The organism is Shewanella insulae (assembly GCF_009831655.1).
GTDB classification, from domain to species: Bacteria; Pseudomonadota; Gammaproteobacteria; order Enterobacterales; family Shewanellaceae; genus Shewanella; species Shewanella insulae.
Genome location: NZ_WRPA01000002.1, coordinates 173014 through 288356, shown reverse-complemented (window position 1 = coordinate 288356; position 115343 = coordinate 173014). Strand labels below are relative to the sequence as shown.

General features: G+C 54.8%; 109 protein-coding genes (2 of these 109 only partly in view). 49 read left to right on the top strand and 60 right to left on the bottom strand.

Translation table 11 applies throughout. The annotated features are described in order from the left end of the window. From GNT65_RS04230 to GNT65_RS04220, 3 genes are all read right to left on the bottom strand, one after another. Positions 1-980 carry the 5' portion of a DUF4382 domain-containing protein gene (locus tag GNT65_RS04230; RefSeq protein ID WP_160793858.1) on the bottom strand. 52 nt of this gene lie to the left of the window's left edge, so the window shows 980 of its 1032 coding nt (coding positions 1-980); the start codon lies at positions 978-980; its stop codon lies beyond the left edge, outside the window. 360 nt (positions 981-1340) lie between these two features. Then, positions 1341-2066, bottom strand: coding sequence for a YebC/PmpR family DNA-binding transcriptional regulator (locus tag GNT65_RS04225; protein WP_160793857.1), 726 nt, complete (start codon positions 2064-2066; stop codon positions 1341-1343). 99 nt (positions 2067-2165) lie between these two features. Further along, complete coding sequence (locus GNT65_RS04220) at positions 2166-3110, bottom strand: LysR family transcriptional regulator (protein WP_160793856.1); 945 nt, start codon at positions 3108-3110, stop codon at positions 2166-2168. Positions 3111-3220: 110 nt separating this feature from the next. Between GNT65_RS04220 and GNT65_RS04215 the strand changes: the two genes are divergently transcribed. Together GNT65_RS04215 and GNT65_RS04210 are read left to right on the top strand one after the other, a co-directional pair. Beyond that, positions 3221-4297: an HlyD family secretion protein gene (locus tag GNT65_RS04215; RefSeq protein ID WP_160793855.1), complete on the top strand. Its 1077-nt coding sequence runs from the start codon at positions 3221-3223 to the stop codon at positions 4295-4297. Continuing rightward, complete coding sequence (locus GNT65_RS04210; protein WP_160793854.1) at positions 4294-5922, top strand: DHA2 family efflux MFS transporter permease subunit; 1629 nt, start codon at positions 4294-4296, stop codon at positions 5920-5922. The genes GNT65_RS04215 and GNT65_RS04210 overlap by 4 nt, the downstream gene beginning before the upstream one ends. 18 nt (positions 5923-5940) lie before the next feature. On the opposite strand, the gene GNT65_RS04205 is transcribed toward GNT65_RS04210, so the two are convergent. From GNT65_RS04205 to GNT65_RS04175, 7 genes are all read right to left on the bottom strand, one after another. After that, on the bottom strand, positions 5941-6462 hold the full coding sequence (locus GNT65_RS04205) for a nitrous oxide reductase accessory protein NosL (protein WP_160793853.1): 522 nt from the start codon (positions 6460-6462) through the stop codon (positions 5941-5943). Then, positions 6462-7280, bottom strand: coding sequence for an ABC transporter permease (locus GNT65_RS04200; protein WP_160793852.1), 819 nt, complete (start codon positions 7278-7280; stop codon positions 6462-6464). The genes GNT65_RS04205 and GNT65_RS04200 overlap by 1 nt, the downstream gene beginning before the upstream one ends. Then, on the bottom strand, positions 7277-8230 hold the full coding sequence (locus GNT65_RS04195) for an ABC transporter ATP-binding protein (RefSeq protein WP_160793851.1): 954 nt from the start codon (positions 8228-8230) through the stop codon (positions 7277-7279). Before GNT65_RS04195 ends, GNT65_RS04200 begins: the two co-directional genes overlap by 4 nt. 4 nt (positions 8231-8234) lie before the next feature. After that, positions 8235-9509, bottom strand: coding sequence for a nitrous oxide reductase family maturation protein NosD (locus GNT65_RS04190; protein WP_160793850.1), 1275 nt, complete (start codon positions 9507-9509; stop codon positions 8235-8237). 179 nt (positions 9510-9688) lie between these two features. Continuing rightward, positions 9689-11575 carry a TAT-dependent nitrous-oxide reductase gene (gene nosZ / locus GNT65_RS04185; RefSeq protein WP_160793849.1) on the bottom strand — a complete coding sequence of 629 codons (1887 nt, stop codon included), beginning with the start codon at positions 11573-11575 and terminating at the stop codon, positions 9689-9691. A gap of 64 nt (positions 11576-11639) precedes the next feature. Beyond that, positions 11640-13706 (bottom strand): transcriptional regulator NosR, encoded by a 2067-nt coding sequence (gene nosR, locus GNT65_RS04180; protein WP_420853497.1) that lies wholly within the window; start codon positions 13704-13706, stop codon positions 11640-11642. A gap of 382 nt (positions 13707-14088) precedes the next feature. Continuing rightward, the gene (locus GNT65_RS04175) at positions 14089-14385 is read right to left on the bottom strand and encodes a c-type cytochrome (protein WP_160793848.1); all 297 of its coding nucleotides are present in this window, start codon (positions 14383-14385) and stop codon (positions 14089-14091) included. Between the two features lie 327 nt (positions 14386-14712). On the opposite strand from GNT65_RS04175, the gene GNT65_RS04170 reads away from it, so the two are divergent. Next, positions 14713-15165 (top strand): GNAT family N-acetyltransferase, encoded by a 453-nt coding sequence (locus GNT65_RS04170; RefSeq protein ID WP_160793847.1) that lies wholly within the window; start codon positions 14713-14715, stop codon positions 15163-15165. A 91-nt stretch (positions 15166-15256) separates the two neighbouring features. Here GNT65_RS04170 and GNT65_RS04165 read toward each other — a convergent pair whose 3' ends face one another. Beyond that, positions 15257-15436 (bottom strand): hypothetical protein, encoded by a 180-nt coding sequence (locus GNT65_RS04165; RefSeq protein WP_239868360.1) that lies wholly within the window; start codon positions 15434-15436, stop codon positions 15257-15259. A gap of 294 nt (positions 15437-15730) precedes the next feature. Here GNT65_RS04165 and GNT65_RS04160 point away from each other — a divergent pair, with 294 nt between their 5' ends. Continuing rightward, the gene (locus GNT65_RS04160; protein WP_160793845.1) at positions 15731-16609 is read left to right on the top strand and encodes a radical SAM protein; all 879 of its coding nucleotides are present in this window, start codon (positions 15731-15733) and stop codon (positions 16607-16609) included. Between the two features lie 42 nt (positions 16610-16651). On the opposite strand, the gene GNT65_RS04155 is transcribed toward GNT65_RS04160, so the two are convergent. Continuing rightward, entirely contained in the window at positions 16652-17485 is an 834-nt protein-coding gene (locus GNT65_RS04155; protein ID WP_160793844.1) for a mechanosensitive ion channel family protein, read from the bottom strand. Between the two features lie 233 nt (positions 17486-17718). Between GNT65_RS04155 and GNT65_RS04150 the strand changes: the two genes are divergently transcribed. Both GNT65_RS04150 and GNT65_RS04145 read left to right on the top strand, forming a co-directional pair. Next, complete coding sequence (locus tag GNT65_RS04150; RefSeq protein WP_160793843.1) at positions 17719-18174, top strand: hypothetical protein; 456 nt, start codon at positions 17719-17721, stop codon at positions 18172-18174. A gap of 223 nt (positions 18175-18397) precedes the next feature. Next, positions 18398-19573 carry a type III PLP-dependent enzyme domain-containing protein gene (locus GNT65_RS04145; protein WP_160793906.1) on the top strand — a complete coding sequence of 392 codons (1176 nt, stop codon included), beginning with the start codon at positions 18398-18400 and terminating at the stop codon, positions 19571-19573. Positions 19574-19657: 84 nt separating this feature from the next. Here GNT65_RS04145 and GNT65_RS04140 read toward each other — a convergent pair whose 3' ends face one another. Next, positions 19658-19873 carry an HP1242/YdcH family protein gene (locus GNT65_RS04140; RefSeq protein WP_160793842.1) on the bottom strand — a complete coding sequence of 72 codons (216 nt, stop codon included), beginning with the start codon at positions 19871-19873 and terminating at the stop codon, positions 19658-19660. A gap of 443 nt (positions 19874-20316) precedes the next feature. Between GNT65_RS04140 and udp the strand changes: the two genes are divergently transcribed. Then, positions 20317-21075 (top strand): uridine phosphorylase, encoded by a 759-nt coding sequence (gene udp / locus GNT65_RS04135; protein ID WP_160793841.1) that lies wholly within the window; start codon positions 20317-20319, stop codon positions 21073-21075. A 92-nt stretch (positions 21076-21167) separates the two neighbouring features. Here udp and GNT65_RS04130 read toward each other — a convergent pair whose 3' ends face one another. Beyond that, complete coding sequence (locus GNT65_RS04130) at positions 21168-21920, bottom strand: outer membrane protein OmpK (RefSeq protein ID WP_160793840.1); 753 nt, start codon at positions 21918-21920, stop codon at positions 21168-21170. Between the two features lie 299 nt (positions 21921-22219). Between GNT65_RS04130 and GNT65_RS04125 the strand changes: the two genes are divergently transcribed. The 5 genes from GNT65_RS04125 to ubiA all read left to right on the top strand — a co-directional run bounded on the left by GNT65_RS04125 (position 22220) and on the right by ubiA (position 27866). Then, positions 22220-22681 (top strand): NfeD family protein, encoded by a 462-nt coding sequence (locus tag GNT65_RS04125; protein WP_160793839.1) that lies wholly within the window; start codon positions 22220-22222, stop codon positions 22679-22681. A gap of 29 nt (positions 22682-22710) precedes the next feature. Then, entirely contained in the window at positions 22711-23637 is a 927-nt protein-coding gene (locus GNT65_RS04120) for an SPFH domain-containing protein (protein ID WP_160793838.1), read from the top strand. After that, positions 23634-24569 carry an SPFH domain-containing protein gene (locus GNT65_RS04115; protein WP_160793837.1) on the top strand — a complete coding sequence of 312 codons (936 nt, stop codon included), beginning with the start codon at positions 23634-23636 and terminating at the stop codon, positions 24567-24569. The genes GNT65_RS04120 and GNT65_RS04115 overlap by 4 nt, the downstream gene beginning before the upstream one ends. A 155-nt stretch (positions 24570-24724) precedes the next feature. Then, complete coding sequence (uvrD, locus tag GNT65_RS04110) at positions 24725-26890, top strand: DNA helicase II (RefSeq protein ID WP_160793836.1); 2166 nt, start codon at positions 24725-24727, stop codon at positions 26888-26890. Positions 26891-27005: 115 nt separating this feature from the next. Continuing rightward, the gene (gene ubiA / locus GNT65_RS04105; protein WP_160793835.1) at positions 27006-27866 is read left to right on the top strand and encodes a 4-hydroxybenzoate octaprenyltransferase; all 861 of its coding nucleotides are present in this window, start codon (positions 27006-27008) and stop codon (positions 27864-27866) included. A gap of 163 nt (positions 27867-28029) precedes the next feature. Here ubiA and hemB read toward each other — a convergent pair whose 3' ends face one another. The 11 genes from hemB to GNT65_RS04050 form a co-directional block, all read right to left on the bottom strand. Further along, complete coding sequence (gene hemB, locus GNT65_RS04100) at positions 28030-29046, bottom strand: porphobilinogen synthase (protein WP_160793834.1); 1017 nt, start codon at positions 29044-29046, stop codon at positions 28030-28032. A gap of 90 nt (positions 29047-29136) precedes the next feature. Further along, complete coding sequence (locus GNT65_RS04095; RefSeq protein WP_160793833.1) at positions 29137-31005, bottom strand: sensor domain-containing diguanylate cyclase; 1869 nt, start codon at positions 31003-31005, stop codon at positions 29137-29139. Further along, complete coding sequence (locus tag GNT65_RS04090; RefSeq protein WP_160793832.1) at positions 30992-31801, bottom strand: TatD family hydrolase; 810 nt, start codon at positions 31799-31801, stop codon at positions 30992-30994. The genes GNT65_RS04095 and GNT65_RS04090 overlap by 14 nt, the downstream gene beginning before the upstream one ends. Continuing rightward, on the bottom strand, positions 31801-32340 hold the full coding sequence (locus GNT65_RS04085; protein ID WP_160793831.1) for a hypothetical protein: 540 nt from the start codon (positions 32338-32340) through the stop codon (positions 31801-31803). Before GNT65_RS04085 ends, GNT65_RS04090 begins: the two co-directional genes overlap by 1 nt. A gap of 108 nt (positions 32341-32448) precedes the next feature. Then, positions 32449-33204 (bottom strand): twin-arginine translocase subunit TatC, encoded by a 756-nt coding sequence (gene tatC / locus GNT65_RS04080; protein ID WP_160793830.1) that lies wholly within the window; start codon positions 33202-33204, stop codon positions 32449-32451. A gap of 3 nt (positions 33205-33207) precedes the next feature. Next, a complete protein-coding gene (tatB, locus tag GNT65_RS04075; RefSeq protein ID WP_160793829.1) occupies positions 33208-33606 on the bottom strand; it encodes a Sec-independent protein translocase protein TatB in 399 nt (132 codons plus the stop codon). A gap of 6 nt (positions 33607-33612) precedes the next feature. Next, complete coding sequence (gene tatA / locus GNT65_RS04070) at positions 33613-33843, bottom strand: Sec-independent protein translocase subunit TatA (RefSeq protein WP_160793828.1); 231 nt, start codon at positions 33841-33843, stop codon at positions 33613-33615. A gap of 60 nt (positions 33844-33903) precedes the next feature. Continuing rightward, positions 33904-35553 (bottom strand): ubiquinone biosynthesis regulatory protein kinase UbiB, encoded by a 1650-nt coding sequence (gene ubiB, locus GNT65_RS04065; RefSeq protein ID WP_160793827.1) that lies wholly within the window; start codon positions 35551-35553, stop codon positions 33904-33906. Beyond that, the gene (locus tag GNT65_RS04060; protein ID WP_160793826.1) at positions 35550-36173 is read right to left on the bottom strand and encodes a ubiquinone biosynthesis accessory factor UbiJ; all 624 of its coding nucleotides are present in this window, start codon (positions 36171-36173) and stop codon (positions 35550-35552) included. The genes ubiB and GNT65_RS04060 overlap by 4 nt, the downstream gene beginning before the upstream one ends. Positions 36174-36396: 223 nt before the next feature. Beyond that, entirely contained in the window at positions 36397-37152 is a 756-nt protein-coding gene (gene ubiE / locus GNT65_RS04055) for a bifunctional demethylmenaquinone methyltransferase/2-methoxy-6-polyprenyl-1,4-benzoquinol methylase UbiE (protein ID WP_160793825.1), read from the bottom strand. A gap of 213 nt (positions 37153-37365) precedes the next feature. Then, positions 37366-38409 (bottom strand): formimidoylglutamase, encoded by a 1044-nt coding sequence (locus GNT65_RS04050; RefSeq protein ID WP_160793824.1) that lies wholly within the window; start codon positions 38407-38409, stop codon positions 37366-37368. 799 nt (positions 38410-39208) lie between these two features. Between GNT65_RS04050 and GNT65_RS04045 the strand changes: the two genes are divergently transcribed. Both GNT65_RS04045 and GNT65_RS04040 read left to right on the top strand, forming a co-directional pair. Further along, entirely contained in the window at positions 39209-40309 is a 1101-nt protein-coding gene (locus tag GNT65_RS04045) for a ParA family protein (RefSeq protein WP_160793823.1), read from the top strand. Continuing rightward, entirely contained in the window at positions 40309-40995 is a 687-nt protein-coding gene (locus tag GNT65_RS04040; RefSeq protein ID WP_160793822.1) for a RelA/SpoT domain-containing protein, read from the top strand. The genes GNT65_RS04045 and GNT65_RS04040 overlap by 1 nt, the downstream gene beginning before the upstream one ends. 717 nt (positions 40996-41712) lie before the next feature. Here GNT65_RS04040 and rraA read toward each other — a convergent pair. Next, on the bottom strand, positions 41713-42198 hold the full coding sequence (gene rraA / locus GNT65_RS04035) for a ribonuclease E activity regulator RraA (RefSeq protein WP_160793821.1): 486 nt from the start codon (positions 42196-42198) through the stop codon (positions 41713-41715). Between the two features lie 336 nt (positions 42199-42534). Between rraA and GNT65_RS04030 the strand changes: the two genes are divergently transcribed. The 4 genes from GNT65_RS04030 (at position 42535) to GNT65_RS04015 (ending at position 47780) form a co-directional block, all read left to right on the top strand. Then, a complete protein-coding gene (locus tag GNT65_RS04030) occupies positions 42535-42789 on the top strand; it encodes a YgjV family protein (RefSeq protein WP_011867165.1) in 255 nt (84 codons plus the stop codon). Positions 42790-42892: 103 nt separating this feature from the next. After that, a complete protein-coding gene (locus GNT65_RS04025) occupies positions 42893-43423 on the top strand; it encodes a phosphatase PAP2 family protein (RefSeq protein ID WP_160793820.1) in 531 nt (176 codons plus the stop codon). Between the two features lie 25 nt (positions 43424-43448). Then, positions 43449-44501: an MJ1255/VC2487 family glycosyltransferase gene (locus GNT65_RS04020; RefSeq protein WP_160793819.1), complete on the top strand. Its 1053-nt coding sequence runs from the start codon at positions 43449-43451 to the stop codon at positions 44499-44501. 81 nt (positions 44502-44582) lie between these two features. After that, positions 44583-47780: an HD domain-containing phosphohydrolase gene (locus tag GNT65_RS04015; protein ID WP_160793818.1), complete on the top strand. Its 3198-nt coding sequence runs from the start codon at positions 44583-44585 to the stop codon at positions 47778-47780. Between the two features lie 94 nt (positions 47781-47874). Here GNT65_RS04015 and accC read toward each other — a convergent pair whose 3' ends face one another. The 4 genes from accC to arfB form a co-directional block, all read right to left on the bottom strand. Further along, the gene (accC, locus tag GNT65_RS04010; RefSeq protein ID WP_281213764.1) at positions 47875-49239 is read right to left on the bottom strand and encodes an acetyl-CoA carboxylase biotin carboxylase subunit; all 1365 of its coding nucleotides are present in this window, start codon (positions 49237-49239) and stop codon (positions 47875-47877) included. Positions 49240-49267: 28 nt separating this feature from the next. Then, entirely contained in the window at positions 49268-49699 is a 432-nt protein-coding gene (accB, locus tag GNT65_RS04005) for an acetyl-CoA carboxylase biotin carboxyl carrier protein (RefSeq protein WP_160793817.1), read from the bottom strand. Between the two features lie 7 nt (positions 49700-49706). After that, positions 49707-50159, bottom strand: a complete 453-nt coding sequence (gene aroQ, locus GNT65_RS04000) for a type II 3-dehydroquinate dehydratase (RefSeq protein WP_160793816.1) — start codon at positions 50157-50159, stop codon at positions 49707-49709. Positions 50160-50272: 113 nt separating this feature from the next. Further along, positions 50273-50683: an alternative ribosome rescue aminoacyl-tRNA hydrolase ArfB gene (gene arfB, locus GNT65_RS03995; protein WP_160793815.1), complete on the bottom strand. Its 411-nt coding sequence runs from the start codon at positions 50681-50683 to the stop codon at positions 50273-50275. Between the two features lie 109 nt (positions 50684-50792). Between arfB and GNT65_RS03990 the strand changes: the two genes are divergently transcribed. From GNT65_RS03990 to GNT65_RS03960, 7 genes are all read left to right on the top strand, one after another. Then, positions 50793-51176, top strand: coding sequence for a SpoIIAA family protein (locus tag GNT65_RS03990; RefSeq protein WP_160793814.1), 384 nt, complete (start codon positions 50793-50795; stop codon positions 51174-51176). A gap of 49 nt (positions 51177-51225) precedes the next feature. Beyond that, on the top strand, positions 51226-51408 hold the full coding sequence (locus tag GNT65_RS03985) for a DUF3012 domain-containing protein (RefSeq protein WP_011867156.1): 183 nt from the start codon (positions 51226-51228) through the stop codon (positions 51406-51408). A gap of 141 nt (positions 51409-51549) precedes the next feature. Beyond that, entirely contained in the window at positions 51550-51981 is a 432-nt protein-coding gene (locus GNT65_RS03980; RefSeq protein WP_160793813.1) for a hypothetical protein, read from the top strand. 212 nt (positions 51982-52193) lie between these two features. After that, positions 52194-53474, top strand: a complete 1281-nt coding sequence (locus GNT65_RS03975) for a TolC family protein (RefSeq protein WP_160793812.1) — start codon at positions 52194-52196, stop codon at positions 53472-53474. An 81-nt stretch (positions 53475-53555) separates the two neighbouring features. Continuing rightward, positions 53556-54815 carry an efflux RND transporter periplasmic adaptor subunit gene (locus GNT65_RS03970; RefSeq protein ID WP_160793811.1) on the top strand — a complete coding sequence of 420 codons (1260 nt, stop codon included), beginning with the start codon at positions 53556-53558 and terminating at the stop codon, positions 54813-54815. Between the two features lie 12 nt (positions 54816-54827). Next, positions 54828-58058 (top strand): efflux RND transporter permease subunit, encoded by a 3231-nt coding sequence (locus GNT65_RS03965; RefSeq protein ID WP_160793810.1) that lies wholly within the window; start codon positions 54828-54830, stop codon positions 58056-58058. Between the two features lie 716 nt (positions 58059-58774). Next, positions 58775-59995: a carbohydrate porin gene (locus GNT65_RS03960; protein ID WP_160793904.1), complete on the top strand. Its 1221-nt coding sequence runs from the start codon at positions 58775-58777 to the stop codon at positions 59993-59995. Between the two features lie 81 nt (positions 59996-60076). Here GNT65_RS03960 and GNT65_RS03955 read toward each other — a convergent pair whose 3' ends face one another. From GNT65_RS03955 to GNT65_RS03940, 4 genes are all read right to left on the bottom strand, one after another. Further along, positions 60077-62356 carry an aminotransferase class V-fold PLP-dependent enzyme gene (locus tag GNT65_RS03955; RefSeq protein ID WP_160793809.1) on the bottom strand — a complete coding sequence of 760 codons (2280 nt, stop codon included), beginning with the start codon at positions 62354-62356 and terminating at the stop codon, positions 60077-60079. A 293-nt stretch (positions 62357-62649) separates the two neighbouring features. Continuing rightward, a complete protein-coding gene (locus GNT65_RS03950) occupies positions 62650-63111 on the bottom strand; it encodes a NanQ anomerase/TabA/YiaL family protein (RefSeq protein ID WP_160793903.1) in 462 nt (153 codons plus the stop codon). Positions 63112-63202: 91 nt separating this feature from the next. After that, entirely contained in the window at positions 63203-64237 is a 1035-nt protein-coding gene (locus GNT65_RS03945) for a DUF3080 family protein (RefSeq protein WP_160793808.1), read from the bottom strand. 27 nt (positions 64238-64264) lie between these two features. Next, positions 64265-64714, bottom strand: a complete 450-nt coding sequence (locus GNT65_RS03940; RefSeq protein ID WP_160793807.1) for a hypothetical protein — start codon at positions 64712-64714, stop codon at positions 64265-64267. Positions 64715-64829: 115 nt separating this feature from the next. Between GNT65_RS03940 and GNT65_RS03935 the strand changes: the two genes are divergently transcribed. From GNT65_RS03935 to GNT65_RS03925, 3 genes are all read left to right on the top strand, one after another. Next, the gene (locus GNT65_RS03935; RefSeq protein WP_160793902.1) at positions 64830-65885 is read left to right on the top strand and encodes an alpha/beta hydrolase; all 1056 of its coding nucleotides are present in this window, start codon (positions 64830-64832) and stop codon (positions 65883-65885) included. A gap of 210 nt (positions 65886-66095) precedes the next feature. After that, positions 66096-66674 carry an LON peptidase substrate-binding domain-containing protein gene (locus GNT65_RS03930; RefSeq protein WP_160793806.1) on the top strand — a complete coding sequence of 193 codons (579 nt, stop codon included), beginning with the start codon at positions 66096-66098 and terminating at the stop codon, positions 66672-66674. Between the two features lie 66 nt (positions 66675-66740). Beyond that, a complete protein-coding gene (locus GNT65_RS03925; protein ID WP_244952089.1) occupies positions 66741-67649 on the top strand; it encodes a pseudouridine synthase in 909 nt (302 codons plus the stop codon). Positions 67650-67673: 24 nt separating this feature from the next. Here the strand turns inward: GNT65_RS03925 and GNT65_RS03920 are convergent, their stop codons facing one another. Both GNT65_RS03920 and GNT65_RS03915 read right to left on the bottom strand, forming a co-directional pair. Continuing rightward, positions 67674-69524, bottom strand: a complete 1851-nt coding sequence (locus GNT65_RS03920) for an alkaline phosphatase D family protein (protein ID WP_160793901.1) — start codon at positions 69522-69524, stop codon at positions 67674-67676. 31 nt (positions 69525-69555) lie between these two features. After that, positions 69556-70260, bottom strand: a complete 705-nt coding sequence (locus tag GNT65_RS03915) for an MliC family protein (protein ID WP_160793804.1) — start codon at positions 70258-70260, stop codon at positions 69556-69558. Between the two features lie 203 nt (positions 70261-70463). Between GNT65_RS03915 and yegS the strand changes: the two genes are divergently transcribed. The 5 genes from yegS (at position 70464) to GNT65_RS03890 (ending at position 75278) form a co-directional block, all read left to right on the top strand. Continuing rightward, a complete protein-coding gene (gene yegS, locus GNT65_RS03910; RefSeq protein WP_160793803.1) occupies positions 70464-71375 on the top strand; it encodes a lipid kinase YegS in 912 nt (303 codons plus the stop codon). Positions 71376-71386: 11 nt separating this feature from the next. After that, positions 71387-72310 (top strand): dTDP-4-dehydrorhamnose reductase family protein, encoded by a 924-nt coding sequence (locus GNT65_RS03905; protein ID WP_160793900.1) that lies wholly within the window; start codon positions 71387-71389, stop codon positions 72308-72310. Between the two features lie 69 nt (positions 72311-72379). After that, complete coding sequence (locus GNT65_RS03900; RefSeq protein WP_160793899.1) at positions 72380-73549, top strand: sensor histidine kinase; 1170 nt, start codon at positions 72380-72382, stop codon at positions 73547-73549. Between the two features lie 8 nt (positions 73550-73557). Further along, positions 73558-74094, top strand: a complete 537-nt coding sequence (locus GNT65_RS03895; RefSeq protein WP_160793802.1) for a response regulator transcription factor — start codon at positions 73558-73560, stop codon at positions 74092-74094. Positions 74095-74294: 200 nt separating this feature from the next. Next, positions 74295-75278, top strand: coding sequence for a GGDEF domain-containing protein (locus GNT65_RS03890; RefSeq protein ID WP_160793801.1), 984 nt, complete (start codon positions 74295-74297; stop codon positions 75276-75278). A 70-nt stretch (positions 75279-75348) separates the two neighbouring features. Here the strand turns inward: GNT65_RS03890 and GNT65_RS03885 are convergent, their stop codons facing one another. Further along, positions 75349-77406, bottom strand: a complete 2058-nt coding sequence (locus GNT65_RS03885) for a TonB-dependent receptor (protein WP_160793800.1) — start codon at positions 77404-77406, stop codon at positions 75349-75351. Positions 77407-77919: 513 nt separating this feature from the next. Here GNT65_RS03885 and GNT65_RS03880 point away from each other — a divergent pair. After that, positions 77920-78075, top strand: coding sequence for a hypothetical protein (locus GNT65_RS03880; protein ID WP_160290145.1), 156 nt, complete (start codon positions 77920-77922; stop codon positions 78073-78075). A 166-nt stretch (positions 78076-78241) separates the two neighbouring features. Then, entirely contained in the window at positions 78242-78601 is a 360-nt protein-coding gene (locus GNT65_RS03875; protein WP_160793799.1) for a GFA family protein, read from the top strand. 133 nt (positions 78602-78734) lie between these two features. Here the strand turns inward: GNT65_RS03875 and GNT65_RS03870 are convergent, their stop codons facing one another. Both GNT65_RS03870 and GNT65_RS03865 read right to left on the bottom strand, forming a co-directional pair. Further along, positions 78735-78944: a TOBE domain-containing protein gene (locus GNT65_RS03870; protein WP_144202655.1), complete on the bottom strand. Its 210-nt coding sequence runs from the start codon at positions 78942-78944 to the stop codon at positions 78735-78737. An 88-nt stretch (positions 78945-79032) separates the two neighbouring features. Further along, a complete protein-coding gene (locus GNT65_RS03865) occupies positions 79033-79929 on the bottom strand; it encodes a DMT family transporter (protein ID WP_160793798.1) in 897 nt (298 codons plus the stop codon). 176 nt (positions 79930-80105) lie between these two features. Here GNT65_RS03865 and GNT65_RS03860 point away from each other — a divergent pair, with 176 nt between their 5' ends. From GNT65_RS03860 to GNT65_RS03835, 6 genes are all read left to right on the top strand, one after another. Next, a complete protein-coding gene (locus GNT65_RS03860) occupies positions 80106-80606 on the top strand; it encodes a MarR family winged helix-turn-helix transcriptional regulator (RefSeq protein ID WP_160793797.1) in 501 nt (166 codons plus the stop codon). A gap of 406 nt (positions 80607-81012) precedes the next feature. Continuing rightward, positions 81013-82191: a copper-containing nitrite reductase gene (gene nirK / locus GNT65_RS03855; RefSeq protein ID WP_160793796.1), complete on the top strand. Its 1179-nt coding sequence runs from the start codon at positions 81013-81015 to the stop codon at positions 82189-82191. 64 nt (positions 82192-82255) lie between these two features. Further along, positions 82256-83092 carry a hypothetical protein gene (locus tag GNT65_RS03850; RefSeq protein ID WP_160793795.1) on the top strand — a complete coding sequence of 279 codons (837 nt, stop codon included), beginning with the start codon at positions 82256-82258 and terminating at the stop codon, positions 83090-83092. 17 nt (positions 83093-83109) lie between these two features. Further along, the gene (locus tag GNT65_RS03845) at positions 83110-83748 is read left to right on the top strand and encodes an SCO family protein (protein ID WP_160793794.1); all 639 of its coding nucleotides are present in this window, start codon (positions 83110-83112) and stop codon (positions 83746-83748) included. A gap of 20 nt (positions 83749-83768) precedes the next feature. Next, a complete protein-coding gene (locus tag GNT65_RS03840; RefSeq protein WP_160793793.1) occupies positions 83769-84227 on the top strand; it encodes a copper chaperone PCu(A)C in 459 nt (152 codons plus the stop codon). Positions 84228-84478: 251 nt separating this feature from the next. Beyond that, a complete protein-coding gene (locus GNT65_RS03835; protein ID WP_160793792.1) occupies positions 84479-85255 on the top strand; it encodes a Crp/Fnr family transcriptional regulator in 777 nt (258 codons plus the stop codon). On the opposite strand, the gene GNT65_RS03830 is transcribed toward GNT65_RS03835, so the two are convergent. From GNT65_RS03830 to GNT65_RS03820, 3 genes are all read right to left on the bottom strand, one after another. Then, a complete protein-coding gene (locus tag GNT65_RS03830) occupies positions 85239-86444 on the bottom strand; it encodes a GGDEF domain-containing protein (protein ID WP_160793791.1) in 1206 nt (401 codons plus the stop codon). The two genes, GNT65_RS03835 and GNT65_RS03830, sit on opposite strands and share 17 nt — an antisense overlap. 101 nt (positions 86445-86545) lie before the next feature. Next, a complete protein-coding gene (locus GNT65_RS03825; RefSeq protein WP_160793790.1) occupies positions 86546-88480 on the bottom strand; it encodes a bifunctional diguanylate cyclase/phosphodiesterase in 1935 nt (644 codons plus the stop codon). 308 nt (positions 88481-88788) lie between these two features. Further along, positions 88789-91437, bottom strand: coding sequence for a DUF6242 domain-containing protein (locus tag GNT65_RS03820; protein ID WP_160793789.1), 2649 nt, complete (start codon positions 91435-91437; stop codon positions 88789-88791). A gap of 450 nt (positions 91438-91887) precedes the next feature. Between GNT65_RS03820 and GNT65_RS03815 the strand changes: the two genes are divergently transcribed. Both GNT65_RS03815 and GNT65_RS03810 read left to right on the top strand, forming a co-directional pair. Further along, positions 91888-93333: an MBL fold metallo-hydrolase RNA specificity domain-containing protein gene (locus GNT65_RS03815; protein WP_160793788.1), complete on the top strand. Its 1446-nt coding sequence runs from the start codon at positions 91888-91890 to the stop codon at positions 93331-93333. Positions 93334-93411: 78 nt separating this feature from the next. Continuing rightward, positions 93412-94653, top strand: a complete 1242-nt coding sequence (locus GNT65_RS03810) for a cation:proton antiporter (RefSeq protein ID WP_160793787.1) — start codon at positions 93412-93414, stop codon at positions 94651-94653. On the opposite strand, the gene GNT65_RS03805 is transcribed toward GNT65_RS03810, so the two are convergent. Next, positions 94650-95819: an MFS transporter gene (locus GNT65_RS03805; RefSeq protein ID WP_160793786.1), complete on the bottom strand. Its 1170-nt coding sequence runs from the start codon at positions 95817-95819 to the stop codon at positions 94650-94652. The genes GNT65_RS03810 and GNT65_RS03805 overlap by 4 nt on opposite strands. 442 nt (positions 95820-96261) lie before the next feature. Next, entirely contained in the window at positions 96262-97275 is a 1014-nt protein-coding gene (locus GNT65_RS03800; protein WP_160793785.1) for a class I SAM-dependent rRNA methyltransferase, read from the bottom strand. 104 nt (positions 97276-97379) lie between these two features. Between GNT65_RS03800 and GNT65_RS03795 the strand changes: the two genes are divergently transcribed. After that, a complete protein-coding gene (locus tag GNT65_RS03795) occupies positions 97380-98015 on the top strand; it encodes an alpha/beta fold hydrolase (protein WP_160793784.1) in 636 nt (211 codons plus the stop codon). On the opposite strand, the gene rarD is transcribed toward GNT65_RS03795, so the two are convergent. Beyond that, complete coding sequence (gene rarD, locus GNT65_RS03790; protein WP_160793783.1) at positions 97935-98861, bottom strand: EamA family transporter RarD; 927 nt, start codon at positions 98859-98861, stop codon at positions 97935-97937. The two genes, GNT65_RS03795 and rarD, sit on opposite strands and share 81 nt — an antisense overlap. A gap of 432 nt (positions 98862-99293) precedes the next feature. Between rarD and mnmC2 the strand changes: the two genes are divergently transcribed. From mnmC2 to GNT65_RS03775, 3 genes are all read left to right on the top strand, one after another. Beyond that, complete coding sequence (gene mnmC2, locus GNT65_RS03785) at positions 99294-100004, top strand: tRNA (5-methylaminomethyl-2-thiouridine)(34)-methyltransferase MnmC2 (protein ID WP_160793782.1); 711 nt, start codon at positions 99294-99296, stop codon at positions 100002-100004. Between the two features lie 162 nt (positions 100005-100166). Continuing rightward, the gene (locus GNT65_RS03780) at positions 100167-101759 is read left to right on the top strand and encodes an FG-GAP-like repeat-containing protein (protein WP_160793781.1); all 1593 of its coding nucleotides are present in this window, start codon (positions 100167-100169) and stop codon (positions 101757-101759) included. Positions 101760-101993: 234 nt separating this feature from the next. Next, a complete protein-coding gene (locus tag GNT65_RS03775; RefSeq protein WP_160793780.1) occupies positions 101994-102206 on the top strand; it encodes an intracellular growth attenuator family protein in 213 nt (70 codons plus the stop codon). 55 nt (positions 102207-102261) lie between these two features. Here GNT65_RS03775 and GNT65_RS03770 read toward each other — a convergent pair whose 3' ends face one another. The 15 genes from GNT65_RS03770 to GNT65_RS03700 all read right to left on the bottom strand — a co-directional run bounded on the left by GNT65_RS03770 (position 102262) and on the right by GNT65_RS03700 (position 114003). Continuing rightward, complete coding sequence (locus GNT65_RS03770; protein ID WP_160793779.1) at positions 102262-102507, bottom strand: hypothetical protein; 246 nt, start codon at positions 102505-102507, stop codon at positions 102262-102264. Between the two features lie 120 nt (positions 102508-102627). Further along, positions 102628-103890, bottom strand: a complete 1263-nt coding sequence (locus GNT65_RS03765) for a histidine kinase dimerization/phospho-acceptor domain-containing protein (protein ID WP_160793778.1) — start codon at positions 103888-103890, stop codon at positions 102628-102630. 11 nt (positions 103891-103901) lie between these two features. Beyond that, the gene (locus GNT65_RS03760; RefSeq protein WP_160793777.1) at positions 103902-104585 is read right to left on the bottom strand and encodes a response regulator transcription factor; all 684 of its coding nucleotides are present in this window, start codon (positions 104583-104585) and stop codon (positions 103902-103904) included. A gap of 104 nt (positions 104586-104689) precedes the next feature. After that, a complete protein-coding gene (gene mgtE, locus GNT65_RS03755) occupies positions 104690-106057 on the bottom strand; it encodes a magnesium transporter (RefSeq protein ID WP_160793776.1) in 1368 nt (455 codons plus the stop codon). 100 nt (positions 106058-106157) lie between these two features. Further along, positions 106158-106433 (bottom strand): HPr family phosphocarrier protein, encoded by a 276-nt coding sequence (locus GNT65_RS03750; RefSeq protein ID WP_160793775.1) that lies wholly within the window; start codon positions 106431-106433, stop codon positions 106158-106160. Next, the gene (gene rapZ, locus GNT65_RS03745) at positions 106426-107274 is read right to left on the bottom strand and encodes an RNase adapter RapZ (RefSeq protein ID WP_160793774.1); all 849 of its coding nucleotides are present in this window, start codon (positions 107272-107274) and stop codon (positions 106426-106428) included. Before rapZ ends, GNT65_RS03750 begins: the two co-directional genes overlap by 8 nt. After that, complete coding sequence (gene ptsN, locus GNT65_RS03740) at positions 107271-107714, bottom strand: PTS IIA-like nitrogen regulatory protein PtsN (protein WP_160793773.1); 444 nt, start codon at positions 107712-107714, stop codon at positions 107271-107273. The genes rapZ and ptsN overlap by 4 nt, the downstream gene beginning before the upstream one ends. Before the next feature lie 2 nt (positions 107715-107716). Then, positions 107717-108004 (bottom strand): ribosome hibernation promoting factor, encoded by a 288-nt coding sequence (gene hpf / locus GNT65_RS03735; RefSeq protein WP_011867108.1) that lies wholly within the window; start codon positions 108002-108004, stop codon positions 107717-107719. Between the two features lie 30 nt (positions 108005-108034). Further along, entirely contained in the window at positions 108035-109522 is a 1488-nt protein-coding gene (locus GNT65_RS03730) for an RNA polymerase factor sigma-54 (RefSeq protein ID WP_160793772.1), read from the bottom strand. Positions 109523-109656: 134 nt separating this feature from the next. Then, positions 109657-110388, bottom strand: coding sequence for an LPS export ABC transporter ATP-binding protein (lptB, locus tag GNT65_RS03725; RefSeq protein WP_160793771.1), 732 nt, complete (start codon positions 110386-110388; stop codon positions 109657-109659). After that, a complete protein-coding gene (gene lptA, locus GNT65_RS03720) occupies positions 110385-110939 on the bottom strand; it encodes a lipopolysaccharide transport periplasmic protein LptA (RefSeq protein ID WP_160793770.1) in 555 nt (184 codons plus the stop codon). The genes lptB and lptA overlap by 4 nt, the downstream gene beginning before the upstream one ends. Continuing rightward, a complete protein-coding gene (gene lptC, locus GNT65_RS03715) occupies positions 110926-111483 on the bottom strand; it encodes an LPS export ABC transporter periplasmic protein LptC (RefSeq protein ID WP_160793769.1) in 558 nt (185 codons plus the stop codon). Before lptC ends, lptA begins: the two co-directional genes overlap by 14 nt. Continuing rightward, the gene (gene kdsC, locus GNT65_RS03710) at positions 111480-112031 is read right to left on the bottom strand and encodes a 3-deoxy-manno-octulosonate-8-phosphatase KdsC (RefSeq protein ID WP_160793768.1); all 552 of its coding nucleotides are present in this window, start codon (positions 112029-112031) and stop codon (positions 111480-111482) included. The genes lptC and kdsC overlap by 4 nt, the downstream gene beginning before the upstream one ends. A gap of 1 nt (position 112032) precedes the next feature. Next, positions 112033-113010: a KpsF/GutQ family sugar-phosphate isomerase gene (locus GNT65_RS03705; protein ID WP_160793767.1), complete on the bottom strand. Its 978-nt coding sequence runs from the start codon at positions 113008-113010 to the stop codon at positions 112033-112035. A 33-nt stretch (positions 113011-113043) separates the two neighbouring features. Beyond that, positions 113044-114003 (bottom strand): calcium/sodium antiporter, encoded by a 960-nt coding sequence (locus GNT65_RS03700; RefSeq protein WP_160793766.1) that lies wholly within the window; start codon positions 114001-114003, stop codon positions 113044-113046. Positions 114004-114222: 219 nt separating this feature from the next. Between GNT65_RS03700 and GNT65_RS03695 the strand changes: the two genes are divergently transcribed. Both GNT65_RS03695 and mlaE read left to right on the top strand, forming a co-directional pair. Further along, positions 114223-115032: an ATP-binding cassette domain-containing protein gene (locus GNT65_RS03695; RefSeq protein WP_160793765.1), complete on the top strand. Its 810-nt coding sequence runs from the start codon at positions 114223-114225 to the stop codon at positions 115030-115032. Beyond that, positions 115019-115343, top strand: the 5' end (the start) of a protein-coding gene (gene mlaE, locus GNT65_RS03690) for a lipid asymmetry maintenance ABC transporter permease subunit MlaE (RefSeq protein WP_160793764.1). It continues 461 nt past the right edge of the window; only the first 325 of its 786 coding nucleotides appear in the window; its start codon is at positions 115019-115021; its stop codon lies off the right edge, out of view. Before GNT65_RS03695 ends, mlaE begins: the two co-directional genes overlap by 14 nt.

Sequence of the window (115343 nt, the reverse complement as noted above, 5' to 3'; positions counted from 1 at the left end):
TGAGTGACGGTCACGTCCTGCTCATCCACATGAATGAAGAAAGGCGCATCGACGTCATCTGCGCCGTTAGCCACTTCTGGATCGTCATTCTGTGCCAGACAGGTATAGCCCAGGCTGTAGTTGGCGCCGGCAACGAAGCCAAACTCATACTCGTAACCAATAACGGTTTCTGTCTCGTCGGTGACAGGGTTAACACGTGCAGAGGCGATAGGCGCCATCTGTGGCTCGACAACGTCTGCTTCTGGGCGGAAGTCCAGCATGTTCTCCAGCGCAGTTGCCGTTGGGTACAGGTAGACGGCTGGGCTGAACTCTGAACCACCGGCGGCAGCTTCACAGTCTGCCATCACGCTGGCGTCGACCATACCGTGAATGGCACCCACTTCTGCGTTGTTGACCAGTTGTACCGAGGTAGGCTTAAGGGTCCAGTAGTCCTTGTTGCCGTGGGGAGCCTGTAGGCCTTGAGAGAGGTTAAATTCGGCGACGAAGTTGTTTACGCCCGCCGCGATAGTGAAGGCCTTGTTGAAGAAGAGACGGCCTGTGCCTTCCTCTTCGGCGCCCTCGCCGCCACAGCTGCCGTTGCTGTTGGTGACCAGACCCGCGTCCATGTCATCCATGGTCTTTACGTAAGAGCTGTTGGTGTCGGCCACTTCGCTGTTTTGCATATAGATACACATCTGGTATTCGCCGACAGGAATAGACTGACCGCTTACCAGGGTCTCAACCTCTTGGCCTTGTACCGTCAGTAGGTCGACGTGTTTTAATTCGCCGTCCTCTGAGACGTCGAATGACAGGGAGCCATCGCTGCCTTTCAGTACCACCTGTTTGAAGGCGATGTTCACCACTTTGGCATCGGCAGGGTTATCCGATACTCCCAGGCTGAAGACACCCGTTTGTGGTGTTTCAGACTTGTCGTCGCTGCCACCACAGGCGGCGAGTAGGCTGGTGAGTGCTATGGCGATAATCGATTTTGAATACTTCATAGGTTACCTGTTCATCATGTTGGTTAATCAATGGTGCCAAGCTCGCGATGCCCTAAGGGGAGGCAGCGAGTCTCGGCGTGGTTGATTCTTGCTTTTCTAAGTGCAGCTATAAGAATAGGCCAACGGACGCTCAAGTCCACCTAAATCAGGGCTTCGAGGCGCACTATGAATAAAGTTTAATTGCCAGGGTGGTGAGCACTTACTCTAAACGCCAAGGCCTTGGCGAGAGTCAAAAAACTTACGGGGAAATCACTGTGGAGTTGGCTAAAAAAAGAACGATTCATCAAGGGGTTTGACGAATCGTTCTGGGTGTCTTTCGGCCAGCTTTTCTGGTCGAAGAGGTGCTAACTCAGCTTCGAGTTAATCCTTGATGTCGGCGTTGTGGTAGACGTTTTGTACGTCGTCACAGTCTTCCAGTGCGGCCTGGAATTTTTCGAATTGGGCGATCACTTCTGGGTCGCTAATCTCTGTCATGGTCTGCGGCACGAAGGCGATCTCTTCCACTTCCATTTCTGTTTCGGGGAAGGCCTCGTTTAGGGCGGTCTTCGCCTTGTTGAATTCAGTGTTAGGCGCAAACACGCTAATGATACCGTCTTCTACCTCGATATCGGCCACATCGACGTCGGCCATCATCAGGGCTTCCAGTACGGCTTCTTCATCTTCGCCCTTAAAGGCAAATACCGCTTGATGATCGAACATGTGACCAACAGTGCCAGGGCTACCCAGCTTGGCATCGTTTTTCACAAAGGCCTGACGCACCTCGGTAAAGGTACGCTTACCGTTGTCGGTCAGACAGTCGACGATCACCATGGCGCCACCTGGGCCAAAGCCTTCGTAACGTGCGGTTTCATAGTCTTCACCACCGCCGCCCTTGGCTTTTTCAAGGGCGCGTTCGATGACGTGAGCAGGAACCTGATCTTTCTTAGCCTTGGCGATCATATGGCGTAGTGCCAGGTTGCCGTCAGGATCGAAGCCACCGTTCTTTGCGCAAACATAGAGTTCTTTGCCGTAGCGAGAGTAGAGTCTCGTCTTCTGCCCAGCCGTTTTGGCCATAGATTCTTTGCGGTTCTGGTATGCTCTTCCCATCTTGCGATATCTCTTTAAGCGAAAAAAATTGGCCCAATGTTAGCAGCTTTATCGACGATTTTGCAGACTCTGGAGCTTATTTTGTTAAATCTGTGCTACCTAAACGCCCGAGTCTGGTGGCGGGGTGATGAAATCAGGGATCTCCAGGATCTCCCCTGGCCTGCGGTCAAACAGGGACTGATAGATATACTCGATAAAGGCGCGATACTTGCGCGGCAGATAGGCTCGGCGGGGAAAGCTCAGGGTGATGGCGGTCTGCGCCATGGGAAAGTCAGTCAACAGGGGGATCAGTAGCCCCTCTTCGATGGCAGCCTGTGCCACCAGGGTCGGCACTGTGGCTATTCCCAACCCTTCGATGGCGGCCTCTCGTGCCAGGGTGACATTGTTGACCGTCAGCTGAGCCTCGGGTTCTATGGTGATCCATTGTTTGCCATCGAACAGAGTCCAGCCGCCGTCGATATGGGTCGACTTGAGGCGAATCGCCTTGTGGGAGGTCAGATCCTGTGGCGTAGTCGGTATGCCATAACGTGCCAGGTAAGTGGGGTTGGCTACCAAAGATTTATCTGTGTTGAGCACCCGATAGGATTGCAGGCGGGAGTCGCGCACATCTGACACCTGAAACAGAATGTCTATCCCTTCCTCTATCATGTCGACCTTACGATTGGTCAGCTCGGCGTCCAGGGTCATCTCCGGGTGCGCCTCGAGAAAGCGGGCGAAGATGCGGCCGAAGAACAACTGTCCCAGCTCTATGGGACAGACGATCTTCAGGTTGCCCTTGATGGTCTCCTGGCTGGCGCTGAGCTGGTCTTCGGCGCTCTGCAGGTCCATCAGGATCCGCTGGATCTTGTTGTAATAGATGCTACCCGCCTCGGTGAGCTTGAGGGCGCGGGTGGTGCGATACAGCAGCTGTACCCCGGTATCTGTCTCAAGTTCGGCGATCTTACGGCTCACCGTTGCCTTGGTGAGTCCCATCGCCCTGGCGGCCGCGGTGAAGCTGCCTTTTTCCACCACCTGGGCGAACATCTGAATGCGATTCAAATCCATCTATTGTTACACCTGTGAAACAGTTGGTAATTTTTTAACTATCTAATAAATATTATAAGACAGTAGTAAACTATCAAATCCTAATCAAGGTATTTATCCGTGGGGGTTGGATGTCAAAGCGTCGCATATTTATCGTATTACCGCTGCTCTTGTTAGCCCTGGTGGTTGCCGGCTACTACTGGTGGAGTCAGGTTCGATTTATCGAGTCGACCGACAACGCCTATGTCGAGGCCGATATCTCTAACATCAGCGTCAAGGTGCCGGGTTATGTGGTGACTGCTAAGGTGACAGATAACCAGCATGTGGAGCAGGGGCAGTTGCTGGCCGAGCTGGAGTCGAATCAGTACCGCGCCAAGGTGAGTCAGAGCCAGGCGAGTCTGCAGAGCCGTCAGGCAGAGCTGCAGACCCTGTCGGCCAAGGTGACGCTGCAACAGGCTATTATACGCCAGGCGGCCGCCGGTGTGGCCAGCGCCGAGGCGGAGAAGATCCGCGCCGAGCAGCAGCTTAAACGCACCACCAAATTAAGACACAGAGATTACAGCTCACAGGATGAGGTGGATCAGGCGACTGCCGCCTTCGACTCGGCCGTGGGTCACCTAGACGAGGCCAAGGCGGCCCTGGTGGCTAAACAGGCCGAGCTGGCGGTGCTTAACGCCCAGCTGAATCAGAGTCAGTCCCAGGTGGCCCAGGCCAAGGCGGGCCTGGAGCTGGCCGAGATACAGCTGGCCGATACCCAGATCAGAGCCCCCTTCTCAGGCGTGATCGGCAAGCGCGGCGCCCTGACCGGCCAGTATGTGCAGCCGGGGCAGTCCCTCTACAGTTTGGTGCCGGATGGCGCGGTGTGGATCACCGCCAATTTCAAGGAGACCCAGATCCAGCATATGCAGCCTGGGCAGTTGGTTCAGGTTCATCTCGACGCGTTTCCCGACCAGAGCTTTACTGGTGTGATCGATAGCCTGGCACCCGCCTCTGGCGCCAAATTCAGCCTGTTGCCGGCGGAAAATGCCACCGGCAACTTCACCAAGATAGTACAGCGCATTCCGGTGCGGATCCGTTTGGAACTGGACGACCAGACCAATATCGTCCCCGGCCTCAGTGCCGTGGTGAAGGTGGATACCCGAGGCGCGCCGAAAGATACTGTGATCGCCAGCAATCGTAAGCAGGTTTCGGTTAAGGCCACCCAATGAGCGGCGTGAGTGCCACCCAGGAGAGTCCTGTAGTAACGGGCGAACTAGATAAGCCGCAAGTCGCTAGTCCCAAGACGGCTAGGCCCCAGGGATATGAGCGCGGCAGCTTTCGCTCCTGGGTCGCCGTATTCGCCGGCCTATTTGGCGCCTTCATGGCGATCCTGGATATTCAGATCACCAACGCCTCGATGAAGGAGATCCAGGGCAGCCTGGGGGCGACCCTGGAGGAGGGCTCTTGGATAGCCACCGCCTATCTGGTGGCCGAGATGATCGCCATCCCACTGTCTGGCTGGTTGAGTCAGGGGCTGTCGGTGAGGCGTTATCTGCTGTGGACCACGGCGGCCTTCATCTTAGCCTCTTTCCTCTGTTCGCTATCCTGGAACCTGGAGGCGATGATCGCCTTTCGCGCCCTGCAGGGCTTCTTCGGCGGCGCGCTGATCCCGCTGGCCTTTCGGCTCATTTTGGAGCTGCTGCCCGAGGAGAAGCGCGCCACGGGCATGGCGCTGTTTGGCGTCACCGCCACCTTCGCACCATCTATCGGCCCCACTCTGGGGGGCTGGCTTACCGAGCAGTTTAGCTGGCACTATCTCTTCTATATTAATATTCCGCCCGGGCTGCTGGTGATGGCCATGCTCGCCTATGGTTTAAGGCCTCAGGCTATCGATTGGGACAAGCTGAAGAACGCCGATTATTCAGGCATTGTCACCATGGCGCTGGGTATGGGGTGTCTCGAGGTAGTGCTGGAGGAGGGCAATCGTAAGGATTGGTTTGGCTCAGAGCTGATCCAGAACCTGGCGATCGTCGCGGTCATCAACATCGTCCTGTTTGTCTTTATTCAGCTGCGAAAGTCATCGCCGCTGGTGAACCTCAGGTTGCTGGGGCAGCGTGACTTTGCCCTGTCGACCCTGGCCTATTTTCTGCTGGGGATGGCGCTGTTCTCGGCTATCTATATGATCCCCCTCTATCTGTCGCAGATCCATGACTATAGTCCGCTGGAGATCGGCGAGGTGATCATGTGGATGGGCTTCCCTCAGCTGCTAGTGCTGCCGCTTGTGCCGAGATTGCTGCAAAGGTTCGACGGGCGTTACCTGGCGGCCTTCGGCTTTAGCATGTTTGCCCTGAGTTACTACATGAACAGCCACATGACGCTGGACTTTGCCGGCGAGCAGATGATCCTGGCCCAGGTGGTCAGGGCCCTTGGCCAGCCCTTTATCCTGGTGCCTATCGGCATAATCGCGACCATGCACATCAGCGCCCAGCAGACGCCCTCGGCCTCGACCGTGCTCAATGTGATCCGTAATCTCGGCGGCGCCTTCGGCATTGCCCTGGTGGCCACCCTGATCGACAATCAGTCGCGTACCCATCTGGCAGACATGAAACAGACGGTGACGGCTGTGAGCGGCCAGGCATTTCAATATCTGCAACAGACCACACAGCTGTTTGTGCAGGGGGGCTCGGATCCCGTGACCGCCCAGGCGCAGGCCAAGGCCATGCTGGCCAAGACCATGACCCAGCAGGCCTACATTCAGGCCTATAACGATGTGTTTCTGATCATCTCGGTGCTGCTGATGCTGGCCGTGGTGGCCGTGCTGATGATCCGTAAGCCTAAATCCGACGCTGCCTAATCGTTAGCAATTAGCCAGCTAGAGCATGGAGAGGCTGATCTGCCTGAAGGGGTATACCTGGCCGCCAAACTCGGCGGCAAAGGCCTCGGCATCCTTCTGCTCACCGAAGCTGGCTAGCGTCTTGCCCATGGCGCCGGTCTGGTTCGACCCCACCACGTACCAGGCCTGTCTGGCGTCGATAAAGTGACTGTCCTGCGGTGCCTGCCAGGGGCTCCTGGCCATGTCGTGCACATAGATCTCCTTGACCTGTTTGCGGTACTCGGGATCCAGCAGGAAGCTAAACAGATCCCGGGTGGAGCAGAACTTCTTCACCGTATCTTCGGTCTTGAGATAGAGCTCGCCCTTGGGGCCGGGGAAGTTACCTATCAGCATGCCGCACAGGTGACACTCGTCGCCGTGCTCTATGGCGACCGCCTCTCGGACAGCGTTATTTTCACTCTCTTGCCCGCAGGCACTCAGCCCCAGTAGGAGAAGGCTGACGAGACTCATGAACAGTGGCGAATTGGCAAGCTTGGTTTGGCGCATTCTGGTTTGACGCATTAGAGTGTCTTCCTGTTAAAGATTAAGGCGGCTAAAGAGAGTGGGGCGAATACCCAGGCCAGGAGCAAGGAAAACAGGCCGCCGGCCGACATGCTTCTGTTGATGGCCACCGCCAGCACACCGTTGACATCCTTGGTATCCAGGCTGGCGAGATTCACCAGGCGGAAGAGATCCGCCGGGTTGAGCATCATCAGCTGCACCAGCTGCTGCTGGCTCAGCCCTTCCTCTATACCGACCAACACCGCCAGCAGGGCGAGATCGAACACCAGCACGAAGAAGAACCAGAGCATCAGCGCCAGTCCGGCAGCCTTGGATTTCTCACTCACCGACAGGCTGATCACATAGGCGATGCTGATAAAACAGAGGCCGAGCAGGATCGCGGTGGCGATAAACAGGCCGAAGCTCTGCAGCACCGCGCTTGGGTCGGATTGGCTGGCCAGTAGCACAGCGGCACTGCCGAAGCCCAGGCTGGTGGCCAGTGCCATGATGGCCCCCTGGCCGACAAACTTGCCTAGCAAGAGCTGGGTATGGCTGATGGGGTAGGTGAGCAGCAAGAGCAGGGTGCCGGCCTCTTGTTCGCCGACGAAGCTGTCGTAGGCCAGCAGCAGGGCGATAAGCGGGATCAGAAACACCGCCAGGCTCGACAGGCTGGCGATGGTGGACGACAGCGAGGCGGTGCCTAGCTGCCCAGAGGCGACCGAGCCATAGTAGCTGAGCCCCAGGGAGAGCACGGCGAAGATGAGGGTAATGGAGATCAGCCAGCGATTGCGCAGCCCGTCCTGAAACTCCTTGATGGCGACGGCGAGAATGGCATTCATTGTGTTGGCCCTCCTTGGTGGCTGGCATTCGGGCTGCTTGCGGCGGTACCCTGGCCGAGATAGTGCTGGTAGACACGTTCCAGATCGGCGGGTTCGACGCGAATATCCCCCAGCTGATCCAGCTCGACCAGCTGACGTATGATGGCGAGCTTCTCCTGTTCGGGTACCAGTAGCTGATCCGGGGCGATAAGATAGGGGGTGAAGCGAGCATCCTGTTTCAGGGCGCCGTTGAGCCCCTGGGTCTTGATGGCCACGGGGAGTTTTGCCTGCAGTCTGAGCTCGCTCAGGCTGCCCTTGGCCAGCAGGCGGCCGCCTGAGATGATCAGGGCGCGGTCGATATGCTGCTCGACGCCGGGTAGCACATGGGAGCAGAGTATGATGCTGGCGCCTTCGCTCTTGAGCTTATCGACGCTGGCGTAAAACTCCTGGGTGGCGATGGGATCCAGCCCTACTGTGGGTTCATCAAGCAGCAGCAGCTTAGGGCTGCCGAGGAAGGCCTGGGCCAGGCCAAGACGCTGACGCATCCCCTTGGAGTAGGTCTTTACCTGGCGATCCATGGCGTGGGTCAGGCCCACCTGCTCCAGCAGTTGTTCGATCGCCTGCTTAGGCACAGATTTGAGGCGGGCGAAGTAGCGCAGCACCTCGCGACCTGTGAGCTGATCGTAGAAGCTGACATTCTCCGGCAGATAGCCGACCTGCTTGCGCGCCTCGAAGGCTTGCTTGGAGAGGGGATCCTGGCCAAATACCTTCACCTGGCCGTCTGAGGGGGGGATGATCCCCAGCACTAGCTTCATGATGGTGGTCTTGCCGGCGCCGTTGTGGCCAAACAGCCCCATGACTTCGCCGGGAAAGAGTTCAAAGTCGACCTGCTGGAGCGCCGCGACCTTGCCATAGTGCTTGGCGACGCCGCTCAGGGAGACTATGGGTCTCGAAGGAGAAGATGCTTGCATAGTGTCACTCTGCCTCATTAATAACTGCCTGCCGGGCACCCAGGGAGGGGGCCTGCATGAGTGGAAAACTGTCTTTGACGCCTGCGGGTTTGAGTACGGGAAACTGGGTCTGTATCCAGCGCAGGATAAGCACGGCCGGGCTGTCCAGTAGCATCTTGGCCTCAGGATATTGCCAGATCAGCTTGTCGATGCCGTCGTTGGGCTCGAAGGGTCTGTCGCCATAGCCGTCGTTGTCGAGATCCCAGCCCAGGTAGTTGCTCCAGAAGTTACCGGCGCCGTCCTGGCTCCATTCGGCCTGACGGTTGGCCACATATTTCACCTGCACCGGATTGTTGATAAAGCTGTTGCCAAACACTTTGGTGTGCTCCGAGCCGGCGGTGAGGTGTATGCCGATCTCCGCGGTGTCGATCAGGTTGTGATTGATGCTGTTGTAGGCCGAGTTATAGACAAACAGCCCCTTGCCCTCGCGGCCCAGCACCTTGTTTTCCGGTTTGGTCCAGACCCGGTAGATGCGGTTATGGCTGATCTCTGAGTAGGTGATGAAATTCATCAGGAAACCATAGTCCTGGCTGTCGCGGCTCTCATTGCCGCTGACGGTGAGATGGCGTGAGCTCATCAGGGCATAACCGGCGCGGGTGTCGTAGGCCAGGTTGTCCAGCACGCGATTGCTGTGGGAATACATATAATGAATTCCGTAACGAAGGTTATGCATAGTATTGTTTTTAATGGTGTTATGTTGGCTTGAGATGATGTAGATACCATCGCGGGTCTGGCTGACCTCGTTGTCGCTCACCTCTACATTTTGCACTATGGAGAGCTGGATCCCGTTGCCTCTGTCGGCGGATCTGAGCGCCGGGTTGCCCTGGATGCGGTTGTGGTGAACCTTGATCTCCTTGCCCTTCTGCAGCCAGATACCGAAGCCATCACCCTTTAGCCGATTCTCTCTGATGGTGAGCTGGCTGGCGGTTTGGTCCGAGTAGATGCCGGCGTTCTGTGCGGTGAGATCGTCCCCCCAGTTGACTATCTTGAGTCTCTCTATGGTGACGTTGGAGCTTTGCAGAAGCAGTGCATTGCCCTTGCCCTGGGCGTCTATGATGCTGGTGTAGCCATCGGCGCCAGACAGGGTTATTCCCTTGTTGACGATGAAGTTGCCCAGATAGCGGCCCGGTTGTAGCTGGATGGTATCGCCTGCTTTGGCACTCTCTAGCACCAGTTGGAGATCTTGCTCGGGCGTCACCTGGATTTCGGCCGCCAGAGTCGGCAGGGCCAGACCCAGCATGATGCATAGCAGGCAAAGGCACCTTAAGGGGCTAAGCAGGCCGGATATAGTCTTGGGTGTTTCATGGCTGTGGTTCAAAGCGTATTACACCTCTTGCGCTTATCGCTTTTATTTTTTTACCGGTTTTTACTTATAGAAGGCAAGGGCCTAACGCGGTGCGTCAGGCCCTTGCATCACGCTTAGGCTTCTACCAACATGCGGCCACGCATCTCCATGTGGAGGGCGTGACAGAACCAGTTGCAGTAGTACCACTGCACGCCTGGCTTATCGGCGATGAAGGTAACAGATGCCGTGGCCTGCGGGCCAATCTCCATCTGCACCCCATGGTTGGTCATACAGAAACCGTGGGTCACGTCTTCCACCTGATCCAGGTTGGTGACCACCACGGTAACTTCGTCGCCCAACTTAACCTTAAACTCACTCATGCCGTAGTTTGGCGCGACCGAGGTCATGTAGACGCGAACCTTGTTGCCGTCGCGGATCACCTTGTTGTCCATCATGAGGCGCACGCCATCTTTTTTTGCCATGGCCACTGTGTCGGCAAACAACGGGTCGTCACGAGTCCAGAGCTTCTTCGGCTTGAGCTTGCTGCGGTGCACTATGATGCAGTCATGGGGCTCGGCGAAGGTAGGACCGTCGTGCACCAGCTTCATCTCATCGCCTGAGATATCGATCAGCTGATCGTTCTCTGGGCGTAGCGGACCCACGGGCAGGAATCTGTCCTTGGAGAACTTACATAGAGATACCAACCACTTACCGTCGGCGTCGCGGGTTTCGCCCTGAGAGGTATGGTTATGGCCCGGCTGATAGTGCACGTCCAGCTTCTGGCGTAGGTAATTCACCTTCTTGCCCTGGTAGGCCTGAATGGCTTCCTCTACGTTCCACTTGGCGATCTGGCTATCGAGGAAGAGGGTGGTGTAGGCGTAGCCCTTGTTGTCGAACGCCGTGTGTAGCGGGCCGAGGCCTAGCTCAGGTTCACCGACGATGGCGTCTCTTGGCTTGATCTTGTCCTCGAACAGGTCGTCCAGCTTCTCGATGGAGATGATAGAGACGGTAGGTGACAGCTTACCGTTGGCGACAAAGTATTTACCGCTCGGCGAGGTGTTCAATCCGTGAGGCGACTTAGGCACGGGAATGTAGCGGGTCAGATCTGAGCCCTTACGGCCATCCAGTACAGGTACATTGTTGCCGTTGTAGGTCTTGAACTTACCGGCCTTGACCGCGGCTTCACAGCGGGCCAGGTTGAAGATCACCACATGGTCACGCTCGGCGGTGATCATCTCGCTGAGGTTCATGCCCATCTCCGAGTTGTAACAGGTGGAGGCGAAGTACTTACCGTCGTAGTCGGCGTCAGTGTTGTCCAGGTTACCATCGACCATCACCTGGAAGGCGACCTCCATCTTCTCGGCGTCGATCACGTTGAACAGTGAGCGGTAGGTGCTGACATCTTCCAATGTCTCCTTACCATTGTTGTCCAGTGGGACCTCGAACTCGCCGTTACAGATGACATACTTGGTATAGGGAACCTTCTGTACCCGCAGGCCGTGGATGGCTTGGGCGTTAGGCACAGTGATCATCTTATCTGTCTTCATGACGTCACAGCGGATACGCGCCACGCGTGTGTTGGCCTTATCGTTGATAAACAGATACTTACCATCGTAACGACCGTCTTGCATACTCATGTGAGGATGGTGGGCATCGCCCGCCAGCAGGTGAGCGCTGTCACCCTTGACCGCCTTACTCTCGTTGGTGATGCCCCAGCCGGTGGCGCTGTCGATGTTGAATACCGGGATACGCATCAGCTCGCGCATCGAGGGCAGGCCCATGATACGGACTTCGCCCGAGTGTCCACCGCTCCAGAAACCATAATATTCGTCCAGCTCACCCGGATGCACCACTGGGCTGTTGCCAGCCTCGGCCGCCTGGGCCTTGGCCATCGAGGCGAACATGGCGGCGCTCATGGGCGCGGCGACAGCGCCGGCGCCGAGCAGGGCCGTCTTGCCCATAAACTCGCGTCGTCCGGCGTTCTCCAACTGGTTTGCCGGTTTGTTATTGTTATCTTGCATAGTCCATCTCCATCATAGTTGTATTGACTTTAATTACCTGCACTTAAATGTGTGTTGCTTGGTCCTATACGGCAGTGACCGTTGGGATCTCTTGTTCTTTATATTGCTTGCGCTTGCGAGCCATCTTCTTCAGCGGTGGGCACTTCTCTTCGTTGAAATAGGTCACCTGACAGTCGAGGCAGTAGTGGCACTCGCGCATGTTGATCACCCCGTTGGAATGAATGGCCTGGATCTCGCACTCTTTGGCACAGGTCTTACAAGGCGTGCCGCACTCGGGGCGACGCTTGAGCCAGTCGAACAGACGTACGCTGTTGCTTACCGATAAGGCCGCGCCCAGCGGGCAGAGATAGCGGCAGAAGGTCTTGCGATTAAACAGGCTGGAGAAGATCATCAAGAGCGCCCAGAGAATGAAGGGCCATTCGCGATCGAACTTGAGCAAGAAGGTGGTCTTGAAGGGTTCTATTTCGGCAAACTGCTCGGCCATGGCCAGTGAATCCAGCGACAGGCCAAACAGCGCCAGTAAAATCAGATATTTGATGGCCCAAAGGCGCTCGTGCACGGCGAAGGGTAGCTCTATTTGTGGCAGCTTGAGGTAGCGGCCCATGACATTGACCAACTCCTGCAGGGCGCCGAAGGGACAGAGCCAGCCACAGTAGACGGCGCGTCCCCACAGCAGCATGGTGACCGCGGCGGCGCACCATAGAATGAAGATGATGGGATCGAGCAGGAAGAGATCCCAGGAGAAATCTTTCATCAGGGCGTGCAGGAAGGTGAACACGTTGACCACGGAGAGCTGTCCGCCCCAGCTCCAGCCGATCACCACCACTGTCACCACCAGGAAGCCATGGCGGAGTCGGTGCATGAAGGTAGGGTGTTTGACCAGAATATCCTGGAAGAAGAGGATAAGCAGCAAGACCCCCATGAGGATCAGCAGCAACACGACTTCTACCTGTCTGTCGTGCCAGATCTGCTCCACCATGGTGAGTTCGGGTTCTGGGACTATGGCCGCAGGGGTGTCCACATACTTGTCTAGCGGATCGTATTGGCCTTTAAAGCTGGTGAACAGGCTGTCGATAGGGCCGGTCTGGCGTCTGACCAAGAGCTCGAATTGCCAAGGGGCACCGGGGTCGAACTCGTGATGCTCGGCGATGCGAAATACCGACATCTCTTTGAACTTGGGGGCGCCCTGAATGTATAGGTCGCTGATGCGGTTGTGGTCCAGGTCCCTGAAGGAGATGGCGTTATCTTTCTGATGGACCTGGATGCGATCGAAGATACCGCCGCGCACATAGCCTGAGCCCTTGAACGAGTAGCCATTGCCCATGACGGCCACCAGGTGTTCGCCGGGTTGTAGGTTCTGCATCATCCATTGATAGTCGGCGTCGCCGAAGAGGTTCTTGCCTATGGTGGGAATGTCGGCCAGGGTGTAATAGATCTCGGCAAACATCTCCTGTTTCTCATCCGCACTGGCCTTGTCTACGTCCTCGGCGGCGGTGCCCTCGAAGGCGTCATCTACGGCGCCGCGAGTCAGATTGAGTTTACGGATAGAGCCATCCCCGGTCAGCTCGGTCCAGCTGGCCTGGGTGAAGAGTTCCTGCTTGATGGTGGAGATGGGCTGGATCTGATCGGCCTGCTGCTCAATGATCCCCAGAGCGATGGCGGCCTGGGTGGCGGCCTTGGTGATGGCGACGTTCATCACCATGACGGTCACGGTCGCCCCCGAGAGGCCGTCGATGGCGACTATGCCCTCTTTTGCGTTACCGCCTACCTTGAGCCTGTCTTTGACCGACAGCCCGGTATATTGCTCGGCAAACTTCCATAGCTTACTCTCGGGGATCCCCGCCAATATGATGGGTTCATGGTGCTCCAGCACCTTAGCCCCCAGGTATTTGCCCTCTGGGTCTATGGCCACCAGGATATTAACCGGCTCACCCGAGTAGGCAGGAATGCGGGCGATATCATTGGTCTCGAAGCCATAGCCCAAGATCTGCTGATCTTTGTAGATGGTCCACAGGGCGGGTTCGCCCTGTTTGTCTGAGATGCGGGTGGCATCAGGAAATAGCTCATGCAGAATGGGCTGGGGATCTTTGGGCGGGCTGACGAACAGGGCATAGCTGGGCATGGCTAGCATAAGTGCCAGCATGAGTGCCAACAGGGTCAATAAAATCCATTTCGCTTGCCTCGCATGGTGCATCAAACTTGCCACTCGAACGCTCCTACAGTCAGTCTCAAGGTGTGTCAACCTAGCGTTATTTATAGTGCATCCTAAATGCATCTTTAAGCTCGTGGCGTGATTAAGATCAAATAAATTGCAAATTTGTTAATTTGACAGAGTTTTGGCTGATGCGGCGTGGGGGCTGGGTCACTCTGGCTGGCGGTCAATAAGTGGCATTGAAATTAAATTGGCCGCTTTGTTATCGACTATTTCTTATTAACTAAACGACAGGCCGCGTCGCCAGAGCGATGGGGCGCGACCTGTTGGGAGAGTATAGTTGCTCTCTATGGAACGCGATTTATTTTAGGCTCTCGTAATAAGCCGCCAGGTTGGCGATATCTTCGTCTGTCAGTGGCATGGCCATAGGTGCCATCACTGGGTCTTGTCGGGTACCTTCCTTGAAGGCTTTCAGCTGTTTCTCTATATATTGAGCCTTTTGGCCTTTGAGGTTAGGGTAGATGGGGGCCAGAGAGATACCATCGGCACCGTGGCAGGCGGCGCAGAGCATAGATTTTGCTTTACCTGCTTCGATATCGCCGGCTTGCGCTGCCAGAGAGAATAGGCTTGCTAATGCGATAAGGGCAATCTTTTTCATATGTACTCCGTAAGAATAAGTTCTTAATTATTAAGAACAAATGTTGTCGCAATATCTGATGACAGACGACTTAGGTCATCTAAATGTAGGCGGCGTCAATCCGGTGCTTCCTAGTTTAGAATGGTTAACTTTGGCAAATGAATAATAGGTGTATTTATAATGTATGTATTTGACCGAGGTCAAGTCTGGCCAAAATTTGCGGTGGGCATCACACCTTCTCATGCATCACTGCGAGTGAGCCACTATCTGCTAGCATCTGTTGCTTGATAATGTCGTTAAACTAGGTTCAGCGATTTGGTAAGTTTTTGATAAATTGAGGAGAATGGTGTGCGTTGGGAGAATGTGGCATTTGCCAAGCTGAGTCTGGATCGGCTGTACGAGCTCTTGAAGCTGCGGGTCGATGTGTTTGTGGTTGAACAGGCCTGTGCCTACCCAGAGCTGGACGGCAAAGACAGCCTGCCCGAGACCCGTCATCTGTTAGGCCTGGATGAGCAAGGGCGGATCGCCGCCTATGCCAGAGTCTTGGCCCCCGGGGTGAGTTATCCTCAGGTCAGTATCGGCCGTGTCATCGTCGCGCCTTCTGCCCGTGGAGAAGGTGTCGCCAAGCCATTGATGCAGGAGGCCATTGCTATCGCCAAACAGGCTTGGCCTGAGCAGGGAATACAGATTGGTGCGCAGGAATACCTTAAGGGCTTCTATCAAGGGGTGGGTTTTCGACCCGTGTCTGAGGTCTATCTCGAGGATGGTATCCCCCATCTCGATATGTTGCTAGACGCCTGATTGAGGAGCGCGAGTACAAATAAAGGAGCACAGGGTGTGCTCCTCTATGTTCGGGTAATTGAGCCGCTAGGCTCTTCAGCCACCGAGTCGGTTACTGTTCCCTGAGTTGGATCTTAGGATCATGTTCAACTTCACCATATCTGTCTATGGTCGACAGCCGGTTCTGTTGGGCGATGATCGCCAGTGGACCCGAAGGCAAATGGCGAACAAACAACAGCCGATACCCGTATCGATGCAGGCTATAGAGGGCCATCTTTTGTTCCGCACTCATCGAGCTCCAATGCTCATCATGATGCAGGACGTTCCCTCGCCTGTCTTGCAGTTGCTGTGCTATTTGCATGTTATTATCTACACGTTTGTCGGCCGATGTAGCCAATATATCTTCTGTGCTGACAGCGTCAGACAGTTGTAAAAGATTAATCTTAATTAGATTAACGTCAGTCATTCTACTGACTTTGCTTGAACATAAATTGAACGAGATCAATTTATGGAGCGAGAAGTGGGTCCGAAAGCGAAAAACTATGAAAATGCTCACATCTCGGTAACATTTTGAGACAGGTGTAAAATGATTAATTATATCGAACCGTTATTTCGGCCGCCTTCCGAGTGGAAGTCGCTCATACTTCAGGTCACCAATGGCTGTAGCTGGAATCGCTGCCATTTCTGCGATATGTATAGTGCGCCGCAGAAGCAATTTCGTGCACAAAAAATAGATAAAATCGCAGAAGACATTCAACGGGTTGCCCAGCGAAATCTGCCGATCTCAAGGGTATTTCTAGCAGATGGTGATGCCATGAGCCTGCCCTTCAATCGTCTCGAAGCCATCTGTTTGTTGATCCGTGAGCATCTGCCCCAGGTGACCCGCATCAGCAGTTACTGCCTGCCGCGTAATCTCAACAATAAGACGGATGCACAGCTCGCCCGTCTCAGAGAGTTGGGGCTCAGCCTACTGTACGTGGGCTGCGAGAGCGGCGATGACGAGGTGCTGGCCCGTATCGAGAAAGGCGAGACCTTCGACTCCTCCTTGCTGGCACTTAAGCGCATACGCGCCGCCGGCATGAAGTCTTCAGTGATGATACTCAATGGCCTGGGGGGCGTGGAGTTGTCCAGGCAACATGCGATTAATTCGGCGCGCCTGATGAACCAGGCGCAGTCGGACTATTTGTCGACCCTGGTGGTGACCCTGCCCCTTGGCAAGGCGCGTATGGACGCCGGATTCGACGGCGACTTTAAGCTGCCGGACCAGCATGGCCTGCTGAGCGAGATGCAGCTGCTGCTGGGCGAACTCGAACTGAAGAAGACCATATTTCGCTCGGATCACGCCTCTAACTATTTGGTGCTCAAGGGGATACTGGGCCGCGACAAGCAGAGCCTGCTGGCCCAGGTCGATCAGGCGATTCAGGGGCTGGTACCCCTGCGCCAGGAGTGGCAGCGCGGCCTGTAAGCCGCAGCGCTCATGCTGGTGGAATTAACGCTCGATATGACTTTAGCGTTCGATATGAATTTCGCGCACCGGGCAGGGGATCTCTATGCCGGCCTGGCGTAGCGCGTTGATCAGCTCCAGGTTGACCTGATACTTGTTCTGGTAGTAGCTATTGGTGGGCACCCAGTAACGCAGGCCTATCTCTAAGCCTATGCTGTTGAAGCCGTTTATCCCTATCTGAGGGGCGCGTTCCCGATTTACCTCTTCGTTGGCATCCAGCACCCGCTGGGCGATGGTCAGCACCTGGTTGGCGTCGCTGGCGTAGCTGATGTTGAAGCGAATCTCGACCAGCTTGTCGCTAAAGGAGTTGTGCAGGATCTCACCGACGATATGTTTGTTGGGGATGCTGATCACCTCGCCTTCCTCGTTGGTGAGCAGGGTCAGTCCCAGGTGGATGCTCTTGACCACACCGCTGACCCCCTGGATCTCTATGGTGTTGCCCACCACGAAGGGGCGGGTGACGATTATGGTGACGCCCGCCGCGTAGTTAGAGAGCATCCCCTGTAGCGCCAGGCCTGCGCCTAGGGAGGCCGCACCGATAGCCGCCACCATAGGCGTGATGCTGATCCCCAGTTTGCCCAGGGCGATAACCCCCACCATGATTATGATGAGAATGCGCACCAGATTGGAGACGAAGTTGCTTAGGGTGATGTCTATCTCATGCTTCTCAAACTGGCTAGCCACCAGGTTGGAGATCTTGTTGGCGACCCAGAGTCCCAAGAGGAAGATAAGTAGCGCGCCGACCAGCTGAAAGCTGTATTTCACCAGAAACTCGGTCAACAGGTTGTAGACATTCTGCAGTTGCGCCAGCTCCTGCTCCAGACCATTCTCATTCATAACACTCATCCTAAAATTTACCGGGAACCTAGATCGCCCCGCCTTGGGTCTTAATTTGGGTATGTTACTTAATATTCAATGGCTTGATAACAAATATCTCAAGTTTGCTTCATGGTAAAAATTAGCGTGAAGCGCATCAAGCAATTGTGATTCATTCGAGGGATTGTCGACCAGTATAAGATATAGTCTATTTCACCCCTAAGATAAGCTATCTGTTTAGTGAAAGAGGCATTATGAAAGCGTTAATTTTGGCCGTGGGCGTGCTGTTTTCGGCCGCCAGCCTGGCCAGTAGCCTGACCACAGGCGACCGTATCGAGACGATCACCCTGGCGGATCAACACCAGGCCGTGTGGGAGCTTAGCACCAATACTCAGGTTTTACTCTTTAGCCGTGGCATGAAAGGGGGGGAGATCATCCAGGAGGCGCTAGAGTCTCTGGAGGGGCCTATGCCTAGCAATTGGCGTTATGTGGCCGACATCAGTGGCATGCCCTCCTTGATCGCCAAGTTTGTGGCCATCCCCAAGATGCAAGACCTCGGCTTCACAATAGGCCTGGATCAGGAGGGCGAGGCGACTCACCTGCTGCCCGGTGACAAGGAGACGGCGACGGTGATCACCCTAGATGGGCTCAAGATCCTCAAGGTAGTTCAGGTCGATTCGGCCAAGGCCCTGCTCGAGGTGGTGAAATAAGCCGAAAACCATCATCTGTTGCCGATAAGAATTTTCCTTAATGATTATCGGCTTAGCTTGGTTTTTGCTGCGGGAGAAATTGCGTAGTACCTTTCGGAATAAAAAATTACTTATTAAGCATAAAAATTCGTTGATCTCGGCAGGGAAATAGCGTTTACTTCGCAGCGATTTTTAACGGAATCAGGCTGAACTATTTTTATTCTGCTACGGAGATACTGGCGAGATTAGCCAATTTCAAGCGATTGATGTTAATGAGTATTATGACCAGGCTACCTTTGAGCGTATCAAGGCCTTTGCTCAGGACAAACCGACACCTTTCGTGGTGATTGACACTAAAATCATTGCAAAACAATATGATGATATGGTGCATAATTTCCCTTATGCCAGTATCTATTATGCCGTCAAGGCGAATCCCGCCAAGGAAGTATTGACCCTGCTGCGCGACCGTGGCGCCAACTTCGATATCGCCTCTATCTATGAGCTGGATATGGTAAGCGACATCGGCGTGACGCCAGATAGGGTTAGCTATGGCAATACCATCAAGAAGCGCAAAGATGTGCGCGCCTTCTATGAGCGCGGTGTGCGCATGTATGCCTCCGATTCTGAAGCCGATCTGCGTATGATCGCCGAGGAGGCGCCCGGTTCACGTGTCTATGTGCGCATCCTGACCGAAGGCACCCACACGGCAGATTGGCCCTTGTCGCGTAAGTTCGGCTGCCAGAATGAGATGGCCTTCGAGTTGTTGGTGCTGGCCAAGCAATTGGGGCTCGAGCCCTATGGCATCTCGTTTCATGTGGGCTCACAGCAGCGCGACATAGGCGCCTGGGACTCGGCCATCGCCAAGGTGAAGAGCATCTTCGAGCGTCTGCGTGAAGAGCATGGCATAGAGCTGAAGATGATCAACCTAGGCGGCGGCTTCCCGGCGAACTATCTGGATAAGACCAACGAGCTGGGTACCTATGCCGAGCAGATCACCCACTTTCTTAAGGAAGATTTTGGCGAGCAGCTGCCGCAGATCATCCTGGAGCCGGGTCGCTCGCTGCTATCCAACGCCGGTGTACTGGTGTCTGAGGTGGTGCTGATCAGCAAGAAGTCGCAGACGGCGTTGGAGCGCTGGGTATTTACCGATGTGGGTAAGTTTTCCGGCCTGATTGAGACCATGGATGAGGCGATTAAATTCCCCATCTATACCGAGCGTCAGGGCGAGTTGGATCGCTGCGTGATCGCCGGCCCTACCTGTGACAGCGCCGACATCATGTATGAGCACTACAGCTACGGCCTGCCGCTGGATCTAAGCATAGGCGACCGTATGTACTGGCTGACGGCCGGTGCCTATACCACCACCTATTCGGCGGTCTGCTTCAACGGTTTCCCGCCGTTGAAAGACTACTATCTCTAATAAGGAAGAGCCTCTAAGGTAAAAGGGGATTTTAGAGAGATGAAAAGGGCGCTTAGGCGCCCTTTTTAATGTCTAATGCCCGCGTTATTTGTCGTGGGACTTAAGGATTTGATGCAGCTCCTCTTTGATATGCAGTTTCTGCTGTTTGAGTACCTTGACCTCTGGGGTGAAATCGCTGGCCGCATGTTGCTCTAGCTCTTTAATCTCGTCGTCGAGTTCGTTGTGTTTGTTAAACATCTTGAGAAAATGCGCGTCTTTTGATTTTAGTTCGCTGATCAGGTCTCTGTATTCTGGAAACATATTGGCCGTCCTTCTTGGTCAAAATGGGTGAGAGGTCATAGCAAAAGTGGTTAATTTCCCTTTGCTATGGTTTCAGCCTAGCGCGATCCGTTTGCTGGTTTTGTGATCGACTTCACCGCCTGGGATTTCGATTTGGTGGCTTTACTACAGTGAGTTTAACCTGTTGTCATACAAGCTTATTTTATGAGTCTTATTTGGGTGTAAAACCAATTTTTCGGCGATGGCCTAGGGCGAGTAATAAATTTTGCCGGGTGGCTGGCAGCCTAGGTGGGAGTTGCTATATTTGCAGTGCGGCTAGCGCAAATGCTTTGGTAAATTCATTACAACAAAATATCTAACTACTGGCGGGGAAAGTGTGATCGGGTTAACCTTAATGGCTTTCATACTAGGTTAAAGTCCATTTTATAAGAATTTTATAATCAAAATTGAAAGGGGTTTTCACAATGTCAGATGTATTTCATTTAGGCCTGACGAAAGAGATGCTAGATGGTGCAACACTTGCAATTGTTCCGGGCGATCCGGAGCGCGTGAAGCGTATTGCGGAGTTGATGGACAATCCAACATTCCTGGCCAGTCACCGCGAATATACCAGCTACCTTGCCTATATCGATGGTAAGCCGCTGGTGGTTTGCTCTACCGGTATCGGTGGTCCATCGACCTCTATCGCCGTGGAAGAGCTGGCACAGCTGGGTATCGACACCTTCCTGCGCGTCGGTACCACAGGTGCCATTCAGCCAGAGGTTAACGTGGGTGATGTGATCGTGACTCAGGCGTCAGTGCGTCTAGACGGTGCGAGTCTGCACTTCGCACCTATGGAGTTCCCAGCCGTGGCGAACTTCGAATGTACCACCGCCATGGTAGCAGCGAGCCGCGAAGCTGGCCTAGAGCCACATATCGGTATCACAGCATCGTCAGATACCTTCTACCCAGGTCAGGAGCGCTACGATACGGTGACGGGTCGCGTGACTCGTCGTTTTGCCGGTTCGATGAAAGAGTGGCAGGATATGGGCGTACTCAACTATGAGATGGAGTCATCGACTCTGTTTACCATGTGTGCGACTCAAGGTTGGCGTGCGGCCTGTGTCGCGGGTGTGATCGTGAACCGTACTCAGCAGGAGATCCCTGATGAGGCGACCATGAAGAAGACCGAGACCAGTGCCGTGTCTATCGTGGTTGCGGCGGCGAAGAAGCTGCTGGCTTAAGTATTGCTCCCTAACAAGTTGTTAGATTAAAAAAGGCGCCTGATGGCGCCTTTTTTGTGGGCATGCATAGAAGCACGCTTTGTTCATAAAACTTAGAAGTGATACTTGGCGATCACCGAATAGGTGTTCTGATCTATGCCCTTAACACCGTATTTGTTCTTCCAGTAATCGTATTCGATACCGACAAACAGCTTGTCTTTCTTGTGGGCACCGAAGATGGCCGCGCCCAGATCGTACTTGACCTGAGGGTTGAAGTGGAAGTTCTCTTCATAGCCTGTGTTGTCGGCCGAGAATACCCAGTCGATAAAACCGTCGAGCACTATGTTCGAGTGGCCTACCGGGAAGTCCATACGAAAGACTGGGGTCAACTGCCAGCCGTCGCTCAGGTTACCACTGTTGATGGCATCGCGGCGGTAGGTGTTTAGCTGGAAGTAGCTAAAATAAGGGATCTTGAAGTCCAGACCCACACCGTAGAGGAAGCTCTTCACCGGGCCTTCGCCCTCTTCGTAGGTGAGTGCCAACGACACGTCAGTGATGGCACCGACGCCCACAGGCTTGCCTAAGATCTTGCTGGCGCTGAAGCGGGGTGAGATCTCACCATAGGTGGTGCTGTCTTTACCGCCGTTGTTGCCGTTGAAGAAGATGAAGTCCTGGAAGGCGAACCAGTCGCCATACTTCCAGCCGCCAGCGGTTTCTATGGTCACTGTGGTTTGTCGCTCCGAGGGAGCAAGATCATAGTTGTCGCCATAGAGGGCGGTGGCGCTGAGATCCCACCATTGAATCATATCATCGGCCAGCGCTGGCTGGGCGGCGAGTAGCGCGAGGAGAAGCCATTTCCTGTTCATCATCTTTTACCTTTATCGTCGTTTTTTGAGTTATTTTGGCGTGCAGCTATTTGTGGTTAATTTGAAAACAATCTCGGCGCTCTTCGGTGCCTTTTCGGACTGTTTTCACGCCGTATGTTTTATGCGCCGCAAGTATACGGGAATTCGCCATTGTGCCCAATTCCAAAACAATGACTTTTGCGTAGGTAAATTAAATGTTTGTCGCCTGTGTCACATTTGTGTCTTGACATAATATGTCGCATTGCAACAAAAGAGCTGATATAGTCTTGGCAGGGATACTCTCATTTCAGGGGGGAAATATGGAGTTTTCTAATCCTATCTTTATCTGGATTGCCGTCGGTTTAGTCTTGATGTTAGCCGAGATCATTCTGCCCGGCGGTATCGTTATTTTCCTGGGCGCCGCCTGTTTGGTGGTGGCGGGCGCATTGACCCTAGGTTGGGTCGAAGGCTTTGTGCAGGCCCTGACGCTCTGGTTCATCACCGCTATCGTCTTGTTGCTGGCTTTTCGTCAGGTGACACAGCGTCTAGTGGGTGGTGATTCCCATGTGGATAATACCGATGAGGAGTTTGACCTTTATAATCAAGTTGCCGTCGTCAAGGCGGCGATCGGCCCGGCACAGCAGCAGGGACGCGTCGAGTTTCAGGGAAGCGAATGGCCAGCACTGGGTGATGGCAGCGAGATCCCGGTCGGCGCGCGCGTCAGAGTGATCTGTCGTGATAATATTGCCCTGGTCGTTGAACCTATGACAGAGCAGGCATAGCCTGGCTGCTTAATTACAGGATGGAATCTATGTTCGAATTTACCATTTTTATACTCTTCGTTTTCTTTATTCTTTATAACTTGTTGTTGATCGTTCCCATGCGCGAGGTACATGTTATCGAGCGTCTGGGTAAGTTTAGGGTGGTGTTACAGCCAGGTTTTCACTTTCTTATTCCCTTCTTCGACCGGGTGGCCTACCGCCATGATACCCGTGAGCAGGTGCTGGATGTGCCGCCACAGAGCTGTATCTCGAAAGATAATACTCAGCTGGAGGTCGATGGCCTGGTCTATCTCAAGGTGATGGACGGCAAGCTGGCCAGCTATGGTATCGAAGACTATCGCCGCGCCGCGGTGAACCTGGCCCAGACCACCATGCGCTCCGAGATAGGTAAGCTGAGCCTGAGTCAGACCTTCTCCGAGCGAGACAGTCTCAACGAATCCATCGTGCGTGAGATCGATAAGGCGTCCGACCCTTGGGGGATCAAGGTGCTCAGATACGAGATCAAGAACATTACTCCTTCTTACAAGGTGATCCATACCCTGGAGAAGCAGATGGAGGCCGAACGTAGCAAGCGCGCCGAGATCACCCTGGCCAATGCGGAGAAGGCGGCGATGATCAACCTCTCCGAAGGGGAGCGCCAGGAGGCAATTAACCTGTCGGAAGGTGAGAAGCAGAAGCGGATCAACGAGGCCAAGGGGACGGCCCAGGAGATCGCCATCGTCGCTCGCGCCAAGGCGGAAGCCATGACCCTGGTATCTGAGGCGCTGGCTCTGGAGGGCGGTAACGAGGCGATGAATATGCAGCTCAAGGAGCAGTTCATCAATCAGGTTGGCAAGATACTCAACGAAGCCGATATTTCTGTGGTGCCTGCGGAGATGGCCAAGCTGGAAGGATTTTTTGAGGGTATGGAGCAGGTGACTCAGAGTGTGGGTCAGGTAAAAGGAGGTCGCGCATGATTGCAGGTATCAACACAGATTTAATCGTACTGGGCATTTGGGGGCTGATCTTTGCCATCTTCATCATCAAGCTGTTCCAGTCTATTCGCCTGGTGCCCACCAAGTCGGCTTACATCGTTGAGCGTCTGGGGAAATATCACACCACCTTAGATGCAGGTTTCCACGCCTTGGTGCCTTTCATCGACAAGGTTGCTTATGTTCATGACCTGAAAGAGGAAACTATCGACGTGCCGCCCCAGGAGTGTTTCTCCAGCGACGAGGTGAATGTCGAGGTGGATGGGGTGATCTATATCTCTGTGGTGGATCCTGTGAAGGCCAGCTACGGGGTGACCGATTACCGTTACGCGGCTATCCAACTGGCGCAGACCACCACCCGCTCTGTGATAGGGACTCTGGATCTCGATCGTACCTTCGAAGAGCGCGACGTGATCAGTGCCAAGGTGGTGGAGGTGCTGGATCAGGCCGGCGCCACCTGGGGTATTCGGGTACACAGATATGAGATCAAGAACATCGCGCCACCTGAGACGGTGAAGAACGCCATGGAGATGCAGGTGAACGCCGAGCGTGAACGCCGCGCCCTGCTGGCTAAGAGCGAGGGTGACAAGCAGAGCAAGATCAACCGCTCCGAGGGGGTCAAGGCGGAGATGATCAACCGCTCAGAGGGTGAGATGCAGAAGCGGATCAACGAGGCCGAGGGTAAGGGCGAGGAGATCCTCACCATCGCCAAGGCGACTGCCGAGTCTATCGAGCGTATGGCTCAGGTGGTATCGGCGCCCGGTGGTAAGAATGTGGTGCGCATGCAGCTCGGTGCCCAGTACCTCAAGCAGTTCGACGGCCTGACCAATAGCGCTAACAAGATAGTGCTGCCCGGCAACATGATGGACTTCGAACACTGGATGGATAGCATGGGGCTGGAAGAGAGCAAGGACTAAGCCTCGCCACCCTATCATTCCCTAAAAGCTCAGGCAGTTGCCTGGGCTTTTTTATTGCCTTGGCCTAGGTGTGCTTGACCTTAGACGACACCGTCGACGGTAGGATCACGCAACGCCTCCTGTTATACTTGCCGCCTGATTTTTTGGAGGCAAGAATGGACGTATCTTCTTTACTCGACGGCTTAAACGACAAACAGCGCGAGGCCGTCGGCGCACCACAATCTAGCATGCTGGTGCTGGCTGGCGCGGGCAGTGGTAAGACCCGGGTACTGACCCACCGCATCGCCTGGCTGATGCAGGTAGAGCAGCAGAGTCCCTATTCTATTCTGGCGGTGACCTTTACCAACAAGGCTGCGGCCGAGATGCGCGAGCGTGTGGAGAAGGTGAGCGGCAGCAACATGGGCCGCATGTGGATCGGTACCTTCCATGGCTTGGCTCACCGTCTACTGCGCACCCATTATCAAGACGCCAACTTGCCCCAGAGTTTCCAAATTCTCGATTCGGACGATCAGCTCAGACTGATTAAGCGGATCCTCAAGAGCCTTAATCTGGACGAGAAGCAGTATCCGCCCCGTCAGGCCCAGGGCTATATCAACGGCAAGAAAGATCAGGGGCTAAGGCCCAAGCATATCGATGCCGGTGGCTTCCCCATAGAGCAGAACCTTTTGAAGATCTATCAGGTGTATCAGGAGTCCTGTGATCGTGCAGGACTGGTGGACTTTGCCGAGATCTTGCTAAGGGCCCACGAGCTGTGGCTCAACAAGCCTCATATTCTGGAGCACTATCAGGAGCGCTTTAAGAACATCCTGGTGGACGAGTTTCAGGACACCAACGCCATCCAGTATGCCTGGATCCGCGTGCTGGCCGGCAGCTCGGCCAATGTGATGATAGTCGGCGATGATGACCAGTCCATCTATGGCTGGCGCGGCGCCCAGGTGGAGAACCTGCATAAGTTTCTGCAGGACTTCCCGGCGGCCCAGACCATACGCCTGGAGCAGAACTATCGCTCCAGCGGCAACATTCTTAACGCCTCCAACGAGCTGATCGCCAACAACCCGGACCGACTGGGCAAGAAGCTGTGGACCGAAGATCAGGCAGGCGAGAAGATCGGCCTCTACTGCGCCTTCAACGAGATGGATGAGGCCCGCTTCATCGTCGGGCGCATCACCGACTGGCAGGACATGGGCGGCAATCTTAGCGATTGCGCCATCCTCTATCGTTCCAACGCCCAGTCGCGGGTGCTGGAAGAGGCGCTGCTCCACAAGGGGATGGCCTATCGTATCTATGGCGGCCTGCGCTTCTTCGAGCGTCAGGAGATCAAGGATGCCATGGGGTATCTGCGCCTGATCAGCAACAAGAACGATGATGCCGCCTTCGAGCGTATCATCAATACGCCGACCCGTGGCATAGGCGACCGAACCCTGGAGATCCTGCGCAGCACGGCGCGCCAGCAGCAGCTGACCCTGTGGCAGACCTGTCTGCGTCTGCTTGACGAGAAGGTGCTCTCTGGACGCGCAGCCAACGCGGTACGTGGTTTCATGGATCTTATCGTTACCCTGCAGCAGGAGACGGAGGAGCAGTCGCTGCACCGGATGACGGATCATGTGATCCAGGCCTCTGGCCTCAAGGCCATGTATGAAACGGAGAAGGGCGAGAAGGCCCGCGCCAGGGTGGAAAACTTGGAGGAGCTGGTCACCGCGGCGCGTACCTTCGTGATGCCGGAAGATCTCGAAGACTTGGGCGAGCTGAACGCCTTCTTGTCCCACGCGGCGCTCGAGGCGGGCGAGGGCCAGGCCGATGCCTTCACCGACGCGGTGCAGCTGATGACGCTGCACTCGGCCAAGGGCCTGGAGTTCCCCATGGTGTTCATGGCGGGCGTCGAGGAGGGGATCTTCCCCAGCCAGATGGCGATGGATGAGGGCGACCGACTGGATGAGGAGCGCCGTCTCTGCTACGTGGGCATGACCCGCGCCATGAAACAGCTCTATATCACCTATGCCGAGTCGCGCCGTATCTATGGCCGGGAAAACTATGCCCGTCCGTCGCGTTTCATCAAGGAGATCCCTGGCGACTATGTGCAGGAGATCCGCATGCGAACCAGCGTGTCGGCACCGGCAAGCAGCAACAGATTCAGTCAGGCCCAGGCCGCCTTCAACGATTCCGGCTTCAATATCGGCCAGCGGGTGAATCATCCCAAGTTTGGCGAAGGCAAGGTGACAAACTTCGAGGGCAGCGGCGCCCAGGCCAGAGTCCAGGTAGATTTTCTCGACGTGGGAAGCAAGTGGCTGGTGGTAGCCTATGCGCGTCTGGAGACACTATAGGCTCGGGTTGATAAAGCGCTTGAAACTCTTAGGGCGTCAGTCATAATGCCAAAGAATATTGATGAGCTTGCCCACATAAATCAAAGGCCAAAGCAGTCGTTAGGAGAGCCTAAAAATGAGCTTAAGGGATAAATTGGACGCCTATTTGCGTCTGGCGAGGATGGATAGACCCATAGGCACCTTCCTGTTGCTATGGCCATGCCTAATGGCGCTGGTGCTGGCCGCCGGTGGCATGCCGGATCTTAAGGTGTTGATCATCTTCGTGATCGGTGTGGTGGTGATGCGTGCCTGTGGCTGCATCATCAACGACTATGCCGATCGTAAGTTGGACTCACATGTGGAGCGCACCAAGAGTCGTCCCCTGGCCAGCGGTGAGGTGACGGTCAAAGAGGCACTTATCCTGTTTGTGGTGATGGGCCTGCTGGCCTTCGCCCTGGTGCTGATGCTCAACCCACTGGTGGTTCAGCTCTCCTTCGTCGGTATCATACTGACCATCATCTATCCCTTTACCAAACGTTTCACCAACATGCCGCAGATGTTCCTCGGCGTGGTGTGGAGTTGGTCGATTCCTATGGCCTACGCGGCGCAGCTAGGCACAGTGCCGACGGAAGCCTGGTGGCTGTTTGCCGCCAATTGGTGCTGGACCGTGGCCTACGACACCATGTATGCCATGGTAGACAGAGACGATGACCTCAAGGTGGGTATCAAGTCGACGGCGATTTTGTTTGGCCGCTTAGATCGTCAGATCATCGGCCTGTTTCAACTGGCCGCCCTCGGCTGTTTCGTCATGGCCGGTCTCAGCGCCGATCGCGGCCTGGTCTTCGCCCTGGGGATCCTCACCTTCATAGGTTTCGGTCTCTATCAGCAGAAGTTGATCTTCGATCGTGAACGCGCCCCCTGCCTACAGGCCTTCCTAAATAACAATTGGGCTGGTATGACGCTATTTGTCGCCCTGGGCGCCGATTACCTGATCTAAAGCGGACGCCTTCGATAAGCAGCCATGGTTAGCTACCATGGCTTTTTTATGTCTGTTCACCCCTGTCCCAGCCTAACTTTTAGCTGTTGGGTGAGTCGCTCATGGAGGAAACAAAAAAGCCAGTTATTTGTAACTGGCTTTTTATGTCATGGGAGGATGAAGCTTACTTGCTGTCGGCTTCCTTCAGCCACTGGGCGGCGCGCTTGGCGAAGTAGGTCAGGATGCCGTCGGCACCGGCGCGCTTGAAGCACAGCAGTGACTCCATCACGATTGCCTTCTCGGCCAACCAGCCATTCTCTATGGCTGCCATGTGCATGGCGTACTCACCGCTCACCTGATAGGCGAAGGTCGGCACGGCCAGCTCTGTCTTGACGCGGTTGACGATATCCAGGTATGGCATGCCTGGCTTAACCATTACCATGTCGGCGCCTTCCTGGATATCCAGGGCCACCTCGTGCAGTGCTTCGTCGCTGTTGGCGGGATCCATCTGGTAGCTGTGCTTGTTGCCACCCTTGAGGTTGCCGGCAGAGCCGACCGCATCGCGGAATGGGCCATAGTAGTTAGAAGAGTACTTGGCCGAATACGCCATGATCTGGGTGTTCACGTGACCCGCCTCTTCCAGCGCCTGACGAATGGCACCGATACGGCCGTCCATCATGTCTGAGGGCGCCACTATATCGGCACCGGCTTCTGCGTGAGACAGGGCCTGCTTCACCAGGATCTCTGTGGTGATGTCGTTCAGGATATAGCCGTCTTCGTCAATGATGCCGTCTTGACCATGGGTGGTGAAGGGATCCAGCGCTACGTCTGTCATCACCCCAAGCTGTGGGAAGGCTTCTTTCAGGGCGCGAACCGCACGCTGAGCCAGGGCGTCGGCATTGTAGGCCTCTTCGGCCATCAGGGTCTTCTTCTCGGCTGGGGTCACAGGGAACAGCGCCACCAGTGGGATCCCCAGCTTGACGAGTTCTTCTGCTTCCTTGAGCAATAGATCGATTGAGTAGCGCTCGACACCTGGCATTGAAGCGACCTGCTCAGTACGGTTATTACCTTCGAGCACGAACATAGGGTAGATCAAGTCGTTTACCGACAGCTGGTTCTCGGCCATCAGACGGCGACTAAAATCGTGTTTACGCATGCGGCGCATTCTGCGCTGAGGGAAAGCACTGGTAATGATGTTCACATTCGACTCCTAATTTAGGGTTGTTTGCTTTATTGGGCTACACATTTCACTTTCATCCGTGGATGGAGCATAGCCACTAAGTCGTTAACTTTATTCTTCGAGTTCGGGCGAATAGACGCAAACGCGATTTCGGCCCTCATGCTTGGCACGATAGAGTGCCTTGTCTGCCTGGTCGACCAGCTGTTGAATGTGCTGATCATCGACGATCACTTCGGCGCAGACCCCGATACTGATGGTGAGCGGAATAGCCTGTTCTCCCCAGGCCAGTGGTAACTGGCAGATTGTGCTGCGCATCAGTTCAGCTACCTGCTGCGCCCCGTCTGGGGAGGTGTTGGGCAGTATCATAGCAAACTCTTCCCCACCGAAACGTGATACCAGATCACTTGGGCGTCTTAATTTTGCCTTTAACGCCTGGGCTATGGTCTTGAGTGCCTGATCTCCGGCCAGGTGGCCATAGGTATCGTTGATCGCCTTAAACCTGTCTATATCTATCATAAGGACCGCCAGCGGTGTCTGCTGACGACGACTCAGGCGGCCCTCTGCCTGTAGGCGTTTCTCGAAGGTGGCGCGGTTTTTCACGCCAGTGAGACTATCGACCGTGTTTTGCTCGGTAAGTTTCTGGTTGGCTTCATTTAATTCTCGAAGTGCGATCTCCAGCTCTAAAGTACGCTCTTGCACCATCTGCTCCAGGCGTTCGTTGCTGTCGGCCTCGACCTTGAGCGCCTCTTCACGTGCCTGACGGATCCGCTGTGCCTGTAGCAAGGCCTCCTGCTGGATCTTGAGCTTGGCCTTACGTTCGTCGTTATAGCGTATTGCCAGTACAGCGGCCATGAAGACGATTTCGAAACTCAGACCGACCATGATAGGCGTCTGGTGCATGATGGGCAGGTAGATGACCCCCAGATACATCATGGCGGTGATAAAGGAGCCGATCAGCATACCCGACCAAGCCAGGGTGTAGAGCCTGGCCAGCTTATGGCCTCGCAGGCTCAGCAGCAGGGCGATGAGCATCAGCATGCTGGTGGTGATCAGCACCGCGACTATATTGACCTTGAGGGCCACCGAATAGTTTAAAAATGGCGTGACTAAGGTGAGAAACAGTCCGGTGGCGGCGCTGTAGCGGCAGAGCCTCAGCATCTTGAGGTTGTGATACTTTAGCTGCAGCACCTTCTCGGAAAACATCAGCACGAAGGTGAGGGCGATCGGGATCAGTATGGGGATCATGATCGCCTGCAGTATGGGCCAATTGGGCCAGAGGTAGCGAAACGACAGGCCATGCAGGCTGGCCACCAAGAGGGTGACAGACAATACATAACCAGAGTAGTAGCTGTAACTGTAGGAGCGCGAGGTGAGCGCGATAAACAGGCTAAACAGGCCGATAGCCATCAGGGCGCCCAGCTGGAATCCCTGGTAGAGGGATTGTGTCTCCGTGGCCTTGACTATGTGATCGGGCGACAGCAGGGAGAGGGGCAGGTTGGCGCTCCCCTCGGTATCGATTCGAATATAGAAGGTGTGTACCACCTCGGGAGGCAGTTCGAAACGATAGAGGAAATCGTTGTTGATAATGGGGCGCTGTCGAAAGGGGTAACTGTCGCCCATCTCCAAGTGCACAGTCGGTTTACCGGCTTGCAGATGGTACAGGTCTATCTTATTCAGGTGCGGGTTACCCAGCTGAAGATAGCGCCGCATCTGGGTATCTGTGGCGTTATAGAGGCTGATCTTGACCCAGAAAGGCTTTACCCCCAGATGCTGGTTAAATTCCGGGGTCAATCGCTGCCAGTGGCTGGAGCTTAGCTTGCTGACCTGCTCCAGGCTGGTCAGCGAATCATCTTGCACATAATAGAGCCAGGAGGCGAGCTCGATAGACTGGTTTTTATTGACCGCCAGCAGCGACTTCCCTTGGCTAAAGCCGGGGAAGCTCAGGGTGATCAGCAGTAACAACAGCTTAAAGGGGCTCATAGTCCGCTTCTAGGCCGAAGAAGGCGCAGCTGTTGTGATAGGCCTGACGGGCAAAGGCCTCCTCAGTTTCGCCCCTGAGCTGGGCGATGACCCGGCTGATGTAGGGCAGGTATTGCGGCTTGTTCTTGCTCGATTTCGGCTTGGGTCGCATGCTGCGAGGCAGCAGATAGGGACTGTCGGTTTCTATCATGATGCGCTCGGCGGGAATGTCGACCACCAACTCGGCCAGCTCTTGGCCACGGCGCTCGTCGCACACCCAGCCAGTGATCCCTAAGTGCAAATCTAACTCTATGTAGCGCTCCAGGCTGGCACGATTGCCGGTAAAGCAGTGCAGCAGGGCGCCCTTAAGTTGTGGACGATAGCGCTGCAGTATGGCGGCAAAGTCCTCATGGGCATCGCGCTCATGCATCAGCACCGGCATCTCAAGCTCGACGGCCAGAGCCAGTTGGGCCTCGAAGGCCTCGCGCTGTTTTGGCCGGGGCGAGAAGTCGCGGTTATAGTCGAGGCCGCACTCGCCGATGGCGACGACGCCGGTTTGTTTTGCAAGTTGTGTGAGTCGTTCACGGCTGCCGGCATCCCACTCGCTGGCGTGATGGGGATGCACCCCCGCCGTGGTGTAGAGGGCGTTTGGGTAACGGGCGACGCAGTCGATTGCCTGCTGGCTCTCGTCTAGGCTGGAGCCAATAACAATGAGCGGCGATACCCCTTGGGCCGCCGCATCATTGATTAGCGTGTCACACTCTTGTTCTAACGGGCTGCCAACCAGGTTGACAGCTATGTCTATGTAACTGGGCATTAGTCGATGCGTTTTACCCTGATGGTGGCGTTAGTATCCTCTTTACCCAGCAGGAAAGAGCCAAGGGCGCCCTTCTCTATGTAGACCTTTTCCCCGGTTTTGAGTTTATAACGACGAGAATCGTTCTGTTTCCATACCTGGCCGTTGTCGAAGGTGATGGTCAGTGCGCCGTGTGGATTCTTCCTTATCGATACAACCGTTAGGTTGATCTTGTCGAGCTCTGCTTTTTCTTCTTTATAGACCTTACCGAAGCTGGCCTCTGCAGCGGCCGGAGTGCTGGCCACGACGGCGGCGGCCTGTGGTGCCGGCTTAGGTTGTGGCGCTGGAGCGGGTTTAGATACTGGTGCCACATGGCTGCTGGCCTGAGGCTTGTTACCAACCTTGGCCGCCAGCTTGTCGTAGCAGATCAGCCTGTCTAGCTTGTCTTGTTTGGCCGCACACTGGCTGAGTTGCTGCTCGATACCGGCAGAGGCGTTGAGTGAAAAGAGTAGAGTGGAGAGAGCTATCCAGCCGGTCGGGGCCGCAAAACGTAAGCGCATATAGAGTTCCTTTTTATTATGGAGAGTTCGCGGCGAGACAGTTAGAGAGGGGAAATAATAACGACAAGCTATCCGTGGCCGAATAGCTTGAAGTAAGATTCTGTTCTATTACTCAGCGTTGTCTTGCTCGGAGAGCTCGTCTTCGTCAGAGTCCTTTTTACTGTAGAAACGCGCGGCAATCAATCCCCCCTCAAACAATATCAGCATAGGAACGGCCAACATGGTTTGCGAGATGATATCTGGCGGCGTTAACAGCATACCGATCACGAACGCGCCGACAACTATGTAGGGACGCTTGGCTCGCAGATCTTCTACCGTGGTGACGCCGGCCCAGCAGAGCAAGATCACGGCAATCGGGATCTCGAAGGCAAGTCCGAAGGCGAAGAACAGCTTGAGCACGAAGCTCAGGTAGCTGCTGATATCGGTCGCCACCTGTACCCCTTCGGGAGCCACGCTGGTGAAGAAGCCGAATACCACGGGAAACACTATGTAGTAGGTGAAGGCGATACCCAGATAGAAGAGTAGGGTGCTGCTAGCCAGTAGTGGCACCATCAAACGCTTCTCATGCTTGTAGAGGCCTGGCGCGATAAAGGACCAGATCTGGTACAAGACATAGGGAATAGCGATAAAAAACGCCAGAATCAGCGTTAGTTTAAAGGGAGCAAAGAAGGGCGCGGCCACATCGGTCGCAATCATACTACTGGACTCGGGTAGCGCCTGCATGAGCGGCGTGGCCATGTAGTGATAGATATCGTTTGCCCAGTACACCAGACAGATAAAGACCAGAAGGACACTGCCAATGGCTTTGAGCAACTTGTTGCGTAACTCGAGCAAGTGGCTTATTAACGGCTGCTGTTGCGACATGAACTACCCGTCAGATTTTTCGGTTGAATTGCTGGCCTTGGCTGTCGTGGTCTCTGCAGGTTTCGCCTCGCTGGCGGCATTGTCGCTGCCACTGGCAATATCTTCTACCTTATAGGGACGATTAACAGATTGGGCTGCTTCTTTTAATTGATCGATTGAATCCTGTAACTCGGGCGAGAGATTCTTCAGACCCTGGTTTTCCGCCTTCTTGAGATCGGCGTGCAGCTGCTCAATCTTAAGCTCCTGCTCCAGCTCATCTTTTACCGAGTTAGCCATGCGTTTCATGGCACGAATCCAGCCTGTAATTGAGCGTACCGCGACCGGTAGTCTTTCGGGGCCGAGTACGACCAGCCCCAAAATACCAATCAACAGCAGCTCCATAAAGCCGATACCGTCGAACATAAGGAGTTACGCCTGTTCTTTATCCTTGGACTCAGTCTTTTTTTCTTCAGTCTGAGCAGTTTTTTCTGCATTTGCGTCTTCGATAGCCTTCTTCTCTTCTTCAGAAGACATGGCATTCTTGAAGCCTTTAACAGCACCGCCGAGGTCACCACCTAGAGAGCGCAATTTCTTAGTTCCGAAAAGCAAAACAACGATTAAAGCAATGATAAGAAGTTGCCAAATACTGATGCCACCCATGTAACTTTCCTCTTGATGTAATACTGGTCCTATTATGACCCTTTGGTTATTTAGTGCTAGCTAAAATTTGCGATTCTTTGGTCTAGATCGCCATCCGAGTAACCAGAAGGTTGCGCCGATGCCGATACAAGCATAAGAGGCCCATAGTGTAGCGTTTTGAGAAAACAAAATACTGCCACAGATCACTAAAACTGCTGATGTGATCAAAAGGTAGTTGCTTTTATGGGCTTTTTGCTGCTGCTTCAGGTAGCGATCCAGCAGCTGATTCTGGCTATTGACGAAATTTTTACCCATTTTCAGGTTGTCATAGACAAGTTCAGGCAGCTCAGGCAACTTGTCTGTCCAGTAGGGGAACTGTTTCTTGATCTTCTTCGCCATGCCCATGGGGCCCATCTGCTCGGCCATCCAGCTCTCCAGGAAGGGCTTGGCCGTCTGCCAGAGATCCAGCTGAGGGTAGAGCTGACGTCCCAGTCCTTCGATATAGAGCAGGGTCTTCTCCAGCAGCACTAGCTGAGGCTGTACCACCATGTCGAAACGGCGGGCGGTGCGAAACAGCTCCAGCAGCACATGGCCGAAGGAGATCTCATCCAGCGGCTTGTTAAACATGGGTTCGCACACCACCTTTATCGCCTGCTCGAAGGCCACCAAGTCGGTGTCGGCCGCTACCCAGCCCGACTCGATATAGAGCTGGGCGATGCGGGTATAGTCGCGGTTGAAGAAGGCCAGGAAGTTCTCTGCCAGATAGCGTTTATCCTGCTCTGTGAGAGTGCCCATGATGCCGCAGTCTAGCCCTATGTAGAAGGGATCTTCCGGATGCTCTGTGCTGACAAAGATGTTGCCGGGATGCATGTCGGCATGGAAGAAATTGTCGCGAAACACCTGGGTAAAGAAGAGCTCGACGCCACGCTCGGCCAGCAGCTTGAGGTTGGTGCCCTGGGCTTCCAGAGCGGCCCTGTCCGACACCGGCACGCCATAGATGCGTTCCATGACAATCAGGCGGGTAAAGCAAAATTCTTCATACATCTTAGGGATGTAGAGGGCGCCCGAATCGATGAAGTTGTTTCTGAGCTTGATGGCGTTGAGCGCCTCGAGCTTGAGGTTGAGCTCGCCTTCAATGGTGGTGCGGTAGTCTTCCACCACCTCGGCGGGGCGCAGGCGGTTGCCGTGGCCCAGTAGGGTCTCCAGCACCTGGGCACTCTGGGTCATCAATTGCAGATCCGCGTGGACCTTCTCTTCCACATTGGGTCTGAGCACCTTGAGCACCACCTCTTCGCCGTTAGACTTGAGGGTGGCGGTATGCACCTGAGAGATAGAAGCAGAGGCCAGCGGCGTGTCGTCGAAGTTGTCGAAATAGGTCTCTATGGGGGCGCCGAGCTCTGTCTCTATCTGGGTGCGGGCGATGGCGCTGTCGAAGGGGGGCACCCTGTCTTGCAGCATGGCCAGCTCTTCGGCCCACTCGTCGCTGAGAAGGTCCCGGCGGGTCGACAGCATCTGACCAAACTTGATGTAGACGGGGCCCAGCTCCTGCATCGCCAGCTTGAGACGCTCGCCGCCTACCTTGTCTTTATGTTGGTTGGTTAACCAGAATAAGCTCCAGCGCAGCAGCCTGAAATACCAGGGTTTGAGCTTAGCGGGGATAAGATCATCCAGACCATATTGAAGCACCGTCTTTACGACTTGGTATGCGCGCCGCATGCTTTTGATTGTCATCTGTTGCTGTTTGCCTTGTTTATGAGTCGCTCAATCCGTTGGCTTAAGGCGTCGGTATCGGCCTTAAGTTGTTCGATTCTATCACTAAAATGAACAAGTTCTATCTTATGTGGGCTCAGGCGATACTCTTCTGTGGTCAGCTGGCCCATATGATCCCAGCTCTTGTTCAGCACCTGAGTCAGCTGTTGTTTCAGCTGCTTGGCGCCCTCGGTGAGCAGATGGGTTGGCGCATCGCCTATGTAGCGCGACAGGGGCTCGGCAAAGTCGAACTCCACCTGCTGCAAGAAGTGGCTAAAGCTCTGTAGCAGGTTGAGATCCCCTTCCAGGGTGAGCTTGTCTTGCTTGATCAGCTCGGTAAGGTTGGCGCCCTCGGTCAGCTTATAGAGGGTGGTCATATCGGCATAAACCTTGGTCGTCACCTCGCCGTCATATTGGCTAAAGACTTGAATCTCTTTGGCAAACAGCAGGTAGATGGGCCAGCCCAGTTGACTGAGTTCGAGACAGAGTACTCGCCCCTGCAGGTTGTGGAGTTTGGCGTAGGCGCCGGGAGACTGCTGAGTTACTTTTTTGAGTGCGGTTTCGAGGGCCGCACAGATCAGCAATGCAATTTCACGTTTCATGCGTTACCTAAGACCTGTGAATCGTTGGCTGCTGGGCTCGTCATTAAATGATGACGGCGCAAAGGTGACGCTATTCTACACTAAACTGGCGGTAAAAGGGCTAAGGATAAAGCTAATTTATTCAGTAGGATTTGGGGTGTGTGGGCAAGGAAGAGCTAGCAAACAAAAAGGCCCCGACTGTGCGGGGCCTCTTTCGAAATAAGAATTGATATTCAAACCAATATTAGAACTTGTAACCCTTGTGCAGGGCGACGATACCGTCTGTCATATTGGTGTATTCCACCTGCTCGAATCCGGCATCTACCATCATTCCTTTAAGGGTTTCCTGATCCGGATGCATACGGATAGATTCGGCCAGATACTCATAGCTGCCGGCATCCTGGGTGATGATATCGCCCATCTTAGGCAGTATCTTGAAGCTGTAAAGATCGTAGACCTTACGCATCAGGTCGTGCTGTGGCTTAGAGAATTCGAGGATCAGCAGCTTGCCGCCTGGCTTAAGCACGCGCAGCATAGAGCGGATCGCCGCATCCTTGTCTGTTACGTTACGCAGTCCGAAGGCGATGGTGATGATATCGAAGTGGTTGTCAGGGAATGGCAGTGCCTCGGCGTTCGCCTGCACATAGTTGACGTTACCCACTACGCCACGGTTACGCAGCTTCTCGCGGCCCACCTTCAGCATGGAATCGTTGATGTCGGCCAGGGTCACCTGACCTGTGTTGCCCACGATATGGGAAAACTTGGCGGTAAGGTCGCCTGTGCCGCCGGCGAGATCCAGTACCTTCATGCCCGGACGCGCACCCGCACTCTCTATGGTAAAACGCTTCCACAGACGGTGAATACCAAAGGACATGACATCGTTCATGATGTCGTATTTGGCGGCGACCGAGTGAAATACGTCGGCCACTAGGTCTGCCTTCTTCTCAGCTTCGACCGTTTTATATCCAAAATGGGTACTGTTTGAGCTGCCCTCTGACATTACTGGCTTCCTGTTTATTGCTGCTGTTAACCGCGAGTGTAAGTGATTGACTCGGTTTGCTGAATCATTGGTCTATCACTCTGTGATCGATGTAAATAATCCGCGCACAATTAATTGAAAAATGCGTGATAGCGCAGAGTTTAAACTAGAGTTTCAAAAACGAGGAGCGCATTACAGCATAATATTAGCAATATGCCAAATGCGCCGATTGGCTTATCCCAGGGGATGCTGTGCCTGTCGCCCCTGAATAAAAGCGTAGATCAGCTCGGCTATGCTCTGACCCGTCTCCCGGCGACCGGCCTCGACACCCGCCACGTGACAGCTGGGGGCCGCCTCGGCCAGATGCAGGTAGGCGGCCGGGGTCTTGCTGGCGACTTGATTCACATAATAGAGGGCGTCCAGCAGGGGAATACCCGCCGCCGTCGAGGCGCTGCTGGGCATGTTAGTGATGGCATCGAGATCCAGTTCCAGCGCCACCGGCAGATCGCTGGCGTTGAGATCCTCAACTATCGTCTTCAGTGCCAGCTCCAGGCTGATCTCGCGTCTCACCCAGATGGCCTGCAGCGTGTGCCACTTGCCGCCGAAGGCACTCAGCTGCTCCAGGGTCTGCTGACTGTTTTTCAGCTCGTGCAGTCCCAGCACATGGTAGTGACCCAGGGCGCCGCTGGCGGCGGCGTAGCTAAAGCCATTGCCGCTGTGGCGGCCCTCGCGCGGGCGAAAGTCAGAGTGGGGATCCAGGTTGACCGCGGCTACGGGGCGGCCAGCTACCTTCTTGGTGGCCATCAAGAGGCCATAGGCGTTGTTATGCCCGCCGCCAATCACAATTGGCTCCAGGCCTGCCGCCATGATCTCGCCGACTATCTCTATCACCCGCTCATCTAGCCTGTCGACATTCTCCCTTAAGATCTTTGCGCTGCTGCCCTCTGGCAGCTGTAGATCGTCAGTGGCAATTTGCCCCAGCACCATGCAGTGGTTACCGTCGAGAAACTGGTTCGACTGGAAGTTACAAAACTGCGCCATGGCGGCCTCGAAACCATCGACGGCGCCGCCGCGTCCCAGATTGGCCCTGGGGCCGATATCTTCGCCTATCCCAAGGATGACGAAGCGCACGCCGTCGGCCTTAGCCTTTGCCAGCTGCTCACTCAGTGGCGCCTTGCCCTCATAACAGTGCAGGGTCTGGCCTATCTTGGTTTCGCCCTCGCGCTCGGCGACAAAGTCCTGGCAGCGCTCGGCGGTAAATGGAATTAGGGTTTGCATTATGGGTTCTGTTTTTTGTTGTTGATGCAAAGGTGGGGTAATTTTAATGGATAAAATTTAGAAAAGTTTGATTTTTTTGTGGGCTGCACAAATTTCAGTTTTTTGGATTAGATTTTGGGGGATTCGGCTTGAGCAACTGGTGATGGGATTCGAATGTTAGCCCGTGGCGGCATAGGTGTTGGATGGATGTTTGAAGGTCGCACCTTCATGGCAACCTATCACCTGCGGTGGGTGCAGTATAAGGATATACCAATGTCGTGATCACATGGATGTGAAAGAACGACCTTATGTGCAAACACTATTTTGGCTCGGTGAGTGAAGCGCAGCTTCAAGCTAACGAACGAGAGGCATGGATGCCGAACTGGCCTTTAAACAGGGAGGTTGTTCGTGAACATCCATGTGGGCTCTGCGAAATCATCCCTGATTTCGAAGGCCAAAATCGTGTTTACACTGGGTATCTAACGTCTCTTCGATTTGGCCTTACTTAGATGGCATTGAGACAAGTTATTCTTTTTAATAAAAAACGCGCGGAAATGTGACTGAACATGTTGATTGCTGCCTGATCAATAGCTTAATGTGTAACCAATCAAGGACAGAGCTAGGTGAACTCGAATCAAACATCGACTACGTTATTCAGGGAAGGAAAAGCCAACCACCATGCGCCAACAAACGACCTCAAAAGTCTACACTGACCCCATTTATTTACATGCTTGGTCTCCTACCTTACAAGGTAGCGTACCTTGCAAGGTCTCACTAATAAGCTGTTAAGGCACACTAATTATCAACTGAGGAGTACTAATTGAAGATCGTATCAGTTTTTAACAACAAAGGTGGTGTAGGTAAATCTACCCTAAGCTTTCACTTAGCTTGTGCTTTGTCAGAGATGGGGAAGAAAACGTTAATGATTGACCTCGATCCTCAATCTAATTTGACTCTACAGTGCATTTCTCCTGAGAAATTGGAAGAGCTTTGGACAGAGGAAGAACCTTACATTGAGGATTTCCAAGCTGCCTTGGAAGAATCAGGTGAATCCTTTGAAAAATTCGTCGAGAAACCAAGATCAATTCATTGTTTACTTAAGCCAATTGAAGATGGTGTATTTGAGTCATTTAGCTTGGGAAGCGTCTATGAAATCAATAATAATTTAGGGTTGATTCCCGGTCGATTAAGCCTTCACTCTTATGAAGATAAAATATCAAAATCTTGGAGTGATGCATTTCTAGGCGACCCTCAAGCTCTAAGAGTAATAACAAGCATTAGAAATATTTGCCTAGAAGCAGGAGATAAATATGGCTATGAGTACGTAATAATTGATACATCTCCGAGCCTGGGAATTTTAAACAGAATTCTCATATCGATGTCTACTGGCTTCTTTGTGCCGTGTATGCCCGACATGTTCTCAACATTCGGTATTACAAATATTGGCCAAGCGCTTAAAATCTGGAAAAATCAATTTGAAACGATGTATAGCCTGCTACCTGACAAAAAGCGAGCTGTATTTCCAAAGAGCTTTGTAAAGTTTCTCGGCTTCACCATCTACAATGCTAAGAAGTATACTGGCCAGAATGAGCTTGATCTTGCGGCGGCACATTATTCATACGTAAATCGATTGCCAAGCTCAATAAAAACACATATACCTGCAGAATGTTATGATCACTTAGGCGAAGAAGTTATAGGTTCACCTATAGGCTATAAGTCTGTTATGCACTCGCATAATACCCTTCCTTCAATGGCGCAGAAATATAGAGTGCCTATCTGGGACGTCCCAAATCAAACAAATTTACTCGCTGAAGATAGGCCTACTATATCGGGTAATCGTGAGATGTATTTCGAAAAAAGGGCCCTCTATCACTCCTTTGCAGAGGATCTTCTAACTAGATTAGAGGGGTTAGAGGATTAATGGAACAGGAGATTAAAGAAAGATACAAAGATGTTCTCGAAGTCTATGATCAGAATTTTGACTCTCTTGAATTATTCTACAAGACTGTGAGGAGCTTTTTCGAGGCTCGATCACTAAAAGGTGTTGTGCATTCAATTCGTCATAGGTTAAAAGACGTCGATCACCTCATTGAAAAGGTTGAACGAAAAAACCAGGAAGATAAGCAAAAGCCCGAAGCAGAACAACTAGGCCCAATTAATGGGGATAATTTGTTCGGTCGAGTAACAGACATGGCGGGCGTTCGAGTTCTTCACCTACATCAAGAACAATTTGAAACTATCCATAAAGAGATAATGAAAAAAATCAATGACGGTGATTTCTGCTTATTCGAAGATCCAAAGGCGTACACTTGGGATCCAGATTCTGATAGATTCTTTAAATCTCTTGGTATAAGAACTCAACAAAAAGACAGCTTCTATACGAGTATCCACTACGTTCTAAAGCCAAACGAAAGAAGTCCTATAACATGCGAGGTTCAAGTTCGGACTCTATTAGAAGAGGTGTGGGGGGAAATAGATCATACAATGAACTATCCCACGCCTGTAGAAGATGAACAATGTAAAGAGAACATAAGGGTATTGGCTCGATTAGTCAGTGCAGGGAGTCACCTAGCGGATTCAATCATGCGGAGATATGGCAGGCCTTAACAAGGCGCTGCTGTCGGACATATTTGCTGCTGTGCTCCAAATTCGCCCCAGAGCACGGCGTTAGCACATAAAAACATTAATCTGAAGCTCACATATATAGTTCTATAGTTCTAACTCATTTTTGTCCAAAAATGTAATGGGGTTTGGATATCCAGTGAGGTTAAATCCAAGAGATAGATAACCCAGTGTAGATGCTGCTGAGGGTATCGAAAACAGGGATGTTTTCGTTAAGCGGTCAGGGATGACGTATAGCGTCCCGAGGCAGTAGCTGCACATAAGCGAGCCGCAGGCTATTAATTGCAATGAAGGTTCGACTTCATACACTCTGACCGGAATCCACCAAGCCAAATGCAAAATGTTTAAAAAGAGCCTGCATGCCTTGGCAGTACCTGTACATAAGGTCGTTCCTTCACCTCCATTTGATCACGACATTGGTGCATCCTTGCACTGCACCTGCCGCAGGCAATTGATACACCATAAAGCTATGGTTTAAAGCTCTCTCTTAAACATCAAGCTAGTTTGAGGCAAAATAGATAACGCTGTTCTTTACTGGCCGAAGGTATTTCGACATAACTATTGATTATAGTGAGAGAAGGGTGGCCATCGATAGGCCACAAAAAAGGACGACTCATGGTCGTCCTTTTTGCTTCCTGACTAGGGCTAACTGGCTAGCCTAAACAGCCTAGCCAAAATCATCATGCCATTTCGGGCATCAGCTTAATCGATATCTAGAGGCTCGGGTGACAGGATGATGCCTGTGTTGTCGGCGTAGACATGGTCGGCTGGCAGGAAGGTGACGCCGCCGAAGTTAACTGGGATCTCCAGTTCGCCCACGCCATGGCCGTCTGCGCCCACAGGGATAGAGGCCAGGGCCTGGATGCCTATGTCGAGATCTTCCAGTGCGTCGACATCGCGCACCGAACCATAAACGATAATGCCTTCCCAGTTGTTTGCCACGGCGATCTCGGCGATGCTGGCGTCGACCAAGGCGCGACGCAGGGATCCGCCACCGTCGATCAGCAGTACCTTGCCTTCACCATCCTGTTGCAGTACTTCAGCGATTAATCCATTGTCTTCGAAGCATTTAATGGTGCTAATTGAACCGCCGAAAGAGCTACAACCACCGTAATTACTGAACATGGGTTCAACAACATCGACCACATCAATGTAAGTGTCACAAAGTTCTGAGGTGTTGTATTCCATAAGTCATACTCCTGTAGAGAGGCATTTTACTGGGATAAATCAGCAATATATTGTTACCAGCCAGTATATAAGGGATTCTTAAAAAGAAAAGCGTTATAACTCACGCTATTGGTGATAATAGCGGCGTTTGGCTAACTTGTTGTAATCTTTCTTCTGTTGCTTTCTTATTGTGCAAAAAACATGACCAAGGTCATTAAATAACGTATTTTAATTACAAGCTGAGGCTAAATTTGTTAGCATGTAGGCAGTCAACGATTAACTTAACTTTAACTTGCTTTAGGGGCACGGATCCCCCAGTTAGCTTATGGATGGCAGAGGGCCTTAAGAAGGTGCCTTATGGAAGCTTCAAACACAATTGAACTAATTGGCTATTCCGCCTCAGTAATGGTGGCTATCTCTTTGATGATGAAAGATATAGTTTGGCTAAGATGTCTTAACTTTACCGGTTGTGCACTGTTTGTGATCTACGGGATCTACATCTCGGCCTGGCCGGTTGCCGGCATGAATGCCTTTGTCGCCTGTATTAACGTCTATCACCTAGTGAAGCTGTTCCGCGCCAAGACTCAGGTGGGTAAAACTGCCGAGGCCTAGTTGCTGCAGACCTTTGCTGTCATAAATATTTAGGCTGGATGTCACCTAGGCGTCATAGCGAGTTTTTAGGCTCCTGATCATATCACTTGATCCGGAGCCTTTTATGTTTCAGACCTTAGCTAAGTTAGATCGCCAGGCCTTTGCCGCGATCAACGCCTGTGGCGTGGCTTACCGTCTAAACCCTAAGGCCAAAGCCATCTCGGCAACGGGCGATGGGCCTTATTATCTCTACCTGAGTGTCCTCTTGTTGCTGCTCGATGAGCGGGGAGAGCTGCTGTTTAACACTGCGCTGGCCGCCTTCATCATAGAGCTCCCCCTCTATCTGGTACTGAAAAACAGCATTCGACGCACACGTCCCTGCCATCAGTCTCTGCCCGGCGGCAATAGCCTGATGCTGACCTTCGAGCCGTCAGACAAGTTCAGCCTGCCATCGGGTCACACGGCCGCAGCATTCGTCATGGCCAGTGCCATCGCCTGGTGTTATCCCACCTTCACCTGGTTGGCCTTCGGCTGGGCCGGGGCTATCGGTGTTTCGCGTATCATCTTGGGCGTGCATTACCCGCTGGATATTCTGGCTGGTGCCCTTCTGGGGATGACGAGTTGCTACCTGGTGTTACCTCTCGTCGGTCAATAAATCACTAGCAGGAGTCAGCACAAACATGCGTATTCTTTACGGCGTGCAAGGCACAGGGAATGGCCATCTTAGTCGTGCCAGAATCATGGCGAAAGCCCTTAAAAATCAGCGAGTCGATGTCGATTTCTTCTTTTCCGGTCGTGACAGTCAGCGTTATTTCGACATGCAGTGCTTCGGCGAGTATCGTGCTAAGCCTGGGTTAACCTTCGCGACGCAAAATGGCTGCGTCAGCATCGCCAAGACGGCGCTACAGAACTCCTTAAGTGCCCTGGTGAAAGACGTTCGCGGCCTGGATCTCAGTGGTTACGATCTGGTGCTTAACGACTATGAGCCCGTCTCTGCCTGGGCGGCACGCATTCAAGGGGTGCCCTCCATCGGGGTGAGCCATCAGGCGGCGCTGCAGTACGATGTGCCTAAGGTGGGTAACGGCTGGTTTAATCAGATGCTGCTCAACTACTTTGCCCCGGTCGATCGGTCGCTTGGCTGCCATTGGCATCATTTCGGTTTTCCCCTGCTGCCGCCCTTCGTGGAGGTGGGTGAGGCGGTGGCCTATAACTCTCACGATATTCTCGTGTACCTGCCGTTCGAATCGCCCGAGGATATCAATAATCTGCTCAAGGAATTCGGTGAGTATCGTTTCCACGTATTTCATGGTTCGGGCGCGCCTAAGGACTGCGCCGATAACCTGATCTGGTCTGGCTTTAGCCGCGAGGGCTTCAAGGCCAGGTTGGCCCAGTGTGGCGGCGTGATCGCCAGCGCCGGTTTCGAGTTGGCGAGCGAGGCATTGACCCTGGGTAAGAAGTTGCTGGTGAAGCCGCTGCACGGCCAGTTCGAGCAGCTCTCTAATGTGGCGGCGCTGGAGCTGCTGGGCGCGGCCGAGAGCATGAAGTGGCTCGACCCCGCGGCAGTCAAGCGTTGGCTGCGGGCCTCCAGGCCTGAGCCTATCGCCTATCCCCAGGTGGGGGATGCCCTAGTAAGCTGGCTAAAGCAGGGTAACTGGCATCAGGGAGAACAGTTGTGCCAGGAGCTGTGGCAACAGGTGGAGCTGCCGGAATCATGGCGTAAGAAAAGTCCTTAATGTTTGATTTTTTAGGATGTTAACTCATTTTTTAAGGTGAGATATGCGGATCTCTGACTATACTCATTGAGTCGGACATTCATGGGACAAGGACACCGCATGCTGGGTCTCACCTTAGCTAAACCCAAACGCCTCACCATACGCTTTACCGTGGTGGGCATCTTTATCATTGCTACTCTGTTTACCGCCTCGGTGGCCATTGGCCTGCAATACTATTTCAGCCAGCGCCTGGCCACGGAGGCCAGTCTTAAGCTCTATAACCAGAGCGCTGACAGCACAGGCAGTTACCTGAACCAACTCGATAATCAGGCGATCAACACCACTAAGTTGGTGGCCAACTTCGAGGGCTTGTATACGCCCATGGGGCTGAGCCAGGAGGCTAAGCAGGTGTTCAGCCAGGCGATGCGTTCGGCCAGGTTTATCTATGCCATCTATCTCGGTAGTCCAGATGGGGATCTGTTTGAGCTGGTGAATCTTGATGCCCACCCCATAGTGAGGAGTCAGCTCAAGGCCTCCCTGGAAGATCGCTGGGTGATCATCAGTATTCAGGGTAAGGGGCAGGAGCGTATCCGTGCCTTCCACTATCTGGATGCCGACTTTAAGCAGAGGGCGAGTAGGATGGAGCCCACAGATTATGACGCCAGCATCCGTCCCTGGTTTATCGATGCGCGACCCGACAAGGTGTTTAAGACAGAGCCCTATCTGTTTCAAAACCTGCAGGCGCCGGGCATCACCTATTCCATCCGTCTGCCCAATAGTGACGCCGTGCTGGCGGTAGATGTTGCCCTGTCGAGCCTGGATGACTACTTGGCGCAGCTGGGTAGGGGGGATGCTCAGGAGGGGCGCGAGGTCTATGTCTACCGGGCCAGCGGCGCCCTGGTGGCCTCTAATCACCAACAGGTTAATCAGGCGGAACTCCCCACGCCTAAGCCCCTCAGCCTGACCCCAGAGGAGCAGGCGCTGGTGGCCAATACCCCACCACTCATCGCCTCCAACGAGACCGACTGGCCGCCCATAGATTTTGCCGTGGCCGGGCTTCCCATGGGCTACAGCATAGATGTGCTCAACCTGGTGGCCGAGATGACCGGCCTGACCATCAACTACAACAATGGTTTCACCTGGCCTGAGTTTGTCGATAAGTTCAGGTCGCGGGAGATCAACCTGCTACATTCTGTGCTCAATAGCGAGGCCAATCAGTCGCTTGGGGTCTTTAGTCAGCCCTTTCTGAGCATGCCCTTCGCCGCAGTGACCGGGCCGGGAGAGGCGCCGATTAAGCATGTGGGCCAGCTGGCGGGTAAGCGAGTGGCGATTCCCAGGGGCTGGTCGATCATCCCTATCATCAGGCAGCATTTTCCCGAGGTTGAGGTGGTCGAGGTATCGTCGACCCGAGGGATACTCCAGGCGGTGAAGGAGGGGCGGGCGTTTGCGGCAATCGACAACAGCATAGTGCTGCATTACACGGCGCGGCAGTATTTTATCGACGACCTGCAGTTTCACGAGGATCTGGACTATGCCCCCATAGACATCCACGCCGGGTTGAGCATAGTGATGCATCCGGAAAACGCCGACCTCATCGCACTGATCGACAAGGCCATAGCCCATATCAGCCCTGAGCAGATTAAGGCACTACGCAACAAGTGGTTTGCAGAGGGACAACAGGTGGCACCCGCCAACGTGCAGGGTACCGTGCCCTACAAGGCACTGATAGATATCGCCGCAGATCCTACCAGGCAGAAGCAGCTAGTCGCCATCTCACTCAATGGCGAGCCCAGTTTCGTCTATGTCTCGCCACTGGGCAGTAGCGCGGCCGAGCAGGAGTATTTTGCCATACTGGTGCCTCAGGAGATGTTGCTGGCATCGAGCCTGGACAAGGTGAAGAAGTCGATCGCCATCACTGGCCTGTGTCTGTTGCTGGCACTGCCGTTTTCCTGGTTGTTTGCTTCTCCCATTATCTCGCCGATAAAGCTGTTGGCGCTGGAAAACCTCAAGGTGAAGTTTCGCCGCTATGATGAGGTGACCAGGGTAGATTCCTACATCAAGGAGATCGATGAGCTGGCGATCTCCCTGGTGGATATGTCTGAGTCTATTCGTCAGCACGAGCAGGACCACAAGGCCTTGATGGATGCCTTCATCAAGCTGATCGCTCAGGCGATCGATGATAAGTCACCCTACACAGCCGGTCACTGTAACCGGGTGCCCGAGCTGGGACTGATGCTGGCCGAATATGCCGCCCAGTCGGATCTGCCCGCCTTTGAGGCATTTCGCTTCAAGAACGCCGACGAGCACAGGGAGTTTCGCATCGCCGCCTGGCTCCATGACTGTGGCAAGATCACCACCCCTGAGCATATCGTCGACAAGGGCAGCAAGCTGGAGCTGATCTACAACCGTATCCACGAGGTGCGGATGCGCTTCGAGGTGCTCTGGCGTGACGCCGAGATCCACTGTCTCAAGCAGTGCCAGGAGCATCCCGAGCGAGAGGCCGAGTATACTGAAGAACTGAGACGGCGCCATGAGCAGCTGACTGAGGATTTCGCCTTCATCGCCGGGGCCAACGTGGGCGGCGAGTTTATGGAGCAGGCCGATATCGACAGGCTCAAGACCCTGTCGGCAATCACCTGGCAGCGCCACTTCGACGATCGCCTCGGCCTGTCGCCGGTGGAGGAGCTTAACTATCCCGAATTTACTTCTGATGTCAGCCTGCCGGTGACCGAGCCGCTGCTGGCAGATAAGCCACAGCATGTGATAGCCCGCCACAGGCCTGAGGTGTTCGATCCTAAGTTTGGCATCAAGATGAATGTGCCCGAGGCGCTCTATAATCAGGGGGAGATCTATAACCTCAGCATCTCCCGCGGCACCCTGACCGACGAGGACAGGTTTAAGATTAATCAGCATATTACCAGTACCATCAAGATGCTGGAGAACCTGCCCTTCCCGCCAGAACTGGCCCGTGTGCCCCGTTACGCCTCCACTCATCACGAGACGCTGAAGGGAACCGGCTACCCGAGGAAGCTCACCGGCGAGGACCTGTCTATCCCCGAGCGCATCCTGGTGCTGGCGGATATCTTCGAGGCGCTTACCGCCGCCGACAGGCCCTACAAGAAGGCCAAGCCCCTGAGCGTCGCCATCGATATCCTGCATAAGATGGTGCTGGACCAGCACGTGGATGGCGAGGTGTTTAAGCTGTTCCTCTCCAGCGGCATCTATCTGGAGTACGCCGAGCGTTATCTTGCGCCGCAGCAGATAGACGAGGTGGATATCGACAAGTACCTGGCGGCCTAACTTGGCATCGAATGTGGGCTTGAGAGTATGATTGGAGCCCGGCTAGCTCGGATCTACATCGGCATTAGCATGGGCATTGAAGCCCGGCAGGCACTTATTTCCCAGGCAAGAAGGTATCTTCCAGATAGTGAATTGAGGTCTCTCCCTGGCGCACCTTAGGATCGTCAAGCAGCGCCTTGAGCAGGGGCACATTGGTCTTGATGCCGGTGATCACCAGCTCATCCAGGGCGGTGCGCATGCGGGCGATTGCCTGGGCTCTATCGTCGCCCCAGGTGATCAACTTGGAGATCATAGCATCATATTGGGGCGGCACACAGGCGCCGGGTGAGAGATGAGACTCCCAGCGTACTCCCAGGCCGGCGGGCACCACAAGCCTGTCTATCCTTCCAGGGGAGGGGGCGAAGCTAATTGGGTCTTCGGCGTTGATACGACACTCGATGGCGTGGCCCTGGGGTTGGATTAACGGCTCTTGCAAGGCAAGGGGGGCGCCCTGGGCAACTAGCAGTTGCTGCGCTAACAGATCGACTCCGGTCACCATCTCTGTGATGGTGTGTTCTACCTGAATGCGGGTATTCATCTCCATGAAGTAAAACTCACCATCCTGATAGAGAAACTCCAGGGTACCGGCGCCGCGATAGCCGATGGTCTGGCAGGCCTTGATGCAGCTCTGACTTATCTGCTGGCGCTGCTCATGCGTTAATCCTGGGGCTGGGGCGGATTCGATCACCTTCTGCTGGGCTCTTTGCAGCGAGCAATCACGCTCGCCGAGTGAGATGCAATGCCCCAGATGATCGCACAGCACCTGCACCTCGATATGACGCGGCCGGGTGAGGTATTTCTCCAGATAGACGCCGTCATTGCCGAAGGCGGCCTCGGCCTCCTGGCGGGTGAGGGCGATGGCCCCAAGCAGCCCTGCCTCATCCTCGGCGACCCGCATCCCCTTGCCGCCACCACCTGCGGTGGCCTTGATGATCAGCGGGTAACCTATCCGAGCCGCGACCTCTAGGCTGCGGGCCTCATCTTCGCCTAGCAGGCCGTCTGAGCCGGGCACGGTCGGCACGCCAGCCGCCTTCATGGCGGCGATGGCACTCACCTTGTCGCCCATCAGGCGTATGGTGTCGGCCTCTGGGCCGATGAAGTGAAATCCGCTCTCTACCACCTGCTGGGCAAAATCGGCGTTTTCGGCCAGAAAGCCGTAACCCGGGTGGATGGCATCGACCCTGGCGAGATCGGCGGCGCCTAGGATGGCGGCGGTGTTGAGGTAGCTATCTTTAGCGGGGGCGGGGCCGATGCAGATCTGCTCATCGGCGAGTCTGAGGTGGCCGCTATCTTTGTCGGCGCTGGAGTAGACGGCGACCGTCTTGATGCCCAGCTGGCGACAGGCGCGTATGATGCGCAGGGCAATCTCGCCGCGATTGGCGATCAAGACCTTGTTGAATCGACGCGTCAAAGCCGTCACCTGAGCCTCCTGGAAATTGGTTTTGCCTCTATTCGATCATCATCAGGGGTTGATCGAATTCGACGCCATCGCCGCTCTGGCAGAGAATCGCGGTCACCACCCCAGAGTGAGGCGCCTGGATCTGATTCATCATCTTCATCGCCTCTATGATGCAGACCGGCTCGCCCTGTTCGACCCGCTGACCCAGTTTAACCAAAGGGGCGGCATCGACCGCGGGGGCGAGATAGAAGGTGCCCACCATGGGGGAGCGCAGCAGCTTCTCCTCGTCATATTCTTCCTGTTCGGATGCTTCCTCGACGCTTGGCTGACTGGCGAGGGTGACGTTAGCGCCTTGCGCATTGGGTGCTGTGGCTGACTGACGGCAGAGGCGAATCGACTCTTCACCCTCCTTGATCTCCAGCTCTGTGATATCCGATGCCTGCACCAGCTCAATCAGTTTCTTTATCTTGCGAATATCCATGGCGGCGTTACTTCTCCTGATTGGCTCTGACGCGGGCGATGGCCGAGTCCAGCGCGTAGCGATAGCCCTGCTCACCCAGGCCGCAGATGACGCCGACCGCCTTGTCGGAGAAGTAGGAGTGATGCCTGAAGGCCTCCCTGGCATGAACGTTTGAAAGGTGCACCTCGATAAAGGGGATGGCGACGCCGAGCAGGGCGTCTCTAAGTGCCACGCTGGTGTGGGTGAAGGCTGCGGGGTTGATGATGATGAAGTCGGCTTCGCTCTGGTGTATGGCGTCGATCAGCTCATGCTCTGCGTTGGACTGAATATGTTCCAGGCTGGCGCCTTGCTCGGCAGCCTGCAGCTTCAGCTGCTCGACGATCTGCGCCAGGGTATGATGACCATAGTGGCCGGGTTCGCGTCGGCCAAGCAGATTGAGGTTAGGGCCGTTCACCAGGAGAATTTTCACTGCTTTACTCATGCACAACACCTTATGGATTCAGTCTTTTAAGTCAGATACCTGCAACTTAGCACACTTATCGGCGATTTTGGCGTCTCGTTAGTAAAAATCAGCTTGCTGGAAAGACTTTATGATTAGAACTGTTTCTGCCTGAGGGCCTTGGTGGCACCGCGCTGTTTCTTGGCATCGACTCGCCTACGCTGGCTGGCCTTTGTGGGCTTGGTGGCGACACGTTTCTTGGCGGTGTGGCCGACGCTGGCCACCAGGGCAATAAACTGTTCCAGTGCCGTCTGACGGTTGGCGTCCTGGCTGCGACTGGCCTGACACTTGATGATGATCTTGCCGCTTTTGGTGATGCGATGGTCGGCCTTGGCGAGCAGGCGTTGCTGATAAAACTCCGGCAGCGAAGATTGGCGAATGTCGAAGATCAGCTGGGCCGCGGTGGAGACCTTGTTTAGGTGCTGGCCACCGGCGCCACTGGAACGGATGAATTGCCATTCCAGTTCGTTATCGGCTAATTGGACGCGCTGAGAGATCTTTATCATCTGATTAAGGTGTCGACATGTTCGGCTTATTTGATCTAGACCTGTATCATTGGCCCGTCAAAATGTTGCAAAATGGTCGCCAAATTAGGCGCCTTCTCGGAGTGTGAGTATGTTATGTCAAATCGCCGATATCACCAATGGGGTGATCAGTTTATTTGCCAGCGGGCGATTGTCGACCCAGGACTATTGCAACAAGATAGTCCCCATCATAGAGGAATATCAGCAGGCCTCGGGCAAGGTGTGTCTCTATATCGAGGCAGATGTGCTGCTGGAAGGCTGGGAGAGTCAGTCGCTCTCGGGCGTGGGTGAGCTGCAACTGCCCAGGTTCGATGCCTTGGTGCTGGTGGGTGGACCCGATTGGTTTGGTAACGCGGTGCGTCTTATGGGCCCCTTTATGCAAGGGGAGGTGGCGTGGTATGCTCTTGAGGATAAACCCCAGGCTATCGAGTGGATCACCGCTAAACTGAGTTGTCCGATCGATCAGGAGTCATAGACTCTAGGACTGGTACTCTTACTATCTGACATCCTTAAGGAATCTCTTCATGTTAAAATCTTCACTCTCTCTGACGTCTGCCGCGCTGGCCTTAGCTCTGATGGCATCGCTTTCTGGTTGTGCTCCCGAGGTAGGTAGCGAAAAGTGGTGTAAGCAGATGGAAGATAAGCCTAAGGGTGACTGGACGGCCAATGAAGCCGCCGACTACACCAAGCACTGCGTATTCAAGTAATGGCGTAGCGGGTGGCAAGTGTGATCTGGCTGGCATGACGGGACGAATCTCCTGTTAATTTAGCGATAGCCGTGGAACTATTTGCCACCCCTTGAGTCTGATTACTCGACCTTTTTACGCTTTTTCCCCTTTGGAGTTTGCTTGAGTCGCTTCTTTCGACAACTGGTTCACAAGATTGCCTTGATGATGATCGCCGTAGTCGCACTGCAGTTTGCAGGGGCGAATCTTGGCGCGCATCAGTTGCATCTTGGCAGCCATGAAGAGGAGAGCGAAACCCATCCCCATCTGCAGTTTACTGCCGAAGTGGTGAGCCTGGCTCAGTGTGTCGATTGCCAATGCGCCTTCGATGAGCCCGAGCTAGAGACGCCACATCAACACCAGATCAGCAAGACAGAGACTCAGACCTTCGATCTCTGCCTCGACTGCCAGTGTCATGGTGGTCACGTGACCTTAGTGTCTCAGCTGGCCCTGACCCCTTCTGTGCCCGTGAGCGATGAACCCGCGAGCGCCAGATTGCACTACCTGCCACCAGAGCAACAAGCGGCTTATCGCCCACCTATCTATCTTTCTTAATCTTCTGAAAATAATGCCTTTTCAGGCCCTGTGCATGGCGCGGGCACTGTTGGGTTACCGTTTTTTATCGGGCGTTCTCTGTTAACTGCCAGCCCTGGGCCGCGGTGAATTATCTTGCCGCGGGTCGATGCTGTGCGTTTGCCTGCCTAGCTATGGTTAACCATGCCTTGGCAGGCAGCAGAGAAGCCTGATCCTTAAGATTAGGAATTGCGATGAGAAAGAGCTTAATCGCCACCGCATTATTGGGTGCCATATGGGGCGCGCCACTGTTCGCCGAAACCCTTTACTCAGAAGCGGGAGAAATTGCACCGGCCCCCCTGCTGGCGCAGCTTGATCAGACTGGTTTTCAGGGCTGGCTCGCCCCCTTGATGAGCAAGGTGAATCAACTGCCTGAGCTCCAGGCGCAGCAGGCCAAGGTTCGTCAGGCCAGGCTCTTGGTTGAGGCCGCAGACAGGCCCGTCTATAACCCCGAGCTGGGGGTGAACTACCAAAATGCCAGCGAAGATACCTATACCCTGGAGGTGAGTCAGACCCTAGACTGGGGCGACAAGCGTGGGGTGGCGACACGTGTTGCCCAGCTCGAGGCCGAGATCTTGCTGGCCGATAATCGTCTGGCTCGCAGCCAGCTCTACGGTGACCTCCTGATGGCGCTGGTGGAGCAGGCTCAGCAGGCGAAATTACTCGCCTTTCAGGGACGTTTGCTAGAGAGCGCCAAACAGCAGGTCGCCATCGCCAAGCAGCAGTTGCAGGCGGGGGCCCTGTCACGGGCCGAGCTGCAGCTGATGCAGCTGGATCTGGCCAGTAAGGCCGCAGATCACGCCGCTGCAGAGCAGGCCTCGCTGGCCGCCGATGCCAGCGTGCTCAGCCGCTTTGGCGAGCTGGAGCTGCCCTTCGCCGAGTTTATCGGCGCCCTCAGCATAGAGGCGAGTGGCGAGGTTGGCCCCGAGCTGCCCGCCCTGGCCGGCGCCTACCAGCAGGTGATGATGGCCAAGTTGGCCAGCCAGCAGATGGCGGCAGATACCAGCGCCGATCCCAGTATCAGCCTGAGCGCCGAGCGTGAAGGAGAGGAGAACAAGCTGGGGCTGGGGCTGTCGATCCCGATTCAGATCCGCAACGATTATCGCGAGGCCAAGGCCGCGGCCGGAACCCAGGTCGCCATCGCCGAGCAAGATTATCTGGCCCGTGAGCGTAGCCTCACCCAGGCCGCCAAACTTTTTCACCTAAGCCTGCCCAGGCTGCAGCAGCGTTACCGCGAGTGGCGTGAGTTGGTGCTCACCTCTGGCGCCGGTGTGCAGGATGCCCTGTCACAGCAATGGCGTGCGGGCGACATCAGCACCAGCGACTATCTGCAGGGGCAGAGGCAGCTGGCCAGCAGCTATCTGGCGGGGCTCTCCCTCGAGAGCGCCCTCTACCGCAGCTGGCTCGACTGGATGGGGCAGAGCGGTCAGCTCGAGAACTATCTGCAGCGTCAGCTCGGCCGTGAAGGCGTTTAGTCGCGCTAAGGCGCTAAAGCTAGCGAGCACATTTTAGCGAGCAGGCTTTAGCAAAACGGATAAAGAATTTAGGTGAAAAGTATGAAAAATCAATCAAATAAAACACGTTTCCTACAGCTAAGCCCATTGATGCGGGCCATGGGCTTCGGCGTCTTGATGAGTATGACGGCCGTGGGTGGCGTCGCCCTCGGCGCCGAGGGCCACGATCACAAAGCAGAGTCAGCCAAGGGGCAAGTGTCCCAAGAGCAGATACAAGATCAAGGACAAGAACCGGGCCATGGCGATGGCGATGAAGGCGCTCATGGTAACGAAGAAGCCCATGGCGACCAAGAAGCCCATGGCGGCGAGCTAGTGCTCAGCGAGGAGCAGCGCCAGTTGGCGGGGATCCGCGTGGAGCAGGTGAGCAGTCAGGGCTTCAGCCTGGCCGCAGTGGCAACTGCCACCCTGGTGGTGGACAGGGAGCGCACCGTGACCCTGGCGCCTCAGCTGGATGTGCGGGTGTTGGCGCGCCATGTGGTGCCGGGACAGGAGGTCACCAAGGGCCAGCCTCTGTTGACCCTGGGGGGCGCAGCCGTGGCTCAGGCCCAGGCGGACTATATCAATGCCGCGGCCGAGTGGGGCCGGGTGAAGCGCATGAGTCAGAGCGCGGTGAGTGCCAGTCGTCGTCTGCAGGCGCAGGTGGATGCAGAACTCAAGCGCGCCATACTCGGCGCGCTCAAGATGACGCCTACGCAGATCAAGGCGCTGGAGTCTGATCCCGAGATCATTGGCAGTTATCGGCTGTTGGCGCCGCTCGACGGCCGGGTGCAGCAGGATGTGGCCATGAAAGGCCAGGTGTTCACCGGCGGCACGGCCCTGATGCAGCTCACCGACGAGTCTCACCTCTGGGTCGAGGCGCAGGTGACGCCGACCCAGTCTCAACAGATCAAGGTGGGCAGTAAGGCATTGGTGAAGGTGGGCGATTTTAGCCTGGAGGCCGAGGTGATTGGCCGCTCCCATGAGATCGACAGCGTCACCCGCACCGAGCAGATCCTGGTAGCTTTCGCCAACCCGGGCCATGTGCTGCATGCAGGTCAGTTTGCCGAGATCTATCTGGCAGATAATAACCAGGACGGGGTGATATTGCCCGATGCGGCGCTGACCCGCGGCGGTGACGGCGACTGGCAGGTGTTTGTCGAAGAGGGCGATGGCTTTGAGGCCGTGGAGGTCGAGGTGAGTGAACGCCAACGTGGCATGAACCTGGTGCAGGGGTTAAGCCCTGAGATGCGGGTGGTGGTCTCGGGCGCCTTCTTCCTGGCCTCTGAGCAGGCCAAGTCAGGCTTCGATATTCACAATCACTAAGAGGTAGCCCTAATGCTTCAGAAACTTATCGATAGCGCGATACGCAATCGGCTTCTGGTGGTCCTGGCGCTGCTGTGTGGTGTGGTAGCCAGCGTCGCCATGTTACCTAAGCTCAATCTCGATGCCTTTCCCGATGTCACCAATGTGCAGGTGACGGTTAACACCGCCGCCGAGGGGTTGGCGGCCGAGGAGGTGGAAAAGCTGATCAGCTACCCGGTGGAATCGGCCATGTACGCCCTGCCGTCGGTGACCGAGGTGCGCTCCTTGTCGCGCACTGGCCTGTCCATAGTGACAGTGGTGTTTGCCGAGGGCACAGACATTTACTTTGCCCGTCAGCAGGTGTTTGAGCAGTTGCAGGCCGCCAGGGAGATGATCCCTGACGGGGTGGGGGTGCCCGAGATAGGCCCCAACACCTCTGGGCTGGGGCAGATCTATCAGTACATACTGCGGGCCACGCCTGAGTCCGGCATAGACGCCGCCGAGCTGCGGAGCCTCAACGACTATCTGGTGAAACTCATCATGATGCCGGTAGGGGGCGTGACCGATGTGCTCTCCTTCGGAGGCGAGGTGCGGCAATATCAGGTGCAGATAGAACCCAACAAGCTACGCAGCTATGGCCTCTCTATGGCCCAGGTGACCCAGGCCCTTGAGAGCAATAACCGCAACGCCGGTGGCTGGTTTATGGATCAGGGACAGGAACAGCTGGTGGTGCGGGGCTACGGCCTGCTACCCGCTGGCGAGGCGGGCCTTGCGGCGATTGCCCAGATCCCACTCACAGAGGTGGGCGGCACGCCGGTACGGGTAGCCGACATTGCCAAGGTGGACTTTGGCGCCGAGATCCGTGTGGGCGCGGTCACCATGACCCGCCGCGACGATGCCGGGACGCCACAGGCGCTGGGCGAAGTGGTCGCCGGCGTGGTGCTTAAGCGTATGGGGGCCAACACCAAGGCAACCATCGACGATATCTCGGCCCGAACCGCCATGATAGAGCAGGCGCTGCCTAAGGGAGTCTCCTTCGAGGTGTTCTATGACCAGGCGGATCTGGTGAACAAGGCGGTAGAGACGGTGCGCGATGCCCTCTTGATGGCTTTCGTGTTTATCGTGGTGATCCTGGCGCTCTTCCTGGTAAATCTGCGCGCGACGGCTTTGGTGCTGCTCTCTATTCCCGTCTCCATCGGCCTGGCCTTGATGGTGATGGCTTACTTTGGCATGTCGGCCAACCTGATGTCCCTCGGCGGGCTGGCGGTGGCTATCGGCATGCTGGTGGATGGCTCAGTGGTGATGGTGGAGAACATCTTCAAGCACCTGACTCAACCAGATAGAAGGCATATCGATCAGGCCAAGGCGCGCGCCTCGGACGAGTGCGACCCCTATCATGGCGAGGAAGATGGTCAGGGAGAAGGTGAGCGTAGCGGCATTGCCCTGCGGGTGATGCTGGCCGCCAAGGAGGTGTGCAGCCCCATCTTCTTTGCAACCGCCATCATCATAGTGGTGTTTGCGCCACTGTTTGCCTTGGAAGGGGTGGAGGGCAAGCTGTTTCAGCCCATGGCGGTGAGCATCATCCTGGCCATGGTGGCGGCGCTGTTTGTCGCCCTGATCGGCGTGCCAGCTTTAGCAGTTTATCTGTTCAAGCGTGGCGTGACCCTGAGGGAAAGCCCGGTACTCAAGCCGGTGGAGGCCCTGTATCGTCATCTGCTCAGTGCCACCATGGGCAGGCCCAAGTTGGTGCTGTTGACGGCTGTGACCCTGTTTGGCATCAGCATGGCGCTGCTGCCGAGGCTAGGTACCGAGTTTGTGCCCGAGCTTGAGGAGGGCACCATCAATCTGAGGGTGACCCTGGCGCCCACGGCCAGCCTGAACACCTCGCTGGATGTGGCCCCTAAGCTCGAGGCCATGTTGATGACCTTCCCCGAGGTCGACTATGCCCTGAGCCGTATCGGCGCCCCGGAACTGGGGGGCGACCCTGAGCCTGTGAGCAACATAGAGATCTACATCGGCCTCAAGCCGATCGAGGAGTGGGAACACGCCGAGACCCGTCTCGAGCTGCAGCGCAAGATGGAAGAGAAGCTAAGCGTCTTTCCCGGCCTGCTGTTTACCTTCTCCCAGCCCATCGCTACCCGCGTCGATGAGCTGCTCTCAGGGGTGAAGGCCCAGCTGGCGATCAAGTTGTTTGGCCCGGATCTCGAGGTGCTCTCCAGCAAGGGACAGGAGCTCAGCGAGCTGGTGTCGGGTATCGAGGGCGCGGTGGATGTCTCCCTGGAGCAGGTGTCCGGCGAGGCCCAACTGGTGGTGCGTCCCAAGCGCGATCTGCTGGCCCGCTATGGGATCAGCGTCGATGAGGTGATGAGCCTGGTGAGTCAGGGCATAGGCGGCGTCAGTGCCGGGCAGGTGATAGACGGCAACGCCAGATACGACATCAATGTGCGTCTGGCGAGCCAATATCGCAGCGCGCCCGATGCGCTCAAAGACCTCCTGCTCAGCGGCGTAAACGGCGCGACCGTGCGCCTGGGGGAGGTGGCCGATGTGGTGGTCGAGATGGCGCCACCCAATATCCGCCGTGACGATGTGCAGCGCCGGGTGGTAGTGCAGGCCAACGTGTCGGGACGCGACATGGGCTCTGTGGTCGAGGATATCTATGCCATAGTGCCTCAGGCGGATCTGCCGCCGGGTTATACGGTTGTGGTCGGCGGTCAGTATGAGAACCAGCAGCGGGCTCAGCAGAAGCTGATGCTGGTGGTGCCCATATCCATCGCCCTGATCGCCCTGCTGCTCTACTTCTCTTTCGGCTCTATAAAGCAGGTGGGCCTGATCATGGCCAACGTGCCGCTGGCGTTGATCGGCGGTGTGGTGGCCCTCTATGTCAGCGGCACCTATCTTTCTGTGCCTAGCTCCATCGGCTTCATCACCCTATTCGGGGTGGCGGTGCTCAATGGTGTGGTGCTGGTGGACTCGATCAACCAGAGGCGCGCCTCGGGAGAAGCCCTCTACATCAGCGTGTATGAAGGCACAGTGGGACGCCTGCGCCCCGTGCTGATGACGGCGCTGACCTCGGCGCTGGGGCTGATCCCTATCCTGCTGTCGAGCGGCGTGGGCAGCGAGATCCAAAAGCCGCTGGCGGTGGTGATCATAGGTGGCTTGTTTAGCTCTACCGCCCTGACGCTGCTGGTGCTGCCGACCCTGTATCGCTGGCTCTATGAGACCAAGGCGCTTAAGGGCGACAAGGAGTTGGAAGCCTTAGACTAGCTTTTTACATCAAGATGAAGTGATTCGATGGGGCCAGGGAGGGCCGGAGGCAGCGGTGTTTTCAGTTTGCCATCGCAGTTGCGTCTCCTTGGTGACGCTCTAGGGCACAATAAGTCTTCTTTTCCATCTCTCGCTATTCCTAACCTGTAGTGAGAGGCTAAAGGGGGAGTATTCTCGAGTGAGCACGCGCGGCAGGACGCCGCGCCTTTTTGTTTCTTCATTTTACTGTCCGGCGGCACTCAGCCTTCTCTTTCCGCATGCCCTTCGTGGGCAATTTCCAGTCGACAAGAAACCGTTAAGCCAGGCTATTGATATGGCCCTTTTGTGCGAATTTAATTTGATGTGTAACTAATGGTTTGGGGTTTGTTGGCACCTCACTCTGTATAAAACCTATTCATTCTGTAAGTTTTAAGTGAAATGTGTTAAGTTTTAGCGACTAACGCTTAGGGTTGACTCAAGTTTTTTTGGATCTGGGTCACACCTCTGCTGTCGCCGATAATAATACTAATAACTCTTCATGATTAGATGGCTAATCATTATAGCTCGATGTTTATGTCGCTTGGTTAAGCCTGCGAGGGCTCATCTCTCTATGGCGAATATTTCCATTTGACTGAACTCCCAGGAGGCTTTTGGCCTAACTGCCACCTGGTTTCTATACTCATGATGTTGATGGCAGCTTGAAAGCAGAAAACTAAATAAATCAAAGAGGATGAATGATGATTCGCTATACACTTGCAGCCAGTTGTATCGCGCTGGCCCTGAGCGCTAATGCCGGCGCCGCCACGGTAGACGAAGAACTTAAGGCGCTGAAGGCGCGTATTGAGCAGTTGGAAGCCGAAAAGGAGCAGGCGCCCGAAGAGAAGGAGATGGACAAGTCGATCAAGTTTGGCGGTGCGGCTCGTTTCCAATATTCCTACGAGGATTATTCCGACGCCAACACGGATCGCGGCGGTGATTTCGACTTCGATCTCTTCCGTATCGACGTGAACGGTAATCTGGATGACGTTCTCTTCTCTGCCCAGTACCGTTGGTTCGAGTATATGAATGTGATTCATCACGCCTGGGTGGGTTACAACTTCGACGATGAGCAACAGGGTAAGATAGGTGTGACTCAGGTGCCCTTCGGTATCCTGACCTATGCCTCGAACAACTACTTCTTCAGCTCTAATTTCTATCTGGGCCTGGAAGACGACTATGATTTGGGTCTGAATTACACCTATAAGAGCGATAGCAACCGACTGGATCTCGCCTTCTACAAGAATGATGAGCAGGGTGGCCTGGACGGCTACGTGTCGGACCGCACCCACAGATATGCCTATGACGTCGTCGGTGTTCGCTTGGCGGGCGAGGGGATATACGATGCGCCAACCGCGGGCTATGCCGCAGGCGAGAAGAATACCTTCAACGCCCGTTACAGCCATAACTTTCAATTCGATGAGGTTAAACTTGAGCTAGGCGTGTCGGGTCAGATGGGCCAACTTGAGATAGAGAACGGCACAGATGGTGACCAGGTTGCCGCGGCGATACATGGGGTGGTCAACTATGATCGCTGGAACCTCAAGCTGCAGCTCACCGACTACAAGTATGACGTAGATGGCATGGACGTGGAGCGCATGGTGGTTGCCGCCTATGCCTTCTATGACTCTATTCCAGCCGAGGCGACCAGTTATGTGGCGGACTTAGCCTATAGCCTGCCGGTGGCGTGGGGACCTGTGTCAAACCTGACCTTCTACAACGACTACTCGCTTGTTACCGACAAGCCAAGCGGTCAGGAAGATACCTTCATGAACGTGACTGGGGTGGCGGTCACCGCCGGTGGCCTCTATACCTATTTCGACTTCGTGGTGGCCGAGAACCAGCCCTTCATCGGTGGCTCTATGGTAGGTGATGGCGGTACCAACAAGCGCTTTAACATCAACTTCGGCTACTACTTCTAGTGGTCTAGTGTGAGCCAATAAAAAACCGCATCTTGTGATGCGGTTTTTTTGTGTCGGTCAGCTGAGGCGTAATAGCAAACCTTAACTGTCGCTCAAGGCATAGCCGCCTTTGAGGTGGGCTATCTTGTCAAAACCGAGTCTATGCAGCGCCTGGGCCGCCACTAGTGAACGGCTGCCGCTGCGACAGACCAGCACCCATTCGGCGTCGCTCTCCTGCTTGTGTTCCTGCACGAACTGCACCAGCCTAGTCATAGGCACGTTGATCGTCTGCTCGCTCAGGCTGCCCAGCTCATGTTGCAGGGCGTATTCGTGGGGCTCACGAATATCCAACAACTTAAGCTCAGGCGACTGCCCCACCTGTAGCTGGAGCGTCTTGCTGTCGTACTCTTTCACCTTGGCCTTGCTGCAACCTCCGGTATAGGCGCCGCAGATGATCTCGCTGCCGGCTTCATCCTTGAGATGGGTATCCAGTCTCGCTTTTTGCTGCTCAAACTGCGCCAAAGAGATGGTGCCGTTTATCGTCTCGTTAAGGAGCGGATTGACTCTGAATTCGGCGGCGAAGCTGGTGGTGAACTCGTTGTTGTAGTCGTGGCTCGGGCAGAGCAGGGTATCTTCACCAATCAGACTGTGCAGCAGCTTGAGGCTGTTGTACATCTGCTTGGCGCAGCTGCTGTCGAAGTTGGTGCGCCCCAGGCTACCCATGAGGATGAGATCGCCACAGAAGGTGTAGAGTACCTCGCCTAGGGGTGAGCACAGCAGTAGGCTGATGCTGTCATTGGTGTGGCCAGGGGTGGCGAGCTTCACCAGAGAGAGTTGTCCCAGGGAGATTGCCTGCGCCGGTCTGGCGCCTATCTCGATGATCTGGTGATCCTCTGGCCAACCAAGGTGATCGCTGGTCTGTTGTGGCAGATACCTGGCGGCTAATGCCACACGGCCGGAGACATGATCGGCGTGGCCATGGGTGTCGATGAAGGCGATAGGCTCGAGCTGCTGGCACTGTAACAGGGTGTCGATACGCTGATCGAGTTCAGGCAGAGGGTCGATAACCACCGCCTGTTTGCTCTCTTGGTCGGCGTAGATCCAGCTGCAGCTGGAGCCGGATTTAAGCTGTACCAGGCCGTTAAGCGGTTTTTTATCTGTTGTGGCATCGTCTGTGCTCAGGGTCAGGCAGCTGTTGCCTAGGGCATTGGCGGCCGACTGAATACGCTCGCAGGCCTGCTCCACCTCAGATTGTGTCATGGCCGGGCCGAAGGATAGACGAATGGCCGACTCGCTCTGCCAGGCCGGGAGGCCCATGGCATCGAGCACGAAGCTGCGGGTGACCTTAGAGCTACAGGCAGAGCCTGAGCTGACGCGGATATTGGCGGCGTCGAAGAGATCCATGATCTCCTTGCTGCTAAAGCCGGGCACGGCAAAGTTTAGGGTGGTGGGCACGCTGTTGTCGAAGCTGTGATTAAACACCAGTGTCGGGAAGGCGCGCTTCAAAGCTTGGGCCAGCTGCTCGCGGTAATCGGCAAGGGTCGACGGGCTATGGAAGGCGCTGTCCTGTTCTGCTAGCAGCATGGCAAATACTTGATTAAGGGCCGCCATGCCCGGTAGGTTCTCTGTGCCCGATCTCAGTCCGCCTTCCTGACCCCCGCCTGCGATGAAGGGCGTGAAGGGGGCACCATCACGAATATAGACGAAGCCGATCCCCTTGGGCGCATACAGCTTATGACCGCTGAATGGCGCGTAGTCTATGCTGGTCTGCGCCAGCGCTAAGGGGCGCTTGCCCAGGGCCTGGACGCAATCTACCATCCAGAATACCTCGGGGTTGTGCTCGCGAATGCAGGTGTCGAGTGCCTTTAGATCTTGATATACCCCGGTTTCGTTATTGACCGCCATGGTGCAGATCATCAGGGCGTTGGGCACCTCTCTGGCGATGAAGTCGAGATCCAGTGCGCCCTTGTCGTCGACGGGAATCGCCTTGAGCTCGGCGCCTATCTCCAGCAGTTGGTTCCAGTGGGCCAGTGAGTTGGGCACCGCCTTATGTTCGGTCGCGCCATAGAGCAGGCTGTACTGCTTGTTGGGGTCCAGGCTGGCCTTGGCCTTGATGAGGGCGGAGAGAATGGCGGTCTGTATGCCTTCGGTGGCGCCGCTGGTAAAGATGATCTTGCCCAGGCCACTTCCCAGGATCTGTTTGGCACGCAGGCGGGTCTGTTCCATCAGACTCTTGGCTTTCAGGCCAGTGATATGGCTGCTCGAGGGGTTGCCGAAAAGTTCTTCCATGGCGCCCAGTGCCGCCTTGGCTGCCTGAGGCAGTACAGGGGTGGTCGCGTTGGCGTCGAGGTAGATCTGGCTAAGCTGGGATGTGTGATGCATGGGATACTCGCTTCTTGCTGTTTTTATTATTAGAAAAAATTCCCATATAACAAAATAGTATATGTAATTCGATGTGGCTATATTAGCAGCTTGTGAGTATTGATCAAGATCATGTTTTTAGTGTCGGCTGAGGCTGGTGAAGTATCGCCTGTATGCAGAGGAGTGATGACGGAGTCAGGCACAGCAGGGCGAAGCCGGGTTACACTGTGTATCAGGCGAGCGGAAGGTATTGCCAGGAATAAAAACGCCCGCAACAGGCGCGGGCGTTAACAAATAGTAGAGATCGACAGACTCTAGATTCTTACCTTGATGACGACCTTTCTCACCTTTTGCGGCGTCGCCGACACGCCCGGCATATGCATGTCCTGGGGGAAGAAGAGGGCAAACATGCCGGCCTTGAAGGGAATAAAGGCGGCGCGCGCCTTGTTCGACTCATAGTCATACTCGGCGTAGTCGTGTTTGTCGTAATAGGGCTTGGATGGCGTCTGATCCGCCAGGGGCAGATAACCAAACTCCTCCTCGCCGCTCACCACATACTGCACGTCGATATATTTGCGATGCACCTCGAAGGGCTCAACCTCTCTGGGTTTAGTCTCATAGTCGTTGACGATGACAAAGATATCTTTGCCGTCCAGCTCATAGTTGCCCACCGGCAGTTGAGTAAAATCTGTCTCTTTGAGGTGTTGCAGTGCCTTGGCAATGCGCGGTCCCAGTTGGGTGTAGTGTGCCAGGTTATCTAAGGTGTCTAAGATCATGATTGGAAGCTCAGGCTTATAAAGAGCCGATAGTGTAGCAGGCTTTTTGCCCGGCAAGGTAGCCTGGGCTAACGGCCTATTCATCCTAATCTTAGCGCTTAGGCGGGGGAATATTGCAGCTCTCCCTGAAGGCCTGCCACCACTCGACGTGTCTGCGCATCTGGGCTTTGAGCTGCTCCGGCAGGGCGCCTGGCTGCTCGCCGAAATGGTGCTCTATGAAGGTCTGATAGCCGCTGTCGCCAAAGAGGGCTATCAGCGGCTCGCTCAGGCGATAATGCAGCTGATTGAGCTGCGACAGATAGGCCTGAGTCTGGGCTAGATAGTACTTATGAAACACATTCTGCAGTATCTCCTGTTTGCGATTGGCATGACCGGGTCGACAGACGACCGACGCGCCGTGTGCCTGCAGATAGTCGTTGAGGGCAGTGAGCTGCGCCCGACTATAGGCGAGGGATCTCAGGTATCTCTGCAGCAAGGTTTGGTGGGCCATCTGGGCGAGGGTGGGTTCAATCTGCGTCGTGTCTATCTGCTGCCACCGGCGCTGCTTGATGTGACGTTTGATGGTCAGCAGCTGGCCGATTGCCGACTCGAGCTCTAAGCGACCGGCGTGCATCTCATCGAGCACCAGGGAGTCGTAGCCGATAAACAGGCTCCTGGTGATGCTCTTATCTCTGGTGAGCACCCGATGAAAGTAGGTCATCGCGTTGGCTTGTTTCTGCTCGAGGGCCTGTTTCAGCTTGGTCTTGAGCTCTCCCTCTTCTAAGGTGTCGATGCAGGTGGGGGCCAGTTGGATAAACCTTATCTGGTAGATGAGTTGCTGGCTGTCCGGCGCCACCTTGCCTAGTGTGCTGTTGTGATCGGCGATGAGGTGGCCCAGTGGGCAATGGCCCAGCGAAAGCGTCTCGAGTATCGAGATGGTGGGTGAGGGGGACTCCTGTACCTTAGGTCTGGTGACTTGTGTCGGCAAGAAAGAGGCTGGAGAGTAGGGCTGTTCGATCACATGGGCGAGTCGCTGGCTGTAGTCTTGCCAGAGATAATCCACATCCTTGGCACGTTGACACCCAAGCAGCAGGGAGAAGCCGATCAGTAGGAGTCCTTTGAACAAGAAGGCGCGAATCTGTGGCAAGTTGCCTCCTTTGATGATCCCTTGGTGTTACACGTCTTCGTCTTGCCCTAGCTCTCGCGTTTCCAGGATGAGACGGACACCATGGGCGCCCAGGCATTCTCTTAATCGAGCGGCGAGTCTATGGCTGAGCGAGAGGCTAACGCTAAGACGTTCGCTGTGTGTCACTATCTCTATGCTGCCGGGCCTTGCATGGCAGCTGATAATATCGGTATAGGCGATCTGGGTCTCCTTGCCAAGGGGAGCGCTTCCTGTGAGGGGGATATTGATAAAGGCGAGCGCGCGAGGCATGAAAACGATCTCTTGTTTAAGCAGGGCGACAGCCCAGATGAGCATGGCGAGGCAGTAACCTATGAAGAGGAACCATTGGTCATCGAAGGCGCTCAACCAAAACTGTTTTATGATAAACAGGCTGGCCGTCAGTGTGATAATGACGTAGGCGAGTGTTTGATAGGGTTTGATTTTTACCGTGTCGTCCATTTATATCCTCAGTGACTTCCTGCCACAGGCCTATTTTAATCGCGCTGACAAGTTTAGTGCAATTCTTATAGAATGGCGTCAGGCGTATACAGATGAATTCAGGGAGCAGAGTCAGTTGCTTAAGTTACGTTTTCTTGCCGGGCCTAAAGCCTACAAACAGATCGCCGAGCAGGGACTCAAGCCCGAGCTCTTTACCCAGGTGTTGGCAGCCTCTGGTGGGCCCAAATGGCTTGGCATTGCCGCATTGGATAAGTATTTATTTGGCACCTTCTTCAAGGCGAGAAAGACCCCGCTCTACACCCTGGGGGCTTCTTCGGGGGCCTGGCGCCTGGCCTGTTTGGCACAGCAGGAGCCGCTGGCGGCCTATGAACGCTTGGAGCGTGAATATATTGGTCAGCGTTACGAGACCAAGCCTACGGCGAGCGAGGTGTCGCACAAGGTAGCCGGTATCGTCTCGGGCATCTTGGGGGCGCAACAGGGAGCGGATATTGTCGGCAATCCCGTGATTAAGAGCCATTTCATCGCCTGTCGTGGCCGCCATCTCAACCGCCTGTCACATAGAGCGGCACTCGGTGCAGGCCTTGCCACCACAGCGGTGAGCAACTTGCTGAGTCGCCGCACCCTGGGCTGGCACTTCGAGCGTTATCTGTTTGGCAGTGGCGGCGCAGCTTCCCCCTTTAGCGAACTAAAAGATCTGCCGGGCCGACATCTGGCCCTGACCGGGGAGAACATAGCTCAGGTCTTGCTGGCCACCGGCTCCATCCCCTGGGTGCTGGCGCCTGTTGAGCGCATCGAAGGCGCCCCAGCCGGGCACTATTACGATGGCGGCATCACAGATTATCACTTCGACCTGCCCCTGGCCCATGCGCCCGGGTTGACCCTGTATCCCCACTTCTATAGCAAGATTCTGCCCGGCTGGTTCGACAAATCCTTGCCTTGGCGACGGGCAAAACACAACTATGACAACGCCCTGATTCTGGCTCCTAGCGAGGAGTATTTGAGCCAATTACCCTATGGTAAGCTGCCGGATCGAAATGACTTTAGCCGCCTCGGCAGCGAGGAGCGGATGCGCTATTGGCGACAAGCGGCACAGATGAGTGAGGTGCTGGCAGATGATTTAGATAAGGTATTAAAAAGTGGCGATATTATGCGTCACATTAATGCGTTCTAATGAAGAGGCTGCAACAAAAGGGATTCTTTCGGGGTCTAATAAGCGAAGGACCTGGTATTTTGATTGGCATGGCATCGCCGATCCAATAATGGCGTTTCAAGCAGTAATTGTGACAACTGCTACACTTTATCATTATTGCTCCTTGGTTATTTTTTAGTCGCACTGACTCGACACTCACGGCGATCACCGACCAAGGGGGAGGAGGTTGCTATGTTGACTCAAGAGATGGCGTTGATCACCCGCGACGAACTACTTTTGCCCGACGGCAGAATAGAGATACGAGTGGCGGGGCCTAGCAGCTTGAAACTGATTGCCGAGGTGCTCAAGGGTCACTTCCCCCTGGCCTTTGCCATGTCCCGGCCTCAGGCCAATCCCCCCTGTTATCCGCTGGCGACCCAGTGCGAGATCATCGATTTTAATCAGCTCGAAGACGATTGTTTAGGCCTGGTGCTTGAGGGCAAGCAGAGGGTGAAGATCTTCTCGGCGGCCAAGCGGAAGGACGGTAACTGGATCGCCAGGACTCTGAGTTGCAGCAATTGGCGCGAAGAACCCATCAAGGGTGAATTTGAGCTAATCAGCGCCGCATTAGAGCAGTTCTATCTGGTTAACCCAGCCCTGCAGGAGCTGTATGGCGATCTGCATCTGGAAGATGCGACCTGGGTCAGTCAGCGCTGGCTAGAGGTGCTGCCCCTCTACAATCGTGACAAACAGGTGCTGGTCAATCAGCCCGACTGTCACAAGACGATGGATTTCGTTTTGGAGTTGATCAAGTCCCACGCTGGGCAGTAATTTGCTCTCATCTGGGCCGCAAATTTTGGTACCATGGCCGCTCATTCATCTTTAGGCCTTTCTGTCATGGTACGCGCGGCTCAAGCCTCCTTCGTTGTCTTACCTCAAACCAATCATCCCCCGGCGAGTGTTTACGACTATTTCTGTCAGCGGTTCGATAATATTTCCGCCGATGTCTGGACAGCACGTTTCATGCAAGGCAAGGTGCATTGGCAAGATGGTCAGCCGCTGGAGCTCACCACTGGCTATAGGTCCCAGCAGAAGGTGTATTACTACCGTGAGGTCGCCCATGAGGAGATGCCTCCCTATAACGAATCGATTCTGTATCAAGATGAGCAGATAGTGCTGGCCAACAAGCCTCACTTCATGACTCTGCATCCGGGTGGTCAGGTGATCAATCAGTGTCTAATCAATAGGTTAAGGGAACGTACTGGCTGCGAGCAATTGATCGCAGCTCACCGTCTGGATCGTTCTACCGCGGGTATCGTCTTACTGGTTAAGCAGAGCGACAGGCGCGACGCCTACCATGGCCTGTTTCGAGATGGGCAGATCACCAAGGAATATCAGGCCCTGGCGCGCATCACCCCAGAGCTGATGGCGGAGCACCTCGCCGGAAAGCTCAGCCTGCCCAGACGCTGGACGGTGAAGAATCGTATCGACAGGGGCACGCCCGGCTTCACCATGCGCATCGTCGACGGCGAGGCCAACAGCCACTCTGAGATCGCCCTGGTGAGCATAAAGGGGGAGATAGGCCGCTTCGAGTTGATGCCGATCACAGGTAAGACACATCAGCTGCGCCTGCACATGAACTGCCTGGGGATGCCGATCCTCAACGATAATTTCTATCCCAAGCTATTACCCAGAAGCGATGAGGATGTCGCCCAGCCGATGAAGCTGCTGGCGCGCCGGCTCGCCTTCACGGATCCTGTGACAGGGCGTAGGCTGGATATCTGCCTGCCCGAACTGTCGCTTTAGCCGAGGACTTAGTCCTTGCGGGACTTAGCCATTGCGGGAGCGTCGCGGCGGCAGGAACTCTGTGGTGCTCATGTCGCCATGGAGTACGGCTATTTTTGACGGTGCGCCATCTTCGGCGAAGCTGACCAGACCTATGCCGCTGGCGTTGATCAGCCGCTGGCTGCGCATGCCGTTGGGGCGGCGGCCGCGAATCGACATCCGCTTGCGTTTGGTGAACCAGTTCAGCGGCGAGAAATGGCCATAGAGCCAGCCGTTAAGCTTGTCGAACAGAGGTAACAGCTTCTCGGGAAACTGATTCTTGATGCCGCTACAGGTGATCTGATAGATCTGCGGTCCCTGAGTGCGGAAGCGGATCCCTATGTCATAGGCGAAGGAGTAGTGTACGTCGCCCGAGAGGATCACGAACTGCTGCGGCGTCTTACGGTGCAGGAAGATACTCAGCAGGGTGTTGGCCGTACCTGGATGGGCCATCCAGTTTTCGGCGTCCACCAGGAGGGAGGCGCCGATAAAGGTGGCGGCGCGCTGCACCGCCTCGATCAGCTTGACGCCGAACATGGGCGCCGCCGAGACGATAATCACCTTCTCCTGTCCCACCAACTGCTGCTGAAACTCCATCAGGGCTTCCCAGTCCATCAGGCCTGAGGGTTTGGCCAGGTTAGACTCGCTGCGCCATCTCTGGGTGCGGGTGTCGAGCACCACCAGCTTGGGCGAGGTAGTGAGGCTGTAGTGCCACTCGTCGAAGCCGAGCAGGGTGTCGATGAGTTCGTCGTGCTGCGCCTCTTCACGACTGGCGAGAAACTGCTTGAGCTGCGGCAGAATTGCGGCGCTAAACTTGTTCTTCTGATTGCCTAGCCCCTGAAACACCAGATAACCGATCAGCGCATTGCCTATGATGCGTTTAGAGAAGGGATGGCCATAGGCCGCCTGTTCCCATTTTGCCGTGAGGTTCCAGTCGTCTGTGATGTCGTGATCGTCGAAGATCATATAGGTCGGCAGATGCGCCAGCAGACGCCTTACCTTGGTCAGCCCCGCCTTAAACTCCAGCAGGTGCAGCCACTCCTTCTGCCATCTCTGCTGATTGGCAGGCGACAGGCCGCTTACTTCCTTGGGGATATCTATCAGCTGCCACAGCTCAGGCGACCAGGAGAGCAGATAGAGGGCGACGATCTCGGCCAGGCTCACCAGGTGATTTTCGGCGATGGAGGAGGTGAAGATGGGGTGATTGATATACCAACGCACCAGGGCGCTACCGGCGGGGTATTCGGTGCGCGGCAACAGTTTCTTGTGTCTCTGATACATGGCCGCTGGGTGGTAGCTTACCTGCTTGCTGTGGGTGAGCGGCGCCTGTTGAAACTCTTCCTCATACAGGCCCAATATCTCTATGACCCTGCCGATGGCGTAGAGCATGGGGCCGGCGACATCGTCGACATAGATCTGATCGCCGCTGAGCATCATCAGCGCCGGGCGTTCGGCCGCATCCGGGGTACTTTCGAGCCGGGTGTCGGCGGCGACCATGGCATCGCTGCTGTGATGGTGGGCGTTACGACAGGAACCGTGTAGCAGGGTGTCGATCTCTGGCTTGATCACCAGATCCGGCGTCTGACTGTCACCATAGCTCAACAGCTCGAGCGGCGAGAACAGGTCGCCATGGCGACTGTCGCTGAGCCCATAGGGAATACTCGTACCGACAGGGTTGAGTCCGGCCTGACTCAGGTGGATCAGGTAGAAGAAGGCGTGAGTACCAAGCTCCAGGCATTCGATGTCGCTACCCTGAAGCAAGTGCCGGGTCTCCCCCAGGGTGAGGGTTAGCTGTGACAGCGGCTCCCTGGTCACTATGGTCAGGGTGAAATTGTCTGCGTCGCAGTGACGCAACATGGGGCCGAGCAGTAGCAGAGGCAGCGTCATATCAATCGGTGAGCTTACAGATCATGGGCTCGGCGCCATAACCCCAGGTGATGCGCGCCTCACCTTGGTGCTCCCACAGAGACTCGTTACGCCCCTGATAACGGCTACCGCTGCCGCTGGGCTGGCTGTACATGAGGGAGGAGCTATCGCCGAACTCGGCGATCAGGGTCGCTGGCTCGGTGGCAAAATAGCTCACCATCACCTCTTTGGCTTTGATGCCGTCGCATTGATAGCTCACCTCGGCGCTGGGGGCGATGAGACGATATCTGGCCTGCAGTTCGGCGATACGCATCCGGTAGTTGTCGCGCGCGCACTCAAGCTTGTCGTCACTCTTCCAACACTCGTTGCGCCCCTTTATCCAGCCTCTCTGTTCGGCTTTTAACAGTGGCGGATGTTCGTTGAGGGCCTTGGCACTGGCTGCCTGGTAGACATCGGTCATCTGGCGATCCAGGGCGGCAAGTTCACCGTCCTGGCAGATCAGGGTCTCTATGCTGGAGAGGCCGTCGCTGCTACAGTTGAAGCTGGGCTGACTTACCATGTGCTTCTCTGTCTTGTTTGGTGCCTGCCCCTCGGTTTGTTGCGCGCTCTGCGTTGGAGAGGGCTGTTCGTTGGCTTGTGAGGATAACCCGCTATTGGCTTGTGTGGCCTGCTGGCTGCAGGCTGGCAGCAGTATGCCGACAATGGTGAGTAAGGCTAATCTGTTCATGGTTAAGCTCCGAGCTAAGGCCTGATATCCTTGATAATTTAAGAGGATATCCTGTTGCGCCGGGCGCGGCAAATTCCCTTGGATTAAACTCATTTAATGGTGTTGTGCGGGGCGAGTCAGGTTTGGCCGATGCCCGCTTGCTGTTATGATGAGCCGTGCGCTTGATGCCTTTATCAGAGAGGCTACTCAGTAGGAGAATAAACATGAAGCTTCGTATCATACTCAATGGTAAGAAGGCTGGTGACGAGATGCTGCGTCAGGCGATCACCAGCATGAGAGCCTCCCATGAGATCCAGGTGCGAGTCACCTTCGAGGCCGGGGATGTGGCTCGGCTAGTGGATGAGGCGATAGCCGAGGGCTGTCAGCGCCTGGTTGCGGCGGGCGGTGATGGCACACTCAACGAGCTGGTCAGTGCCCTGATGGATCATGACAAGGATAAGCGCTGCGAGTTGGCAATCTTACCGCTGGGCACTGCCAACGACTTTGCCACCGCCGCCCAGGTGCCAAGTGACTTTGAGGCGGCGCTGAGGCTGGCGGCCGAAGGAGAGAGCTACGGGGTTGATGTCATTCGGGCCAACGACAGGTATGTGGTGAATATTGCCAGCGGTGGCTTTGGTGCCCAGGTCACCGCCAACACGCCTGTGGCGCTGAAACACTTTCTCGGTGGTGGCGCCTATACTTTGTCCGGGCTGGTGCAGGCGCTCAACTTCAAGCCCTATGACGGTGAATTTACCATACATGGTGAGGCCAGCAAGCAGCAGTTACTGGTGGGTGCCGTGTGTAACGGCCGTCAGGCCGGCGGTGGCCAAGAACTGGCGCCGGATGCCTATATCAACGATGGTCTGATGGACTTAGTAGCCCTGCACCAATTTCCCATCGAGGCCCTGGCCCAGGTGATCGCCGAGTTGCAGTCACCCAAGGCAGAGAATCAGTATGTGAAATATTATCGCGATACCCAGGCCAGTTGGCGCTCCAATCCGCCCATGCCCATTAATCTCGATGGCGAGCCCATCGCCGAGTCGCGGGTGGATTTTGAGCTTAAGGTCGGGGCGATCGCCATGGTATTGCCCGATAAATGCCCCTTGCTGCAGCCAGGCAGTGAACCGATAAGGTGAGTAAGCAACTGATGTTGAAGATAATGATAACCGGCGCCACCGGTCTGCTGGGGCGCGCTCTGGTGGAGCGATTTGCCAGGGAGGATGTGACGATTCTAGCCTGCGGCTATTCGCGCGCGGGATCCGATACCCATAGACTGGATCTGACCGATGAGCGCGCGGTGAATCAATTCATCGGGGCCCACAAGCCGGAGGTGATACTGCACTGTGCGGCCGAGCGGCGACCCGATGTGTCCGAGCGCGACCCCGAGGCGGCAAAGGCCCTTAACCTGGCCGCGACCCGCCAGCTGGCCCAGGCAGCCAAGGTCAAGGGGGCCTGGCTCTGTTATATCTCCACTGATTATGTGTTCGATGGCATCTCGCCCGATTATGGCGAACAGGACCAGACTCATCCGCTCAATTTCTATGGCGAGACCAAGCGTGAGGGGGAGCTGGCCTTGCTCGAGGTGTCCAGTGAATTCGCCGTGCTGCGCCTGCCTATCCTCTATGGTCCGGTCGAGTCGCTAGATGAGTCGGCGGTTCTGGTGATGCTAAAACAGCTGATGAACCAGGCGCCTACCCAGCAGGACGATTGGGCGGTTCGCAGCCCCACCTCGACACTGGATATTGCCAACGCCATGGTTAAGCTGGTGGCGCGCCAGCAAGAGGCTTGCGATGTGGCTGGCGTCTATCATTTTACCGGCGAAGAGCGCATGACCAAGTATCAGATGCTCGTTAAGATGGCGGAGATACTCGGCCTAAGTTGTCAGCATGTGTCGCCTCAGTCTCGTCCGAGTGACCTTGCCAAGCGGCCGAAGGACTGCAGCCTGAGTATGGCGCGCCTCAAATCTTTGGCAATAAAGAGTGAAATCGACTTCGTACAGGGCGTAAAATACAGCCTGTTCCGCTCGGGTGATGCCTTGGCGAAGATAGGATTAGTCTTTGAGCTAAAATAGGAAACCAATGTGACGACTCTGAGTTATGGCCGCTATCGCGCCGCCGACCAACTGGCCTTGCTGCGCATCATGGCCCTGATGCTAAAACTCTGTCTGACCTTCCTGTTTGCCGACACCTTCGGCCTGTCGCTCCATAGCCCGGCGCTGAACCTCACCCTTATCCTCGAGGCCTTCTATCTCAGCTTTACCTTTTGGCTGAGAAAACCCCTGCTCAGCAGCGATAGCGGGCTGTTTATTGCCCTGGTGCTCGACACCTTGCTGTGGATCTCCTGGCTCTATTTTTCCGGCGGCGCCACCAACGCCTTCATCTCCCTGCTATTGCTACCGATAGCCATCGCAGCCGTGCTGTTGCCCTTCTGGGCGCCCTGGTCTTTGGCCCTGCTGTCGAACCTGGCCTACGGCCTGATGCTGTTTACCATGCCTGAAAGCGCCATGAGTCACCACGGCATGGATATGCAGTCCCACTATTTGGGGATGTGGGTCAACTTCATCATCTCCTCCCTGGTGTTAACTACGAGTGTGGCCCTGCTGGCCAAGCGCATGCGGCGTCAGGATGCTCAGCTCGCCTTTATGCGTGAGGCGCAGTTGCGTCAGGAGAAGTTGCTTGCCCTGGGCACCGCCTCGGCGCAGATGGCTCACCGGCTGGCGACGCCCCTAGGGAGCCTGAGGTTGCTGGTGGATGAGCTGCAGGATGAGGGCGATGGGCCCGTGCTGCAGGAGATGAGGACTGCCCTGGCGGTGTGTGAATCTACCCTGACGGCCCTGCGCAGCGCTACCGAATCGATCCGTGAGGGCGCCCAGCGCCTGGAGTCGGTCGAGCAATTGCTGAGCGGCTTGAGTGAGCAGGTCAACCTGCTGATGCCGGCGGTGACCCTATCGCTACAGTCTGACGAGGTGCTGGAGAAGGTTCAACTTCGCGTCGATGCAAGCCTGCAACCGGCTCTATTGGCGCTCATCGAAAATGGAGCCAGGGCTAGCCAGGAGGTAACAGGCGAGCAGAAGGTGACTCTCTGGGTACAGGGTCACGGCGATGAGTTGGTGTTTGGGGTGCGTGACTTTGGCTCTGGTATTCCGCCGTCTTTGGTGCAGCAGCTCGGTCATCAGATTATCGAGCAGCCCAAGGGGATGGGGGTCGCCCTGTTGCTTAGTCATGCGAGCCTGGAGCGCCTAGGTGGGCGTCTCATCTTAGGCAGCCATGTGGATGGAGGCACAGTGGCCCAGGTCTATCTGCCGATATAGGGAGCAGCATGAAACGTTTATTGATCATCGAAGATGAGGTGAGCTTTGCCGGGATCCTGGCGCGGCGCATGAGCAAGCATGGCTATGAATGTGCGCTGGCACATGATGCTACCCAGGCGCTACTCAAGGCGCGTCAGTTTAAACCTAGCCATATACTGCTCGACATGAAGCTGGCCGATGACAATGGCCTGGCACTGATTGCGCCGCTTAAAGGCGCCGTCCCCCAGGCAATGCTGGTGCTGCTGACCGGCTATGCCAGCATAGCCACCGCCGTCGAGGCGATGCGACTGGGGGCCGATAACTATCTGACCAAGCCAGCCGATACCGCGACCCTGCTGAAGGTGCTGGACGAAGAGGCGCCCAAGGCGATCGCCCCCGAGGTCGATGAGGCGCCCCTGAGTCCCAAGCGGGTCGAGTGGGAACACCTGCAGCAGGTGCTGACTGCCAATAAGGGCAATGTGTCGGCGACGGCGCGCCAGCTGGGAATGCACAGGCGAACCCTGCAGCGCAAGCTGCTCAAGAAGCCGCTAGATATTAGTCAATAAACTTGTATGGTCATTGTTCTAGTGAGTCATTCATCCCATACTTTAACAAAAGTTGCATTTATAATGTGTGTTATTGGGTTTGAATTGCTCTGCGTTGACCTCTATGCTCTAAGGCATGGCTAGTTCACAGGCAGGTGTGTTTGACCTTAGGTCAGGGCGCTAGGAAGGCGGTCTCGTTCTCCCGAGAAAAAGGAAAGGCGATGTCGACAGAATCTTTGTACAGCAGTGAACGCTTTCTTCTAGATAACCCTATCGATCTCATCTCGCTCGATAAGTGGCAGAAAACCGTTAACCTGTTAGCCCATGTGTTTAATGCACCGGCGAGTTTTCTGGTGCAATACACCCCCAAAGGGTTTCAGGTGACTATCGCCAGCAAGCAGGTTAGCAATCCCTATCCGTCTGGGGTGGTGATCCCCCCCGATACCAACATCTTTTGTCGGCGCATCGTCGAGACCCGGGCGGCGCTTTATGTGCCCGATGCCAAGATTGAAGCCTGCTGGGAAACCAATCCCGAGGTACAGAAGGATGGTTTCTCCTCCTATCTCGGGGTGCCTGTGTTTTGGCCCGATGGCAGCTGTTTCGGCACCTTCTGTGTGATGGACTACGCCAAGACAGATTATCAGGACAGTTATATTGAGCTGATCCACGAACTCAAGGAGATCCTCGAGGCAGATCTGGCTCTGCTGGATATCTATGGCGAACTCAAGCAGCTGGCGCACCTGGATGAGCTGTGCCATATCAATAATCGTCGTGGATTTAAGGGGTTAGCCAGACAGCGAATCAAGCTGGCCCAGCGTAACGAGAGCCGCCTCGCCATGCTCTATATCGATGTCGATGACTTCAAGGGGATCAACGACGGACACGGTCACTCTGTGGGTGACGAGGTTCTCAAGTTACTGGCGGGGATCATCAAGCAGAGCGTACGGGAATCTGACGTGGTAGGCCGCATAGGCGGCGACGAGTTTGTCGTGCTGCTCATGTGTCAGAGTGATGAGGATGTGATTGCCACAGAGACACGTATCATGCAGGGGCTGGATAATGCCATGCTCGACAGTCATCTGCCCGAGGTGACTGTGACCATAGGCCATAAGATTGTAGATCAGGATGTGCGTCTGGATACCCTGCTGGCTCAGGCCGACGAGGATATGCTGCGCCGTAAGCGTGATAAGCAGGTCTGTGGATAAAAAAATCCCCGAGCGTGCAGGGGGCTCGGGGACGGGAGCGCAGTGGAGGGTTCCCAAAACGAGTTAACTTTTAGAAGCGGTACTCTCCGGTGAGCCAGGCGCTCTGGCCCGTACCCGGCATGCGTTGTCCTGGGGCCAGATCGGCATTGAACACCCGGTTGTAGCCACCGAGATGATCTTCATAGTCGATATCGAAGAGGTTGTTGACCCCGGCCTTGATCTGCCAATCATTCCCGTCATAGCCGAGCACCAGATTAACTAAGCCGTAGCCCGCGCTGGCCTGCTCCGACTGGCTCTCTGATACCTTGTCCTGGGCTGCCACCATTAGTCCTTCGATGCGAGCAGACCAGTTACCTTCTCTGAAGTTGAGGCCCAGGTTTACCCGTGGTGGCGCGATGCGATAGAGGTTGTCGTCGATGTCACGGCGTTCGCCGCTGACATAGCTGGCTAGGAGATCCAGCTGCCATTGGTCTGAGATCTCATAGCTGGCATTAATATCCATCCCCAGTAGCTGGGCATCGACATTGGCAAACTCCATAGGATCTTGGCTGCCCATCATGTTGGCGGCCATGATCACCGCGGGATCGGTCGACTTCACCCCCTGGATATAGTCGTCGATGCGATGCAGGAAGATCCGAGGGCTGATGTTTAGTCCCTGGCGATTGAAATCGGCACCCAGTTCCAGCTGATAGGCTGTCTCTAGATCCAGATCCATCTTGCCCACATAGGTGCGGCCGTCGGCGAGTCCGCCGGTCGATTGCATCGGGATCCACAGGTATCTCTGCTGATAGCTGGCGCTGTCCTGCTTGCGGGCCAACCCGAGTATCCAGGTTAGCTCCTCGTTGACGCGATAGCGGCCGTTGATCACCAGATCCAGCCCGGTCTGTGTCTGGGCACGATCCGCCTGGTTATATCTGTCCATCAACATCTTGATGGCCGGCATGGCGCCAGCCATGGAGTGGCTGACCTCATCGGCATCGGTGCGGTAGTGTTTCACCCTAGCGCCGAGTTGCCAATGCCATTGGTCGATATCCTGTTGCCACTGGGCGAAGGCGCTGTAGGTGTCTTCCTGCACCTTGTTGAAGTTATCGACCCTGAACATGGGCTTAGTGGGATCTGTGATCAGCGAATTGTGCTCACTCAGCTGGCTGTCCAGGCCAAATAGCCAGGCATCTCTGCCTAGTGTCAGCGCCATGTCATAACTTTGGCTCTCGGCGTTGTTGTAACGGGCGTTGGCGCTCTCGGGCTTCTGACGTTCGCTAAAGTTGTCCATGCCATGTCTGGCGTCGCTAAAGGCCAGATGCCAGTTGAGCTCCCAGGTGTCGAGCCTATGCTCGCCTTCGACTTTCACCCTGTCGGTGCGGATGAAGTCGATATCCATCGGCAGTGCCGGGGTGCCCGCCTCTGTGGTTTCCAGGTGTTGATAGCCAATGGCGATGGATTCATCGTCGAGCCCCTTGTCGCTGAGGTTGAAGCGATATTGCCCGCCTATGATCTGCTTGTCGTAGCCTGTGGGAGAGATGCGGAGATTGGCGCCAGATTTCATATCCTCATCTCCATGCATCAGGTCGCCATAGACCAGCAGGGCGTGTGTCTCGCCGCCCACATTGACCTTAGCCCCCAGGTGACTCTGGGCGCCATTGCCTTGATACTGGGCGGCGATGCGGCCCTGAGTATCGTTAAAGCTGGCCTGGGACTCGATCACCTTGATGCTGCCGCCTACTGTGTTAGTGCCGGCTGAGACGGGTGCTATGCCGCGGTGCATCTCGACCCTTTCACTGTTGATCAGGCTGGCATAGCTTAGCGGAGTATCCATGGCATTTGGGCCGGCACCGGCGAGGGAGACGCCATTGACCTGGGTGTTGACTCTGTCGCCGAACAGGCCGCGATATTGTGCTATGCCGGTCAGTGGGCCGTTACCGTTGACGGCCGTGCCGGGTAGCTGGGTGAGCAGGGCGCTGATGTCGCTGACGGGAGCCTGTGCCTCGGGTGTCACAGCGGTATAGCTGCCCTGGTGGGCACCGTGAACTTCTATGACTTCGAAGGCGGCTTCCTGAGCGTGGGCGAAGGGTAAAGCCAGCAAGGCCGTGCCGATAGAGAGAGTAAGGTAAGAGAGACGCTGCACCATAATATTTGAGTTCTTAGGTTATTAGGTGGCGGCATTTTGGCAGCCCGGTTTAGGCGTGACAAAGACAAACTCAGATAGTGCGACAAGGTGTCGCACCCGCTGCGCCCCCCAGGAGATTGGCATCTAAGCTTCAGGATTTCGGCGCCATCAGGCAGAGATTCAAACAAGTGTTTGCTTTATTAATCAGTGTGTAAGTAGTGATTTTTATGGTCTGAAGATTAATTATTTTAAGGATAAATCTGGCTTGGTTTATTGTTTTCGTAAGATTGAATATAAAATTCACTTTGTAAAAATCAATTTAATCAATATGTTGATGGATTGATGATTTCCTTTGTCATTTTCCTTGGTTTATTTGTATGACCAATAAAATTCATTGACATCAATAGTTTTCAGTCTTTTAATCAAATTCAAGTGTTTGATAAATTAAACGCGGTGGGCGTTTTGTTGTGCTCTCAAATGCTTAATTAGGGCTGGATGATTTACCGGCGAGCTAAGATAAATTGGGTATTGATTATGGAACATGAAACAAACACAGCGCGTAGCGTAACCGAAACCGATTCTGATCACGGCGCCATGACACGTCGACAATGGCTGCAGGAGATGCTGGCGGGTAACGAGACAGATCTTAAAGATGAAGAGCCAGATTGTTATGTCCTGGGATATAACTAACGGCTAACAGTAACCGACACTCGCGCGTCATCGCTTGATAAGCTCGCCTTGATAGAGTTCGCCTTGATATAGCGAGGCTTGATAGAGAGCGCTCATAGAGGGGGCCTTGATATGAGAGGGTTAACCTTATAGGTTAGGCATGACTCAAAAATAAGGACGTTTTAGCATGCAACTCTCTTGTCATTGTGGGCAGGTACAGCTGACCCTAGCGACACCACCGGACACCTTAACCTCTTGCAACTGCTCCATCTGTAGCCGTTACGCCGCCCTGTGGGGCTATTTCGACCCCAAGGATGTCAGCCTGAATGAGCGATCGGATAGCGCGACTGCGGGTTACAGCCATGGGGATAAATACTTGCTCTTCTACCACTGCAAGACTTGTGGCTGCGTGACTCATACGCTGACGACAGACAAGGTGAGTGAGCCCAGGATAGCGTTGAACTTCAGGATGGCGCCACAGGCGCTGCGAGAGAATATTCAGATCCGCCACTTCGATGGCGCCGACACCTGGCAGTATTTGGACTAAAATTGCCCGGGTTAACGCGCCTCGATTAAGGCATCTTGATGATACCGCATAGACTAAGCGGTATCGGCATAGGGCACCCGCTCTAACAGAGGAGTAAACCTGCCCTATGCCTAAATCAATCTCTAGAGAGTGATTAGTCGACGGCGATCATCACATTGCTTGCCTTGATGATGGCATAGGCTTCGCCGCCCACCACCAGACCCAACTGTTCACATGATTTCTTGGTGACAACCGAGGTGATCTCGACGCCGGGGGCTAGTTCGATCACTACTTCGTTGTTTACCGAACCTTCCTCAATCGCCTTGATCTTACCGGTTAGGTTATTGCGTGCGCTAATTTTCATACTAATTTATCTTCCTGTTAAATAATGAAAAAGCCATGGTAACCCTTTGTGTCAACTGGAGGAACTCCGACCTAGATATTTGTGAAGCCTATTGGACTTTCGCCTGTGCCATACGCCTGCGTTCACCGATCAAGCCTATGATTTGTGGCATCAGGGAGGCGGCGATCATGGCCAACATCAGCAGGTACTGATGCGGCGTGAAGGATTCACCCAATAGCACCATACCCGAGACGATACCGGCTACCGGATTTGCGATACCGCCGAAGGTAAAGTCCACCACACTCATGCGCTGCAGCAACCAGACATACATGATATACCCAAGGACTGTATTGAGCAGGATGATCCAACCTATGCCGATGGCATTGGACGGGTTGAACTGCGTCAGCGCATTGTCATAGCCTTGGGGGGCCAACCAGGCATGAACGCCTGCCGCCAGGCTCAGTAGTACACCGCCGATGATCAGCTGCCAGGTGAGTACCGTCCACCAATGCATGCGATCTCCAAGGGCCTTGGTGATGCCGCTGCCGACTATGATGCAGCTGATGGCGGCTAACATGGCGAGCAGGCCTATGGGGCTGAGGCTGATGGAGTTGGGGTTGAATAACAGCCAGGCCAGGGCGATCAGCACCAGGCCGAAGAAGCCCTGGGTCAGGCCAGGACGACGCCCGTGAAACAGCCATTGATAGAGCATGGCAAAGACGGGGACCGAGATCATGCCGACGCCCGAGATGGCCGAGGGCAGGGTGAGGGCCATGACAAAGATCAGGCTGAAGAAGGCGGCGATATTGATAAAGCCTAAGCGAAACAGCAGGCTCCACTCCTGACGCCTTGGCAGGCTGGGTCTGATCGCCAGCAGGATCAAGCCGGCCGGTAGTGCTCTTAACGCTCCAAGCAACAGCGGAGGCCAGTCCGGCAGCGTATATTGGGTCACCGCGTAGGTGGTGCCCCAGAAGAAGGCGGGGATCATGGCTAGCAGTACATTCATATTTATCTCAATAAAAAGTATCTTTATGTGAAGATATAAGTCTGCACCTTTTATTTCTGCTTGTAAAGTATCTCAGGATTAATTATCTTTGCTTGAAGATAAATCCCTGTGGTTACCGTTTCCTCTATGGTCGTGATCATTGAGCCTGGCACCACTTTAGTGTTCTCGGAGAGCAGATGAACTCAAATCACCTCGATGGCGTCGATCGCTTAACGGCCCAATGGGCCAAGGAGAAGCCGCAACTGGATACCCTGCCGATGGCGATTATCGGTCGCATGATGCGTATCTATAAGCATCTAGAGACAGAGGTCAGTGCCTGTCACAAGCAGTTTGGTATCAGCATGGGAGAGTTCGATGTGCTGGCGACCCTGCGTCGCTCGGGCGAACCCTATCGTCTGACGCCATCGGATTTGCTGGCGGCCATGATGCTCACCTCGGGGGCCATGACTAATCGTGTCGATGGCCTGGAGAAGAAGGGACTGGTGTCGCGCAGTCATTGTCAGCAAGACAGGCGCAGCGTCAGTGTTGGGCTTACAGTGGCGGGACTCGAGTTGATCGATGAGGCGATAGAGGCTCATGTGGCGGTGCAGCAGGCACTGACCAGTCAGCTGTCGCTCGATGAGAAACAGCAGATCGACTCACTATTCAAACACTGGCTGCAGGCGTTTGAGTCTTAAATCTCTCCTTCATTTGTCGGTAGAGGCCACCTGGAATCTGCCGACTTTTTCGCCGCTTGGTTTTATCATTTCTGTAAATAAATCATTACAAATGGCAAAGCTTACTGGGACCTGCCCGGTCACTTTGACAGTCTGAACTTTGCAGCTTATTGTCCTTTTAACCCCGCCGCCCCGTCTGGGGTTGCGAGGAATTTCGTCTGTTTCTTCGCCCCTTTTTTCCGCTAAAACTCCCCCTATTTCTCGGCTAATTTAGTTTTTTTGAAATTTCTTGAGCGACTTGACCAAAGTCAATTTCAATCTGCGTCAAAGGCATAGTCTTAACCGCAACAAGGTAATAACACCTTCATCACAGTGGCTCTGGCAGTTTGAACCCCTTTGGTGAAATGCGCTAACAACGGAGTATTTTATGGAAAAGCAATCTTCTACCCCTGCAGTGAATGTCGATCAACAGCGTCGCAGCTTCTTAAGTGGCTCGGTCGGTCTTGGCCTGGTGGGCGCGGGTATGGCCGCCGGTCTGGTCTCAGGCAGTGCTTCGGCCACTACGCAGACCAAGTCTGACCGTATGGCGAACTATAAGGCGGAGCAGCTGGAACGAGTAACCCAAGAACTAGTGCCGCCACCTATGGTGCCTAAGCATGATCAGGTCGCCAAGGGTAAGCCTAAGGTAGTGCAGGTGAAACTTGTGGTAGAAGAGAAGCAGGTGGAGCTGGAAAACGGCACCAAGGCCTGGGTCTGCGCCTTCAACGGCAGCGTGCCTGGCCCGCTCATCGTCTGTCATCAACATGACTTCGTCGAGTTGACATTGGTTAACCCCGCCAGCAATGCCCTGGCTCATAACATCGACCTGCATGCGGCCACCGGCGCCCTGGGGGGCGGTGAGTTGACCCTGGTTTCTCCTGGTCAGGAGGTAACCTTCCGCTTCAAGGCGACCAAGGCGGGCACCTTCGTGTATCACTGTGCTCCGGGTGGGGTGATGATTCCTTGGCACGTGGCCATGGGTATGCACGGCGCCATCATGGTACTACCCCGAGACGGCCTGAAAGATGCCGAAGGCAAGCCTATCAAATACGACAAGGCCTACTATATTGGTGAAGCCGACTTCTACGTACCAAAGGATGCCAAGGGTAAATACAAGGCCTACGACACTGTGATGGGCAGCATGACAGACGTACTTGAGGTGATGAAGACGCTTACCCCATCTCATGTGGTGTTCAACGGCGCCGTGGGTGCCCTGACAGGTAAGGGCGCCATGACTGCCAAGGTGGGTGAGTCTGTGCTCTTCATCCATTCCCAAGCCAACCGGGATTCCCGTCCGCATATCATCGGCGGACACGGCGACTATGTCTGGCCCGCGGGTTCCTTCACCGATGCACCGCAAACCAATCTGGAAACCTGGATGCTAGCCGGGGGCAGTGCCTGCGCCGCTCTGTACAACTTCCGCCAGCCGGGTCTCTATGCCTATGTGAACCACAATCTGATCGAGGCGATCATCAAGGGCGCCGCGGCGCACATCAAGGTCGACGGCGAATGGGATGACAACCTGATGGTACAGCTCAAGAAGCCATCTAACATCACCACAGCTTAAGGCCAAAAGGCTCGAGCCTAGGTTGGGCTCGAGTCGCTTATCATCACGACTGGGGGAGGTGCAGATGCAAAGGTTACTCCTGATGGGATTGCTGCTGATGCTGGGGAGCGTCTTGATGAGTCCCCGCACTCAGGCCGCCGAGGTGGACTATGGCCTAGAGGCAAACGTCTATCTCTGGTATGCCAACCTGGATATGGGTCAGGCCGACAAGCGCCTAGCGCCACAAAGCGATCTGGTGGATTATGCCGAATATGCCGGTAGTCTGCCAAGCCAAGGCGCCCACCATCTGATGTCCATCACCCCTATTGCCCGCAGTCAGGAGGGCGTCGAGGTAGAGGTGGAGACAGAATTTCAGCTGGCTTCCCCTAACGATGGTGAGACTGAGGTGAGGGGGCAGTATGTGGTGCAGCGCCTGAGCCTGGATAATCAGGGATTGGTGCGCAGCAGCGTCACCCTGGTCAATGAGTATGATGACTTCACCTCCCGCTATCGCCCCGCGGTGGAGATCAACCTGGTTCGCGCGGCTCTCTACGATTGGACTGAGTCGCTAGACAAGCTGGACGATAATCGCCTCTTGAGTCTGCTGGGTAAGGATGCGGGTTTTATTGGCCAGGAAGATCCCGCCCAGAGCCCGAGTCAGTATCTTGCCTATCTGCACAGCCTGAATCACAGCGATAGTCGGCGAGCGATCAAGAACTATAGTCTCACCCCAGAGGCAGGGCAATACCGCTTGAGTTTCGAGTATCAGTGGACGGCCATCAATAGCGATGGTGAGATAGAACTGGCGCGGGTCGGCGTGACTATGCTGATTGCCGTGACGCCAGAGGGTGCCAAGGTACTGCTGTATCGTGCCGAGTACCTGCCGCCGGTGACAGATCTCGGCGCCGAGGTGCGTTGTTGACAGAGAAGGAATTAATCATGACACGAGTTATTCAAGGTAAGTTTCATCTGGCCCTGAGCCTCTGCCTGCTGCTCATCGGCAGCCTGGTAAGCGGCGCTAGTATGGCGAACATGCCTATCCTCAAGGGGATTGGTGGTGACTTTAGCCTGCGCAGTAGCAAGGGGGGCGAGGTACGCCTGTCGGATTTTAGCGATAAGGTGGTGATGATGTTCTTCGGTTACACCAACTGCGCCGATATTTGCCCGACCACAATGGCTCACATCAGCCAGCTGATGCATCAACTGCCAGCTGAGACGAGGGCGCGTATCCAGGTGCTCTTCATCAGCATCGATAGCGATTACGATACCCCCAAGCATCTGAATAAATACCTCAGCTATTTCGATCCCAGCTTTATTGGGTTGGTGGATGAGCGAGAGAAGATAGATGAAGTTGCCGCGCTGTTTAAGGCCGACTACACCAAGCTGGCCGAGGAGAAGGTAACGACCGAGTATAAGAAGCTGAGTCTGGAAGATAGTGATGCGCCTAAGCGTCAGGGGTATCTCTATTCCCACACCGCCAAGATATTCGTACTCGACGGTAAACAGCGGGTACGTGGCTTCTTCTACACAGGTACCCCCATAGATGAGATGCGTCAGCAGATAGAGAGTCTGCTTTAATCATGAAAGAAGGAAATTATATGAAAGCTCGATTCTGTTTGTTTGTTTTGCTTAGTAGTTGGATTGGCGCCGCTCACGCCAGCGAGCTGATGGTGCACGACGCCTGGATCCGCGGCATGCCGCCCACCTCTCGGGTAGTGCCTGTCTACCTGTCGTTGCATAATCCCAGCGACAAGTCACTGGTGCTGAAGGCTATCAGCAGTCCTAGAGGGAGCGTCGAGCTGCACCAGACCCTGATGGAAAATGAGGTGATGCGCATGCAGGGGGTTGAGGCGATTCAGATCCCGCCCCATGGCATGGTGAAGCTGACCCCAGGCGGCTATCACGGCATGATGTCGGGCTTTAAGGCCGGGGTCCCCGCGCTGGGTGAAGAGGTGGCACTGACCCTGACCCTGGAAGGCGGCGAGACACTGTCAGTGACGGCAAAAGTCACCGCTCAGGGAGAGGCCCAGGATCACAGCATGCACATGCATCACTAGGGCCTATTTATCTTTTAGATTTAATCTTTTGTGCAATTTAAACCTGTTTTACGCAAGGCCTTAGCAATGACACTTAGCGATTTATGTAAGTTGCTACCAAAACAAATAGGAGTGTTAGCGTGGCTCTAATTTAGCTTTTCGTGTTATTTGAGTTTGATTCATCCTTAAAGCCTGTGCATCATGATCTAGATCACGACCCGCTATCTGGTTGTGATTTAGATTAACGGAGCGACAGGACTAAGGAAGGCGCGATGATAACTGATCCACAGATTAAGGCCTGCATTCACAAACACCACCTGTTTTCGGCATTGGGTGAAGAGGAGCTTGGTCGCCTGCTCGGTCAGGCGGCCAAGATTAACCTGGCCGCCCATGAGAACCTCTTCTATCAAGGGGATCTGGCTAAACGTTTTTATCTGGTGATTCAGGGGCATCTGCAGCTCTATCGCACCAGTATGCAGGGGCAGGATAAGGTGATCGAGGTGGTGCGCGAGGGGCGTACCTTCGCCGAGGCGTTGATGTTTAGCCGCCAAGCCTCCTATCCCGTCTCGGCCCAGGCGGTTTCCCACTGCACCCTGATTAGCTTCGACAGTGAAGGTTATCTCGCCATGCTCAGGGGCAATCCAGATGCCTGTATCGCCATCATGGCGGAGATGAGCGTCAGACTACGTAAGGATATCAACGAGGTAGAGCTACTCTCGGTGCAGAATGCCCAATCGCGTCTGCTGCTCTTTCTGCTGCGTAATTTGCAGAAGACGGGCGATAATCAGGGGCGAGTGGAGTTGGATATTCCCAAACGTGTGTTGGCGTCGCGCCTGTCGATTCAGCCGGAAACTTTTTCCCGCCTGATGAAGAAGATGGTGACCGAAGGGATCATCAGCGAATCTCGTGGCGCCATAGAGATCAAAGATCTCAGCAAGCTCTATACCAGTGCCAACATGCCGCTGGCCAACCAGGATGTGAAACCTGAAGAGCCCCTCATTCGTAAGGGGAAGGCGCCCTGTCAGCAGATCGCTATCGAGATGTTGTAACAGGCCTGTCGAGCGGCTGACGCTCGGCGGTGCAGTACCGATCCCTGCCTGTTTCCTTAGCGCGATACATTGCCTTATCGGCCAGAGCCAGTAGGCTGTCCGGTGTGTCGCCTGTGGTTGTGGTGACTATGCCGAAGCTGGCATTGATGGGGATGAGGCTTCCCTGCCAGTTGAGGCTGGATTGTCTCAGGGCCTGCTGTAGTTTTTGGGCGATGATCTGCGCCTCATCGCCATCGGTTCCCGGCAAGATTAGCAGAAACTCCTCGCCGCCGAGACGACAGAAGAAATCCATGGCACGGGTGACCTTACCTACCTGCTTCGCCGTCCTGACGAGCACAGCATCCCCCGCGGAGTGACCAAACTTATCGTTTATCTGCTTGAAATAATCCAGATCGAACAGGATCAGGCTATAGGCCTGCCCGTCCCTGAGCCAACGTTGATGAAGCTGCTCCAGCCGTTGCTGCATGGCGCGTCGATTCCACAGCCCGGTGAGATAGTCTCTGTCCGCCAGTTGGCGCATCTTCTGTACCAGTCGGGTGAGGGCATTGCCCATCATGATCACGTTGATCCACAGGGTCATGACGACGAACAGCCATAGCATGGGGATGGCGTCGGCGCTCTGGATGCTGGCCAATTCGTTGGTCAGTGAAGGTGTTAAGGCCAGTAGCAGGGCCCTTAGGGCGAAGGCAAGCCCCATCAGGGCGATAGGGCTCAATAGGGTGACGGCGATGTGGCGTTTGACCGTGTGCTCCAGGGCAATCAGGTTGTCCTTAGCCATCAGCAAGAAAGTCGTGGCCGCCATGAGAGAAAAGAGCATGCCCAGGGTGTCGCTTGCCTCAATGCTTGGAGGCTGAGATAGCATCAATAGACCGGTAATGAGCAGCAAGATGCCATCCAGTCGTATGCTGCTGTTTAGCCTGAACAGGCGTTGAGTGCCGCTACGTAGCAGTACAAAGCCTAACAGTAACAGCATGTCGGCACCAAACCAGTAGAGATAGTTGCTGGTCTGATCCCTCAGGGTCGTGAGGAGTACCCCTATCAAAATCAAGAGATTGGCAAGGGAGAAGTAGCCGCTGGCACGAGGTGCTATGCCTAGGGGATAGGCCATCAGGCCCCAGGCGAGGGTGGAGGTGCCGGCGAGCAGACAGATAAAAAGAACCAGCAGCTCGGCAATGGGGTCAATATTCATAAGCGATCTTTTTATTTTTCTCCACTATAAAGCAGCCTGGGCATAGAGTGAACTTGCTTGTTGCTAAAATGTTACTTCACGTGGTAATCAATGCCTTGGGGTTAGTCGGCAGTGCCCAGGTAGTCGCGCTCGAAACTTAGTGCGTCCGCCGGCCTGCCATAGAGATAGCCCTGGCCGAAGTCGCACTCCTCTTGACGAATAAAGTCATCCTGCGCCTGGGTCTCTACCCCTTCGGCAATCACATTGAGGGTCAGCTTCTTGCCCATGGCGATGATGGCCCGGGTCAACTCCCTGTCTTGCTCGTTCTTCTCAAGGTTTGTGATGAAGCAGCGATCTATCTTCAGGGTGTCGAAGGAGTATTTTTGCAGGTAACTCAAAGAGGAGTAGCCGGTGCCGAAATCGTCGAGGGAGATCCTCACCCCCAGAGCCTGCAGCTGGCCTATGATATGTTGTGCCAGTTGCTCATCCTGCAGCAGCACACCTTCGGTGATCTCCAGCTCCAGTGAAGAGGCGGGGAGTTGGTACAGGCTTAGTAGATTGGCGATATAGTCGGCAAAATCTGAGTCGCGAAACTGCAGTGGCGAGATGTTGATGGCCACCCTAAACGGCCTGGTGGGATCTTGGCTCAGCCATTTGGCGGCTTGCTCTATGGCGGTGTGCAACACGAAGTTGCCGATGGCGATGATCTGACCATTGTGCTCCGCCAGGCTGATAAATTGATCCGGCGGCACATTGCCCAGCTGCGGGCTGTGCCAGCGAAGCAGGGCCTCGGCACCTATGACCCGCTTGTGTTGCAGGCTAAACAGCGGCTGATAATGCAGGCTTAGTTCCTGATGTTTGAGGGCATCTACCAGATGTGATTCCAGCAGGCAGCGGCGCTCGATATTGGTCTGAGTGTGCTTGTTGAAGAAACTGTAGGGTGTCCCCTCGGCCTTGCTGATACTCATGGCCGCCCCGGCTTTCTGCATCAGCTCCGAGGCCTCCTGGGCGTCCGTCGGCGCGACCGCGACCCCTATGCAGCAGGGAATATTGATGCTGAACTCTGCCAGGGCGAAGGGAATATTGGCGGTCTGTAATATGCTGTCGATCAGCGGGATCTCCAGGGGATTCCTGCCGCGGTGAGCGATGACGAATTCGGCGCCGGCGATGCGGGCAAACAGGGTCTCTTTATCCAGAATGCGTTTGATACGCTGACTAAAGAGTTGCAGCACCTTGTCGCCGACCACATAGCCATAGCTCTCGTTGATCGACTTGAAGTTACGCAGGCCAAAATAGATCACATAGGTAGACAGCTCATCTGGTTGGCTGAGTTGCTGGGAGAGCTGATTCACGAAACCCAGTCTATTGGCGAGCCCTGTGAGCGGGTCGTGATCCTTATGAAACTGCAATGAGTTTTCGATAACGGTGCGTTGCTCAATCTCGCTCAACAGTTTCTTATTAAGCCTGGTAAGTTCTAGGGTACGTTCCTGCACCTTGGTTTCCAAGATCTGGTTGAGATGGAATAGCTTGGCGCTCTGATACAGGCTGGAGAGATTGGCGTTGATGGCATTCTGAAACCGCGCCAGCAGATGGCGGAAGGTGCGGCCGTAGTCTCTCTCCTTGTTGTCCAGCATACACAGGGTACCGAAGGGTTGGCCGTTGGGCCAGGTGAGCGGTAAGCCGCAGTAGGCGATCATCCCCAGCTTTATATCTGGGTTATGATCCCACTCCTTATCTTTGAGGGCGTTGGGCACGACCAGCTCGGCCTGGCGCTTGATGACAGTCTCACAATAGAGCCCATGGCCCAGACTCTCTGTGTCGTGGCGCTTATAGGGATTGTCGGGGTGATGGCTGGTGGTGAAGACAGAGATATCTTTTTCCGTGACCCGCATGATCAAGATAGCCGGGGTGTCGACGATTTCCGACAGGAGATCCAATGTTTGCTGCCAGCCGTTAAACATCTCATCCGGCACTGCAAGCTGGGCCGTATTGACCTGAGTCTGGCTGAAGAGCGGGTCTTGCTCCAGCAATGAGAGAGCGTCTTGATAGGGCTTCATAGGGGATCCTGAAAAGCGCGTATTCGTTCTTTAACTAACTATAACCTAAAGATTTCATCCGTGTCCTTTACCACAGTCCAGTTTTGTTAATTTGTGTCTGCGTCGGCGCGATGACTCTCTTACCTATCATGGTGTTATGCCCAGAATAGCAAAATCTGAGGATCAATTGTTATTGGTCTAATGGGAAAGATTTAAGCAAACTGACTTTTTGTTAGCTTTGTAATCTAAGTGGGTTACATGAGAAAGAAAAGACCCGATGAGGGGGGGACCTCACAGGGCCTTTATGCTCTTGTCGTTCTTTTCTGGACTTAGAAACTTAGGTGTTGCTGTAGCGCCCGGCGCCACTCACTGCCGTTAGTTGTCATCCATACTTGGTTGGCGTTGATTTGAAGGTCTGGATCCTGAGGATGGGGCATCAGTCCGCCTAAAATGATGAGTTGATCGCCGTGAACCATGGCGCGATAACCACGCTTAGCATCGAAGGGGACATTATCCATAGCCTTGGTCCAGCTGGAGCCATCTTGAGAATACCAGAGATCGGTCAAGGTTTGGTTAGCGCCATATCCGCCAAAGGCCCATAATTTACCGTCAAATTCGACGAGCTGGTGAATATGTCTCGCGCCTAACCCTGTGGTAACTGCCTCTTTTGTCCAGGTGATGCCATCCGTAGTTGACCAGATATCACTGAGTTGAGTCGTTCGTGATGGGGTTTCATGACCCGCAATCACCCATAGTTTACCGCCAAAGCTGCTGATTTGGGTTACGGCGCGCGTGGGAAAGTTATTGTTGCCCACATCTGTCCAGTTGATGCCATCTTCCGAGCGATATACTACGCCGCTTTGTGTGTTGATAGCCCATAATTTATTGTCGAATGAATAGACTGAGTATTGACCGTCTTGCGTGCCAACATTTGGTCCGGTGAGAGCCTCTTGGGTCCAGGTTTTACCATCGAGTGATGAGTAGCTACCACTTGCGTGCAAGGCCCAAATCTTACCGGCAAAAGTAAGCAGCTTGCTGTCCGTCGGAAAGGGAAGCGTCGTGGAATCATCTAATGTCCAGCTGAAACCGTCAGTAGAGTGCCAACGAGTATTTACTTTCTCGAAATCTTCGTTGGTGCCAGAAAGCAGTTGTATCTCTCCCTGGTGACTGACTGCCTGAATGTCTGTCATGGCTGGTAGCTGATTATTGAGCGGGAGCCAATGCTTTCCGTCTGTCGTTTGCCAGTTGTCGTTGAGTATGATGCCATTCTCACTTCTGCCGCCGATAACGACCAGAGCATCATTATGTACCGCAGTGGTGAAGTATTTACGTACCCTATCTACCATGTAGGATTTTAAGCCGAAGTTTGCGTCTGCAGTTGCTAACGTCCAAGAGGCACCGTCGGTGGAGCTCCATACATCGTTTGGAAAGGCTGAACGATTTGGATCGAGCCGATCGATATAACCGCCAAGCAAAATTAATTGATTACCGATTTGCCTTACTTCATGGCGTTCTCTGCCCGAGAATCCAGCGTCATTTGATATTTTCGTCCAGTGAATACCGTCGTCTGAGTTCCAGATATCGGCTGTCTTCTGGGTATCGTTTCTGCCACTAAATTGCCAAAGTTTATCTTTAAATTCGACAAAGGCTGCGCTTACTCTCTGGGTTGCTGTCGAGTCTGACGACTCCAGCTTCCAGGTGATGCCATCGGTAGAGGAGTAGATCTCTTTGACATAGTCTCCGGCCTGAAAGTCATAGCCGCCGTATATCCACATCTTGTCATTGAAAGTGGCCACCGAATAGTTGTTGCGCTCGCTAAAGCCAATATCGGCATTCACCTGAATCCAATTGATGCCATCTGCTGAGCGCCATACATCGTTAAGCTTACTATTACTTCGTGTACCTACGAGCCAGATATGGTCTGCAAATGTATAAACTGCCATGGGGTGGCGTTCGCCGAAAGGAGCCTCATCAACCACTTTTTCCCAGATGTTGCCATCCTTTGAGCGCCAGATACTGGCATCATTACCTGCTTGCTCATAGCCGCCGATGAGCCAGAGATAGCCATCGAAGGAAACAGCCTTGGCCGAAGTGCGGCGAGTGAGGTTATTATTGGCGACATAGCTTGCCTGACCAGCATGTTGGCCGTGGAAGAGGTTAAAGTAGGCATCACTCATCGTGGTTAAGCTGCTGTCTATTAGCGGCACTGTGGATAGCTTGTCGACCAGCCCGTTATCGCAGTTGCTGAGATTGTTAAAGTCACAGTCGGCCTGAGTGGTTCTGGCTAGTTGCAGGGTAGTCTCTACATCAGTAGAGACTTCTGTGTCATCGGTACCTATCAGCAACTTGAGTGTTAGTGATTTTGGCGCGACAGAAGCAAAGAAGCTGCTGCTGGCTTTAAGGTAGTTGGCGGTTTCGGCGATCTCGGCAAAGATCTGCGTCTCGCCCGGTGTATGTGCCGTCACCTGTCCATCTGCATTCACCGAGGCCACGGCAGGATCTTGGCTGCTAAAGGTGATGTTAGCAACATCGACATTGACGGGATTCAGATAAGTTTGATCGATAAAAAGTGCCACTGTGCCAGTGTTGTCGAAGGCGATAGCCCTCTCAGCCTTGGCGACATTAACTTGGTAGGCGGCGGATGCTGCCAGGTACTTGGCATCTTCTGCTACTTGGACTGTTATTGTGCTGGAACCCGCGCTTATTATGGTGACTAAGCCATCACTGGAGACGCTGACAACTTGGGGGTTAGAGCTGGTATAACTGATGGCTCCAGTTCCCAACAGGTCCTGAAGCGAGTTGCTAAAAGCCTCATCACCGTAGGTTTTTTCTATGGTGCCACTTTGACTAAAGCTGAGTGTTTGGCTGAGTTTGACCGCGGTTTTATCTGTTTCTGATGAGCCGCTTCCACCGCCACAGGCGCTGAGTTGCGAGGCGAGTATAAGCATGCAGCCTATACGCATTAATCCCTTAAGCATAGTGAATATCCCTATCTTTTTATCAGTTGTTATTTTGAAGTCACGCTTGATTGCATGGTCCGAATTTATTGGCGTCTTAATTTCGCATTTACTTAACTAAGTCTTTGTGCGCAATAAAAATATTGTTGCCGCTATGTTATTGGTTTGTTGTTGCTTGGTCAATCATCAAGGGTAAAGAAAGTAAGGCGAATGAATGAAGAGTAATAGCGATTATTAGTAGGATTGTCTGTCTGAATTATAGGGAGAGAACGAGTAACTTGTTTATCGTTTTACGACTAGTGATTCCAGTTGAAGTGGCTGGTTGGCAGCCATTAAAAAGACTATCTTTTAATCATAAGCCAATTCATTTCTTTCAACTCGTTTGGGCTTGGTCTTCTCTCTGCCTTGCCGTTTGCGGGCACACTAAGGACCTTGTTATGCAAAGGACCTAGTCATACAAAGGACGCTTTTATGCAGATGACGCTCTCTTTTCTCGGCGCGGCCCAGGAGGTGACGGGGTCCTGTCATCTTCTCGATATCTCGGGCCGTCAGGTGCTGCTCGACTGCGGCCTTATCCAGGGCGGTAAGCTAGATGCCCTGCGCAATCACGAGCCCTTCCTCTTCGAGCCTACAGAAATCCATGCCGTGGTGCTCAGCCATGCTCATATAGATCATTCGGGGCGCCTCCCTCTACTGGTCAAGTCGGGCTTCACCGGCCCCATCTATACCCATAAGGCGACGGTGGATCTGTGTGAGGTGATGCTCAGGGATGCCGCCATGTTGCAGGTGCGGGATGTGGAGCGGCTTAACAAGAAGCGGGTGAAGATGGAGCTGCCGCCGCTGGAGCCCCTGTTCGACGAAGAGGATGTGGCGCTGGTCATCAAGCAGTTTGTCGCCCTCGACTATGAGCAATCTGTGCAGGTGGTGCCCCAGTTGACGGCCCGTCTCTGTGATGCCGGACATATCCTAGGCTCTGCCGTGGTCGAGTTATGGCTGGGGGAGGGAAGCGAGCGCAAGAAGCTGGTCTTTAGCGGCGATCTGGGTCGGGCGGGCATGCCGATTCTGGATGATCCTACGCTGGTCGACGATGCCGACCTGGTGTTGATGGAGAGCACCTATGGCGACAGGTTACACCGCAGCTGGGACGATACCCTGGCCGAGCTTAAGGCGATCTTCGCCAAGACTATCAAGGAGAGTCGCGGTAACATTCTCCTGCCGGCGTTCTCCGTCGGGCGGGCTCAGGAGCTGCTCTATCTGTTTCACCTCTATGCCCAGGAGTGGGCGCTTTCCAACTGGCGTATCTGTCTCGACAGCCCCATGGCGATCAAGGCGACTCAGATCTATGTGGCCAACTACCAGCTGATGGACGAGGACTTTAAGCGTTTCACTCGCCTGTCGCCGGGCAAACATCCGCTGCTCTCGAACGTGGATTTCATCGACAGTACCCAGGAGTCGATGGAGCTCAACGAGATCCATCAGGGGCTGATCATCATCGCCGGTAGCGGCATGTGTAACGGCGGTCGGATCCGCAGCCATCTGGAACACAACCTGGCCAATCCCCAGTCGGATGTGATCATCTGTGGTTTCCAGGCACTTGGTACGCCGGGACGCCTGCTGGTGGATGGCGCCGAGTCGCTCACCATACATGGCCGCAATATTCCGGTGAAGGCCAAGATACATACGGTCGGCGGCTTGTCGGCCCACGCGGATCAGGCCGAGCTGCTCCACTGGTATCGACACTTTAAACACACGCCGCCGCTGATTCTCATTCATGGTGAACGTGAGGCGCAGCAGCGGCTCAAGGCCGAGTTGATGCCAGAGGGGAGTGAGTCGCCCCATGTAGTGATCGCCGAGCGGGGCGATACCTTAGATCTTACCGCCTTGCCCGACCTGGTCTGGCTGCCTAGCCGAGAATAACCTTTTTCAACTAAGGCCTTAGGATACAATTTCTGCTAGCTTAAGCTACAAGCCAGCAGCTAGCCAAGGAAAGCCTCAATGGATGAACATATCGTCATACTTATCATCGCCTTAGTCGTATTGCTCTACGGCTATATCTCTAAGTGGCTGGCACGTTTCGATATCTCAGGCCCCATGGTGTTTACCGCCTTTGGCCTGCTCCTGTCTCCTTTTGGCCTGGATGTGACTCAGGTAAAAGTGGATGCCGAGTTTGTCACTATCATGGTGGAAATCGCCCTGGTATTGGTGCTGTTTAGCGACGCCGCCTTGCTGGATCTCAGGTTGCTTAAGCAGTCATGGCAGCTACCTGCGCGCCTGCTGTTTATCGGCCTGCCGATCACAGTCGTGGTCGGTACCCTGGTGGCCGGGCTCATATTTCCCGATCAACCCTTTCTCTATCTCTTGATGCTGGCTTTGCTGCTGACCCCCACGGATGCCGCGCTGGGTAAGGCTGTGGTCTCGGACCCTAAGGTGCCCAAGATGATACGCTCCACCATCAATGTAGAGAGCGGGTTGAATGATGGCATTATCTTCCCCGTGTTAATTACCGTGGTGGCCTTGATCATGAGTGGTCTGGAGCATGCCCAGGACCAACACTGGCTGGTCTATGTGATGCAGCAGATCCTGTTCGGCGCCCTGGTGGGCGGCGCCGTCGGTTATCTGGGGACCAAGTTGCAGACCTTCTGTTTCAAGCGAGATAGCATGGTAGATACCTACCTAAACCTGATTCCGATCGCATTGGCGATTTTAGCCTTCTATCTGGCCGAGGAGTTCTCGGGCAATGGTTTTATCGCCGCCTTCTTCGCCGGTCTCTATGCCGGTAACACAAGTAAGATGGCCAGGGGCCATATCGAAGACTTTGCCGAGAGTGAGGGGGAGCTATTGGTGTTGATCAGCTTCTTTATATTCGGTCTGGCGTTCGTGCCCATGACGCTGCCCTATATCACCCTGGAGGTCGTGATCTACGCCCTGCTGAGTCTGACCTTGCTGCGCATGCTGCCCGTGATGATCTCCCTGATTGGGACTAAGTTAGATCTGGCCACCCGCGCCTTTATCGCCTGGTTTGGCCCCAGGGGAATCGCCTCTATCCTCTATGTGCTGATCGTCGCCCATGAGATGGGTAGCATCAAGGGATTTGAGACCCTCTATGCCGTGGTGACAGTGACCGTATTGATGAGCATACTGGCCCATGGGCTGTCGGCTCAGCCGCTAGCCAACTGGTATGCCAAACGCCATCGGCAGGTAACGGCTAGTGCCGATGGCGAGGACAGTGCGGTTTAGCTCTGCAGACGATCTGTTTGGCCGTCGAGCCTCTGCACACTCTTGAGCAGCATGTAGAGGCAGGTGCTGAGCAGGCAGATGCCGAGGTAGATCATCATGCCGTGGCGCCTGTCGCTCAGGGTTAAGGCCAGTAAAGGACCGGCCACAGAGCCCAGGCTATAGCAGAGCAACATCACCTCGGTCGCCGAGACTATCTTAATGCTCGGCAACCTGTCACAGGCCAGCGAGATGGCGATAGGGTAGAGGGCGAAACTGGCCGCCCCCAGGATGAAGTAGCTCAAGGCTTTGAGCTGCAAGGCGCTGGTCTCGATAGCGCCGACCACACCGATCAAACCCACCAGGGTGCACATGGCCATCAACAGACGTTTATCCATTCTAGGCGAGAGATAGCTGATCAGCGGCTGCACCGCCATGCCGCCCAGGATAATCGCCGCCATCAAGAGCCCCGTTTGGGTTGGATCGCCGACCTGATTGTCGATATAGACGGGCATCAGGCCATAGATGGGGCCAAGCAGCAGGCCTGAGACCAGGCAGCCTATGATGGCTGGGCGACTCAGGCTGGCACTCTCCTTGAGTGAGAGCCTCTGCTGGGCCTGATGGGCCGGCTCACCCGAGCGGATCAGCACGGGTGCCAGTATGGCCAGCAGGAGCAGGGCGATAACAAACAGATAAGGCAACACGCCTTGAGTGCCAAGTTCACCTATGGCCAGCTGGCCTAGGGCGCTGCCGCCATAGAGGGCGGCCATGTAGATCCCCAGTCGTTTGGCACGAGCCTTGACGCTGTTTGCCATCAGTAGCCAGGATTCGACCACCACAAAGACGCCCGCGACGGCGAAACCTGCGAGCAGGCGCGCCGTGAGCCAGATGCAGGCATGGGGCAATAACAACATGGCCAGTATGCTGGCGATCAGCAGGGTGAGAAACAGTACTAAACTGCGTCTGTGGCCCATCTTGGTGATCAGGCGCTCTACCCGTAATGCGCCTAAGAGCAGACCCAGATAGAAGATGCTGGCGAGCCAAGGGGCGAGATTCGGCGAGAGGCCGAAGTTGCCCAAAGATAGGGGGATCAGGCTCATCAGAAAACCTGAGGCGACGGCAAAGAAGGAGAGACCTATTACGGCTGCCGTAGGATTGTTCGATTTACAGTTATCGGCGACGTCTAACACCAATAATCTCCAAATTAAATTGTATAAATGGCGTCTTAGAGGTGTTTGTGTGCTGGACTGCCATTTACTAAGTGTTTAGCGGGGAGCGAAATGTAGTGCCAGCGAGGTGTTAAGTAAAGTTAATTTTGATGTTTGATGGTTTTTTGAGGTGAAATTTGCGGTATCAGAACGATTTTTGCCCTTTTGAACATGTTTTGTGTCTAAAGTTTGTACGACTGGTTTTGTTGGAGGCGTCTTGTTTTTGGGCTGGCATAACGCTGGTTTAAAACTTTAAGTGGTCAATTTCGGTGTTAATGGTCTATTTTAATGTTTCTAATTTGTTATTTGTTGTTGATTTGTAGGTAAGGCCGTAAACTTTCAAGTTGACGGCCAGATTTTTACCACTTTATTCAGTCTTTTCTAATCTGGCTAGGCTAACCATTAGCAGTTTGCAGCGATTCAGTTAATGCTCTGCCAATGTGAGAGCCACTATCTTCAGTGGATGGTTGCCGTCGAAGGAGGGGAAGTCTTGATGGCAATGGATCCACTCAAGGCTGGCGACCTGCCGTCCCTGTTTCTCTACGCAGCGAATCAAGGCATCGAGCCAAACCTGACGCTCTACCTTGGCGACGTTGTTGCAGCAGACTATGGTACCGCCCGCCTTGGTGGCTAGCATGGCGGGCTTGAACAGGCTCTGATAGTCGTTGATCAGATCGACCGTGCCGAAGGGGCTCTTGGCGAAACGCGGCGGATCGAGGAATACCAGATCGAACTGGCGCGGCGTCAGTTTAGGGTAACTGGGGAGTCGCTGGTTGCGGCGTCCACCCACCTTCATCCCCGCCAGTTGGCGCATGGCGGGAAAGGCATCGCTCTGAATAAATTCACACCTGTCGCTTACCCCATTGAGTTCGGCGTTGCGACGGCCGGCGGCCAGGGCAAAGGAGGAGAAGTCGACGTTAGTGACCGATTCTGCACCGCCGACGGCGGCGGCCGTACCTATGCCGCAGGTGTAGGAAAACAGGTTCAGCACAGACTTACCCTTGCTATGGGCCTTCACATATTCCCGGCCGACACGCATGTCGAGAAACAGCAGGGGATCTTGTCCTTCATGGCGTAACTTGCTGATGAAGCGGATGCCATTCTCTGTCATCTCCTGCTCGGCGCTGGCGAAGGCGTCTAGCTCAGGCGTCAGCGGGTTGAGAATACGCGAGTTTTTATTGGATCTATCATTGTAGATAGCGGGAAGATCTTGGGTCTGCTTGAGCACTTCACCGAGGCTTTCCAGCTCATCCTGGGTCAGACTCTGGTGAAATGATTGGATTAGCCAGGCGTCGCCATAGCGATCTATGGTGAGTCCGTCTATCCCCTCGACCGTGCCGTGAAACACGCGAAAACAGTTGGTGTTAGCGGCTTGTGCCGCGGCGAGTAGCTCGGCTCTTTGGCTGATCGCCTGGCGCAGCAGGTCGGCGTTCGACATGATCTTATGATCCCTAATCGGTGGTATGCTGAGGTGAGCGCGGATCATAGCAAATATTTGCCCCTTGGGGGTGATTAACTCAGACGTTAGCAAGAGGGCGTAGGATGAAACTCGTGTTAGTCCATGGGATCTTTAATACCGGCCAGGTGATGGGGTGGATGCGGCGTCAGTTTGAGCGTCAGGGCTATGAGTGCCTGACGCCGACCCTAGCCCCCTTCGATGGTCGCCGGGGGATAGCCTTTGCTGCCAAACAGCTGCAAAGCCATATCGAGGCGACTCTGGCCGAGGGCGAGACTATCTGCCTCGTCGGCTTTAGCATGGGCGGCATAGTGGCCCGTTACTACCTACAGCATCTGGGGGGCGAGAAACGCACCAAGGCGCTGTTTTCCATCTCATCTCCCCATCACGGCAGCTATCTCGCCTGGCTGCCCTATCCGTCACGGGCGATGCGCGAGCTGAGGCCTAAGAGTCAATTGTTGTCTCAGCTGGCCGATTGCCAGGAGCGCCTAGAGGGGATCGCCCTCTACTCGTTTCGCACGCCCATCGATTTCACCATAGTGCCGAGTCGCAGCTCCCATTGGCCGAGGGCCAATAATCGGGTGATCTGGCGACCACTGCACCTGTCGATGATCTTCAGTCGCCGCGTGGTGGCAGAGATCCTAGCGGGGGTGGTGCAACTGTCGCCGGGCGGCGAGACTACGCCACAGACCGGGCAGGGCCTCCAACGAGCAGAAGAGTAGCCCAACCCATATCAGGACAAAACTCACGGCCTTGATGCTATCGAACGCCTCGTTAAACAGGAAGATCGCCAGCAGGAAGTGCATGGTAGGCTCTATGTATTGCATCAGGCCGACCATGGAGAGGCTGGTGTGACGAATCGCCAGGGCGAAGAAGATCAATGGCAACAGGGTCACGGGCGCCGAGCCAATGTAGAGCAGTAGTGTGCCCGTGCCGCTCGATAACGCCTCACTCTGGCCCGTGGCACTAAGCCAGAGCAGATAGCCGGCGGCGATGGGGGTGAGCAGGGCCGCCTCTATGGTGACAGAGGTGAGCGAGTCGAAGCGGATAAATTTCTTACACAGGCCATAGAGGGCGAAGAAGCTGCCCATGAGCAGTGCCAGCCAGGGCAGCTGACCATAGGCCATCACCATGTAGCCTATACCCAGAGTGCCGAGTACCACAGCCCATTTCTGGGCGACAGACAGCCTGTCTTTCAGAAACAGTACTCCCAGTCCGATGGCAAACAGTGGGTTGATGAAGAAGCCCAGGCTTGCCGCCAACACCTGACCATGGGTCAGTGCCCAGGTAAAGCTGTACCAGGAGACACACATGATAAGTGATGCCAAGGCGCACAGAGCCACCGAGGGCAGGTTAGCCTTAAGCATTTCCAGGCTGGGCAGAGGTTTACCAAGCAGTAGAAACACCAGCAACATGAAGGGCACTGAGCCGAGCAGGCGAATCGCCAGCATTTCGGTGATATCCGCGCCCGGCAGAAACTGATAGTAGAGGGGCATCAGCCCCCACAGCAGAAAGGAGACGATCGCCAGGGCATTGCCTTTGGCGCTAACTTGGGTATGGCTGGGCATAGGGCTCGTAAGTATTCTCTTGCTTATGTTCTATTGGGTCGTGTGCTGGGCACTGCCTTGTCATCGCTCACTCGTCTGACGCTCAGACTGCCGGGTTTGCTCATTAGTCTGATCTCGAAAAGCGCTAGCCGGTGAGCCACTAGTCGGTGAGGCGTAAGCTGTTAAGGTGCAAGCTGTTGAGGCACTTGTCGTTGACGCATTAGCTAGTGAGGTGCTGAGTCACATGGGTGAAATACCCGATTACCATCTAGATGACTGAAAGTGGCGCGGATTCTCCCATGCCTATGGCTTCTTGGCTGTGAGTTTGATCACTCTTGTTGGGTTTTGTTTTGATCTGAGCCTAGACTGGCGCCTTTGGGGAAACACTTGCATTCCAAGGCCCCGTCTAAGGTACAATCTGGCCCCTGCAACTCCCTTTTTGATGAGCCTTAAATGAACAAGATCCATGTACAGATGACCAAGGATGGTTCCCACACCTTGATGAGCAGCCTGTTTGACGACAGTTATCATGCCCATAACGGCGCCATCAGCGAGTCTGAACATGTCTATATTCAGTCGGGCCTTGCCGATCTGGACCCCAGCTTCGAGCGGGTGAATATTCTCGAGTTGGGGTTTGGCTCGGGCATGAATGCCATGCTGACGCTAAAGCAGGTGCTGGGCAGCGATGGTAAGCCGGATAGGCTCATAAGGCCGATACGTTTCGTGACGGTAGAGGCCTATCCAGTGCCTAGCGATGTGATCGCTCAGCTGAACTACAAGGAGCACCTGCCGCCAGCACTGCAGGACCTGTTCGATCGCCTACACAGCGCGCCCTGGGGCGAGGATGTCACCCTGTTTCCCGGCTTCGTGCTACATAAGATCCACGGCATCTGGGATAGCCTGGCCTTGCCGGAAGATTCAATAAACCTGGTGTTCTACGACGGCTTTGCACCGAGCAAGCAGCCCGAGCTCTGGACCCAGGATAACTTCGATCGCCTCTTCCCCATGATGATGCCGGGGGGCATGCTGGTGAGCTACTGTGCCAACGGTCAGTTCAAGCGTAACCTGAAGGCCGCAGGCTTCAGGGTGAAGCCCCATCCCGGGGCTCTGGGGCGCCGGGAGATGACCCGCGCCTGGAAGCCTGAGCCGGGAAATGAAGAGTAAGCCGGGACAGGAAGAGTAAGCCAGAATCGTTATTGAGATCCGCTCAGGCTTGCTGGGTACCGAGAGCGCTTTTTTGTTTGTAACAAGTCATTAACTGAACTTTCTTTTTCGCCGGGAATCGATAGATTAGAACCCAACTCGCTTCACATAGGGAAATGATCTGTGAAATTACCGGCAATTCGTGCCCTCGTGCCCTGGCTTACCGCCAGCCTGACCCTGCTCTGTTCCATGCAGATCTTAGCCGATAAGGCGCCGCCGCTGGCGTTTGTGTCCCAAACGATCGATACCGGCTTTAAACTCACCCACCCGCTGGAGAGCCTCAACTTAGTCGGCGATGCCAACAAGGAGCTACTGGCGATAGGCGTCGATGACCGCCAGACCAAATGGCTCGCCGTCTATGGCTTAGATTTAGATAGCAGCCAGTATCGGCTGCTGAATAAGATGCCTCTGCCTGGCGATCTATATCGATACGATGTGAGTGCTACGCCAAAGCAGGCCAATTTACAGCAGGGCAATTTACAGCAGAACAATTTACAGCAGGGAAAGCCACAGCTGGCCGATTCAATTCAGTCTGTCTACTTCATGTCGCGATCTCATCTCTCTGTGTTGACGGTCAGCGACCAGGGGCTGGCACTTCGCCAGCTGCTCGATGTGGCGCCGCTGGTGGTGAAACCCCGCGTCGAATTCATTGCCCGCGGCGAGTTTGTGCAGGATCTCAACGGTGATGGTCGCGACGACTTCATCGTGGGGCAGTTTGAGCAGACGCAACTCTTTCTCAGTCAGGAGGATGGCTGGCAGACCCAGACCCTGGCAATTCAGCCCAAGGTGCTGCTCTATCGCGATGGTGCTCGTTACAGCGAGAGTAAGCTCTATTTTGCCGACATGAATGTCGATGGGCGCGACGACATCATCAAGGTGGGCGAGGGAGAGCTGGAGATCTATGCCCAACATGAAGATGGCAAGTTCGAGACTTATCCCAGATTTCAGGCGGTGAGTCAGGCGATCAGCGGCCTGGACTGGTGGGACAGGCGTGACGCCTATGGTGAGGCGCTGGATCAGAGCGATCTCGTGTACCGTAAGGTAGAGGCACTTCAGGATGTCGACGGTGACGATCTTGTGGATATGGTGGTGCGTTATACCAAGAGCTCTGGCGTGCTCGATAGGGTCAACGACTATGAGATCTACCTTGGGATTAAGGGGGAGAAGGGAGTGACTTTCGGCAAACAGCCCCAGAGCGTGATCCGCGGCGATGGCACCCTGACGGGCTTCGAGCTGGTGGATATCGATCTAGATGGTCGCAGTGAGGTGCTGGTATCCGGGTTCGATATCGGCCTGTCACAGATCATAGGCGCCTTGGTGTCGGGGAGTATCGACCAGGATGTGCATCTGTTTACCATGGACGATAAGCGGCGTTTCGCCGCTAGGCCTAACATGAGTAAGTCGGTGGAGTTGAGTTTCAGCCTGACCTCTGGGCAGAGCGGCGCCCCTGTGGTTAAGCTGGCGGATATCAATGGCGACAAGCGTCAGGATCTGCTGCTCTCCGATGACGAGAGCGAGCTGGACCTGTTTCTGGGCAACGCCAAGGGCGCACTCTTCGATCGCAAGGAAAGCCTTAAACTCACCCTGCCTATCGATGGCGACATGCTCAGCTGCGAAGATCTGAATCAAGATGGTAAGGCGGATCTGCTGATCAAGTATGGCAGGCAGGATAAGGTAGAGTTGCAGAGCAAGTTCCTGGTGATAATGACCCAATAGTGATTCCGCCTTGAGTGGGCGAGGTGGTGAAAATGGCCTGCCGATACACTTTGTTTCAATCTAGCTGCGTCTAGGTGGTGGCAAATAATCCAACGGGTTTCAGTGAGTTGGCTCCAATTAACGCAGAACTCATCTAAAGGGGCTAACTGGTTTAAGTTTTGTTTAATTTTTCACCCATACCCTGAGGTCGAAGGTGACTCTTGGTCATCCAGAGACTAAGTGTAAGGGTTGTGTATGATAGGTTTTGGCAGCGCCAGCAGTTCTGCAGGAGCAGATGTCGCAGTAAATATCATCACCTACCTGGGAGCCGGATGCTTGTTGGTGGTGATCATAGGTTTTGCTATCGCCCTGTATCAGGAGTGGCAGATGGTGCGCCGCTTCGATGCCGAGAAGCAGAGGCAGAGATTCTTCGATAGCCTCTCCAACATTACTCCTAAATCCCGCTAGGGGGGTTAGCGACTGGCTACTCTATGCGTTTAGGCATTAGCTCATATGCAAAGCGCTAGTTGAGCGAGAGTCTGGCCTGCTCGGCCACTAATGCCACAATCTCGCGATTTAGGCTGAGCATCTTCTGTTCGCTCCGATGCACTGCTCTTACATCTGCGGCGCCCAGATACTTGTCGATACGCCCTGTCATGTCGCTATGGTGTCGTGTGTGCTCATCTTCATCCTCTAGCCGCCCATCGAGTGGATGTTGCCAAAACCCGTCTGTGTCATCGGTGTGCCATTGTGTCTTGAGTGGATACAAGGGAAAGCCTCCTGAGTGCGTGACCGCGCTAGGATAAGCGAAACTTATGCCAATTAGATGACAGGCGAAATAGCTAGTATTGGACGAGCCGGTTCCTGGCTCAGTAACGGTTTTGCACCATCAGGGGGCATCACTGGATACAGGAAAGTGCAAACTGGCGATACAGCCCTCATTGTCATTGCTGAGGCTAAAACGCCATTGATAGCGCTTACATAGGGCCTCGACGATCTCCAGCCCTAGACCATGGCCCTGGGGGCGGTTATCGCTGCTGCTCATGCCACGGCCCTGATCTTTCACCCATATTCCCTTTTCATCGACACCTATGGTGATGCGGCCGCTGTCGCTGGCGTTGATGGCATTATTAAGCAAGTTGATCATTAACATGCGTAGCACGGCCTCGCTGGGTGCTATCTGTGGCGTAGCATCGAGCGTGAGACTCAATTGGATCTGTTTCTGACTCGCCAGAGGCTCGACCTCGGCAAGGATCTGTCTAAGCTCCTTCTCGTCGAGTGCCCTGAGTTCGGCTCTGTTTAAGCCTCTCTCCTGTTTCACCAAGCTGAGCAGCGCATCTATGATCTGCTGCATATTGCCGGCGGCCTTGGCGATACGATGGCGTTGTCGTTTGAGAAACTCAGGGTTGCCCTCTTGTTCCAGCAGGCGGCTGGCCCCCTGGATGATGGTCAGTGGGGTTCTCAGTTCATGGCTAGCATAGCGGGAGAAGGCCTGCTCCCGTCGGATCAGCTGGGCTATCTCTTGCTGATAGTGGTTTAGGCTGTCGGTGAGGGCATGAAATTCCAGGGTGGCATCCTTGGAGACGCGAAAGCGTCGATCGCCCTCGGAGTCCTCTAGCTGATTGCTGATGGCTCGGATGGGGGCGATTAATCTGCGGGTGAGCAGGGTGATGGCAAAGCCAAACATGGCGAACAGCATCAGGGTGACGGCCAGGATCACCAGGCTGATGCTGCTCCATTCGCCGCGGCTCAGCTCTACCTTCTCGGCATCCATCACCAGGATGAGGGGATGTGTCGCCTCGCCGTGGCTATACTGGCTGCGCAAGATGAAGATATCCTCCTTGAAGGTGTCGTGTAACTCATCGAGAAAGCCAAGGGGGAGATCGGTAATGGCCTGATACTCCTCGGGTAAGGAGGAAGCATCGTTATAGGCGGTGATAGTGGTGCTTAGGATCTGTGGCGAGCTCGCGCCCTGTTCGAACGCTGTCTGAGCGCTGGGGGCTATCTGCTCCAGGGTGCGGCGGTTGAGCTCATCTTCGACCCAGTAGAGGATCACGATACTCAGCAGGTAAAGAATGGCAGCGACCAGGAGGGCGATGCCACCGAAGTAGACACTTAGCTTACGGGTCAGACTCTTGGCAGTTTTTCGCACCAGTTGGGCCTCTATTGCTTCACGTCTAACCGAAAGCCAATCTTAGGCACGGTCAGTATGATGGGGGTGTCGAAGGGGTTATCCACCTGGCTTCGCAGCTGGTACATGTGGCTACGTAGGATGTCGCTGTTAGGTGGCTCCTCGCCCCACAGGTGCTGCACTATCTCCTCGCGTTTTACCACGTTGGGGGCCCGGGAGATCAGCAGGTGCAGGATCTGATAGCAGCTGGGGGTCAGCTGCAGTTTCTTGCCGTCTCGGTAGGCCGTGTGCTCGGCGATGTTGAGAGTGAGCGGGCCACACTGCTGACAGCCCTGAGCGACGCGTCCCAGCTGACGCTTGATCAATGCCTGCAGGCGTACATGCAGCTCATCGAGATCGAAGGGCTTGGTCAGGTAGTCGTCGGCGCCGCTGTGAAAGCCTTGCAGCAGATCCTGTTTATCGTCCAGCGCCGTCAACATCAGGATAGGTACGCTGGATCCCTGCTGGCGCAGGACCTTGGCCACGGCGTAGCCATCCATCTTAGGCAGCATGAGATCCAGTATGATGGCGTCGAAATGCCCGTCGGTGGCGAGGCGAAGGCCTAGCTCGCCATTGCTGGCATAATCAACCTGAGCCCCTTGGGACTCCAGGTAATCTCCCAGGACGCCGGCGACATCGGCATTATCTTCGATGATGAGTATTTGAGTATTGTGCATGTCACCTCTCTCTATGATGTGACGATAACCATACTAGCGTGAAAAAGATGTCGATTACATTGTAATTCAAGCGCCTCCGATTGGATTTGGCAGGCGCTTAGGTGTCAATGCAGCAGAAACAGGGTGGCGAGGCCGAGGAAGGCGAACAGGCCGATCACATCTGTGACCGTAGTCAGCACCATGCCGCCCGCCAGTGCCGGGTCGACGTTAAACTTCTTCAGCAGCAGTGGAATGCTGGCGCCTGCCAGACCGGCCACCGTCATGTTGATCAGCATGGCGCCGCCGATCAGTCCGCCCAAGGCGATATCGCCCTTCCACAGCCAAATGGCGGCAAACACCAACATGGACCAGAGCAGGCCGTTGAGAAAGCCGATGGCCAGCTCCTTACCGATCAGCCAACGGGAGTTACTCTGGCCTATCTGCCCCAGGGCGATGCCCCGGATCACCAGAGCCAGGGTCTGATTGCCGGCCACGCCCCCCATGCTGGGTACTATGGTCATCAAGATGGCGATGGTGGCAAACTGCTCCAGGGTGTTCTCAAACATGTTACTGACCGAGGCGGCCAACAGCGCCGCAAACAGGTTGATGGTCAGCCAGAGGGAGCGCCTCAGGGTACTCTTGACCACAGGGCCGAAGGTATCTGTGTCGTCGTCCATCCCCGCCATCCCCATCATGGAGTGTTCGGCGTCTTCACGGATCACGTCGACGATATCGTCGATGGTGATACGCCCCAGCAGGCGATTGGTCTCCTCTTCGACCACGGGGGCCGAGACCCAGTCATGGCGCTCGAATAGTTGGGCGACTTCGCCGTCGTCCATGGCCACGGGGATCCCTTCGAGATCGTCGTTCATGATCTCCCGCACCGAGGCGTTAGGGTCACAGGTCAGCAGATCTGTGATACGTACTCCGCCCAGCAGGCTGTCGCGTTTGTCCACCACATAGAGGGTGTCGGTGGCGTCGGGCAGCTCGCCGCGGATCCTCAGGTAACGGAGGATCACATCGACGTTCACATCGGGGCGCACTGTCACCGTATCTGTGTTCATGATACTGCCGGCGGTATCTTCCGGATAGGAGAGCGCCTGTTCCACCCTGGCCCTGTCTTGCGCCGTCATCGACTGTAGTACCTGATTGAAGACGCTGTCGGGCAGGCTGCGCAGTATGTAGGCCAGATCGTCCGTGTCCATGCCTTCGGCCGCCTTGGCGACGCGCTCGGGACTCATCTGGGTGATAAGGGTATCTTTGAGCTCTTCCCCCAGCTCATCGAGGATCTCACCGGTATGCTCCTGATCGATCAGCTGCCACAGCACCTGACGGGTACGTGGTGGCGAAGACTCCAGGATGAAGGCGATATCTGAGGCGGCCATGTCGTGTAGCATGCTTCGAACATGGACAAACATGCCGCTGCCTAAGGCTTGAGTCAGCTGATTAAGGCGTTGATCTGTGGTTTCACTATCTAACACTTCGATCGGCATAGCTCCTCCTTTGGCAGTTGATTGAACGGCTTGGGTGGTAGGCTTGTAAGTCTATGATAAGTATAGGACGGAATTAAGCTGATACCGGAAAGCGAGCCGATTATACGGCCTCATCGAATTTGGCGTCAATAAGGGCGCTGATGGCATCCAAGGCCGCCTGAGCATCTTTGCCTTCGCTGGTGATGGTGATGGTTTTACCCATGCCGGTCTCGAGCATCAAGAGGCCGAGTACGCTGGCTGCCGAGGCCTGTTTATCGCCCTGGATCAGAGTGACCTCGGCGTCGAACTTGGCGGCAAGCACTGCCAGCTTAGTCGCCGCCCTGGCGTGTAGGCCCAACTTGTTGCAGATGGTCAGCTCACGGGCCAACTTAGCCATGCTTTAGCTCTCTGTGACGTGCCTGTACCTTATGCTTGCCCTTGTTGAACAGCTTGGCGAGCTGGTCGGTCACGTAGACAGATCTGTGCTGACCACCGGTACAGCCGATGGCGATGGTGAGGTAGCTGCGGTTGTTGCGCTCAAGGTGAGGCAACCAGGTTTCCAGTAGGTTTTCGATCTGCCAGATAAACTTGTTGACCAGGGGTTGCTGACTCAGAAACTGTTGCACCGGTTCATCCAGGCCGGTAAGTGGCCTCAGCTCCGGCTCCCAATGGGGGTTGGGCAGGAAGCGCACATCGAACATGAAGTCGGCCTCGGTCGGCATGCCATATTTAAAGCCGAAGGATTCGAAGTTGATCACCAACTCTTTGTCTATGGTGCCTAGCAGGATCTCTCGTACCTTGTCGCTCAACTCATAGATGTTGAGGTTGGAGGTGTCGATATAGTGATCCACTAACTTGGCGATGGGGTCGAGCAACTTGCCTTCGAGCTGAATCGCTTCTTTGAGGGAGACCTTAGAACGTGACAGTGGGTGCAGCCTGCGAGTCTCGCTATAGCGTTTAAGCAGCACGCTGTCGCTGGAGTTGAGGAAGAAACTTAAGATTTCGGTATCTTTGGGGAGCTTGGCCAGCTGCTTTTCCAGCTGGATCTCTTCGCTGGGCATGTTGCGCACATCGACGCTGATGGCCACGAGCTCGTTGCTGCCCTTGAGCTGTTCCAGCAGGGCTTCCATCATCTGCAAGGGCAGATTGTCGACACAGTAGTAGCCTAGATCTTCTAAGACCCTAAGCGCGACGGATTTTCCCGATCCTGAGCGTCCGGATACCAAAACCAATTTCATTGGGTGATCACCTGATAGAGTTCTGACTCATCTTGGGTTTTTCTTAGCTGCTTCACGATGGCCTTATCGTTGAGCTTCTCTGCCATGGCGGCCAGGGTGCTAAGGTGTTGCTCGCATTGATCTGCGGGCACCAATAATGCAAAAAGGATATCGACGGGCTGATTGTCAATGGCATCGAATGCGATTGGTTCAGCACATTTCACCAGTACGGCTACGGGTTGATCTATGTTAGATAGCCGCCCGTGAGGAATCGCGATACCATTGCCTATACCTGTGCTGCCCATTTTCTCTCGCGCCAGAAGGCTTTCAAAAATTTCTTGAGAGGAGAGGGTAGGGTACTGGACAGCGGCTAAGTCGCTGATAAGCTCCAGTACCTTTTTCTTACTGCCCGGAGTGGCGCAGGTGGTGCACTCCGGCCGCAGGATGGTACTCAGTTCCATCGTTAATGTTTAGTAAGCTTCTCTTTGTGTTTAATGACCTGACGATCGAGTTTGTCAATCAGGGAGTCAATCGCGGCATACATGTCCGCATGTTCGGATGTTGCGAACACTTCTCCGCCACGGAGGTGTAACTTTGCTTCAACCTTTTGCTGTAACTTTTCGACATTTAATACAACGTGCACATTATTGATCTGATCGAAATGGCGTTCAAGCTTTGTGAATTTCTCTTCGATATAGCTTCGTAGAGATTGGGTGATCTCGATATGGTGTCCAGTCAGGTTTATTTGCATAAAGATAGTCCTCCAGTTTCCAGGTTCGTTTTATAAGCTCTTGCGCTGATTCGAAGGTGGGATCAGCATCGCCTCGCGATACTTGGCAATGGTACGTCTCGCCACCTTAATTCCTTGTTCAGCCAGGAGTTGAGCCATCTTGCTGTCGCTCAATGGCTTTTTCTGGTTTTCCGCAGCAACCAGCTTCTTGATGAAGGCTCGGATTGCTGTCGAAGAGCACTCTCCGCCATCGTCGGTGCCGACATGACTGGAGAAGAAGTATTTGAGTTCGAAGATCCCTCTCGGGGTATGCATATATTTTTGGGTCGTTACGCGGGAGATAGTGGATTCGTGCATCTCCACCGCCTCGGCGATATCGTTCAGCACCATGGGTTTCATCGCTTCTTCACCGAATTCGAAGAAGCCCTGCTGGAAGTCGACAATACAGTTGGTCACCTTGAGCAGCGTCTCGTTGCGGCTTTCCAGGCTCTTGAGGAACCACTTGGCTTCCTGCAGGTGACCGCGGATGAACTGACCATCGGCCTGGCTCTTGGTGTTGCGCGCCATGGCGGCATACTGCTGATTGACGTTGATCTTGGGCATGCTGTCTGGATTGAGTTCGACCACCCAGCGTCCCTTCTTCTTGGTGACGGTCACATCGGGAATCACGTATTCGTCGCGACTGGCAGTGATGGCGAGACCGGGACGGGGATTCAGGGTCTGGATCAGGGCGATCGCCTCACGCAGATCGTCCTCTTTGAGCTTGGTCTTGCGCATCAGCAGACGGAAGTCTCGTCCGGCGATGAGATCCAGGTGCTCCTTGATCAGCATGCGGGCGTTGTCGATATGGGGGGTGTCGTCACCGTATTGGGCTAGCTGGATCGTCAGGCATTCGCTGAGATCGCGCGCCGCCACGCCTATGGGATCGAAGTGTTGCACCCGCTTGAGTACCGCCTCGACCTCGTCGAGTTCGATCTCTGGGTCGCCCATGGCCTCGAGAATATCTTCACAGGTCTGGGTAAGGTAACCACGCTCGTCGATGGCATCTATGATAGCGGTGGCGATGGCCAGATCGTTATCGGAAAAGGGGGTCAGGTTCTTCTGCCATTCCAGGTGCTCGTATAGGCCTTCGCTGGTCTCGCCCTGAAAAGGCATGTCGTCGTCACGCATGGCGCCAGAGCTTGAGTTGGGTGAGGCGGTGTAGACCTCATCCCAAGTGGTGTCGACCGGCAATTCGTCTGGCATAGAGTCCTGAGTCAGGGCGTCTGAGGTCTCGACCCCTGAGTTATCCTGACTCGAATCCAGCTCTATCTTGTCGTCATACTTGTTGTCGAAGTTGTCGCTGCCCGTATCGTCTTGCAGTTCGACGCTGGCGCTCTCTTGCTCTTCATCCAATTCCAGGAGCGGATTGGACTCTAATGCCTGCTGGATCTCCTGCTGCAGCTCTAATGACGACAACTGCAACAGACGTATGGCCTGTTGTAGTTGGGGCGTCATGGTGAGATGCTGACCCATTTTGAGCTGAAGTGACGCTTTCATCGTACTGCTATTCCCTTGTTTCTAATTATAAAATGAGAAAGCTCTGGCTATAAGTGCCGGACAAATATATCGGATAGTTCCTTAGGCCACAATCTGAAATAGGCTTACTGTTTGTGACCCTATTATAAGATTAACTATAGCTTGAATTGTTCACCTAAGTACACTGCTCGTACTTGCTGGTTGTCTAAGATTTCGGCGGGTGTGCCCTCGGCGATCAGATTACCATGGCTAACTATGTAGGCTTTTTCACAGACGTCTAATGTTTCGCGCACATTATGGTCGGTGATCAGCACACCAAGGCCGCGATTCTTAAGCTGCTCGATGATCTTCTTGATATCGATAACCGAGATGGGATCGACCCCGGCGAAGGGTTCGTCGAGGAGAATAAACTTAGGATTAGCGGCCAGTGCCCTGGCGATCTCGACCCGGCGACGTTCACCGCCCGAGAGGGCCATGCCTTGGCTGTCGCGGATATGGGTGATATGAAACTCTTCCAGCAGGTGTTCCAGCTCCTCTTCGCGGCCATTGTTATTAAGATCGCTGCGGGTCTGGAGCACGGCCATGATGTTGTCCCGCACCGAGAGCTTACGGAAGATGCTGGCCTCCTGGGGCAGGTAACCTATGCCCTTACGGGCACGTAGGTGCATGGGATCTAGCGTCAGGTCGTCGTCATCGATAAAGATGCGTCCCTTGTCGCTCTGTACCAGGCCGACGACCATGTAAAAGGTGGTGGTCTTGCCGGCGCCATTTGGTCCTAGCAGACCGACGATCTGCCCGGTCTTGACCGTGAGGCTCACGTCTTGGACAACGGCACGACTCTTATAGCTCTTGGCGAGATTCTCTGCCTTCAAGGTCAAGTCTGTCATTGCTTTTCCTGCTCGGGTTGTTCGGGTTTCTCTTCTGGCTTGTTTTCGGGTTGAATCTGTTCCTGATAGTTTTCAGGCTGAATGATGGTGATCACTCTGTCTTTGCCTGTGCTCTCGGCGATCAGCTGTTGCTGCTCTATGTTGTAGCGGATCTGAGAACCTGTGACCTGGCTGCCTTCCTGCTCTAGGGTGGCGTCACCGATCAGTGTCAGGGTGCGGCTGGAGAGCTCGTAACGTATCTCCTTGGCGCTGGCCGAGGCGGGACGGCCATCTTCCATCACCTGAGAGTAGGTGGCCGGGTTACCTGTGGCGATTAGGATCTTGCCGCTGTTCTTCTCTTTGCTGAAGGCGCGCAGCTCACTGGCCAATATTTTGATTGAGCCTTGAGTCACTTCCACCGGACCATGGAAGATGATCTGGTTGTTCTTGATGTCGGCTTCCTGGCTGGCGGCAGAGATCTTAACCTCTTGCAGCAGGTCGTTTACCTTGGCCTGTGCGCCAATACTGACCAGGGGCAGCAGGCCCGCAAGAATAAGGCTATTTAGTTTCATATGTTCCTTCTACCTGACTCGTCAGTTTTATATTTTGTGCGTTGAGATCGGCATATAAGCCTTCCCCTGTGATGAGGAAATCCTGGCCGGTGATCCGAATGCTTCTGTCGGATGTCATAATCATAGTATTGAGATCCAGCTCCAGATAGGTGGTCTCTATAGTCTGAATCGGCTCCTCTGGGCTAATGGCATCAATGATAACATTATTTTCCAGGGTGACCCGTCCGCTATTTTTATCCAGAGTGCCCTTGGTCGATCTCAGTCGCCACTGGGCATCGCCGTTGTCCGGGTAGACCAGATAGATGGGCTGGGTGAAGTAGGTCAGATTGCGCTCGGCGAAGTGCTCCATGTGACTGGCCGATACCCGGCTGTTGATGCCACCCTCTTCATTATATTGCACGCTCTTGAGATCCCGGGCTATGTAGTCGGGACGATCTGTATTGCTCAAGGCCAGATCTTCGTCACCCTTTTTCGACTGCACCTGCCAATAGAGGATCAGCGCGGTACCGAAGAAGGCGATGATCGCCAGCGTGACTCTGTTCATATGCTCATTCCGTGGGCCGTGGCAAACTTATCTTGGCTGAGCAGGATAAGATCTGTCAGTTCACGCAGGGCGCCATGGCCCCCCTTGATGTGGGTGACCATGTCGGCATGTTGGCGCACATAGGGGTGACCGTCGGCCACACAAACGGACAGGCCAACCTTCTGCATCACGGGCAGATCTACCATGTCATCACCGATATAGGCGACTTCTTCTGGCGTCACCTTGTAGAGATCCAGCAGCTCCTGATAGGGCACCATCTTGTTGTCGACGCCCTGATAGATATGGGTGATCCCTAGGGCCGTCATGCGATCTTCCACTATCTTGGACTTGCGCCCCGTGATGATAGCAACGGGGATGTCACTGGTCAGCAGCGAGCGGACGCCATAGCCGTCACGGGTATGGAAGGTCTTGAGTTCGTCGCCCGAGTTGCTCATATAGACCAGGCCGTCGGAGAAGACGCCGTCGACGTCGCAGATCAAGAGCTTGATCTGTTTGGCTTTCTGCCAGACAGTGTCGCTGATGGGGCCGTAGAAACCTTGATGTGCCATGTTAGATCACCCCCGCCTTAACCATGTCCAGCATGTTGAGTGCACCAATCGGCTTCTGTTGCTCGTCGGTGACGATCAGGCCGTTGATCTCTTTCTCGTCCATCAACTTAAGGGCCTGGGCGGCTAAGATGCCCTGGCTAACGGTGACGCAGCCGTGTGTCATCACCTCTGAGATGGAGGTCTTACGCAGGTTGATCTCGGCGTCGATCACCCGGCGCAGGTCGCCATCGGTGAAGATGCCGACCAGAAGCCCCTGGCTATCGACCACGCCTGTCATGCCCAATCCCTTCTTGGAGATCTCATACAGGGCCTCAGTAATACAGATATCTTCGGCCACCAGAGGCAGCTCCTTGCCCTTGTGCATCACGTCGCTCACCTTGAGCAACAGTTTGCGTCCCAGGCTACCGCCTGGGTGGGAGAGGGCGAAATCGTCCTTGGTAAAGCCACGAGCCTGCAGCAGGGCGACCGCCAGGGCATCACCCATAACCAGAGTCGCCGTGGTGCTCGAGGTGGGTGCCAGCCCGAGCGGACAGGCCTCTTCCGGTACTTCGATACAAAGGTGAACCACAGAATGCTTGGCCATGTTGGACTCGGGTTTACCCGTCACCGCGATGACAGGGAGCCCCATACGCTTGATCACAGGCATCAGGGTTAAAATTTCGCTGGCTTCGCCCGAGTTGGAGATGGCGAGTACGATATCGTTCTCGCTCAGTACGCCCAGGTCGCCGTGGCTGGCCTCACCGGGGTGGACGAAGAAGGCCGGGGTGCCAGTGCTGGCTAGTGTGGCCGAGATCTTGTTACCTATGTGGCCAGACTTGCCCATGCCCATCACTATCACCTTGCCGGTGCAGGCGAGGATCAGCTGACAGGCCTTGGCGAATTCACTCGAGTCGACATATTGATACAGGTTGTCCAGCGCGTTGCGCTCGGTATCGATAACCTTGCGTCCCCATTGACGTAATTGATCTGCATCTACCATCTTGTTCTCTCTATTTTGTCGGCCTAAACGTTATTAGGATAGGAAAAGCGTGACTTGGTACGCGATAAAAGTCGCTAATAACACGCCGCCATGCCAAGGGCGTAGTTGGCGGGCTTTGCCGGTTAATAAAATCAGTATGGCCAGGGCAACACTGGTTGCCATCACCATGTAAAAGTCGCGACTGCTGGCGGCGGCATCCACCGCACCTGGGGCGATAAGGGCGGGCAGTGCCAATACCGCAAGAATGTTAAACAGGTTAGAGCCAACCACGTTGCCTATGGCCAGATCGTCTTCTTTCTTCAGTACACCTGCCACACAGGCTGCCAGTTCCGGCAGGCTGGTGCCGACGGCGATAATGGTCAGGCCGATGACTAAGTCTGACATATGGAAGGCCTTGGCGATACCCACGGCGCCCTGCACCATCCAGTCGGCAGATAGTGGCAGCAGCACAATACCGACCACGAGCCAGAGGATCGCCTTGGGGGTGGGTACATCTTTAGGCACCTCGCTCTCGGCCTCATCGATCAGCGGATCTCTTTCCTTGTTGGAGATCGCATGCCAGATGAGGTACCCCATGAGGGAGAAGAAGAGTGCCATCAGTACCAGTCCCTCTATGCGGGTCAGCTGGCCGTCATGCAGAAAGTAACCCGCCAGTGCCGTGGCACCAAGCATCATAGGGATTTCGCGCTTGAGTGTCTGTGAGCTTACCGAGATTGCGCCAAGGAGCGCGGTGATTCCCAGGATCAGCGTGATGTTGGCAACGTTGGAACCCAGCACGTTACCTATGGCCGTGTCTGTCATGCCTTCGAGGGAGGCTGTGGCTGCCACAAACATTTCCGGAGCCGAACTGCCCATGGCAACTATGGTGAGGCCAATTAGCATGGGAGGCAGGCCAAGATTACGGGCAAATGCCGCGGCGCCGAAGACAAACTTGTCGGCACTCCAGACAAGGGCACCCAAACCAGCAATCAGTAAGAAAATATTAAATAGCATTGAAAATCTTTTTGTTTAAGAGTCTGCCGCGCATTTTCGCTGGATTTGAACAAAATTGAAAGTATTGCGCAAAGATAGTGTCGATTCAGTTGTGCACAATCCGTCAATTTCGTACAATTTGTCTCTTTTCCTGCCGCCTTACCATGGAATGCATTAGGTCCCGTTATGAGTCATCAATCGCTAAGTCATGACAACCAAGCAAAGGGTGAAACTGAGCCAATGGAACACGTGCAACCTTTGGTGGAGATCAGCCACCTAGCCTTCAGTCGTGGTAGCCATGTTATCTATGACGATGTCAGCCTTACCATACCCAGAGGAAAGGTGACCGCCATCATGGGCCCAAGCGGCATAGGCAAGACCACACTGCTTAAGCTGATTGGTGGTCAGCTGCGTCCGGACTCGGGCATCATTAAGGTCGACGGCATAGACGTGCATAAGTGCAATCGCAGCGAGCTGTTTGCCCTGCGTAAGCGCATGAGCATGTTGTTTCAAAGCGGCGCCCTGTTTACCGACATGAATGTGTTCGACAACGTGGCTTTTGCCCTGCGGGAACACTCGGATCTGCCCGAGGCGATCATTCGCCGCATCGTGTTGATGAAGCTCGAGGCCGTGGGGCTCAGAGGCGCGGCGCAGATGATGCCGAGCGAACTCTCCGGCGGCATGCAGCGACGTGCAGCCCTGGCCCGTGCCATAGCTCTGGAGCCCGAGCTGGTGCTCTACGATGAGCCCTTCGCCGGTCAGGACCCCATCTCCATGGGGGTGCTGGTGAAGCTGATCCGCGAGCTGAGCGATGCCCTCAGTCTCACCTCTGTGGTGGTGTCCCACGATGTGCAAGAGGTGCTGGGCATCGCCGACTATGTCTATGTGCTGGCCGACAAGAAGGTGATTGCCCATGGCACGCCTGCCGAGTTGAAGGCGGCTGACAACCCTAAGCTGAAACAGTTTATCGGCGGCGAGCCCGACGGGCCCGTGCCGTTTCATTTTCCCGCCCAGGATTACCAGAAGGAGATGTTAGGTGAGCGTGATTGATCAAATCGCCCGCTTAGGTCGTGGTGCGATCGATAGTGTCACTGGCCTGGGGCGCGCCGGACTCATGTTGTGGGGCGCCATCGCCAAGGTGCCCAGGGTGCGTAAGGGCACGCCGCTGCTGATCCGGCAGCTGTACGTGATAGGTGTGCAGTCCATGGTGATAATCCTGGTCTCAGGTCTCTTCATCGGCATGGTGTTGGCGCTACAGGGCTATAATATTCTGGTTGGGTTTGGCACCGAAGACAGCCTGGGCCCCATGGTGGCGCTCAGTCTGCTACGTGAGTTGGGGCCTGTAGTGACCGCGCTGCTGT

Coding starts and splice junctions, on each gene's coding strand:
- GNT65_RS04225 (WP_160793857.1), bottom strand. CDS start 2,066: ATGGGAAGAGCATACCAGAACCGCAAAGAATCTATGGCCAAAACGGCT.
- GNT65_RS04220 (WP_160793856.1), bottom strand. CDS start 3,110: ATGGATTTGAATCGCATTCAGATGTTCGCCCAGGTGGTGGAAAAAGGC.
- GNT65_RS04215 (WP_160793855.1), top strand. CDS start 3,221: ATGTCAAAGCGTCGCATATTTATCGTATTACCGCTGCTCTTGTTAGCC.
- GNT65_RS04210 (WP_160793854.1), top strand. CDS start 4,294: ATGAGCGGCGTGAGTGCCACCCAGGAGAGTCCTGTAGTAACGGGCGAA.
- GNT65_RS04205 (WP_160793853.1), bottom strand. CDS start 6,462: ATGCGTCAAACCAGAATGCGCCAAACCAAGCTTGCCAATTCGCCACTG.
- GNT65_RS04200 (WP_160793852.1), bottom strand. CDS start 7,280: ATGAATGCCATTCTCGCCGTCGCCATCAAGGAGTTTCAGGACGGGCTG.
- GNT65_RS04195 (WP_160793851.1), bottom strand. CDS start 8,230: ATGCAAGCATCTTCTCCTTCGAGACCCATAGTCTCCCTGAGCGGCGTC.
- GNT65_RS04190 (WP_160793850.1), bottom strand. CDS start 9,509: ATGCTGGGTCTGGCCCTGCCGACTCTGGCGGCCGAAATCCAGGTGACG.
- nosZ (WP_160793849.1), bottom strand. CDS start 11,575: ATGCAAGATAACAATAACAAACCGGCAAACCAGTTGGAGAACGCCGGA.
- nosR (WP_420853497.1), bottom strand. CDS start 13,706: ATGCTAGCCATGCCCAGCTATGCCCTGTTCGTCAGCCCGCCCAAAGAT.
- GNT65_RS04175 (WP_160793848.1), bottom strand. CDS start 14,385: ATGAAAAAGATTGCCCTTATCGCATTAGCAAGCCTATTCTCTCTGGCA.
- GNT65_RS04165 (WP_239868360.1), bottom strand. CDS start 15,436: ATGAGTGCGGAACAAAAGATGGCCCTCTATAGCCTGCATCGATACGGG.
- GNT65_RS04160 (WP_160793845.1), top strand. CDS start 15,731: ATGATTAATTATATCGAACCGTTATTTCGGCCGCCTTCCGAGTGGAAG.
- GNT65_RS04155 (WP_160793844.1), bottom strand. CDS start 17,485: ATGAATGAGAATGGTCTGGAGCAGGAGCTGGCGCAACTGCAGAATGTC.
- GNT65_RS04150 (WP_160793843.1), top strand. CDS start 17,719: ATGAAAGCGTTAATTTTGGCCGTGGGCGTGCTGTTTTCGGCCGCCAGC.
- GNT65_RS04140 (WP_160793842.1), bottom strand. CDS start 19,873: ATGTTTCCAGAATACAGAGACCTGATCAGCGAACTAAAATCAAAAGAC.
- udp (WP_160793841.1), top strand. CDS start 20,317: ATGTCAGATGTATTTCATTTAGGCCTGACGAAAGAGATGCTAGATGGT.
- GNT65_RS04130 (WP_160793840.1), bottom strand. CDS start 21,920: ATGAACAGGAAATGGCTTCTCCTCGCGCTACTCGCCGCCCAGCCAGCG.
- GNT65_RS04125 (WP_160793839.1), top strand. CDS start 22,220: ATGGAGTTTTCTAATCCTATCTTTATCTGGATTGCCGTCGGTTTAGTC.
- GNT65_RS04120 (WP_160793838.1), top strand. CDS start 22,711: ATGTTCGAATTTACCATTTTTATACTCTTCGTTTTCTTTATTCTTTAT.
- GNT65_RS04115 (WP_160793837.1), top strand. CDS start 23,634: ATGATTGCAGGTATCAACACAGATTTAATCGTACTGGGCATTTGGGGG.
- uvrD (WP_160793836.1), top strand. CDS start 24,725: ATGGACGTATCTTCTTTACTCGACGGCTTAAACGACAAACAGCGCGAG.
- ubiA (WP_160793835.1), top strand. CDS start 27,006: ATGAGCTTAAGGGATAAATTGGACGCCTATTTGCGTCTGGCGAGGATG.
- GNT65_RS04095 (WP_160793833.1), bottom strand. CDS start 31,005: ATGAGCCCCTTTAAGCTGTTGTTACTGCTGATCACCCTGAGCTTCCCC.
- GNT65_RS04090 (WP_160793832.1), bottom strand. CDS start 31,801: ATGCCCAGTTACATAGACATAGCTGTCAACCTGGTTGGCAGCCCGTTA.
- GNT65_RS04085 (WP_160793831.1), bottom strand. CDS start 32,340: ATGCGCTTACGTTTTGCGGCCCCGACCGGCTGGATAGCTCTCTCCACT.
- tatC (WP_160793830.1), bottom strand. CDS start 33,204: ATGTCGCAACAGCAGCCGTTAATAAGCCACTTGCTCGAGTTACGCAAC.
- tatB (WP_160793829.1), bottom strand. CDS start 33,606: ATGTTCGACGGTATCGGCTTTATGGAGCTGCTGTTGATTGGTATTTTG.
- tatA (WP_160793828.1), bottom strand. CDS start 33,843: ATGGGTGGCATCAGTATTTGGCAACTTCTTATCATTGCTTTAATCGTT.
- ubiB (WP_160793827.1), bottom strand. CDS start 35,553: ATGACAATCAAAAGCATGCGGCGCGCATACCAAGTCGTAAAGACGGTG.
- GNT65_RS04060 (WP_160793826.1), bottom strand. CDS start 36,173: ATGAAACGTGAAATTGCATTGCTGATCTGTGCGGCCCTCGAAACCGCA.
- ubiE (WP_160793825.1), bottom strand. CDS start 37,152: ATGTCAGAGGGCAGCTCAAACAGTACCCATTTTGGATATAAAACGGTC.
- GNT65_RS04050 (WP_160793824.1), bottom strand. CDS start 38,409: ATGCAAACCCTAATTCCATTTACCGCCGAGCGCTGCCAGGACTTTGTC.
- GNT65_RS04040 (WP_160793822.1), top strand. CDS start 40,309: ATGGAACAGGAGATTAAAGAAAGATACAAAGATGTTCTCGAAGTCTAT.
- rraA (WP_160793821.1), bottom strand. CDS start 42,198: ATGGAATACAACACCTCAGAACTTTGTGACACTTACATTGATGTGGTC.
- GNT65_RS04030 (WP_011867165.1), top strand. CDS start 42,535: ATGGAAGCTTCAAACACAATTGAACTAATTGGCTATTCCGCCTCAGTA.
- GNT65_RS04025 (WP_160793820.1), top strand. CDS start 42,893: ATGTTTCAGACCTTAGCTAAGTTAGATCGCCAGGCCTTTGCCGCGATC.
- GNT65_RS04020 (WP_160793819.1), top strand. CDS start 43,449: ATGCGTATTCTTTACGGCGTGCAAGGCACAGGGAATGGCCATCTTAGT.
- GNT65_RS04015 (WP_160793818.1), top strand. CDS start 44,583: ATGGGACAAGGACACCGCATGCTGGGTCTCACCTTAGCTAAACCCAAA.
- accB (WP_160793817.1), bottom strand. CDS start 49,699: ATGGATATTCGCAAGATAAAGAAACTGATTGAGCTGGTGCAGGCATCG.
- aroQ (WP_160793816.1), bottom strand. CDS start 50,159: ATGAGTAAAGCAGTGAAAATTCTCCTGGTGAACGGCCCTAACCTCAAT.
- arfB (WP_160793815.1), bottom strand. CDS start 50,683: ATGATAAAGATCTCTCAGCGCGTCCAATTAGCCGATAACGAACTGGAA.
- GNT65_RS03990 (WP_160793814.1), top strand. CDS start 50,793: ATGTTATGTCAAATCGCCGATATCACCAATGGGGTGATCAGTTTATTT.
- GNT65_RS03985 (WP_011867156.1), top strand. CDS start 51,226: ATGTTAAAATCTTCACTCTCTCTGACGTCTGCCGCGCTGGCCTTAGCT.
- GNT65_RS03975 (WP_160793812.1), top strand. CDS start 52,194: ATGAGAAAGAGCTTAATCGCCACCGCATTATTGGGTGCCATATGGGGC.
- GNT65_RS03970 (WP_160793811.1), top strand. CDS start 53,556: ATGAAAAATCAATCAAATAAAACACGTTTCCTACAGCTAAGCCCATTG.
- GNT65_RS03965 (WP_160793810.1), top strand. CDS start 54,828: ATGCTTCAGAAACTTATCGATAGCGCGATACGCAATCGGCTTCTGGTG.
- GNT65_RS03960 (WP_160793904.1), top strand. CDS start 58,775: ATGATTCGCTATACACTTGCAGCCAGTTGTATCGCGCTGGCCCTGAGC.
- GNT65_RS03955 (WP_160793809.1), bottom strand. CDS start 62,356: ATGCATCACACATCCCAGCTTAGCCAGATCTACCTCGACGCCAACGCG.
- GNT65_RS03950 (WP_160793903.1), bottom strand. CDS start 63,111: ATGATCTTAGACACCTTAGATAACCTGGCACACTACACCCAACTGGGA.
- GNT65_RS03940 (WP_160793807.1), bottom strand. CDS start 64,714: ATGGACGACACGGTAAAAATCAAACCCTATCAAACACTCGCCTACGTC.
- GNT65_RS03930 (WP_160793806.1), top strand. CDS start 66,096: ATGTTGACTCAAGAGATGGCGTTGATCACCCGCGACGAACTACTTTTG.
- GNT65_RS03925 (WP_244952089.1), top strand. CDS start 66,741: ATGGTACGCGCGGCTCAAGCCTCCTTCGTTGTCTTACCTCAAACCAAT.
- GNT65_RS03920 (WP_160793901.1), bottom strand. CDS start 69,524: ATGTTGCGTCACTGCGACGCAGACAATTTCACCCTGACCATAGTGACC.
- GNT65_RS03915 (WP_160793804.1), bottom strand. CDS start 70,260: ATGAACAGATTAGCCTTACTCACCATTGTCGGCATACTGCTGCCAGCC.
- yegS (WP_160793803.1), top strand. CDS start 70,464: ATGAAGCTTCGTATCATACTCAATGGTAAGAAGGCTGGTGACGAGATG.
- GNT65_RS03905 (WP_160793900.1), top strand. CDS start 71,387: ATGTTGAAGATAATGATAACCGGCGCCACCGGTCTGCTGGGGCGCGCT.
- GNT65_RS03900 (WP_160793899.1), top strand. CDS start 72,380: ATGGCCCTGATGCTAAAACTCTGTCTGACCTTCCTGTTTGCCGACACC.
- GNT65_RS03895 (WP_160793802.1), top strand. CDS start 73,558: ATGAAACGTTTATTGATCATCGAAGATGAGGTGAGCTTTGCCGGGATC.
- GNT65_RS03890 (WP_160793801.1), top strand. CDS start 74,295: ATGTCGACAGAATCTTTGTACAGCAGTGAACGCTTTCTTCTAGATAAC.
- GNT65_RS03885 (WP_160793800.1), bottom strand. CDS start 77,406: ATGGTGCAGCGTCTCTCTTACCTTACTCTCTCTATCGGCACGGCCTTG.
- GNT65_RS03880 (WP_160290145.1), top strand. CDS start 77,920: ATGGAACATGAAACAAACACAGCGCGTAGCGTAACCGAAACCGATTCT.
- GNT65_RS03875 (WP_160793799.1), top strand. CDS start 78,242: ATGCAACTCTCTTGTCATTGTGGGCAGGTACAGCTGACCCTAGCGACA.
- GNT65_RS03870 (WP_144202655.1), bottom strand. CDS start 78,944: ATGAAAATTAGCGCACGCAATAACCTAACCGGTAAGATCAAGGCGATT.
- GNT65_RS03865 (WP_160793798.1), bottom strand. CDS start 79,929: ATGAATGTACTGCTAGCCATGATCCCCGCCTTCTTCTGGGGCACCACC.
- GNT65_RS03860 (WP_160793797.1), top strand. CDS start 80,106: ATGAACTCAAATCACCTCGATGGCGTCGATCGCTTAACGGCCCAATGG.
- nirK (WP_160793796.1), top strand. CDS start 81,013: ATGGAAAAGCAATCTTCTACCCCTGCAGTGAATGTCGATCAACAGCGT.
- GNT65_RS03850 (WP_160793795.1), top strand. CDS start 82,256: ATGCAAAGGTTACTCCTGATGGGATTGCTGCTGATGCTGGGGAGCGTC.
- GNT65_RS03845 (WP_160793794.1), top strand. CDS start 83,110: ATGACACGAGTTATTCAAGGTAAGTTTCATCTGGCCCTGAGCCTCTGC.
- GNT65_RS03840 (WP_160793793.1), top strand. CDS start 83,769: ATGAAAGCTCGATTCTGTTTGTTTGTTTTGCTTAGTAGTTGGATTGGC.
- GNT65_RS03835 (WP_160793792.1), top strand. CDS start 84,479: ATGATAACTGATCCACAGATTAAGGCCTGCATTCACAAACACCACCTG.
- GNT65_RS03830 (WP_160793791.1), bottom strand. CDS start 86,444: ATGAATATTGACCCCATTGCCGAGCTGCTGGTTCTTTTTATCTGTCTG.
- GNT65_RS03825 (WP_160793790.1), bottom strand. CDS start 88,480: ATGAAGCCCTATCAAGACGCTCTCTCATTGCTGGAGCAAGACCCGCTC.
- GNT65_RS03820 (WP_160793789.1), bottom strand. CDS start 91,437: ATGCTTAAGGGATTAATGCGTATAGGCTGCATGCTTATACTCGCCTCG.
- GNT65_RS03815 (WP_160793788.1), top strand. CDS start 91,888: ATGCAGATGACGCTCTCTTTTCTCGGCGCGGCCCAGGAGGTGACGGGG.
- GNT65_RS03810 (WP_160793787.1), top strand. CDS start 93,412: ATGGATGAACATATCGTCATACTTATCATCGCCTTAGTCGTATTGCTC.
- GNT65_RS03800 (WP_160793785.1), bottom strand. CDS start 97,275: ATGTCGAACGCCGACCTGCTGCGCCAGGCGATCAGCCAAAGAGCCGAG.
- GNT65_RS03795 (WP_160793784.1), top strand. CDS start 97,380: ATGAAACTCGTGTTAGTCCATGGGATCTTTAATACCGGCCAGGTGATG.
- rarD (WP_160793783.1), bottom strand. CDS start 98,861: ATGCCCAGCCATACCCAAGTTAGCGCCAAAGGCAATGCCCTGGCGATC.
- mnmC2 (WP_160793782.1), top strand. CDS start 99,294: ATGAACAAGATCCATGTACAGATGACCAAGGATGGTTCCCACACCTTG.
- GNT65_RS03775 (WP_160793780.1), top strand. CDS start 101,994: ATGATAGGTTTTGGCAGCGCCAGCAGTTCTGCAGGAGCAGATGTCGCA.
- GNT65_RS03760 (WP_160793777.1), bottom strand. CDS start 104,585: ATGCACAATACTCAAATACTCATCATCGAAGATAATGCCGATGTCGCC.
- mgtE (WP_160793776.1), bottom strand. CDS start 106,057: ATGCCGATCGAAGTGTTAGATAGTGAAACCACAGATCAACGCCTTAAT.
- GNT65_RS03750 (WP_160793775.1), bottom strand. CDS start 106,433: ATGGCTAAGTTGGCCCGTGAGCTGACCATCTGCAACAAGTTGGGCCTA.
- rapZ (WP_160793774.1), bottom strand. CDS start 107,274: ATGAAATTGGTTTTGGTATCCGGACGCTCAGGATCGGGAAAATCCGTC.
- ptsN (WP_160793773.1), bottom strand. CDS start 107,714: ATGGAACTGAGTACCATCCTGCGGCCGGAGTGCACCACCTGCGCCACT.
- hpf (WP_011867108.1), bottom strand. CDS start 108,004: ATGCAAATAAACCTGACTGGACACCATATCGAGATCACCCAATCTCTA.
- GNT65_RS03730 (WP_160793772.1), bottom strand. CDS start 109,522: ATGAAAGCGTCACTTCAGCTCAAAATGGGTCAGCATCTCACCATGACG.
- lptB (WP_160793771.1), bottom strand. CDS start 110,388: ATGACAGACTTGACCTTGAAGGCAGAGAATCTCGCCAAGAGCTATAAG.
- lptA (WP_160793770.1), bottom strand. CDS start 110,939: ATGAAACTAAATAGCCTTATTCTTGCGGGCCTGCTGCCCCTGGTCAGT.
- lptC (WP_160793769.1), bottom strand. CDS start 111,483: ATGAACAGAGTCACGCTGGCGATCATCGCCTTCTTCGGTACCGCGCTG.
- kdsC (WP_160793768.1), bottom strand. CDS start 112,031: ATGGCACATCAAGGTTTCTACGGCCCCATCAGCGACACTGTCTGGCAG.
- GNT65_RS03705 (WP_160793767.1), bottom strand. CDS start 113,010: ATGGTAGATGCAGATCAATTACGTCAATGGGGACGCAAGGTTATCGAT.
- GNT65_RS03700 (WP_160793766.1), bottom strand. CDS start 114,003: ATGCTATTTAATATTTTCTTACTGATTGCTGGTTTGGGTGCCCTTGTC.
- GNT65_RS03695 (WP_160793765.1), top strand. CDS start 114,223: ATGGAACACGTGCAACCTTTGGTGGAGATCAGCCACCTAGCCTTCAGT.